This window comes from Pseudomonas sp. FH1 (assembly GCF_000510895.2).
GTDB classification, from domain to species: domain Bacteria; phylum Pseudomonadota; class Gammaproteobacteria; order Pseudomonadales; family Pseudomonadaceae; genus Aquipseudomonas; species Aquipseudomonas azotoformans_A.
Window position 1 is genome coordinate 1 of sequence record NZ_AOHM01000112.1, and the last position, 113,596, is coordinate 113,596.

A 113,596-nucleotide genomic window follows, 5' to 3' on the forward strand; every position below is an offset into this window, starting at 1 on the left:
ATCCACCGCTTTCGCGAGCAAGCCCGCTCCCACAGTTTTGATCTCCTACATCAGGTAGATATCAATCGGCTCTGGCTCTGGCTTTGTTTTTGATTTTGATCTTAGGCGGCCCCCCAAATCGCTGTCGGATTACGGGCATACCGAGCCTAGGCGAGGTACCGAGTGTTGGGGCGAAGGCCTTTTGCTTACTTTTGGCTGGGCCGGCATTCCGGCCTTTCCAAAAGTGAGCCGCTGTAAGAGCGGAACCATAAGCGGCCGTGACCGCAGCAACGGATATGTACACCCCCCACATGACAAGATGAACTCCCCTCAGGTTTACTACTCTCTGAGTATGCTTTCACCGGCTCCCCCGGGTCGGCTCATCTAGGTCACGGAATGAACAAATACACCCCCCACACCTGGGAACCCCACGAGCGCCCAAGCCTCCCAGGTTCACCGTCTACCCCGCTGCACCCCACGCACAAGCGTTGGCTGTTCGCAATGGTCGGCGTGCTGGTGGCAATCACCGGGGGCCTGGGTAATGCGTTGGTCATCGCCAACCTGCAATACCTGCAAGGCGCCCTCGGCGCGACCACCGCCGAAATGGCCTGGCTGCCCGCCGCCTATGTCATGACCAACGTCTGCATGAACCTGCTGCTGGTGAAGTTCCGCCAACAGTTCGGCCTGCGCGCCTTCACCGAAGTGTTCCTGGTGCTGTACGCGCTGGTCACCTTCGGCCACTTGTTCGTCAACGACCTCAGCTCAGCCATCGCCGTGCGCGCAGCCCATGGCATGGTCGGCGCGGCGCTGAGTTCGCTGGGCTTGTACTACATGATCCAGGCGTTCCCGGCCAAGTGGCGCTTGAAGGCGCTGGTACTGGGCTTGGGCACCGCGCAACTGGCTTTACCCTTGGCACGCCTGTTTTCCGAAGACTTGCTGCAAATCGCCGAGTGGCGCGGCCTGTACCTGTTCGAGCTGGGCATGGCGTTGATCTGCCTGGGTTGCGTGTTCCTGCTCAAACTTCCGCCTGGCGACCGCTTCAAAACCTTTGAAAAACTCGACTTCCTCACCTTCGCCATCCTCGCCACCGGCGTCGCCTTGCTCTGCGCGGTGTTGTCCCTGGGCCGCATCGACTGGTGGCTGGAAGCGCCCTGGATCGGGATTGCCTCGGCCTGTTCCCTGGTGCTGATCATGGCCGGCCTGGCCATCGAGCATAACCGCGCCAACCCGATGTTGATGACCCGTTGGCTGGGCAGTGGCGTGATGATTCGCCTGGCGTTGGCGGTGATCCTGATTCGCATGGTGCTGTCGGAGCAGTCCACCGGCGCGGTGGGGTTCATGCAGATGTTGAACATGAGCTACCAGCAGATGCACACCCTGTACGTGGTGATGCTCGCCGGGGCGATTGCCGGGCTGGTGGTCAGTGCGTTGACCATCAACCCGGCGCACCTGTTGATGCCGTTGGTGATTTCCCTGGCGCTGATGGCCACCGGCTCGGTGATGGACAGTTTTTCCAGCAACCTCACCCGCCCACAGAACCTGTACATCAGCCAGTTCCTGCTAGGCTTCGGCGGCACGTTCTTCCTCGGCCCAACCATGGTGTTGGGCACCAAGAACGTGCTGGCCAACCCTCGTAACTTGGTGAGTTTTTCGGTGATGTTCGGGATTTGCCAGAACCTCGGCGGCCTGATTGGCGCGGCGTTGCTGGGCACGTTCCAGATCGTGCGCGAGAAATACCACTCCAGCATGATCGTCGAACACCTGACCCTGCTCGACCCGCGTGTGGCCGCGCGGGTGCAGAGCGGCGGCTCGGCCTACGGCGGCATTGTCGCCGACCCCGAGCTGCGCAACCTGATGGGCATTCGCAGCCTGGCCACGGCGGCGACCCGTGAGGCGAACGTGATGGCCTACAACGATGTCTTCATGTTGATCGCGATCATCGCGATACTCACCATGATCTGGATCTTTATCCGCAGTCTGTGGCTGATGAGCACCACCCGAGCAGCAGCCACTCCCGTTCAACCCAGCGGCGCACCTTCATGACCGAACCTTCAACCACCACCACTACCGCCATCGCGTCCACCCCGGAAGGCAGCACGCCACCCGGCGCGGTGCCCACCGAGCTGCGCCCGTTGCGGGTGCGGATCATCTCGTCCCTGGGCTTTGCCGCGATTGCTATCGTCGGCGTGCTGATTGTGCTGTACGCCTGGCAATTGCCGCCGTTCAGCAGCGCGGTGGAAACCACCGAGAACGCGCTGGTGCGCGGGCAGGTCACGATCATCGGGCCGCAGCTCGGCGGTTATGTGTTCGAAGTGCCGGTGCAGGACTTCCAGCACGTGAAGGCCGGCGACCTGCTGGTGCGCCTCGACGATCGCATCTACAAGCAGCGCCTGGACCAGGCATTGGCCCAACTGGCGGTGCAGAAGGCGTCGTTGGCGAATGTGGTGCAACAGCGCAACAGCGCCGAAGCAACCATCAAGCTGCGTCAGGCCGCCTTGGTGGACAGCCAGGCGCAGGCACGCAAGAGCACCGCCGATTTGCGCCGCAATGAAGAGCTGATCAGCGACGGCTCGGTGTCCAAGCGCGAGCTGGACGTGACCCGCGCGGCCAACGCGCAGACGGTTGCCGCGGTGGCGCAAGCCCAGGCCAGCCTGGAAATCGCCCGCCAAGACCTGCAGACGGTGATCGTCAACCGTGGCTCCCTGGAAGCGGCCGTGGCCAGTGCCGAGGCGGCGGTGGAGTTGGCGCGTATCGACCTGTCCAACACCCGCATCACGGCGCCCCGCGATGGTCAGCTCGGGCAGATTGGCGTGCGGCTCGGGGCCTACGTCAACTCCGGCGCGCAGTTGATGGCGCTGGTGCCGCCGCAGTTGTGGGTCATCGCCAACATGAAGGAAACCCAGATGGACAACGTGCAGGTCGGTCAGCCGGTGACCTTCACGGTGGATGCACTGAACCACCGCAAATTCCATGGCACGGTGCAGCATATTTCCCCGGCCACCGGCTCGGAGTTCAGCCTGTTGCAGGCGGACAATGCCACCGGCAATTTCGTCAAGATCGCCCAGCGCGTGCCGGTGCGGATCATGGTGGACCCGGACCAGGCTGAGAGCGAGCGGTTGCGGCCTGGGTTGTCGGTGGTGGTCAGTATTGATACGGCGGGGCGATTAAAGAACAGCCCGCCCTGAGAGGGGCTGATAGTTGAGGGTAAAGGCCAGCTCTACTGACTGGCCTTGCTCCAACAGCTTCAGCCCAGGCCGCCCTGGCAGATGATGGGCATTCACCGGATGACTCACCGGCTCGATACAAAAGAACCCTAGCCCCGGCGGGCAGTACAGCAGGAAGTAATCACTCCCCGTGGCCTGGCATTCCAGCGTGTGGCCCAGCTCTGGCTGCTCGATCAGGCAATGGCCGTCCCAGTCGCAAAAACCGTTGTCGACCAGGCCTTCAGGCAGGCTTTTCAACTGCTGGAAATCCCAAGCGGTGGGCACCGGCGCCAGCTCCGTTGGCAGCTTGGAGGCGTCGCTCATCCATACCTGCGACGCCTTGGCCTGCAACCGTGTACCCGCTGTGCGCGGCAGATAGGGATGCAATCCCAGCCCGTGCCACGCGGGTCTGTCCGCCAGGTGGGTCACCCGCAACGTGATGCTCAGCTCACCGTTTTCCAGGCGAAACCGCTGCTCGGCGCGATAGGCGAACGGTGTGTCGCACGCCATTTCCAGGACCACTTCATCCGTCGCTTGGCTGACCACCTGCCACGCCTGTTGCCAGGCAGAGCCGTGAATCGGCAGCGGGTCGGTCAAGCTATTGGGCGCCAGCGCCAGCCAACCGTCGGGGTTGTCGAAACCCCCTTCGGCAATCCGGTTGGACCAGGGCGCCAAGGGATAGCAGCCCAGCTTGCCTGGCAACCCGGTGCTGATCGCGTGGGCATCGCTGGGCCGCAACAACGGCTGGCCGGTTGCGCGCACCGTCCAGTTGACAATGCTGCCTCCCGTGGCTGGCGCGAGGGTGAGTTGGGTCAGGTTGTCTTGCAGTTCAATCAGCATCAGAGCACCACGCTTGGCAGCCACAACGACAGCGCCGGAATGTAGGTCACGGCCATCAGTACCAGGAACAGCACGCCATAGAACGGCAGCAGCGCCTTTACGGTTTTCTCGATGCTGACCTTGCCCACCGCCGCCCCCACGAACAGCACCGCACCCACGGGCGGCGTGATCAGGCCGATCCCGAGGTTGACCAGCATGATCATGCCGAAGTGCACCGGGTCGACGCCGATACCCAGTACCACCGGCAGCAGGATCGGCGTGAGGATCAAGATCAGCGGCGCCATGTCCATCACCGTGCCGAGCAACAGCAGCATGGCGTTGATGCACATCAGGATCACATAGCGGTTGTCCGACAGGGTCAGGAACATCGTGGTGATCTTCGCCGGGATCTGCATCAGGGTCATGATGTAGCCGAAGCTGGCAGCGAAGGCGATCAGGATCATCACGATGGAAATGGTGCGCACCGTGCGATGCATCAGCTTGGGCAGCTCGCTCCATTTGTAGTCGCGGTAGATGAACATGGTCACGAAGAACGCCCACAACACGGCAATCGCGGCGGATTCGGTGGCGGTGAAAATCCCCGAGAGGATGCCGCCCAGGATGATCACCATGGCCATCAGGCCCCAGAGCGCATCGGCGCAGATTTTCAGCGCCTGCTTGAGTGGGATGACTTCACCCTTGGGGTAATTGCGCTTTTTCGCGAAGATCAGGCACAACACCATCAGGCACGCGCTCATCAACAAGCCCGGTACCACGCCGGCCATGAACAGCGAGGCAATCGACACCGTACCACCGGCCGCCAGGGAGTAGAGCACCGAGTTATGGCTGGGCGGGGTCAGCAGTGCCTGCACCGAACCACTGACGGTCACCGCCGTGGCGAACTCACGCGGGTAGCCACGGCGTTCCATTTCCGGGATGAGCACCGAGCCGACCGAGGCCGTGTCCGCCACCGACGAACCGGAGATTGCGCCGAAAAACGTCGAGGCCATGATATTCACCAACGACAGGCCGCCGCGCACGAAACCCACCAGCACCCCGGCAAACGCCACCAGCCGCCGTGACATGCCGCCTTCGGCCATGATCGCGCCGGCCAGCACAAAGAACGGAATAGCCATCAGCGAAAACTTGTTCACCCCACCGGCCACCTGGATCATCAGGGCCTGGAACGGGATGTCGATCCACCACGCGCCGATCAGTGCCGACAACCCCAGGGCGTACGCCACAGGCATGCCGATCAGGATCAAGGCGATAAAGCTGCCCAACAGAATCAATGCGTCCATATCAGGCAGCCCCTTCGCTTTCTTCAACCAGGTCGAAGCGCACGACCCGACGGTTGCTCTGGTCACCGAGCAAGAGTTTTTCCAGCACAAAAATCAGGGTCAGCAGCCCGCCAATCGGGATCGGCATATAAGTGATACCGACGCGCAGGGTGGGGATGGCACTCATGAACTGGTTCCAGGTGGACAGGCACAGCTTGGTGCCCCAGATCGTCATGAACAGGCAGATGGTGCCCATCAGCAACTGCGAGACGACACCGATGATCTGGCGTTGGCGGGGCGGCAGGCGGTCGGTGACCATGGCCACCGACATATGCGCGCCAGCGCGGTAACTGGCGGCCGCGCCGATAAAGGTGAACACCAGCATCAGCAGAATGGCGGTGGGCTCCGGCCAACTCGAACCGGTGCCGAGGACATAGCGGGCGAAGATGCCCCAGGGGATGATCAGCGCGACCCCCAGTACCGAGAGGCCGGCGACCCAGATGCAGGTCATGTAGATACGGTCGTTGATGCGCAGCATTAAATTCTTCATGGCGTTCACCGTAACCGGGCGCGTCGATGCCGACCGCGCCGGGCCTTGCTAGGGAAGGAGGGCGTTACTGAACGGCGTCGATACGCTGGATGATGTCGGCGTAGGCCGCACCGTACTTGGCGCGAACCGGCGCGGTGGCGTCATAGAAGGGTTTTTTGTCGACAGTGATGAACTCGACGCCTGCGGCCTTGAGTTTGGTTTCACTGCTGGCGGACTTGGCGTCCCATAACACGCGCTCGTCAGCCTGGGCGGCCTTGGCGGCTTTTTTCACCATGTCTTGTTGCGCGGGGGTGAGTTTGTTCCAGGTGATTTTCGACATCACGATGGGCTCGGGCAAAATCAGGTGTTCGGTGAGGGTGTAGTACTTGGCGTTCTGGAAATGGTTGTGTTCCAACAGGGTTGGCGGGTTGTTTTCCGCGCCGTCGATGACGCCGGTCTGGAGGGCACTAAAGATCTCTCCGGTGTCCATGGCGATGCCGTTGGCCCCCATTTCATTGAAGGCTTCGATGAACAAGGGGTTGCCTTGTACGCGGATTTTCATGCCCTTGAGGTCTTCGATCTTGCGTACCGGCTTCTTGGTGTAGAGGTTGCGCGTACCGCCATCCATCCAGGCCAGGGCGACCAGGCCGAATTCGGAATTGGTGATCTTGGCGAGGATCTCGTCGCCGATCTCGCCGTCAATGACTTTGCGCATATGCGCCTGGTCGCGGAACACGAACGGCAGGTTGAACACGTTCACGTCCGGCACCACCGGGCCGACGATCCCCAGGCTGACGCGGGTCATCTGGATGGCACCGACTTGCGCCTGTTCGACCACTTCTTTCTCTGAGCCGAGGACACCGCCGGGGAAGTACTTGAAGGTCAGCTCGCCGTTGCTTTCTTTGGTCAGGGCCTTGCCCATGTTCTCTTCGGCCACAACGGTGGGGTAGCCGGCGGGGTGGATGTCGGCGAATTTGATTTCCAGCGCGTGGGCGGCGCTGCTGAGGGTGACGAATGCAGCGGCGAGCAAGGTGCGTTTGAAGTCCATGGGGTTTCATTCCTGTCTTGTTATTGTTGTATTCAAGGCACAGCGATGCAGCTAGAGGGTAAAGGTGGGCTCCGGCAATCCGACAACGCCGGGGTTGAGGGCGAACACGCCGCCGGACAGTGACTGTTGACTCTGGTCATCGCGGATTGAGGTGACGAACAGGGTGTCCAGGCGACTGCCGCCAAAGGCGCACATGGTGGGTTTTTTCACCGGTACCGTGAGGGAACGGTCGAGGCGACCGTCCGGGGTGAAGCGATGGATCAACCCGGCGTCGTTGGCACAGATCCAGTAGCAGCCATCGGCATCCACGGCGGCGCCGTCGGGGCGGCCGAGGTGCTTGTGCATGTCCACGAACACGCGGCGGTTGGACGGCGTGCCGGTGTCGATGTCGTAGTCGAAGGCCCAGATTTGCTGCACCAGCGGATGGGAATCGGAGGCATACATCGTGCGGCCATCGGGGCTGAACGCCAGGCCGTTCAAGGTGATGAAACCGTCCAGCTGAGCATGGGGCGGCGCACCGGATGCGTAGCGATACAGGGTGCCTTCTGCCGCGTTCAAGCCCATGTCCAGCACCATGCTGCCGGCCCAGAAACGGCCCTGGCGATCACAGCGGCCGTCGTTCAGGCGCATGTCCTGGCGGGGGTGCTCAACAGCCGCCAGCGGCGTGGTGTCCAGGCTGCCGTCGTTGTGCGGGGTAAGCTGGAAGAACCCGGTTTCCATGCCGGCGACCCAGTTGCCCGCCTCGGTGCGGGCGATGCAGGCAAGCATCTGCGGAGCGGTCCACGCAGCCACGTGGCCGCTGGCGGCGCTCCAGCGTTGCAGGCCGCCCTTGGGGATATCCACCCAGTACAAGGCGTTTTCCTCGGGCACCCACACCGGGCATTCGCCTACGGCATTGCGGGCATCGACGATCAATTCAGCGGTCATGGTCAGTCCCCGAAAGGGCCGGCAGCGCAGAATGCCCCGCCCTGATAGACCTTGGCCGGGTCATCGGCGGCCACGGGTGGCTGGGTTTCGACCTGGGCGCGGAACACTTCGGAGTTGTCCTTGGGCGCAAAGCCCAGGTGGGCGGCGTAGCGGTTGTCCCACCAGGTGTCGAGGTTATCCGACATGCCATAGACCACGGTGTGGCCGACGTTGGGGGTGTACAGCGCGCGCTCGAGCAACTGAGTCAGGTCGTCGAAGCTCAGCCAGGTGTGCATCATGCGGCGGTTCTGCGGTTCCGGGAACGACGAGCCGATACGGATGCTGACGGTCTCGATGCCGTAGCGATCAAAGTAGAAACTGGCCATGTCTTCGCCGTAGGATTTGGACAGTCCGTAGTAGCTGTCCGGGCGGCGAGGGGAGTGGGCGTCGAGGGTTTCACCTTGCTTGTAGAAGCCGATCACGTGGTTGGAACTGGCGAAAATCACGCGCTTCACACCGTGGCGGCGCGCGGCTTCATAGATATGGAAAATGCCGCTGATGTTTGCGCCGAGCACTTCTTCGAACGAGCGCTCCACCGAGACGCCGCCGAAGTGCAGAATGGCGTCGACGCCTTCTACCAAGTGGTGCACGGCCTGTTTGTCGGCGAGGTCGCAGGGTTGCACTTCTTCGCACGGGTCGGCGGCCGGGGCCATATTGGCGATGTCCGACAGCCGCAGTACCTGGGCATAAGGGCGCAGGCGTTCTCGCAAGACTTTACCCAGGCCGCCAGCCGCGCCAGTGAGCAGCAGGCGATTGAATGGAACGGGCGTGGTTGTGGTGGTGGTCATGAGGGTTCCATTGTTGTTGTAGGTTGTCGTATGACTTTGCCGAAGTATCGTTAGGGATTCCCTAGGTTGTCAACGTTCTTGCTGATGCCAAAATACAATTGTGGGAGCTGGTTACAACAGTGAGATTGGGTAACTGATGAATAAGCGATTTTCATCAAACTCGTTGTTGCTGAAATCCCGACGCATGGTCGAATTGCGCCAGCGCACATTCAGATCCTTCAGCGCACCGCTCTGCACCGTGTAAGCCAGCTCCGACTCGCGGCCCCATTCCTTGCCATCGGTGATCGCCCCGGTGTGCACGTTACTGCCGCTGATATAGCGGTTCATCATGGTCAGCCCTGGAATGCCGAGCACCACAAAGTTGAAGTCATGGCGCACCTGCCAGGACTTTTCCTTGGCGTTATCGTAGCTGGCGTTGTAGCTGTCGTTGGCCAGGGTGCCGCCGCTGGTGCCGTTGACGCGCATCCACACGCTGTCGCCGGTGAGTTTCTGCAAACCCACATAGAAGGTGTTGCCGTTGTATTTGGCCGAGAGCAGGGCGAAGGCGGTCTTGTTGTCGAGGTCGCCGGCCAGGGCGCTGCCGTCTTCCTTACCGGTGAAGAAGCCGAGGTTGGCGCCCAGGGTCCAGTCGCCCACGGGCTGGCTGTGGGTCAGGTTGAAATATTGCTGCTGGTAGATGTCGGTGAGTTCGGCGTACCACACGCCGACTTGGGTACGTTTGTCGTTGAAGCTGTATTCGCCGCCGCCGAAGTTGAAGCGGTCGGAGGTGAAGGCGGCTTTGCCGTTCATGAACATGTCTTCCATGCTCGCGTCATTACGCGGGCTGTTACCGCGAAACTGCCCGCCGTAGAGCGTCAGGCCGGCGATTTCATTGGACGTGACCTGGCCGCCACGGAACGTCTGGGGCAGCGAGCGGCCGTCGTCGGAGCGCAGGATCGGCAGCACCGGCATCCATTCACCGACCTTCAATTCAGTCTTGGATAATTTGGTTTTCAGTGCCACGCCCAGGCGTCCGAAGTTGTCCGCCGGACGGCCGTCGCTGTGGATCGGCAGCAACTGCGTACCGCCGGTGCCTTTACCGCCATCCAACTTTTGCGAATACAGGCCCAGCACATCAATGCCGAAACCCACCGTGCCGGTGGTGTAGCCGGACTTGGCGTCGAGAATGAAGTTCTGCGTCCACTCTTCGGCCTTGCCCTGGGGGTTGGTCGGGTTGGTGAAGTTGCGGTTGAAATAGGCGTTGCGCAGGTTGAGCGTGGCCTTGGCATCGTCGATGAAGCCTTCGGCCGAAGCGGCGAGTGGCAGGGTGAAGGCCAGGCTGCCGAGACCGATAAAACCCAGACGAACGGAGGAATTGCGGGCGAGTGAACTCACAGTGAAGCTCCCTTTCTTTTGTTGTTTTTATTATTTGTTATACGTTGTCGTACAACATTGAGTGGGATATTTGCGAGGTTTTCAAGAGCTGTCAAGCAGAAGTTATACGATGACTTGCTCGGGCGGAGGCGGGAAGTTACTCAGGCCGCCATCACCATGGGAGGCAAGGTGCCAAGAAGGGAAACGGCGGCCACCGCTGCAACACCCAGCAGCCACTCCAGCATCACACTGGATTTCAAACTGCCCAGGCGTTGTTCGCAGTGCTCGATGCGCAGGCGGTTCAGCAGCGCCAACGCCAGCATGCCCAGCACCAGAAATACTTTAACCAACAGAATCAGCGCGAACCCGTTGAACAGCGGCGTGGGCCATAGTTGCCCGGTCAGTACACGCACATTGATCAAACCAGTCACCAGCAAACCGGCGACCAGGCCATACCCCACACCGCTGAACCGCCGCAGGATCGGCTCCAGCGCCAGGGCTGGCGATTGCCTGAGGATCAACACCAGCAACAGCAAGCCGCCGAGCCAGGCACCGACGCACACCAGGTGCACCACTTGATTGAGGATCAGCAATTGGCCGCTGAGCCCATTGAGCATGGCGCCATGCCCGACCGGCGCCAAGGTTGCCAGCAGCAGCGCGATGACCGGCAAGCGTAATGCCCGCCAGGGTTTGGCCAGCACGATTACCAGCAAGAGGTTCAGCAACAGGTGCCACACCCACACCTGGCCAAAGAAGGTCTTGCCCAACACCAACTGCACGGTGGCCGGTTGCAGCGCCGCGTCCCAACTGCCCGCCATGCTGGCGGTAATCAGCAGCAGCCAGGCCACGCCAGAGAACAATCCCAGCCAGGCCAACCCACGGGTGATGCGCTCAAGTTGCCGGTCCAGCGCCGGTTGCGCTTCAGCGCCCAACAGCCAGGGCCTGAATGCACAGGCCCCGAACATCAGCAGCACGACGATGAAATGCAGGAAACGGCACAGCACCAGCAGCGTTGCCATGGGTTATTGGCCGACCTTGAAGCTGTATTCACCGTTGCTCTTGTGGGTATCGACCGAGACCGCGTTCCACACCACTTTATAGTTGCCGGCGGCCAAGGGGGCGGCCGGGGTGACGACCAGGACTTTCTTGTCGGCATCCGGTGTTTCCAGCCCCTTGATCGCCACTTCGGTGCCGTCCTTGCTTAGGGACACCTTGGTGAAGGTGGCCTCGACGCCTTCGCTGAAGGTCAGGCGCAGGTCCTTGGGCGCGGCGACGCTGCTGTCGGCTGCCGGTTCAGCGCTCTTGAGGTGCGCGTGGGCAAATGCAGCGGAGGCGCCCAGCAGGGAGGCGAGCAGGGCGATGGTGGTGAGGCTTTTCTTGATCAACATTGTTCAATACCTTCGAGGTCAGGGAGTCGGTAGAGCCATGTGCAGCAAGGGAAAGGGCTTGCCTTCGCCATCCAGCGGCGAGCGCGCGACCTGGATAAAACCATAATGCAGGTAGAACCCAACGGCCTGGGGGTTTTGTTCGTTCACGTCCACCGTGAGGGTGTCGTGACGGGCGCGGACGTGGTCCAGCAACTGGCGGCCAATGCTTTGGCCGCGGCGGTCGGGCTCGATGAACAGCATTTCCACGTTGTGCCCGCCGGTGCCGATAAAACCGGCGATGCCGTTCTGGTCTTCATACACCCACACCTCCAGCGCGGGCATGGGCAGGTAGGCATCGCGCACCAGGGGCAGCAGGCGTTGAATGTCATCCTCGGGGAGGAAATCATGGGTGGCCCGCACCGAACGCTCCCAGAGTGCGCCCAGCACGGGGTCGTCGGTGGCCACGCGAGGACGAATAGTCATTGCAATGATCCTTCATGGGGACCGCGATCCTAACCAATCCCATTTCCAGGGGAAAGGTTCGCGTCAGAAGTTTCATTATGGCCTGTCGCCGCGATCTAGAGCCGATGGTAGTCTTTAAGCCAAGTTGTTGTCAGGGAGCCCTTATGGGCAATCACAAGATCGGAATTCGTCGGGTCAACGTCGAAAAAATCCTGCTGGCGGCGGAGAAAATCTTCGCCGAGAAAGGCTATGGCAGTACCGCCATGGCGGATATCGCCGAAGAAGTGCAACTGCCGCGCTCCAACCTGCATTACTACTTCACCACCAAGAGCGAGCTGTACAGCGCCGTGCTGTTCGACCTGCTGGAAGTGTGGAAGCAGGACGCCTTGAGTTTCGAGACCTTCGATGACCCACGGGTGGTGCTCAGCAGTTACATCCGCGCCAAGATGCAACGCTCGCGTACCCGGCCCTATGGTTCGAAAGTCTGGGCCAATGAAATCATCCATGGCGCGCCGACCCTCGGTGAAGCATTGGATGAAAGCCTGTACGACTGGGCCAAGATGAAGGAAGCGAAAATTCGCCAGTGGGTGGAAGACAAGCGCATCCTGCCGGTGGAGCCGTCGAGCCTGCTGTACATGATCTGGGCCTCGACCCAGCACTATGCCGACTTTGATCATCAGGTGAAGATCCTGAATGAGCACCAGCCGTTGTCGGATATGCAGTTCGAGAAGGCGATTCAGACGGTGACAAGCGTGATTTTGCGGGGGATTGGGTTGGAGCCTTGAGCCTTATGGTGACGCTGGTTGTTGTTGTGGTGAGCGGGGCAAGCAAGCCCGCTCACCACAGGTTTGACTACACCGCCTCCCGGTAGGGATTCCTCGGATCCTGCGTCCAATTCAAGAACGGCTTGCCGGTATCCATCGGCACCATTTCGATACAGTCCGCCACCGGGCAGGTGATCTGGCACAGGTTGCAGCCGACGCACTCGTCATCGATCACCTCGTATTTATGCGTGCCATCCGGCTGTTTCAAACTGGCGATGGCCTGGTGCGAAGTGTCCTCACAGGCAATATGGCAACGCCCGCAGCCAATGCAGGCCTCCTGATCGATCTTCGCAATCACCTGATAGTTGATGTCCAGGTACTTCCAGTCCGTGGTGTTGCCCACTGCACGCCCGGAAAAGTCCTGCAGGCTGTTGTAGCCCTGACTGTCCATCCACCGCGACAGCCCGTCCTTCATCTCTTCCACAATCCGAAACCCATGCAGCATCGCCGCCGTGCACACCTGCACTGCGCCGCAGCCCAGGGCGACAAACTCCGCCGCGTCACGCCAGTTGCCGATGCCGCCAATGCCGCAGATCGGCAAGCCTTGGGTCTGCGGGTCGCGGGCGATTTCGGCGACCATGTTCAGCGCAATCGGCTTGACCGCCGAGCCGCAATAACCGCCATGAGTGCTTTGCGTGCCCACCACCGGCAACGCGACCATGCGTTCCAGGTCCACGCTGGTGATGGAGTTGATAGTGTTGATCAACGACACCGCGTCCGCCCCCCCACGATACGCCGCCCGCGCCGCCACGCGGATGTCGGTGATATTCGGCGTGAGCTTGACGATCACCGGCAGTGAGCAATACGTCTTGCACCAGCGAGTCACCTGTTCCACATATTCCGGCACCTGGCCCACCGCCGCGCCCATGCCGCGTTCGGGCATGCCGTGGGGGCAACCGAAGTTCAGTTCGATACCGTCGCAGCCGGTGGCTTCCACCAGCGGCAGGATGTTTTTCCAGGACTCCTCGACGCACGGCACCATCAGCGACACGATCAGCGCGCGGTCGGGCCAGTCCTTTTTCACCTGGGTGATTTCCCGCAGGTTGATCTCCAGCGAGCGGTCGGTGATCAGCTCGATATTGTTGATGCCCAGCACTTCACGGTTGGCGCCGTAATGCGCCGAGTAGCGTGACGACACGTTGACCGCTGCCGGATCCTCGCCCAGGGTTTTCCACACCACGCCGCCCCAGCCGGCTTCGAAGGCGCGCACCACGTTGTAGGCCTTGTCGGTGGGCGGCGCGGAGGCCAGCCAGAACGGGTTGGGGGCTTTGATGCCGGCAAATACAATCGAGAGATCGGCCATTACGCAGCCTCCACATTCAGCATGAGTTGGGCGTGCATGGCCTCGGCGGCCAGCTTGCCGTGTTGCACCGCCTGCACGGTGAGGTCCTGGCCGAGGCTGACGCAATCGCCACCCGCGTACACACCGGGAATGCTGGTGCGCAGCTGTTCATCGACGAAGATCCGCTCACCGACACGCTGCAGTTGCTGGGCCAGCGGATCGTGCAGTGCCGTGTTATCGAAGCCCTGGCCGATGGCCTTGAAGATCGCATCGGCCGCCAGTTCGAAGGTTTCGCCGGTTGGGTGCAAACGGCCGTTTTCCATGCGTGTGCGCAAGAAGCGCATGCCACGCACATGGCCCTGATCGTCCAGCAGCACTGCTTCCGGCTGGGCCCAGGTCAGCAGGCGCACCTGGTTGGCCTTGGCGATATCCTGTTCGTGATGAGTGGCGCCCATGTCTGCCAAGCCACGGCGGTACACAAGGTTGACATCGCGAGCACCGAGACGGGCCATCTGCACGGCCATGTCGATGGCGGTGTTGCCGGCGCCGAGCACGATGCAGCGATCGGCCAGGGGCAGTTGGGTCAGGTCGTCGGCCTGGCGCAGTTCGCGGATGTAATCGGTGGCGGCAAGCAGGCCGGGGGCGTCCTCAAAGGGCAGGCCGAGCTGTTTGCTGGCGGCCAGGCCGAGGCCGAGGAACACTGAGTCGAATTGCTGGTGCAGTTCACTCAGCGTGAGGTTGTCTCCCAGACGCTGTCCGTGGCGAATCTCGATGCCACCAATCTGCAGGAGGAAATCCAACTCCTTCTGCGCGAAGTCATCCACCAGCTTGTACTTGGCGATCCCGTATTCATTCAGGCCACCGGCTTTTTCACGGGCTTCGAAGATCACCACGTCATGGCCGTGCAAGGCGCTGCGGTGGGCGCACGCGAGTCCAGCAGGCCCGGCGCCGACCACGGCGATGCGCTTGCCGGTAGCGGCGGCGCGGTGGAAGGGGTGTTCGCTGAAGTGCGCATTGTCGACGGCATAACGTTGCAACAGGCCGATCAGCACTGGGGCGCATTCTTCAGCGTTGTTACGCACGCACGCTTGCTGGCACAGAATTTCGGTGGGGCAGACCCGGGCGCAACTGCCGCCAAGGATGTTGGCCGAGAGGATTTTTTGCGCGGCGCCTTGCACGTTTTCGGTGTGGATGTTGCGGATGAACGATGGGATGTCGATCTCGCTGGGGCATGCATTCACGCACGGCGCGTCGTAGCAATACAGGCAGCGCGAGGCTTCCAGTTGGGCCTGCCGGGCGTTGAGCGGTGGCGCCAGGTCGGTGAAATGGCTGGCGAGCGTCGGTCCATCCTCAGCGGGATGGGGGAGGTGGGTCAGGGTCTGGATCACGTGTTGGCCTCACTTTTCTGGATTGCCTCTGGCGGGCATTTTTGTTGTCTGCACTGGCCTCATCGCAGGCAAGCCAGCTCCCACATTTGAAAGTGTTCACACATTTCTATTTGTGAATGCAGTTCAAATGTGGGAGCGGGCTTGCCCGCGAAGGCGGTATCAGCGTTTCACAGCCACTGGCTTGGAATGCGCAGCCCGCTTGCTCAACTGCTCAAACACCGGCGGATACGTCGGCCGCTCCACATACCGTCCGGCACCGCGCTCGGCGCGCAGGTCGCCATCGGCCCAGACCAGCTTGCCCTGGCTGATGGTGTGGCTCGGCACGCCGCGAACGGTCTTGCCTTCGAAGATGTTGAAATCGACTTTCTGATGGTGAGTCTTGGCGGAAATGGTCCGCGTACCCTCGGGATCCCACAGCACAAGGTCAGCATCGGCGCCCACGCGGATCGCGCCTTTGCGCGGGTAGAGGTTGAAGATCTTTGCGGTGTTGGTGGAGGTCAGCGCGACAAATTCCTGCATCGACAGGCGCCCGGTGTTAACCCCTTCATCCCACAGCAGCGCCATGCGGTCTTCGATGCCGGCGGTGCCGTTGGGGATCTTGCTGAAGTCGTCACGGCCGGCGGCTTTCTGCTCGGCGCAGAAGCAGCAGTGATCGGTGGCGGTGGTGTGCAGGTTGCCGGATTGCAGGCCATGCCACAGTGCTTCCTGATGCCCGCGTGGACGGAACGGCGGGCTCATCACGTAACCGGCGGCGGTTTGCCAGTCCGGATGCTGGTAGACGCTGTCGTCCAGCAACAGGTGGCCGGCCAGGACTTCGCCGTAGACCGGCTGGCCTTTGCTGCGGGCGTAGGTGATTTCATCCAACGCTTCCTGGGTGGACACATGCACCAGGTAGAGCGGCGTGCCGATGGTCTCGGCGATGCGAATGGCGCGGCTGGCCGCTTCGCCTTCGACTTGCGAAGGGCGCGACAGCGGATGCGCTTCGGGCCCGGTGATGCCTTGGGCCATCAGCTTGCGTTGCAGGTGGTACACCAACTCGCCGTTTTCCGCGTGCACGGTGGGCACCGCGCCCAGTTCCAGGCAGCGTTCGAAACTGGCGACGAGGGTGTCGTCCGCCGCCATGATCGCGTTCTTGTAGGCCATGAAATGCTTGAAGCTGTTGATGCCGTGGTGGCTGACCAGCTCGGCCATTTCCTCACGCACCTGTTCGCTCCACCAGGTGATCGCCACGTGGAAGCCGTAGTCCGAGGCGGATTTTTCCGCCCAGCCACGCCACTGGTGAAACGCTTCCAACAGGGATTGCTGCGGGTTGGGAATCACAAAGTCGATGATCGACGTGGTGCCGCCCGCCAGGCCTGCCGCCGTGCCACTGAAAAAGTCTTCACTGGCCACCGTGCCCATGAAGGGCAGTTGCATATGGGTATGGGGGTCGATGCCGCCGGGCATCAGGTATTGGCCGCTGCCATCGAGTATTTCAGTGCCGGCGGGAATATCCAGATTCGTACCAATAGCCCGGATTAGACCGCCTGCGCATAACACATCGGCGCGGTAACTTTCATCATGGGTAATAACGGTGGCGCCACGGATCAACAGCGACATGTCGAGTTCCTCACAGGCTTGACCGGCTTGTGCCAGTTCTAAGTGTTGTAATGCTGCTTACCGAGGGTCAGTTAATTCCTGTCATCGGTGACAGGAATAGAAACTAGCCCGAGTTTTTAGATTGGGCAAGAAGATTTTTCATAAGCTTATATCTTGATTAACTATATGATTTATAAGTATAAAAATAGAAAATCACCAAAATGTAGCGTGCTCTCACCATTTTGACGCACTTGACAGGTTCTTAAATTGAGCAACATTTCTTATTGCAAATCAGATGCTTGAGACTTGCCTCTTGACGGGGCAGGGAAATAAAAATAATTGTGTTGCACCAGATTGAGTCCTGACAGTTCGGGCAACTTCCACGTTATCTAGCCTGAGTAACGTGGCAAGTACCGCAGGCTCACTCGGAAAGCTGATAAACATCAGCGAGTTATATAAGCGGTGCGGGTGCGGTAACGGTTGTCGGCACGGATATTGAGTGCAGTGGCGGCTGGCCGGGCCCGTGATGTCATGTTGTTTACGAGGTACTCCGGCCACCGGCACACACCGTGCAGGTGAGCAAAAATAATTCGAAAAAACCGTGGAGCGGCCATGCAACAGAACAGATCGCAAGTCATTGAGCGCAACGGCCTGTACGAACTCGACGCCGGCCCCGACGTCCTCGACAGTCCGCGCTACAACCACGACATGGCACCGACCAAGGTGCACGAACGCACCTGGAACAAGTGGCACATCACCGCGCTGTGGGTCGGCATGTCCATCTGCGTACCCACCTACACCTTGGGCGGGGTGCTCACCGCGTATTTCGGCTTGTCGGTGGGCGAGGCGCTGATGGCGATCTTGCTGGCCAACATCGTGGTGTTGATCCCGCTGACCCTCAACGCCTTCCCTGGCACCAAGTACGGCATACCGTTTCCGGTGCTGCTGCGCTCGTCGTTCGGCATCCTGGGTTCCAACGTGCCATGCCTGATCCGCGCGCTGGTGGCCTGTGGTTGGTTTGGTATCCAGACAATGTTCGGCGGGCTGGCGATCCACCTGTTCCTCGGCTCGATTTTCGAGGGTTGGAAGTCCCTTGGCGGCACCGGTGAAGTGATCGGCTTCATGATTTTCTGGTGCCTGAACCTGTGGGTGGTGCTGCGTGGCGCCGAGTCGATCAAGCGGCTGGAGACCCTGTCGGCGCCGTTGCTGGTGGCGGTGGGCATTGGCCTGCTGGTGTGGGCGATGCCCAATGTATCCATCAGTGAGTTGATGGCGATTCCGCCGAAACGCCCGGAAGGCGCGAGCCTCACCGGTTACTTCATGGCCGGCCTCACCGCGATGGTGGGTTTCTGGGCGACCCTATCGCTGAATATCCCGGACTTCAGCCGTTACGCCAACAGCCAGAAGGACCAGATCCTTGGGCAGATCTTCGGCCTGCCGCTGACCATGTTCCTGTTCGCCGCCCTCGGCGTGATCATGACCGCCGCCTCGGTGAAACTGGTGGGCGTCAGCGTTTCCGACCCGGTGACCCTGATCGGGCATATCCAGAGCCCGGTGTGGGTGGCCATTGCGATGGCGCTGATCATCATCGCCACCTTGTCCACCAACACGGCGGCGAACATTGTGTCGCCCACCAATGACTTCCAGAACATCGCGCCCAAGCTGATCAACCGCACCACGGCAGTGATCCTGACCGGCCTGGTGGGGCTGGCGCTGATGGGTCATGAGTTGCTGAAAAAGCTCGGCCTGATCGTATCCGACGTGAGCCTGGAAACCGTGTATTCCAACTGGTTGCTGGGCTATTCAAGCCTGCTGGGGCCCATTGCCGGGATCATGGTGGTGGACTACTTCATCACCCGCAAACAACAACTCGACCTGGCCGGCCTGTACCGCGACGACGTGTACCCGGCATGGAACTGGAGCGGTTTCATCGCGTTCGGTGTGCCGGTGGTGCTGACCCTGCTGTCCCTGGGCAGCGATGCGTTCAGCTGGTTCTACAGCTACGGCTGGTTTACCGGCTCGGCGTTGGGCGGCCTGTTGTACTACGGCCTGAATGCCAAGCGCGGGGCCAGCCCGGTTGCCGTCAATCCATAAGAAAAAACCAGCCTGAGGAGATCACTCATGAACGCTGCCCTCGACGTCCTGCAAATCAACCGCGACCGCCTGTGGCAGTCGCTGATGGACCTGGCCAAGCTCGGTGCCACGCCCAAGGGCGGTGTGTGTCGCCTGGCCCTCACCGACCTGGATCGCAAGGCCCGCGACCTGTTCGTGCAGTGGTGCGAAGAGGCCGGCTGCACGGTGACCGTGGATGGCATCGGCAACATCTTCGCCCGTCGTCCGGGGCGTAATCCGAACCTGCCACCGGTGATGACCGGCAGCCACATCGACACCCAGCCCACCGGCGGCAAGTTCGACGGTTGCTTCGGCGTGCTGGCGGGTGTGGAAGTACTGCGCACCCTCAACGACCTGAATGTAGAAACCGAGGCGCCGTTGGAAGTGGTGGTGTGGACCAACGAAGAGGGCTCGCGTTTTCCGCCGTGCATGATGGGCTCGGGCGTGTTCGCCGAGAAGTTCACCCTGGCCGATACGTTGGCCAAGGTCGATGCGGACGGCGTCAGTGTGGGCGATGCGCTGAATGCGATTGGCTACGCGGGTGCGCGGCCGGTCAGCGGGCACAAGGTGGGCGCCTATTTCGAGGCGCACATCGAACAGGGGCCGATTCTTGAAGACGAGAAAAAAACCATCGGCGTGGTGCTGGGCGCCCTCGGGCAGAAGTGGTTCGACCTGAAACTGCGCGGCGTCGAGGCCCATGCAGGGCCGACGCCGATGCACCTGCGCAAGGATGCCCTGGTGGGCGCCGCGGCGGTGGTGGCGGCGGTGAATGCGGCGGCGCTTGGGCATCAACCCCATGCCTGCGGCACCGTCGGTTGCCTGCAGGCTTACCCCGGCTCGCGCAACGTGATTCCGGGTGAAGTGCGCATGACCCTGGACTTCCGTCATCTGGAGCCGGCGCGCCTGGACTCGATGATTGCCCAGGTGCGCAAGGTGATTGAAGACACCTGTGCCAAGCATGGCTTGAGCTTCGAGATGGAACCCACGGCCGATTTTCCGCCGCTGTATTTCGACAAGGGCTGTGTGGACGCAGTGCGGGAGGCCGCCAATAGCCTGGGCTTGTCGAACATGGACATCGTCAGTGGGGCAGGGCATGACGCGATCTTCGTGGCCGAACTGGGCCCGGCGGGCATGATTTTTGTGCCCTGCGAGGGCGGCATCAGCCACAACGAAATCGAAAACGCCGCCCCGGATGACCTGGCGGCGGGGTGTGCGGTGTTGCTAAAGGCGATGGTCGCCGCTTCGGCAGCCATCGCCAGCGGCAAGCTGGCGGCCTGAGTGGCGCTTGCTAGGCCAGTTCGGTGGCGGTGTTTTTCACCACCGCCAACTCCGGATGCGCCACCAACTTATCGATGTGCAACTCATCATTGTTCAACCAGGTCTCCGTCAGCACCCGGTAATGCTCCATGTCCCGGCAGCGCATGCGCAAGCTGTAGTCAAACGGGCCGCTGATCAACTGGCATTCGAACACCTGCGGGCAAGCCTTGACGCAGGCTTCGAAGGCTTTTTGCGCCGAGCGCCCGCTCTGGTTGGACAAGGCCACCAGCACCAGCAACGACAGGCCTGGCGAGACCATCTGCACATCAATGATCGCCCCATACCCACGGATCACCCCGCGCCGCTCCAGCTTGCGCACCCGTTCCAGGCAGGGCCTGGGCGTGAGGTGCACCAGCGACGAGAGCTTTTCGTAGGTGATACGCCCTTGATGGCGCAGCACTTCGATGATGGCTTCATCGATGCGGTCCAGCGCGGGGGAGGAATGGGGTCCGTTGGCCTTGGTATCCATGGGTTTCACTTCAAACGGTTGGAAAGAAATTGCTGCAAGCGTTCGCTGTTGGGGTGGTCGAGGATCCTGGCGTCGCCGTGTTCCTCAACCCGGCCCTGGTGCAAGAACAGCACTTGGCTGGACACCTGGCGGGCAAAGCCCATTTCGTGGGTGACCATCAGCATGGTACGACCTTCCTCGGCCAACGTCTGTATGACTTTGAGGACTTCTCCTACAAGTTCTGGGTCGAGTGCGGAAGTCGGTTCATCGAAGAGGATAATCTCCGGCTCCATCGCCAAGGCCCGCGCAATCGCCACGCGCTGTTGTTGGCCGCCGGAGAGAAACGCCGGGTACTGATCCGCCACGCGGCCCGGCAGGCCGACCTTGTCCAAGTACAGGCGCGCGCGTTTCTCCGCCTCGGCGGCGCTCACGCCCAGCACCCGGCGCGGAGCCATGGTGATGTTTTCCAGCACGGTCATGTGGCTCCACAGGTTGAAGTGCTGGAACACCATGGCCAGGCGTGTGCGCAGGTTCTGCAATTGAGCTTGATGCGGCGCACGGGTGCCGGCACGGCCCTGGCGCATTTCGATACTGATGCCGTCCAGGGTGATCACCCCGGCATCCGGCTGTTCGAGGAAATTGATGCAGCGCAGCATCGTACTTTTGCCCGAGCCGCTGGCGCCGATCAGGCTGATCACATCACCCTGGCGCGCATTCAGGGAAACCCCCTTGAGCACTTCGTGTTCGCCGTAGCGTTTGTGGATGCCTTCGACTTGCAGCTTGATGGCTGCAGTGGCGGGTTTGGCAACGGGTTCGTCAATGGGATAAGCGGCCAGGGCCTGCGCGGACTGATTCATGGGTTAGCCTCGGGTAGGAACAAGAAAACGCATCCAGCGACGTTCGGCCAGTCGGAACAGGCCCACCAGTGCAAAGGACAGCAGCATGTAGAGCAGGGCCGCGATGCCGAAGGCCTGGAACGTCAGGAAGGTTTCGGCATTGGCGTCGCGGGCTACCTTGAGGATGTCGGCCACGGTGGCGGTAAACGCCAGGGAGGTGGCGTGCAGCATCAGGATCATTTCGTTGCTGTAGGCCGGCAATGCGCGGCGCAGCGCGGCGGGCACCACCACGAACAGGTTCAAGCGCCAGCCATGCAGGCCATAGGCGCGGGCCGCTTCGAGTTCACCATGGGGAATATTGCGAATCGCCCCGGCGAAGATTTCCACGGTGTAGGCGCAGGTGTTGAGCACAAACGCCAGCAGCGTGCAGTTCAGCGCATTGCGGAAAAACTGGTTGAGCAGGGCGTTGTCCTGCACCACTTCCAGGCTGTACAGCCCGGTGTAGCAAATCAGCAGCTGGATATACAGCGGTGTGCCGCGAAACAGGTAGGTGTAGAACTCCACCGGCCAGCGCAGCCAGACGTGCTCGGAAACCCGCGCAAGCGCCAACGGGATCGACAGGATGAAGCCGAACACCACCGAGACGATGAACAGCCACAGGGTCATGGCCACGCCGGACAACCCCGCGCCATCGCTGAACAGATAGGCCAGGCCGTATTGCTGGAACAGTTCGATCATTGCGCCATCCCCTTGATGCCGAGGTTGTAGCGCCGTTCGAGGCGTTTGAAGATGCGGTTGGAGAGGGTGGTGATCACCAAGTACACCAGGCCGGCGAGGATCAGGAAGTACAACGGCTCGTTGGTGGTTTTGCCGGCATTTTGTGCGGCCTTGACCAGGTCCGACAGGCCGATGATCGACACCAGCGCCGTGGACTTGAGCAGCACCAGCCAGTTATTGCCCAGGCCCGGCAGCGCGAAGCGCATCAGTTGTGGGAACAGCACCAGGTGAAAGCGCTGCCAGCGGCTCAGGCCGTAGGCGGTCGCCGCTTCCAGTTGGCCGGCCGGCACGCTGAGGATCGCGCCCCGGAAGTTCTCGGTGAAATACGCTCCGTAGATAAACCCAAGGGTGACCACCCCGGCGGTGAACGGGTCGATTTCAAAGTAGTCCCAGCCGAACATTTCGCTCAGGTCGTTGAGCCACAGTTGCAGGCTGTAGAAGATCAGCAGGATCAGCACCAGGTCCGGCACGCTGCGGATCAAGGTGGTGTAGAGCGTGGCCGGTACGCGCAGCCATTTGGCGCGGGAGAGCTTGGCGCCGGCGGCGATCAGGCCCAGGGCGAGGCTCAGGGCCAGGGCGAGGAATGACAGTTTGAGAGTCATCCAGGCGCCTTGGGCCAGCATGGGGCCGTAGCCTTGCAGGTTGAGGAGTTCGTTCATGGGGTAGATCTCGAAGGAGCGCACAGGTTGATTGTGGGAGCTGGCTTGCCTGCGATAGGGAACATCAGTCACAGCTGTGCAAGCTGACCCACCGCGATCGCAGGCAAGCCAACTCCCACACAAGGACGAGGCTGCTATTCGTGGTAGATGTCCTGATCGCCGAAGTATTTCTTCTGGATCTCGGCATAAGTCCCATCCGCCTGCACAGCAGCGATGCCCTTGTTGATCAGCTCGCGCAATGCCTGATCGTTCTTGCGCAAGCCCATGGCGATGTCCAGGGGCAAGGTCGGGTCCTTGAAGGCCGGGCCGGTCTTGAAGTCGGCGCCTTCGGGTTTGGACAGGAAGTTGAGCTGGGCTTCGAGCTTGTCGGTCAGGGTCGCGTCGAGGCGGCCGTTCTGCAGGTCGGCGTAGTTCTGGTCCTGGGACTGGTACGCCTTGATCTGCGCGCCGAGCTTGGCCAGGTGCGCACGGGCATAGGCCTCTTGCAGCGAGCCCTGCAATACGCCGACTTGCTTGCCCTTCAGCGATTCCGGGGTGTCGCCGAAGTCGGCGCTTTTGCGCGTAATCACCGAGGTCGGGCTGAGGAACAGGCGGTCACTGAAGTCGATGATCTTTTCGCGGGCCGGGGTCACGGCCATGGAGGACATGATCGCGTCGAACTTGCGTGCGCGCAGGGCCGGGATCATGCCGTCGAATTCGTTGTGCACCCAGGTGCATTTCACTTCCAGCTTGGCGCAGATCGCGTTGCCCAGTTCGATATCGAAGCCTTGCAGGCTGCCGTCGGCGGCGACGGATTCGAAGGGGGGATATTCGGGGAATACGCCGAAGCGGATTTCTTTCCAGTCCTGGGCGTGGGCGGCGGTGGCGCAGAGTGGCAACAGCAATGCGGCGAAGAGTGATCGCAGTGGAGTCATGTGGAGTCCCTATATTTTGTAATTGATGTCAGGGCAGTAATCGAGTTGAAACAAATCGTTCTTATTGGTGGGAGAGAATGCTCCAAGGTGGTGCGTTTTTTGTGTCGTTTACCCCTCACATAAAGCGCGAATTGCGCTGTTAAAACCGACAATGCAGCGGAATCGGCTGAGTCACCCGCTGAATCGGCTTTTCACTAGGGTGAATCTGGCCCGCTCTCAGCTCAAAGCGGCAGGCCAGAGCGTTCTCAGGCGCGCTTTTTCTGCTGTAGCCGAGGCTGCTGGGCCAGGCGAGCGAACAGGTCTTTCGGGTCGGCCAGGTCCGGCACCAACTCAAGATCGCTGCCTACATCCAGGGCCTTGGCCACGTCCAGCACATAACGCAGGGCCGAGTAGTCTTCGATGGCAAAACCCACCGAGTCGAACAGAGTGACCTGGCGCGCATTTTCGCGGCCGGGCTGTTGGCCGTTGATCACTTGCCACAGTTCGGTGACGGGCGAGTCTTCCGGCATGTGCTGGATTTCACCTTCGATGCGGCTTTGCGGCTCGTACTCGACGATTACGCGCGCGCGCTCGACGATACGTCGGTCCAGCTCGGTCTTGCCGGGGCAGTCGCCGCCGACGGCGTTGAGGTGCATGCCGGGCTCGATCATCTCGTCCGTCAGGATGGTGGCGTAGGCCTTATCGGCGGTGACGGTGGTGACGATGTCCGCGCCTTTCACCGCTTCGGCGACGCTGCCGGCCAGGATCACCTTGATCGCCGGGAACGCCTTGAGGTTGGCCGCCAGCTTGGCGGTGGCCTTGGCGTCGATATCGAACAGGCGGATCTCATTGATGCCGAGCATGGCGTGGAAGGCCAGGGCCTGGAACTCGCTCTGGGAGCCGTTGCCGATCAGCGCCATGCTGCGACTGTTGTCGCGGGCCAGGTAGCGGGCGACCAACGCCGAGGTGGCGGCGGTGCGAATCGCGGTGGTCAGGGTCATTTCCGCCAACAGCACCGGCAGACCGGTGTCCACATCGCCCAGAGCGCCGAAGGCCATCACGGTGAGCATGCCGGCCAGGGTGTTTTTCGGGTGGCCGTTGACGTATTTGAACGCGTACAGCGACGCGTCGGACACCGGCATCAGCTCGATCACGCCGTCCGGCGAGTGGTTGGCCAGGCGCGCGCATTTTTCGAAATCCTGCCAGCGCAGGTAGTCGGCACGGATGTACTCGGCCATCTCAGTGATGCAGGTTTGCAGGCCTTTTTGCGAGACCAAGTAGCAGAGGTCGTTGACGTCGATATAGCGGGTCATGGCAAGACTCCTTGAGTTATTGGACGGTGGCGCGGGCGGGCAGGTGCACTTCCGCCAGCATGCAGCGGGCACTGCCGCCGCCGATGCGTTCGATGTTGTCGATGTTCACCACCACCGGGCGCGTATGGCGTTCCACATGCACGCGCTGCGCGGGTTGCAGGGCGCCCCAGGCGCTGGCCGACATCACCAGCAGTGGTTGGCCGTCGCGGTCATGCACTTCGAGCATGTTGCCGGCGAAGGCCTCCAACTGGTCGAAGTCGAGGGCGAGGATGTCTTTGCCGGTGTCGCGCAGGGAGCGTTCCAGGGCCTGGCGTTCGCTGGCGTCCGGCAGGGCTTGCAGGCACACCACCGAGAGGTCGCGGCCAACGCTCATCATCACGTTGCTGTGGTAGATCGGCGCGTGATGGCGGTCGACGGCGTGGAACACGCAGAGTTGGTAGTCGAGTCGCTCGGCGAACTGGCGCAGGGCGTCGTGGTGGGTGCGCCCGGAATGGCAGGCGTAGCTGATGCGATGCTGGCGGTCGAGCACCATGCTGCCGGTGCCTTCGAGGAAGATGTTCTGTTGTTCGAGGTGGCTGAGGTCGATGGTGTCCTTGACTGTAAATCGTTGTTCCAACACGTGCAGCACGCCTTTGTTGCGCTCCAGTCGTCGGTTCTGGCCTTCCATCGGGTAAAGCACCAGGCTGCCGTCGGCGTGGCTGCTCCACCAGTTATTGGGGAAGATCGAATCGGGCGTGTGGGGCGCCGGCGTGTCTTGCACCACCAGTACTTCGACGCCGTGTTGGCGCAGGGTGTCGACATAGCCGTCGAATTCTTCCAGCGCTTTCTGCTGTGCGCTGAGCGGGTCGAGGGGCTGGCGTTGGAAGCGGTTGTTGATCGCGGTATCCGGGTTGAAGGCAAAGCGCGCCGGGCGAATCATCAAGACGGTATTGGTGGTTTGCATGGGTGCACGAATCCATGGGGTTGAGCTGTGGGGCTATTTTGTGCGGTATGGCGGATGAATCCCGGCTGAAACCTAAGGGCGGCTCAGCCGGGAAAGCTGAAGAGTGGGGTAGGGCAGCCGAATCGGCTGTTCGGGCGGGCGCAGGTCAAAATTGGTATTGTGCGGGTTGTTAAAACGCCGTCAGCCAGGAGGAATCATGTCTACCGCCGTTCGTCTCGCCCAGGCAGCCGATGCCGAAGGGATCAGCCAGGTCATCCTGGCGGCCTTGCACAGCAGCAATGCGCGGGATTACCCGGCGGATGTAATTGCGCGGGTGGCGAGTAACTTCACGCCGGATGCCGTGTTGGCCTTGCTCAAGCGCCGCCTGGTGCTGGTGGCCATTCAAGATCAAGTGATCGTCGCCACCGCCGCCCTCGACGCCAACGTGGTGCGCTCGGTGTTCGTCAACCCGGCGCTGCAAGGGCAAGGCATTGGCCGGCTGCTAATGATCGAGATCGAGTTGCGCGCCCGTGAGGCTGGGGTGACGGTATTGAGCGTGCCGTCCTCACTGACGGCCGAGCCGTTCTACACCAAGCTGGGGTTTAACACCGTGCGTGATGTTTACCACGGCAATGAACGTACGTTGGTGATGGAAAAGGCGCTGCTGTCCCGGCATCCCATCGGGCCTTACCGCGACCGTCAGCATCGGACGCAAGTGGTTGGGTTATGGCAGCAGGCCTTTGGTTATGACACTGCCCATAACGTACCCACCCTGGCGATCGATAAGAAACTGGCCGTCAACGATGGGTTGTTCTTCGTGGCCACGGATAAAAAGACGGTGATCGGAACGATTCTGGCCGGCTACGACGGCCACCGTGGCTGGCTGTATTCGGTGGCGGTGCACGCCGACTATCGGCGCCATGGCTTGGGGTCTTCACTGGTGCGTCATGCGGAACAGGCATTGACCGCCTTGGGTTGTATGAAGATCAACCTGCAGATCACTGGCGGCAATGATGCGGTGGTAGGGTTCTACGAGGCGTTGGGGTATGGGGTGGAGCCGAGGATCAGCATGGGCAAGAAGATCACGGTGAATATCCCGGAACAATAAAAAACCCGCCATCTGGCGGGTTTTTCCGGGTTGCTTAGACCTTGACGATCCAGCCTTGCGGCGCTTCAACGTCACCGGTCTGCACACCGGTCAGCTCTTTGTAGAGCTTCTGGGTGATCGGGCCGACTTCGGTCTCGCTGTGGAATACGTGCAGCTTGCCGTTGTACTGGATGCCGCCGATCGGCGAGATCACCGCAGCCGTACCGCAGGCGCCGGCTTCCTTGAACTGGTCCAGTTTGTCGATGAACACTTCGCCCTCGACCACGTCCAGGCCCAGGCGGGTCTTGGCCAGTTCGATCAGCGACAGGCGGGTGATGCCTGGCAGCACCGAAGGCGACTTCGGCGTGATGAACTGGTTGTCGTGGGTGATCCCGAAGAAGTTCGCCGAGCCGACTTCTTCGATTTTCGAATGGGTCATCGGGTCCAGGTAGATCGCGTCGGCAAAACCGGCTTTCTTCGCTTCGGAACCTGGCATCAGGCTGGCGGCGTAGTTGCCACCGACCTTGGCGGCACCGGTGCCTTGTGGCGCGGCGCGGTCGAAGGTGGAGATCTGGAAGTTGTGCGGCACCAGGCCGCCTTTGAAGTAGGCGCCGACCGGGATGCAGAACACGGAGAAGATGAACTCCGGCGCGGTACGCACGCCGATGTTGTCACCGGTGCCGATCACGAACGGGCGCAGGTACAGCGCGCCGCCGCTGCCGTACGGCGGGATGAAATGTTCGTTGGCCTTGACCACTTGTTTGCAGGCATCGATGAACACGTCGGTCGGCACATGCGGCATCAGCAGGCGCGCGCAGCTGCGTTGCATGCGGGCGGCGTTCTGGTCCGGGCGGAACAGGTTGATCGAACCGTCCTTGCAGCGGTAGGCCTTGAGGCCTTCAAAGCATTGCTGGCCGTAGTGCAGGGCGGTGGAGCCCTCGCTGATGTGCAGCACGTTGTCGTCGGTCAGGGTGCCTTCTTGCCATTCGCCGTTTTTCCAGACCTGGAGAAACCGCTTGTCGGTCTTGATGTAGTCAAAACCCAGCTTGTCCCAATTGATGCTTTCGTTACCCATGACACCCTCTATCGTTGGTCAAGTCGGTTTTTTTCTGGATGGGCGCAACAATACTTCATTAGCCGGTGCCTTAGCACCCCCTTCAAAGGTGCAACGCATGCCCCAGCGCCCGCAGCGCGGCTTCCTGCACCGCTTCACCAAGGGTCGGATGAGCGTGGATGGTGCCCGCCACGTCCTCCAGGCGCGAACCCATTTCCATACTCAGGCCAAAGGCGGTGGACAGCTCGGAGACACCCACCCCCACGGCCTGCCAGCCGACGATCAGGTGGTTGTCACGCCGCGCCACCACCCGTACGAAGCCGGTTTTCGACTCCAGGGTCATCGCCCGGCCATTGGCCGCGAACGGGAAGCTTGAGACGATGCAGTCCAATCCGGCGGCCTTGGCTTCGTCCGGGGTCTTGCCGACCACCACCAGTTCCGGGTCGGTGAAGCACACCGCCGGGATCGCGGCCGGGTTGAATTCGCGGGACTTGCCGCTGATCAGTTCGGCGACCATTTCGCCCTGGGCCATGGCGCGGTGCGCGAGCATTGGCTCGCCACTCAGGTCGCCGATGGCATACACGTTGCGCATGCTGGTCTGGCAGCGGCTGTCGATTTTGATCGCCGAGCCGTTCATCTCCAGGTTCAACGCTTCAAGGTTCCAACCCTGGGTGTTGGGTTTGCGACCGACGGCGACCAGCACCTGGTCGGTTGCCAACGACAGGGTGTCGCCATTCGGGTCGCGTACTTGCAGGCTGCCATCGGCAAAACCGGTGACGCTGTGCTTGAGGTACAGCTTCACGCCCAGTTGCTTGAGGGATTCGTTCACCGGCTGCGTCAGCTCCGCGTCATAGGCCGGCAGGATCCGATCCTGCGCCTCGACCACACTGACCTCGGCGCCGAGCTTACGGTAGGCGATGCCCAGTTCCAGGCCGATATAACCGCCGCCTACCACGATCAGGCGCTTGGGCACGCTTTTCGGTGCAAGGGCTTCGGTGGAGGAGATGATCGGCCCGCCAATCGGCAGCATCGGCAGGTTGACGCTTTTCGAACCGGTGGCCAGCAGCAAGTGCTCGCACCGGATGCGCTGGTCGCCGACGTCAACGGTTTTGCCGTCCACCACCTTGGCCCAACCGTGGATCACTTGCACCTTGTGCTTCTTCAGCAAGGCGGCGACGCCCGTGGTCAGGCGATCCACGATGCCATCTTTCCATTCCACGCTTTTGCGGATATCCAGGGTCGGCACATCCACTTCAATGCCCAGTTGCGAACCCTGGCTGTGGTGGATGGTTTGCTGGAACTGCTCGGCCACATGGATCAACGCCTTGGACGGGATGCAGCCGATATTCAGGCAGGTGCCGCCGAGTGACTGGCCTTCCACCAGAAGTGTCGGGATGCCCAACTGGCCAGCACGGATCGCCGCCACGTAACCGCCAGGGCCGCCACCGATGATCAGCAGCGTGGTATTCAATGTCTGCGTCATGCCTTACTCCAGGAACAGGCTGGCGGGTTGTTCGAGCAGGCCGCGAATGGCCTGGATGAATTGCGCCGCGTCCATGCCATCGACCACGCGGTGATCGAAGGAGCTGGAGAGGTTCATCATCTTGCGCACCACGATCTGGCCCTTGATCACCATCGGCCGTTCAACGATACGGTTGACGCCAACGATGGCCACTTCCGGCAAGTTCAGCACCGGCGTGCTGACGATGCCACCCAAGGCACCCAGGCTGGTCAGGGTGATCGTCGAGCCCGACAGCTCGTCGCGGCTGGCCTTGCCATTGCGTGCAGCCGTGGCCAAGCGCGCGATTTCTTCGGCATTGCCCCACAGGCTGCGGGCTTCGGCGTGACGCACCACCGGCACCATCAGGCCAACGTCGCTCTGGGTGGCGACGCCCACATGCACCGCGCCGAGGCGGGTGATGACCTGGGCTTCGTCGTCGTAGCGCGCGTTGATCTGCGGGAAGTCACGCAGTGCCACCACCATGGCGCGCACGATGAACGGCAGCAGGGTCAGCTTGCCGCGCGTAGCGCCGTGTTTCTCGTTGAGGTGCACGCGCAGCTCGTCGAGGGCGGTGACGTCGATCTCTTCCACATAGCTGAAATGCGCGGCGCGCCGGGTGGCGTCCTGCATGCGCTGGGCGATCTTGCGGCGCATGCCGATCACCGGGATCTGTTCTTCGGTGTGGCGTTCGGCGTAGGGGTTGGCGGCTGTAGAGTTTTTCGCCGGACCCTGGAGCAAGTAAGCCTCCAGATCTTCGTGCAGAATCCGGCCCGCCGGGCCAGAGCCCTGCACCAGACGCAGTTGGATCCCGGCGTCCAATGCATGCTTGCGCACAGCAGGGGAGGCCAATGGGCGTTCGTCGGCTTCACGTGCCACAGGCGCCTGGGCTGCGATAACCGGTGCCGGTTTGCTTTCAAACGCCGCCGGCGCAGGCTTGGCCTCAACCACAGGCGCGGCCTTCGGCGCTTCCTTCACGGCGGGCGCTTCCTTGGCGTTGCCGGCGCCTTCCACTTCAATGCTGATCAGAATACTGCCCACGGCCATGACTTCGCCCGGCTCACCGCCGAGGGAAATCACCTTGCCGTGCACCGGCGAAGGAATATCCACCATCGCCTTGTCGGTCATCACATCCGCCAGCACCTGGTCTTCCACGACCATGTCGCCGACCTTCACATGCCACACCGACAGTTCAACTTCCGCGATGCCTTCGCCAATGTCCGGCATCTTGATTACGTGCGTGCCCATTCAGACCTCCATGACCCGTTTCAACGCCGCGCCCACTCGGGACGGCCCTGGGAAATACGCCCACTCTTGCGCGTGCGGGTAGGGGGTGTCCCAACCGGTGACGCGTTCGATCGGCGCTTCCAGGTGGTGGAAGCAATGTTCTTGCACCAGCGACACCAACTCGGCACCAAAACCGCAGGTGCGGGTGGCTTCATGCACCACCACGCAACGGCCAGTCTTCTTCACGGATTTGACGATGGTTTCCAGGTCCAGCGGCCACAGGCTGCGCAGGTCGATGACTTCGGCGTCAATGCCGGTTTCTTCGGCGGCAACTTGCGACACATACACGGTGGTGCCGTAGGTCAGCACCGTCACGGCCGAACCCGGGCGCACGATGGCGGCCACGTCCAGCGGCACGGTGTAATAACCGTCCGGTACTTGGGCTTGCGGGTGTTTCGACCACGGGGTCACCGGGCGGTCGTGATGGCCATCGAATGGGCCGTTGTACAGGCGTTTGGGTTCGAGGAAGATCACCGGGTCATCGTTTTCGATGGAGGCGATCAGCAGCCCTTTCGCGTCATAGGGGTTCGACGGCATGACCGTACGCAGGCCGCAGACCTGGGTGAACACCGCTTCGATACTCTGGCTGTGGGTCTGCCCGCCGTAGATGCCGCCGCCGCACGGCATGCGCATGGTCAGTGGCGCGGTGAACTGGCCGGCCGAGCGGTAACGCAGGCGCGCCGCTTCGGAAATGATCTGGTCGGTGGCGGGGTAGACGTAGTCGGCGAACTGGATCTCGGCCACCGGACGCAGGCCGTAGGCGCCCATGCCCACGGCCACGCCGATAATGCCGCTCTCGGAGATCGGCGCGTCGAACACGCGCGAGCTGCCGTACTTGGTCTGCAAGCCTTCGGTGCAACGGAACACGCCGCCGAAATAACCGACGTCCTGGCCAAACACCACCACGTTGTCGTCACGTTCGAGCATCACATCCATGGCCGAGCGCAGGGCCTGGATCATGGTCATGGTGGTGGTGGTCATGGCGGTTTCCACTTCAATGCTGTTGTTGTGATCGTTCATGTCAGACCCCCAACTCTTGACGCTGGCGCTTCAAATGCTCCGGCATCTCTTTGTAGACGTCTTCGAACATGGTCGCGGCGCTTGGAATCTGGCCACCGGCCAGGGTGCCGTACTGTTCGGCTTCTTTCTGGGCCTTGACCACTTCTGCTTCAAGTTCTGCGCTGACCGCCGCGTGTTCCTCTTCGGACCACTGGCCAATCTTGATCAGGTGCTGCTTGAGGCGGGCAATCGGGTCGCCCAGGGGGAAGTGGCTCCAGTCGTCGGCGGGACGGTATTTGGACGGATCATCCGAAGTGGAATGCGGGCCGGCGCGGTAAGTGACCCATTCGATCAGCGTCGGGCCCAGGTTGCGGCGCGCACGCTCGGCGGCCCAGGCGGAGGCGGCGTACACCGCGATAAAGTCGTTGCCGTCCACGCGCAGGGAGGCGATGCCGCAACCGACGCCGCGTCCGGCGAAGGTGGTGGCTTCACCGCCGGCAATCGCCTGGAAGGTGGAGATGGCCCACTGGTTGTTGACCACGTTGAGGATCACTGGCGCCCGGTACACGTGGGCGAAGGTGAGGGCGGTGTGGAAGTCGGATTCGGCGGTGGCGCCGTCGCCGATCCAGGCCGAGGCAATCTTGGTATCGCCCTTGATCGCGGAGGCCATGCCCCAGCCCACGCCCTGTACGAATTGGGTGGCGAGGTTGCCGGAAATGGTAAAGAAACCGGCGTCTTTCACCGAGTACATGATCGGCAACTGGCGGCCCTTGAGCGGATCACGCTCGTTGGACAGCAGTTGGCAGATCAGGTCCACCAGCGGCACTTCGCGGGCCATCAGGATGCTTTGCTGGCGGTAGGTGGGGAAGCACATGTCGTCGATGTTCAAGGCCAGGGCCTGGGCGCTGCCGATGGCTTCTTCGCCAAGGCTTTGCATGTAGAACGACATTTTTTTCTGACGCTGGGCGACCACCATGCGGTTGTCGAAAATGCGCGTCTTGAGCATGGCGCGCATGCCTTTGCGCAGGATCTCGACCGGGACGCCTTCGGCCCACGGGCCGAGGGCCTGGCCCTGGTCGTCGAGCACGCGGATCAGGCCCTTGGCCAGGTCGGCGGTGTCGGCGGGTTCTACGTCGATGGCGGGTTTGCGCACTAGACCTGCGTCAGTCAGGCGCAGGTAGGTGAAGTCGGTTTTGCAGCCTGGGCGGCCCGAGGGTTCAGGGACGTGCAGGCGCAGCGGTTCATACTGCTGGGTCATGGCTTTCTACGCTCTATCTTGTGAATTTCTTGTAGTGGGCGCGCTAGCTGACAGTCAGCCTCCGGATAGGAGAAATCTTGTCCTACAACAATCATAGGCGGGGCGTAGAAGAATATTTATCTGTGTTTCATTGCGCTCAGGATCATTTGCGGATAAAAAAACTGCATAAACATAATAAACAGGTGATTTTGTCTCATGCGCAAACTGGACCGTACCGATATCGGCATTCTCAACGCCCTGCAGGAGAACGCCCGCATCACCAACGCCGACCTGGCCCGCTCGGTGAACCTGTCGCCCACGCCGTGTTTCAACCGGGTGAAAGCGATGGAAGAGCTGGGCTTGATCCGTGACCAGGTCACGCTGCTCGACGCTGATTTGCTGGGGCTGCACGTCAACGTGTTCATCCACGTGAGCCTGGAAAAGCAGAATGAACTGGCATTGCAGCAGTTCGAAGGCGCGATCTCCGACCGGCCTGAGGTGATGGAGTGTTACCTGATGGCCGGCGACCCGGACTACCTGATCCGGGTGCTGGTGCCGACGATCCAGTCGCTGGAGCGTTTCATGATGGACTTTTTGACCAAGGTGCCGGGGGTGGCGAACATCCGGTCGAGCTTCGCCCTCAAGCAAGTGCGCTATAAAACCGCATTGCCGCTACCGGCCAACGGCATCAACCTGGGTTAGAGGCGGTTGACCGGAATCTTCAGGTACACCACCCCGTTGTCCTCCGCCGGCGGCATATTCCCCGCCCGCACATTCACCTGGATCGCTGGCAGCAACAGCGTCGGCATCCCCAGCCCTGCGTCGCGCGTGGTGCGCATCTCGACAAACGTGGCTTCATCCACGCCGTCATGCACATGGATATTTCCGGCGCGCTGCTCGGCCACCGTGGTCCGGCATTTTGCCTCACGGCCTTCGGGCGGGTAGTCGTGGCAGACGTACAGTTCGGTTTCCAACGCAAAGGCCAGCAACTTGCGCATCGACGCATACAACTGCCGCGCATCGCCGCCGGGGAAATCACAGCGCGCCGTGCCGACATCCGGCATGAACAGCGTGTCGCCCACCAGGATCAACCGGTCGTCGATCAGGTAGGCCATGTCCGCCGGGGTATGCCCAGGCACATGCAGGGCCTGGGCCTTGATCGTGCCGATGTGAAACACCTCATCCGGCGCAAACAGATGATCGAACTGCGAGCCATCCACGCGAAATTCCGGCTCCAGGTTGAACAGGTTCTTGAACACGCCCTGTACTTTGCTGATGGACTGCCCGATGGCGATCTTGCCGCCCAAGGTGCGGCGCAGGTAAGGCGCGGCGGATAAGTGATCAGCGTGGGCGTGGGTTTCCAGCAACCATTGCACCTGCAAGCTGTGCTCGCGCACGAAGGCGATGACCTTGTCGGCCTGCCGCGTGTCGGTGCGCCCCGAGGCCGGGTCGTAGTTGAGCACTGAATCGACGATGGCGCAGGGGCCGCCATCGGCTTCATAAACGACGTAGGTGTAGGTCGACGATGCCTCGTCCAGAAAGGCTTGGATCAGCGCTGGCATGGCGGTTGTCCCGGATGAAGAAAAAAGTAGTTACAATCAGTTTACGTTTTCACATAATGTTTTGAGCTTAAGTGACAAAAAGGACCCGAGGCAAATGGAATCTACTCTGAGTGAGGGCGAAGTCGCCCAGTTGCGCGCATCGGCGTCCAAGGCTTGTTCCTTGCTCAAGGCCCTGGCCAATGAGGACCGTTTGTTGATCCTGTGCCAGTTGACCCAGGGCGAGCGCAATGTCGGCGAGCTGGAAGCCCTGACCGGCGTGCGCCAGCCCACGCTGTCACAACAGTTGGGCATTTTGCGCGACGAAGGGTTGGTCGCCACCCGTCGGGAAGGTAAATACATCTTCTACGGGCTGGCCAGCCACGAAGTGATTCAAGTAATGAAGACCCTGTCCGGGCTGTACTGCGGCGCGGTCATAAAAAGCTGGGCGTGACGCCATCCGGCAGCGACCCTTGTGTGCATGTATGACAAAGGCGATAGACCATGACCGACCAACACTGGGGCCCAACCATCAGTGGCGACATCGTAGTCATCGGCGGCGGCTCGGCGGGCATTGGCCTGCTGGCCAGCCTGCTCAAGCGCGACCCGCACCTGAACATCATCCTGATCGAACCGAGCGACCACCACTGCTACCAGCCCGCCTGGACGTTGGTGGGCGGCGGCGCCTATGACCTGAAAAAGACCCGCCGCCCGCTGGCGGATGTATTGCCCAATGGCGTCACCTGGGTGCAGGCCGCCGTCACCGAAGTACTGCCCGACGAGCAGACCCTGATCCTCGACAGCGGCCAGCGTGTCAGTTGGCAAAACCTGATTGTCTGCCCCGGCCTGCGCCTGGCGTGGGAGAAGGTCGAAGGCCTGCAAGACACCCTCGGCAAGCATGGCGTCACGTCCAACTACAGCTACCAGCACGCCGCCTACACCTGGCAGTTGGTGCAGCAACTCAAGGGCGGCAAGGCGATCTTTACCCAGCCGGCCATGCCGATCAAATGCGCGGGCGCGCCGCAAAAGGCCCTGTATTTGTCCTGCGATCACTGGCTCAAGCAAGGCGTGCTGAAAAACATCGACGTCGAATTCAACCTGGCCGGTGCCGCGCTGTTCGGCGTGGCGACCTTCGTGCCGCCGTTGATGAAATACGTGGAGAAGTACAACGCTCGCCTGGCGTTCAACGCCAATCTGGTGAAAGTCGATGGTCCGGCACGCAAGGCCTGGTTCGAAGTGAAGGACGCCGAAGGCACTGCGCGTGTTGAAGAAAAATCCTTCGACCTGTTGCACGTTGTCCCACCGCAAGTCTCCCCGGATTTCATCCGCCAAAGCCCGCTGGCCGACGCCGCCGGTTGGTGCGAAGTGAACCCCCACAGCCTGCAACACCTGCGTTACCCGCACGTCTTCGGCCTGGGTGATGTGTGCGGCACCACCAACGCCAAGACTGCCGCGGCGGTGCGCAAGCAGATCGTGGTGGTCGCTGAAAACCTGCTGGCCCTGCGCAAACAGGCGCCGCTGCCGCTCAAGTACGATGGCTACGGTTCCTGCCCGCTGACGGTGGAGAAGGGCAAGGTGGTGCTGGCCGAGTTCGGCTACGGCGGCAAGTTGCTGCCGACCTTTCCCCTGGACCCGACCCAGGCGCGGCGTTCTATGTGGTTCCTCAAGGCCACCTTGCTGCCGTGGTTCTACTGGAACGGCATGCTCAAGGGCCGCGAGTGGCTGACCCGCCTGAGCAAGGTGGACTGAATGCTGCTGGCCAGTGTGTTGGGATTATTGATGGGCCTGGTCATGGGCCTGACCGGCGCGGGCGGCGGCATCCTCGGGGTGCCGGCGCTGGTGTTGGGGTTGGGCCTGAGCATGACCCAGGCCGCGCCGGTGTCGCTGCTCGCCGTCGGCGCGGCAGCAGCCGTGGGAGCGATCGACGGTTTGCGTCATGGCCTGGTGCGTTACCGCGCTGCGCTGCTGATCGCTTTGCTCGGCGCGCTTTTTTCGCCAGTGGGGGTGTTTCTCGCCCACCAACTGCCGGAAGCGTTGCTGATGGGACTGTTCAGTGGCTTGATGGTGTTGGTGGCCTGGCGCATGTTGCAGCGTGAAAAGCGCGAGGCCGGGCCGAGTGACCATGGCACGGCGTCCTGGGGCCAGAAGAACTGCATGCTCAATCAGCAGACCGGGCGCTTCGCCTGGACCGCCAAATGCAGCGCGACCCTAGCCGCCCTCGGTGCGGTGACCGGTGCAGTGTCCGGCCTGCTGGGCGTTGGCGGTGGCTTTCTGATCGTGCCGGCGTTCAAGCAACTCACCGATGTGCAGATGCGCGGCATCGTCGCCACGTCCTTGATGGTAATCAGCCTGCTCTCGCTGGTCGGCGTGGCCGGTGCATTCCATGCCGGTGTGCGCATCGAGTCGGTGGGCTGGGTGTTTATCGGCGCAAGCATCGTCGGCATGCTCGCCGGCCGACGCCTGTGCTCGGTGATTCCCGCCCGTATCTTGCAAGTGGGGTTTGCCAGCCTGTGTGTACTGGTGGCCATTGGAATGCTAGTTAACGCCTTGCGCTGAAACGGTGGCGAGGGCGCTTGCTGCGCAGCACCTCAGCCCTGTTCCAACTGGGCCAGGCGCTCTTCGAGCGCTGCAATGCGCGCTTCCAGTTCTTCGATCCGGTCCGTCGAAACGCCCGCCCCGCGTTCCACTGGGCTACCCCGTGCCGCGAGGATCGTCTCGATGTCCGCCGGATCGCCCAGCGCATGGGTGTAGCGGTCTTCGCGCTGCCCGGCCTGGCGCGGCACCAGCAACGCCAGCCCGCGGGCAATCAAGCGCTCCAGTTGATGCACCACCTGCTCGGCGTCTTCGAAGTCATGCATGCGTCTGCTGCGGGTCAACAGTTCATTGACCGTCTGCGGCCCACGCAGGAACAACAGCCCGGTGAGGATCACCTGGGCCGGCACCAGCTCCAGCGCCTTGTCTACGCGATGTTCCCAGCGATCGGCACGGCTGCCCATCACCAGGCGGGTAAAGCCCTGGCCTTCCAGCGCACGCAGGCTCTGACCGACCTGGCCCTGGCTGAGGTTCATCACCGGCTCGCGGCTGGTCTTCTGGTTGCAGGCCAGGACCAGGGCATTGAGGGTCAGGGGATAGGTTTCGGGGTTGGTCGCCTGTTTCTCGATCAGGCAGCCCAGGATGCGGATTTCCGTGCTGTTCAGGCGCGGCTCAGGGGTCTCGGTGTCGTGCTCGGCGGTCATCGCGCTTTCCCTATGCAGTGAAGTGCCTAGCGTAAGCCGGAAAAAATAAAAGACAAGCGGCGGGCATGGCTATAATCGCCGCTGGTTCAAACCGTGACATTACCTAGAGACTGCCATGACTATTTCCCTGTACGCCGCCTCCATCCCCGTCTTCAAGCAAATGCTCACCGCCCTGAGCGGTGTGCTGGCCAAGGCCGAAGCCCACGCTACCGCCAAGAACATCGAGCCGAACGCCTTGCTGCAAGCACGCCTGTTCCCGGACATGTTCCAACTGGTGCGCCAGGTGCAGATCGCTGTCGACTTCGCCAAGGGCGTTTCCGCACGCCTGGCCGAGATCGAAGTGCCGAAATATGAAGATACCGAAGTCACCTTTGCCGACCTGCAAGCGCTGATCGCCAAGGTGTTGGCCTTTGTTGACACCATCAAACCCGAGCAGGTCGACGGCAAGGAAGGCATCGAGATCGTCACTCGCCCAGGCACGCCGAAAGAGAAGCGCTTCAGCGGCCAGTCCTACCTGCTGACCTACGGCCTGCCGCAGTTCTTCTTCCACGTCACCACCGCTTACGCGCTGCTGCGCCACAACGGTGTGGAAGTGGGCAAGCGTGATTACATGGGCGCTTTCTAAGCCTCCAGTCATAAAAAAGCCCGGGGTCGTTCTTCAGTGAACGACTCCGGGCTTTTTTGTGGCGGGCGGTTAAGCCGGCTGCTCTTCCTTGCCCAGGCAAGCGGCAGCGGTGAACAGCACATCGGTGGACGAATTCAGCGCGGTTTCCGCCGAATCCTGCAGCACGCCAATGATGAAACCCACGGCGACGACTTGCATGGCGATCTCGCTGGGAATGCCAAACAGGCTGCACGCCAATGGGATCAATAGCAGCGAACCGCCCGCCACGCCGGAAGCACCGCAGGCGCAGACGGCCGCGACCACGCTGAGCAGCACGGCGGTGGGCAGGTCGACGGCGATACCCAAGGTGTGTACGGCGGCCAGGGTCAACACGGTAATGGTGATCGCGGCGCCGGCCATATTGATGGTGGCACCGAGCGGGATCGACACCGAGTAGGTGTCCTCATGCAGGCCCAGGCGTTTGCTCAAGGCCAGGTTGACCGGGATGTTCGCCGCCGAACTGCGGGTGAAGAACGCGGTGATCCCACTTTCGCGCAGGCACATCAGCACCAACGGGTAAGGATTGCGGCGCAGTTTCCAGAACACGATGGCCGGGTTGACTACCAGCGCCACGAACAGCATGCAGCCGATTAGCACCACCAGCAGGTGGGCGTAGCCGAGCAGGGCGCCGAAGCCGGAAGTGGCCAGGGTCGAAGCCACCAGGCCGAAAATGCCCAGCGGCGCAAAGCGAATCACCACACGCACGATCAGGGTGACGCCGTTGGACAGGTCGTCGAGCACGGTGCGCGTGGTCTCGCCGGCATGGCGAATGGCTACGCCCATGCCGATGGCCCAGGCCAGGATGCCGATGAAGTTGGCATTCATCAGTGCGCTGACCGGGTTATCCACCACACTCAACAGCAGGCTTTGCAGCACTTCACCAATGCCGCCGGGCGCGGTCACCGTTGCGTCATGGGTTGCCAGCACCAGTGAGGAGGGGAACCACATGCTCGCAATCACCGCGACCACGGCGGCGGCAAAGGTGCCCAGCAGGTAGAGGAACAGGATCGGCTTGATATGGGTTTCCTGGCCGTGCTTATGGTTGGCGATCGACGCCATCACCAGCACAAACACCAAAATCGGCGCCACGGCCTTGAGCGCGGCGACGAACACCTTGCCGATAAACCCGGTGGCCTTGGCCGCCTCGGGCAACAGCAAGGCGAGCAGGATGCCGGCGATCAGGCCGATGACGATTTGCGTGACCAGGCTGACGCGGGCCAGTCGTTGCAGGAGGGAAGGGGCAGCAGTCATAAACACTTGTCTCTAGTTTTTGGAGGCACGGCGGCACAGGCAGAAAGGGCTGTAGGACGCGGATCGCGAAGTCTAGCACGCTGTAGGAAATGTCCTCGGCGGTGCGGCATTGCGTCACCCGCCCGCCCCAGTCTTTGCAAAATCCTGTTAACATTCCGTCCTCTCATCTTTCCTATCCTTCAGCGCGCCCTTTGGGTTGTCGTTGATGTCGTCGTTCCTGGAGTTTTCATGTTGTTTCCCATCCTGCTGCTGTCGGCCGCCGGTTTTACCGTGCTGACCACGGAGTTCGTCATCGTCGGCTTGCTGCCGTCCATTGCCCGGGACCTGAATGTGAGTGTGTCCCAGGCCGGGCTGTTGGTGACCTTGTTCGCGTTTACCGTGGCGGCCTTTGGGCCGTTTCTGACAGCCTACTGCGCGCGTTTCCCACGCAAGCGGCTGTTTATCAGCATCCTGATCATGTTCGGCGTGGCCAATACCGTGGCGGCGCTGGCACCGAATATCTGGGTGATGGCCGTGGCGCGGTTGATCCCGGCCCTGGGCTTGCCGGTGTTCTGGGCCTTGGCCAGCGAAACGGCGGTGGACATCGTCGGCCCCGAATTCGCCGGGCGTGCCATCGAGAAGATCGGCTTCGGCATCGTCTGCGCCACGGTCTTCGGCATTCCGGTGGGCACGCTGATTTCCGATATGTTCGGCTGGCGCAGCGCGTTTGCCATCCTCGCGGTAGTGGCCTTGGCCAAGGCCTTGCTGCTGTTTATCTACCTGCCGGTGACCCAGCCGAAGAACGCTGAAGTGACGCTGCGCTCGCAGTTCAAGATCCTGCGCAACCCATTGATGCAGGGCCATATCCTGCTGTCGATCCTGGTGTTCAGCGGCATGTTCACGGCGTACACCTATTTGGCGGATATTCTCGAGCGCCTGGCCGGTTTCGACGGTACGTTGGTGGGCTGGTGCCTGATGGGCTTCGGTGCGGTCGGGCTGATTGGCAATTCGTTGGGCGGGCGTGCGGTGGATCGCCACCCGTTGATCGCGTCGATGGTGTTTTGCGGCTTCATGATTGCGGGCATGGTGGCACTGGTGCCGGCGATCCATTCCACCCTTGGCCTGGCGGCGGCGATGGCCGTGTGGGGCGTGACCCAGGCGGCGATGTTTCTGGTCAGCCATGTGCGCTTGATGAAGGCTGCGCCCCACGCGCCGGCATTTGCCGCGTCGCTGAACATCGCCGGGGCCAACCTGGGGATTGGCCTGGGCGCCCTCGTGGGCGGCCATGTGATCGACACCCTTGGCCTGGGCAGCCTGGGTTTTGCCGCTTCCGGGTTTATCCTGGTGTCGATCCTGCTGGCCTTGTGGCTGATGACCGCCAAGCAACCGGTCGCCTCCCAGGCCTGAGCCGTCAGGGCAGGGTGGTGAACAACTCGCGCCTGGCACCTTCGGTAATCGCCACGATGCCGGGGTGCTTGACCTTGCGCTCCACCGAGATCGCGTAGAAAGACTCGGTCACCGCCACGGTCTGGCCAATCAGCGCCACGCCGTACTGGCGCACCACCTCATCGGCAATCACGCTGGGGGCGATAAAAATCCCGCTGCCAGATTGGCCGAAGGCCTGCATCAAGGCGCTGTCGTCGAACTCACCGATGATCTTCGGCTGGATCTGCTGTTCGGCAAACCAGCGCTGCAAACGGCTGCGCACCACGGTTTCCGCGCCTGGAATCAACAGCGGCGCGCCGTGCAGGCACTGTGGGAAATCTCCGCCGTAGGCGTCAGCCAACGCCTGGGTGGCGAAAAAACTGATGCCACATTCCCCCAACTTCTGGCTGTAGCCCTTGATGTCCAGGTGCGTAGGCATGGGGCTGTCGGAAATCACCAGGTCCAGGCGCTGGATGGCCAAGTCGGCCAGCAGGCGTTCGAGTTTGTCTTCGCGGCAGGTGATGCGGATCGGCTCGCTCAACTCCATGGTCGGCGCGATCAGCCGGTAAACGATGGACTTGGGCACCACATCCGCCACGCCGACGCGGAACAGAATCTGCTGTTCATCGGGCTGCGCGCGTAGCATGGCCTCCAATTCATTGCCGGTCTGGAACATCTGCTCGGCATAGGGCAGGGCCTGGCGCCCGGCTTCAGTCAACTCCAATTGGCGGCCGACGCGCTGAAACAGCGCGATACCAAAGGTTTGCTCCAACAGGCTGATCTGCCCGCTGATGGTCTGGGGCGTGAGGTTAAGCTGCTCACACGCACGCACGATGCTGCCGGTCTTGGCCACCACCCAGAAGTAGTGCAGTTGTCGATAATTGAGCATACTGGCCGTCACTTCGTAAAAATCGAAGTATACGCGAGAAAAATACGAATTTTCCTGAACTGTTCATCTGCATAGAATGCCTCGCTATCGCGGGGCCACTATTTGGACCCAATGGTTCTAACGAGGAAGACATCATGAAACTCAATTCCCTGGGCGCGGCATCGTTGCTTGCGCTTTCATTGGTAGTGATCAGCGGCTGCGATCAGGTCGAGAAAAGCGCGCAGCAGGTGCTGGGCAAAGCCACTGAATCGGCCAAGCAAGCCATCGATGACACCCACAAGGCCGCCGAGCAGGCATTGAGTGAAGCGACCAACGGCCTGATCAACCCGCAGAAAAAGGATGATCAGGAAGACAAAGAAAGCGAATCTTCTAGCAAAGAAGCCTAATTTCCCCGCACTTTTTATTCACGAAGAACGTCAGGACTGACCTATGGATTACCTTTTACAACTGGCCGCCAGCCCCACCGCCTGGGTTGCCCTGGCGACCTTGATCGTCATGGAGATCGTGCTCGGTATCGATAACCTGATCTTCATCTCGATCCTCACCAACAAGCTGCCGGAGCAGCATCGGGCCAAGGCTCGACGCATCGGTATCAGCATGGCGTTGGTGTTGCGTCTGGGTCTGTTGAGCACCATCGCGTTCATCGTGCAGTTGACCGCGCCGGTGTTCGAAGTGTTTGGCCAGGCGTTCTCGTGGAAGGACATGATCCTGATCGCCGGTGGCCTGTTCCTGGTGTGGAAGGCAACCACCGAGATCCATCACAGCATGGACCCGGAGCCGGAAGAGAAGGAAACCAGCGCCGGCAACGTCGTGGCCATCGGTTTTGCCGCGGCCATTGGCCAGATCCTGTTGCTCGACCTGGTGTTCTCCATCGACAGCATCATCACCGCCGTGGGCATGACCGAGCACTTGCCGATCATGATCATCGCCGTCGTGACCTCGGTGATCGTGATGCTGGTGGCGGCCGAGCCGTTGGCCAAGTTCATCAACGACAACCCGACCGTGGTGATGTTGGCCCTGGGCTTCCTGATCATGATCGGTATGACGTTGATCGCCGAAGGCTTCGGCGCCCATGTGCCTAAAGGTTACGTGTATGCGGCCATGGCGTTCTCGGCGGCGATCGAATGTTTGAACATTGCCCGCCGTAACCGCCACAAGCGTTTGCTTGCTGCCCGGCAATAACGGCTGAAACCAAAAGGCCGGCTGTACTCACAAGAGTCCAGCCGGCCTTTTGCTGTCTGTTAGAATTCGCGCACTTGATAGCGTGAGGTCCTACATGAACGAGCCGATTCGTCTTACCCAGTACAGTCACGGCGCGGGGTGTGGCTGCAAGATATCGCCCCAGGTATTGGAGGTGATCCTTGCCGGCAGCGGCGCACAGCACCTCGACCCCAAGCTGTGGGTGGGCAACGCTTCACGCGACGATGCGGCGGTGTACGCCATTGACGATGAGCGCGGCGTGGTGTCCACCACCGACTTTTTCATGCCGATTGTCGATGACCCCTTCGATTTCGGCCGGATTGCCGCCACCAACGCCATCAGCGACATCTACGCCATGGGTGGCGATCCGTTGATGGCCATCGCCATTCTGGGGTGGCCGGTGAATGTGCTGGCGCCGGAGATTGCCCGCGAGGTGATCCGTGGCGGCCGTTCCGTGTGCGACGAAGCCGGTATTCCCCTGGCGGGCGGCCACTCGATCGACGCCCCGGAGCCGATCTTCGGGCTGGCAGTGACCGGCCTCGTGCAAAAGCGCCATATGAAGCGCAACGACACCGCCACCGCCGGCTGCCGGCTATACCTGACCAAGCCGCTGGGCATCGGCATCCTCACCACCGCCGAGAAGAAGGGCAAATTGCGCGAAGCGGATATCGGCCTGGCCCGGGACTGGATGTGCACCCTGAACAAGCCCGGCAGCCGTTTTGGCAAGTTGACGGGGGTGAAGGCGATGACCGATGTCACCGGTTTCGGGCTGTTGGGCCACTTGGTGGAAATGGCCGATGGCAGCGGCCTGACGGCGCGCATCGAATACAGCAATGTCCCACGCTTGGCCGGGATCGAAGACTACCTGGATCAGGGCTGCATGCCCGGTGGCACCTTGCGCAACTTCGACAGCTATTCAAGCAAGCTCGGACGTCTTCAGGAATTGCACAAGCGTGTGCTGTGCGACCCGCAGACCAGCGGCGGCCTGTTGATCGCCGTCACGCCAGACGGCGACGCTGAATTCCACAGGGTGGCGGCTGAGCTGGGCCTGGTCCTGAAACCTATCGGCGAACTGGTCGAGCGACAGACCCACGCGGTTGAGGTGATTTGATGGCGACTGATATCACCGACTACCGCGACATCTTTCTCAACGACCGGCCGATGATGGATACCCGTGCGCCGGTCGAGTTCGTCAAGGGCGCCTTTCCAGGCGTGGTCAATCTGCCGCTGATGACCGATGACGAACGCCAGCGCGTTGGCACTTGCTACAAACAGCAAGGCCAGCAGGCGGCCATTGTGCTCGGGCATGAACTGGTGTCCGGCGCAATCAAGGCCGAGCGCATCGAACACTGGGCACGTTTCGCCCAGGCCAACCCCGATGGCTACCTCTACTGTTTCCGTGGCGGGCTGCGTTCGCAGATCGTGCAGCAATGGCTGAAGACCGAGGCGGGTGTTGAGTACCCGCGTGTGGGCGGCGGCTACAAGGCCATGCGCACCTTTTTGCTGGAGACCGTTGAGCAGGCTGCGGCCCAGTGTGATTTTGTGTTGCTCGGCGGCATGACCGGCACCGGCAAGACCGAGGTGCTCGGTCAATTGCGCAATGCCCTGGACCTGGAAGGCCACGCCAACCATCGTGGTTCCAGCTTCGGCAAGCGCGCCACGGCGCAACCGTCCACTATCGATTTTGAAAACCGCCTGGCGGTGGATGTGCTGAAGAAACGCGCGGCCGGCATCGGGCAGTTCGTGGTTGAGGATGAAAGCCGCATGATCGGCAGTTGCGCGTTGCCACTGCCGTTGCACAAGGGTATGCAGACGTTCCCGATGGTGTGGTTGGAAGACCGCGTGGAAGGCCGGGTCGAGCGGATCCTGCGCGATTACGTCGTGGACTTGTGTGCGGAATTCGTCGAGGTGTTTGGCGAGCGCGGCCAGACGTTGTTCGCCGAGCGCCTGACTCAGAGCCTGGCCAATATCCACAAGCGCCTGGGCGGTGAGCGTTACCAGCGGTTGCAGGCGATTCTGCAGGACGCCCTGGCGGAACAGGCCCGCAGCGGTGCCGTAGACCTGCACCGGGCCTGGATCGAAGGGCTTTTGCGGGAGTATTACGACCCGATGTACGCCTTCCAACGTGAAAGCAAAGGCGCACGTATCGAATTTGCGGGCGAGCAGGGCGCCGTGGTGGCGTACCTGCGCGAGCGCGCCCAGGCTAAAGGATAGCGGCGCCGATCAAGCCGCAGGCGACCCCGACCAGCATCGTCAGCCCGGCCACCGTCACCAGTACCCGCGTATCGAAATCCTTGCGCAGCATCAGCAGCGACGGCAGGCTCACGCTGGGCAGGGTCATCAGCAAGGCCACGGCCGGGCCGGTGCCCATGCCCAGGGCCATCATGGTTTGTACGATAGGGATCTCTGCGGCGGTGGGAATCACGAACAACGTGCCGACAATCGCCAGCGGCACCAGCCACACCAGGCTGTTGGTCATGGCGCCATCCACATGGGGAAACAGCCAGACCCGCGCCGCGCCCAGTATCAATACTGCCAGGATGTAGATCGGAATCGTGCTCCAGAACAGCTGCCACAAGGTGCGCAGCCAGCGACTCAAGAACGGTTGCGACTCCACGACGCTGGCTTCGGCCACCGCATCCAGCGCTGCTTCCGGCACCTGCTCCGGACCGGCAATACGTTGCGCCACCAGCGACACTCCGACGACCAGCACAATGCCCGCCACCAGCCGGAGCGCGGTGAAGCCCCAGCCCAGCACAAAGCCCATGAACACCAGGGTCGCCGGGTTGAGCACCGGGTTGGCGATCCAGAACGCCAACGCCGCGCCCACCGATACCCGCTGGCGGCGCATGCCCGCCGCGACAGGTGCCGCGCAGCAGCTGCACATCATGCCCGGCAGGGCGAATAGCCCGCCGCGTAACGTCGAGCCGAGCCCGGCACGTCCGAACAAACGCAGCAGCCAATCCCGTGGAACCAGCACTTGCAGGAGCGAGCCGAGGATCACCGCCAGCACGGCGGCTTTCCAGATCGCCAGGAAATACACCTGGGCGTAGGCCAGAGCGGCGGCCAGGGGCGCGCTTTGCTGGTCGTTGAGGATCGACCCGCCGATGCTGTGGCTATCCGCGGCGACAAAAGCCTTGAGGTAGTAGGGCGACCACTTTACGTAGTAGAGCCCGACGCAGGCGACCAGCAGGAACAGCGCAGGCTTCCACCAGAACGCCCAGCCACGGCCGGGCTGGGAAGGGGTGAGGTTGGGCATGGTGATGATCCGCAGATGAGTCGAGAGCGGCGCATCATACGCTGTCAGCTATCGGCACTCACCTGTGTCGGTTCGGGGCAGCTTTGGTCGCCGTCGTTCAAGCCTTGCTTGTAGTTGCGGCTCAGCAGCGAAGCCTTGCCGTTGTGCCAGGTCAGCGTCAGCACATACAACGTGTCGTAGTCGCTGCCGGACCAGTCGTCGGTGATGGTGTGCTTTTCGCCCGACGCTTCGCTTGCCACCTTGTTGATCAGCTCCGGCAAGTAACCGTGGGACTAGGCGGTGTAGATGGTTGCGTTGTGGTACTTGTCTTCCACCAACTCGTCAGCCAGGTCGCTCGTGTCATTGGCGGAAAACTTGATGTTCACCGGCAGGCCCAGCTTGATCGCGCTGGGGCTGATGGTCATCAGTGGGCGAATGTAGCTATAGGAATTGTCCAGCTCGCCTTCTTCCACATTTCGTGTCGGGTTGGCGGCGAAGACGAAGTCGGCCTTGCCGAATTTTTCCGGCAGCAGGGTGGCCAGGTTCATTGCACGGTTGAGGCCCTGGCAATTGAGCTGGCCCAGGCCGCCGGCGGGTTTTTCGCCGTGGCGCAGGAAGATCAGGGTTTGCACGCCATCTACCGGCTCGGCGCTGCTGATGCGCGACTCGAGGGTCAGGCCGATAGCACCGCCTACCAACAACAGCGGCAACATGATGTATGAATATCGTTTCAGGCGCAGCGCAAGGCACAGAGGCTTGATGGTCATTAGTGTCGAGTCTTCAGTGCAGCGGATTAAGGCGGACAAGCCCGGCCCCAGTGACGCATCCGGCGTCCTGCGGTGTTCCCTGTCGATATAGCGCGTTGCCTCCATTCACCGTTTGAGCGCACTTAAGAGTGCCCGCGGGCCTATTGGTTCGCCCATGCGGGATAATAGCCAGCGGTTGTTGCGTATTGATGACCCATGCAGGACGCTTGGCAGATGACTATCATGGTTGCTTTCTGCCCAGGTACTTGCGATGAACCCACTCGCCGCGTTTCCGATCAACAGCAAATGGCCCGCCCAGCATCCCGAGCGCCTGCAACTCTACTCGCTGCCGACGCCCAACGGGGTAAAAGTCTCAATCATGCTCGAAGAGCTGGGCCTGCCCTATGAAGCCCACAAAGTCAGCTTTGAGACCCAGGACCAGCTATCGCCTGAGTTCCTGTCCCTGAACCCCAACAACAAGATCCCCGCGATCATCGACCCCAATGGCCCCAGCGGCCAACCGTTGGCCCTGTTCGAGTCCGGCGCGATCCTGATCTACCTGGCGGAAAAAACCAGCCAGTTGCTCTCTGAAGACCCGGCCACCCGTTATGAAACCATCCAGTGGCTGATGTTCCAGATGGGCGGTATCGGCCCGATGTTTGGCCAGTTGGGGTTCTTCAACAAATTTGCCGGCAAGGCCTACGAAGACAAACGTCCCCGTGACCGTTACGCCGCCGAATCCCGGCGCTTGCTCGACGTGCTGGAGAAACGCCTGCTGGGTCGCACCTGGATCATGGGCGACGAGTACAGCATTGCCGACATCGCGACCTTTCCGTGGATCCGCAACCTGATCGGTTTCTACGAATCCGGCGACTTGGTGGGCATAGCCGACTTCCCCAATGTGCTGCGCGCGCTGGACGGTTTCGTCGCTCGGCCGGCAGTGATCCGTGGCCTCAGTATTCCGAGTTGAAGCATGCCGACTTTTGATTTCAAACAGCTGGACGTTTTCAGCCGCGTGGCGCTCAAGGGCAACCCGCTGGCGGTGGTGTTCGGTGCCGACAGCCTGACGGACCAGCAGATGGCGGACTTCGCCAACTGGACCAACCTCAGCGAAACCACGTTCTTGCTGACGCCGCGTGATCCGAAAGCGGACTACCGCGTGCGAATCTTCACCACCTTGAAGGAGCTGCCGTTCGCCGGACACCCGACGCTGGGCAGTTGCCACGCGTGGCTGCAGGCCGGCGGGATCCCGAAAGGCGAAGAGATCATCCAGGAGTGCGAAATCGGCCTGGTACGGATCCGTCGCCAGGGCGATGAGCTGGCATTTATCGCGCCGCCGTTATTGCGTTCAGGGCCGGTGGAGGCCTCGTTGATCGAGCGCGTGCGCCTGGCGCTGGGCTTGGCGCCGGAAGCCATTGTGCGCAGCCAGTGGGTCGACAACGGCGCGGGCTGGCTGGCGGTGATGCTGTCGGACCGAGATCAAGTGCTGGAGCTTCAACCGGCCTATTCGCAACTGCTGGGTTTGGCGGTGGGTGTCATCGCTCCCTGCGATCCCACGCGGGACGATGTGGACGCACAGTTTGAAGTCCGTGCCTTTATCGCGGGTGACGGCGCCCAAGAAGACCCGGCCACCGGCAGCCTGAACGCGGGTGTCGCCCAATGGCTGCTGGCCGAAGGCCTGGCGCCTGACCGCTATGTGGTCAGCCAGGGCACGGCCATCGGACGAGCGGGGCGGATACGCGTCGAGCGCCAGGGCGATGAAATCTGGGTGGGCGGCGCTGTGGCGGTGTGCATCGAAGGGCGATTGCAGCTCTAGATCAATGAATTGTTACGGGCGGCGCAATACACTGTTGGCCCCTCGGCGTTTGTGCTGCCGGGGCCAAGGGGCATAAGCTTTCGCCCCAAAGATTTTTGCCTTCTGATAGGAAAGCCATGACCAGCCAGTTCCCCCAAGCCCGCCCACGCCGCCTGCGCCGCTCCCCGGAGCTGCGTGGTTTGTTCCAGGAAAGCGAATTCACCCTGAACGACCTGGTGCTGCCGATCTTCGTCGAAGAAGAAATCGACGACTTCGTGCCCATCACCAGCATGCCTGGCGTGCTGCGCATCCCTGAGAAGAAACTGGCCGGCGAGATCGAGCGCTATGCCCGCGCCGGCATCAAGTCGGTGATGACCTTTGGCGTGTCCCATCACCTGGACGCCAGCGGCAGCGACACCTGGAAGGAACGTGGCCTGGTCTCGCGCATGTCCTCGATCATCAAGGACGCCGTGCCGGAGATGATCGTGATGTCCGACACCTGCTTCTGCGAGTACACCGATCATGGTCATTGCGGCGTGATGCACGGTGCCCATGTCGACAACGACGCGACCCTGGTCAACCTCGGCAAGCAAGCCGTGGCCGCCGCCAGTGCCGGTGCTGACGTGATTGCGCCTTCGGCGGCGATGGACGGCCAGGTCCAGGCGATCCGCCGCGCCCTGGATGATGCCGGCTTCACCCATATCCCGATCATGGCGTACTCCACCAAATTCGCCTCGGCCCTCTACGGCCCATTCCGCGAAGCGGGCGGCAGCGCGCTCAAGGGCGACCGCAAAAGCTACCAGATGAACCCGATGAACCGCCGCGAAGCCGTGCGCGAATCGTTGCTGGACGAGCAGGAAGGCGCGGACGCGCTGATGGTCAAGCCCGCCGGTGCCTACCTCGACATCATCCGCGATATCCGCGAAGCCTCACGCCTGCCGGTGGCGGCGTATCAGGTGAGCGGTGAGTACGCGATGATCAAGTTCGGCGCCCAGGCGGGTGCGATTGATGAGGATCGGGTAGTGCGCGAGACGTTGGGATCGATCAAGCGCGCGGGTGCGGACTTGATCTTCACCTACTTTGCGATGGACCTGGCGTTGGCTGGCATTTAGAGCCCAGTCTTGAAATATGAGTCTTGCATAAGCCATTTCAGGTGGTCGTCATTCTGTGGCGAGCGGGCTTGTCCCGCGTTGGGCTGCGCAGCAGCCCCAAAACCAGGCGCAGAGGAGTGCCTGAGGCACCGCATCCGACTTCATTAGGGGTGCTTTGCACCCCGACGCGGGACGAGCCCGCTCGCCACTGAGGCCCAGTTTTCTGCGCGACAGCGCTACATCAGAGGTAGTGGGGGACTTCCACATTTTTTGCAGTGTTTATCAGCGTTGCGCAAACGCCAGGTTCAACCCCAACCCCGCAAAAGCCGCCGCAAAACTGCGGCGCAGCCAGTTCTGCACCCGTGGCGACTCAATCACCGCGCGGCGGAACATATTGGCCAGCAGGCCATAAGCCACGAACACCGCAAACGTTATTGCCATGAATACAGCGCTCATCACCAGCATTTGCAGGGCTGGCGCCGTGCTGCCAGGCGTGACGAATTGAGGCAGGAAGGCCAGGAAGAAGATGGTCAGCTTCGGGTTGAGAATGTTCATCAGCAGGCCGCGCAACATCAGGGTCCGCGCACTTGTGTGGACCGGTGTGTCGCTGACCGCAAAGACCGATTGATCGCGCCAAGTGGCATACGCTACGTACAGCAGGTAGGCGACGCCTGCGTACTTGAGCATGTCGAATGCCAGCGCACTGGCGTGTAGCAAGGCGGACAGGCCGAGAACGGACGCCAGCAAATGGGGGACGATCCCGGCGGTACAGCCCAACGCCGCGAATACACTGGCACGCTTGCCCGCGGTGAGGCCGGTGGACACGGTAAAGATCACGCCGGTGCCGGGAATCAGCACGACGATCAGGCAGGTGACGAGGAAGTTGAGACTGAGCATGGCATTCAAACTCCGTGTACGAATGGTCGATGACAGATCCTGTCACGTTTGCGGGTGAGTGGCGAGCGCACCTGCTGGGCGAACCCTGCTTACACTTACCGGTCGATATCAGCACTATCCGGCCCGCCGTCATCCAAGGAAGCCCCATGTATTCAAGCCGCCTGATCCTCTGCCTTGCCACTTTGCTGGTGCTGGCCGGTTGCTCCACCACACGCAACCCGCAACAGCCGGAGCGCAGCGAAGCCGAGGTGAAAGCGCAGATCGTGCGGCTGCTCCCCGCCCAAGTGCCCGACCGCAAGGGGTGGGCCCAGGACATCTACACCGCCTTCGACACCCAGAAAATCTACCCCAGCACCGAAAACATCTGCGCCGTGTTGGCGGTGACCGAGCAGGAGTCCACTTACCAGGTCGACCCACCCGTGCCGAACATGGGCAAGATCGCCCAGGATGAAATCCTGCGGCGCGCCGGGAAAGTCCACGTACCGGCGTTTGTGGTCCGCAGCGCATTGCAACTGCGTTCGCCTACCGGCAAGACTTACGCCGATCGCCTGAGCGCTGCACGAACGGAGAAAGACCTGAGCGGCATCTTCGATGACTTCATCAGCATGGTGCCCCTGGGCAACACGCTGTTTGGTGGTTTCAACCCGGTACATACCGCAGGGCCGATGCAGGTCAGTATCGACTTTGCGCAGAAGCAGGCGCGCGGTTATCCCTACACAGTGGACGGCACCATTCGTCGCGAAGTCTTCACCCGCCGGGGCGGCATGTATTTCGGCATCGCGCATTTGCTCGGTTACCCGGTGAATTATGACCAGCCGTTGTACCGCTTTGCCGACTTCAATGCCGGCTGGTACGCCAGCCGCAATGCCGCGTTCCAGGCTGCCGTCAGCCGTGCCTCGGGCACCGAACTGGCGCTGGATGGGGATTTGATTCGTTACGGTTCACTGCTGCCGGGCACTACCGAGCTGGCGGTGCGTTCATTGGGCGCGAAGCTGGACATGCGCAACCCCAGCATCCGCAGCCAACTGGAGCAGGGCGAGCAACTGGATTTCGAGGACACCACGCTCTACAAACGCGTGTTTGCCCTGGCCGACAAGGCGGCGGGCAAGCCGATGCCACGGGCGATCCTGCCGGGCATCGTGCTCAAGAGCCCTAAGATCACCCGCAACCTTACCACCGCCTGGTTCGCCAAGCGGGTGGATGAACGTTATCAGCGGTGCATGAAGCGCTGATCAAGTGCGGCGCTTGACGAAGCGGCGCCACAACCACACCCACAACCACACCACCGGAAACGCCAGGATCACGAACGGCAGCACATAGGCCGAGCGCTCCAGGGCGTCGGCAGTGCCGTCTACCAGGTTATCGCTCAAGTTGCTGAACATGCGGCTGAACCTCGACTGTTGGTTCGCACCATCAGAGGAGCGGAAATTCAGGGTCACACGGTTGGTGTCGAGGCGGCGTTGCTGGCCGGCGGCAACCTGTGCCAGTTCCTGCAGCTCGTTTTCAATGCCCGCCTGTTCCTTGCTCAGGGCAATCAGATCGCTGACGGTGATGTCCTTGCGCTTGGCCAGCTCGTCGAGGCGTTGTTGCTGGGCTTGCAGGCGGTCCTGGCGACGGCGCACATCGGCAACGGCATCGGCCAGGTCTTCTGCGGTGGTGATGCGCTGGCCGAGTTTGCCACCTTCGGCGGCCATCGCCACCATCGGCTCTACGCCGGTCGGCGCGATGCGCAGGATGATCTGGCCGCCGCTGTCGTTTTCGGTGATGCCGAGGATATTGCAGGCGCCAAAGCGCGCGGTTTCGCAGGCTTCGCGAGTGGCCTGTATGCGCGGCGCAAGCAGGGCGCCGGGCAGGGCCAGGCTCAGTTCATGCTCATAAGCCAGTTGTGCGCCGGCGCGGCTTTGTTCACCGTTGATCACCCGCGCACGGGAGTGGTCACTGGGCGAGCAGCCGACCAACGCCAGGCCGGCCAGCAGCATCAAAAAGGGGGCACGAAGTGGCTGGGATTTGCCGTCCAGGTGGCGCATTGCAGTTCCTTGAAGGGGTCAATGCGGCGATTAAAGCGGGTCTGGTGGATTAACGCAAAGCATCGCGGGGGATTTGCGCGGTGGATGGTCATGGCTGCCGCTTGCGGCGAGGCGTACATCTCAATCTTCACTCCAGGGAAGAATCCGCCATGATCGCTCACGCCGTGCCTGAAGGTTTTGTTTCGCTGCCCCGCAGCAGCCCGTTGCTGGACCTGCTCGGCCCGGCGTATTGCCGAGGGGAGGGCCTGCAACTGGAGATCGGCCTGCGCGCCGACAATCGCCACGCCAATGGACGCGGCACCGTGCATGGCGGGGTGTTGGCGACCCTGGCGGATATCGGCATGGGGTACGCGATGGCGTTTTCCAGTGAGCCGCCGCTGCCGTTGATTACGGCGAGCATGACCTTGGATTATCTGGGGGCGGTGCAGGTGGGTGAGTGGATTGTGGTGCGCTTGGAGCATCACAAGCGGGGGCGGCAGATGGCGTTTGCCACGGTGAGCTTGCAGGTGGGAGAGAAGGTGGTGGCACGGGCGAATGCGGTGTTTGCGGTGCCGCAACCTCAGTGAAAACCATAAAGAAAAGGCCTGGTTTTCGTGGAACCAGGCCTTTTCGGTGTTGCTCTTTAATTCAGGGCTACTGTGCAGTCCGGCGCGGGACAAGTCCGCTCACTACAATCAGCTGCGTTCGAGTGCCAGCGCGACGCCCTGGCCGCCACCGATGCACAGCGTTGCCAGGCCTTTCTTGGCATCACGCTTGATCATTTCATGCAGCAGGGTCACCAGCACGCGGCAGCCTGAGGCGCCGATCGGGTGGCCGATGGCGATGGCGCCACCGTTGACGTTGACCTTCTCTGCATCCCACTCCAGTTCTTTGCCCACCGCCAGGGATTGCGCGGCGAAGGCTTCGTTGGCTTCGATCAGGTCCAGGTCGCCCAGGCTCCAGCCGGCTTTGTCCAGGCAGCGACGGGTTGCGGAGACCGGGCCAATGCCCATGATGGCTGGGTCGACGCCCGCGTTGGCGTAACTGGCGATACGCGCCAGCACCGGCAGGCCGAGGGCCTTGGCTTTGTCGGCGCTCATCAGCAGTACCGCAGCGGCGCCGTCGTTGAGGCTGGAGGCGTTGCCGGCGGTGACACTGCCGTCTTTCTTGAACGCCGGTTTCAGTTTGGCCAGGGACTCGGCAGTGGTGCCGGCGCGCGGCTGTTCATCCACGGCGAAGGCCACAGGGTCGCCTTTGCGTTGGGGAATCAGGATCGGGGTGATCTCGTCGACAAAGCGGCCTGCTTCGATAGCGGCGGCAGCTTTTTGCTGGGACGCCGCAGCGAACGCGTCCTGGGCTTCACGGCTAATGCCGTACTTGTCCACCAGGTTCTCGGCGGTGATGCCCATGTGGTAGTCGTTGAATGCATCCCACAGGCCGTCGGTGATCATGCTGTCGATCATCTTGGCGTGGCCCATGCGCAAACCGGTGCGCGCAGCGGGCAGTACGTACGGAGCCAGGCTCATGTTCTCCATGCCGCCGGCGATGATCACGTCGGCGTCGCCGCAACGGATGGCCTGGGCGCCGAGGTGCAGCGCCTTGAGGCCGGAGCCGCAGACTTTGTTGAGGGTCAGGCTCGGCACGGCGTGGGGCAGGCCGGCGAGGATCGAAGCCTGACGCGCCGGGTTCTGGCCTGAGCCGGCGGTGAGCACCTGGCCGAGGATCACTTCATCCACTTGGGCCGGGTCGAGGCCGGTCTGTTCCAACAGGCGGCGGATCACGGCAGCGCCCAGTTCCGGAGCCGGAATGTTCGCCAGCGAACCCTGGAAGCTGCCCACGGCGGTGCGGGTGGCAGCAACAATCACGACGTCTTGCATGAGATCTGTCCTCACTGGAAGTGCATTTCTGGAACGTGGTCCGGGACGATCAGTTTACCGGCGGTCTTGCTCACAATCTCTTCAACGCTGACGCCAGGTGCGCGTTCCTTGAGGACAAAAGCGCCATTTTCGATTTCCAGGTAGGCCAGGTCGGTCAATACACGCTTGATGCAGTTGGCACCGGTCAGCGGCAGGCTGCACTGGCTGAGCAACTTGGATTCACCATCCTTGGAAGCGTGGGTCATGATCACGATGATGTTTTCCGCACCGGCCACCAGGTCCATGGCGCCGCCCATGCCTTTGACTAGCTTGCCGGGGATCATCCACGAAGCGATGTTGCCATTTACGTCCACTTCGAACGCACCGAGTACAGTGAGGTCGACGTGGCCGCCTCGGATCATCGCGAAGGACTCGGCCGAGGAAAAGATCGAGGCGCCGATACGTGCGGTAACGGTCTGTTTGCCGGCGTTGATCATGTCGGCATCAATGGTGTCTTCGGTCGGAAACGGTCCCATGCCCAGCAGGCCGTTTTCCGATTGCAGCATCACTTCCATGCCTTCGGGGATGTAGTTGGCCACCAGGGTCGGAATGCCGATGCCGAGGTTGACGTAGAAGCCGTCCTGCATTTCGCGGGCGACGCGTTGAGCCATTTGTTCGCGGGTAAGAGCCATTTTTATGTGTCCTTATTGTTCGGGCTGGAGGCGGATTATTTGCGTACGGTGCGCTGTTCGATGCGCTTCTCGAACGTGCCGCAGATGATCCGGTCGACGTAGATGCCAGGGGTGTGGATCTGCGCCGGGTCCAGCTCGCCCGGTTCGACGATTTCTTCGACTTCGACCACGGTGATCTTGCCGGCGGTGGCGGCCAACGGGTTGAAGTTCTGGGCGGTGTGGCGATAAATGACGTTGCCGAAGTGGTCGGCTTTCCAGCCTTTGACGATGGCGAAGTCGCCGGTGATGGATTCTTCCATCAGGTACGGACGACCGTTGAACTCGCGGGTTTCCTTGCCTTCGGCCACCGGGGTGCCGACGCCGGTCGCGGTGAAGAAGGCCGGGATGCCGGCGCCGCCAGCGCGCATTTTCTCGGCCAGGGTGCCTTGGGGCGTCAGCACCACCTCGATTTCGCCGCTGAGCAATTGCTTCTCGAACAGGGCGTTTTCACCGACGTAGGAAGCGATCACCTTGCTGATCTGTTTTTCTTCCAGCAACACGCCCAGGCCGAAACCGTCGACGCCACAGTTGTTGGAAACCACAGTCAGGTCGCGGGTGCCTTTGCGCTTGATCTCGGCGATGAGGTTTTCCGGAATGCCGCACAGGCCAAAACCGCCGGAGAGTACGGTCATGCCGTCTTCCAGGCCTGCCAGTGCTTCCTCGTAGGACGCCACGCGTTTATCGAAACCTGCCATATGCACCTCTTTTATTGTTTGTGGGCCAGCCAATGAACCGAGTGTTGCTCCGGCTGATTGATTTGTTAAGTTGTTTTTTAGGGTTGATTGATTTAAAAAACAGCATAGTCGCCCGACCGTTTGGAGTAGCGTCATGACCGTTAAACAGATGCGCGCGTTTCTCGCCGTGGCCCAGAGCCTGAGTTTTGCCGCCGCCTGCGAGCGCCTGCACCTCTCTCAATCGGCGCTGAGCCTGACCATCAAGGGGCTGGAAGAAGGCCTGGGCGGGCGCCTGTTCAGCCGTAATACCCGCAACGTTGCCCTGACGCCCGAAGGCGAGTCCTTGCTGCCCCTGGCGCGCCGGCTGATTGCCGACTGGGACAATGCCGAAGACGAACTGCGCCAGCGATTCACACTGCAACGCGGGCGAGTCACTGTGGCAGCGATGCCGTCTTTTGCGGGCAACCTGCTGCCACCGATCCTGAAGATATTCCGCGCACGTTACCCGCAGGTGAATGTGACAGTGCATGACTTGATCAATGAGCAGGTGCTGGAGATGGTGCGCGACCGGCAGGTGGAGTTGGGCGTGGCGTTTGAGCCTGCGGAAGGTTCATCACTGGCGTTTACGCCGTTGTATCTCGACCGCTTCATCGCCGTGGTGCCGGGTGATTCGCCGTTGGCACACTGTGCCGAGATCGATTGGAAAACCTTGCTGGAACAACCGTTCATCACCTTGCAACGGCCGTCTACGGTACGCGTGATGTTGGAAGAGCACTTGGGCGCGCTACAGATGAAGCTGCCGGTAGCCCTGGAAAGCCATCAGTTGGCGACGGTGGGCAAGATGGTGGCGAGTGGCTTGGGCGTCAGCGCGGTACCGGCGTTGTGCGCAAGGCAGATGGAAGAGGCGGGCGCGCACTGCATCACCTTGACCGATCCGGTGATCGAACGGCCGATTGGTGTGCTGACCAAGCCAGGGCATGAACTCTCGGCAGCGGCGCAGGTGTTGTTTGATATTTTCCGCGATGAAGCGACAAAGGGGCGGTTTCCGGCATTGTTGTAACTCAGGCATTAAAAAGCCCGCTTGAATGAACAAGCGGGCTTAAATGTTTAATGCGGTGTTATCAGCAGTATCTATCAATCACTTTAACGTGCGATTGGCCTTTGAGGTTCTGCCATTCGGTATTAAGTGTGTGGAATACCTGCTCGATAAAGTTGCGATCGGCGGCGGCTTTCTTGCCGACATAACCCTGACCCCGACGGTAAACCCTCAGGCGTGCCGCCAGCTCACGGTGATTGCGGTCGAACTCAGCCTCTTCGGTATTGGGCTCCAGGCAGTCAAGTTGCACTTCGCCCGATTTGCCAATCCACAGGATATGGTCGTCGAGTGTGTCTTTCTGCGCTGCGAACATCTCAGCCAATTCATCGATAGTTGGTTGGTTGTTCAGATTCATGTGTAAGCCCCTTGACCAGTTGGCGATCTATCAGTTGGTTCGTTAAAACATCTTTAGTTGTCTCCGGTTGCGAAAACCGGGCGTCAGCGACTGTCTGCCGAATACGGGCAGGGTCTTGAACCTGATGCATGTAGTCTTGCTGATGAACTGCTACGCAATGCTTTCATAACGAAGACAAGCCGCATTTGAGCGCCTTGTACCGAGCCCTTCGGGCCGGTCAGCTTCATCAATCCGCCTTGTGGGCAGTGCACATCCGGAAAAAACAGCTCGGCGGTCAGACGAGCTTGTTCAAAACGCTTGTTGCCAACGCTCCCGATCCGGGAGACGTCTCGATAATGCAAGGACAAAAAGGTTACGTCAACGGTTATGTAGTGATTATTTTTGATCACTACATAAATCGCCGTGGGGACGGGAGAATGCGGGAAAACGTGACTTGGGCGTCATTTTCTGGAGGTGCAGGTCAGGCAGATATCAGGCCAATCGCTCTGTCAGCAAGGGCAACAATCGCTCACACTCGGCTTCGATCTTCACCTGTAACAGCTCATCCCCTCGGGTCTTGCCCAAGTTGATTGCAATGACGGGTTTGCCCTGTTCGACCATGGCCTTGCACAGGCGAAACGCCGAATAGGCCATCAGCGACGACCCCACCACCAGCAACCCCTCGGCATGCTCTACCGCAGCCATCGCCCTGGCCGCTGTTGCCGGCGCTACGTTCTCGCCAAAAAACACGACATCCGGTTTCAAGCGCTCGCCATTGCAGTGGGGGCAGCGCGGGACCTGGAAGTGTTGTTCAAAGACGGGATCAAGCAGGGTGTCGCCATCGGGCGCCTGCACCGCGTGGACTTGCGACAGATAGGGGTTGTCGATTTCCATCTGCCGCTGGATCGCGTCACGTTGACTGCGCAACTGGCAATCCAGGCACAGCACTCGATGTAGGCTGCCGTGCAGTTCAATGACGTCGTGGCTGCCGGCTTGATCGTGCAGGGTATCGACGTTCTGGGTGATCAACCCGCTGATGCGCTCGCGTTGTTGCAGTGTCGCCAGCGCCTGGTGCGCCTTGTTCGGTTGCGCAATGCGGACCCTCGGCCACCCCAGCATCGCTCGCGCCCAGTAACGGCGCCGCGCCTGCGGGGTGGCGAGGAATTCCTGGTACATCATTGGCGCTTTGCCCCGCCGCACGCCTTCGCTGTCGCGGTAATCGGGAATGCCCGACGACGTGCTGATCCCGGCGCCGGTCAACACCAGAAAGCGCCGCTCGGCCATGGCCCGGTACAGGGTGTCTAGGTGGTCCTCTTGATGTTCCAGCGTGTCGAGCATGGGTTCCCCTATTCGCCGCGGATGTACTGCTCCAGCTGTTTGATCAGGTCAGCCTGGTCGGCAATGGCTTCTTTCACCAAGTCACCGATTGAGAGCAGGCCCAGCAGTTTGCCGTCTTCGACCACCGGCAGGTGGCGCAGGTGACTGTCGGTCATGATGTTCATGCACTCATCGACCTTTTTATGGGTGTCGACGGTGATCACAGGAGAGCTCATTACCTCATGCACCTTTGTGGTGACCGACGAAAGCCCCTTGAGCATGATTTTGCGGGCGTAGTCACGTTCGCTGATGATGCCTACCACCACGCCATCCTGGACGACCGGCAAGGCCCCGACGTTTTTCTCCGACATCCGGACCAGTGCTTCAAACACGGTGTGGTCGTGTTTGATGACATGGACTTCCTGGTTTTTCTGGTCCTTGGCTTTGAGCACTTGTGCAACGGTTTTCATGGCGGCCACTCCGGTTTTTGTTAGTTAGTCAGGCTCCCCTTACAGAATCCTAGACGGCCCGCGCGGGAGCAAGGTCCAAAGCGGCGCTAAACCCGTCGAAAAACGTCATTCGCCGGATTTTTTTGGGATTTACCCGGCATTTGTCGGCTTTTTCGCCCGCTTGGGGGCGGCTGTGGTTTTGCGTGGCGCGCTCTTGCGCTTCTTTTTCCATGGCGCGGCGCCGCGTCCTGCCGGGCTGGCGGGGCCGCTGATGGTCATGCGCAGGCCATTGCAACGCGCCACCTGCTTGCTCATCCAGGCCGCTTGTTTGGCGACGAATTCTTCCAGGCTCATTTCGCCGCTTTGCACCATGTCCAGCGCCTGCTCCCAGATCGCCGTGGTGCCAGGGTCCGCGATGGCGCGGGGCACGGCGTCGATCAGGCTGAACGCTGCCGGGGTGGCCGACAGCGCCTTGCCGTTCTTCACCAGGTAGCCACGGTCCAGCAGGCCCTGGATGATGCCGGCACGGGTGGCTTCGGTGCCGATGCCAGTGGTGTCCTTGAGCTTTTGCTTGAGCAGCGGGTCTTCCACAAGCTTGGCGACGTTTTTCATTGCTTTGATCAGGTCGCCTTCGGTAAAGGGCTTGGGCGGTTGGGTCCACAGGTCCTTGAGGTTGACCTTGGCCACGGCATAATCCTGGCCCTGCACCAATGCCGGCAACGCTTGTGGGGCTGGCGCTTCGCGGCCTTTTGCTGGCGCGAGGGCTTCGGGCAGGGCACGTTTCCAGCCCGGTTCGATGACCACTTTGCCCACTGCGCGCAACGCTTGGCCTGCGCACTCGAAGTCCGCCTGGGTGCGATCGTATTCGTGGTTGGGCAGGAACTGCGCCAGGTAGCGCGCACGAATCAACGTGTACACCGCACGGTGCTTGCCGGTGAGTTGCCCTACATCTTTGCCGGCGCCGGTCGGGATGATGCCGTGGTGGGCGCTGACCTTGGCGTCATTCCACGCCCGCGAGCGACGCTGCGGGTCGATATACGGCATCAGTTCATTCACCGCCGTATCAGCACGCCCCAACGCAGCAAGAATCTTCGGTGCGTCGCTGTGTTGGCTCATCGGCAGGTAGCCGCAATCGCTGCGCGGGTAGGTGATGACTTTGTGGGTTTCATACAGCGACTGGGCGATATCCAGGGTTTCCTGGGCGCCGAGGCCGAGCTTCTTGGAGCAGATTTCCTGCAGGGTGCCGAGGTCAAAGGGCAGGGGCGCCACTTCGCGCATGCGTTCGGTACGCAGCTTGACCAGCCGCGCGGTGGCGGCGTTGCGCATGGCGTCGGCGGCGTCTCGCGCCAGTTGCGGGTTGAGGCAGCGGCCCTGGTCATCACAGGCATCCTCGGCCGCGCGCCACTGGGCGGTGAAGGTCATGGCGTTGTGGCGCAGGTCGACATCGATGGCCCAGTACGCCACCGGTACAAAATCGGCAATGCTGCGGTCGCGGTCCACCACCAGGCGCAAGGTCGGCGTTTGCACCCGACCCACAGGCAATACGCCCTGATAACCGGATTGGCGCCCCAGCAAGGTAAACAGGCGACTCATGTTCATGCCGATCAGCCAGTCGGCGCGGGAACGGCCCAAGGCCGAGTGATACAGGCTGAAGGTCTCGGCGCCTGGCTTGAGGGCGGCCAGGGCCTTGCGGATGGAGGCGTCGTCCAGCGCCGACAGCCACAGCCGTTGGATCGGCCCACGATAGCGGCAATGCTCCACCAGCTCACGCGCGATCATCTCGCCTTCGCGGTCGGCGTCGGTGGCGATCACCAGTTCCTGGGCTTCCCCCAGCAAACGCTTGACCGCCTTGAATTGGCTGGCGGTCTTGGGCTTGACGCGCATCTTCCATTTTTCCGGGACGATGGGCAGGTCGGCCAGCACCCAGCGCTTGTACTTCTCGTCGTAGGCGTCAGGCGGGGCGGTTTCCAGCAGGTGGCCGATGCACCAGGTGACCGTGACGCCATTGCCCAGCCAGCAGCCATCGCCCCGGCGACTGGCACCGAGTACAGCCGCAATATCCTTGGCCTGGGAAGGTTTTTCACAGAGGTACAGCCGCATGCTCAGCCCGTTCGTTACACCGTTGAATGGGCTGAAGCATGGGCAAAAGAAGAGGTTTGATCAACCTTTATCTGGATGGATGTACAGCTATAAGTTTCAAGCTGCAAGCTGCAAGCTTGCAGCTATCCCCCTTAAAGCTGATTCAATTGTTATCAATATCCACATGCCGCGTTTCTTTGAGGCAGAACAGCCCCACGATCAGGCTCACCCCTGTCACTACCACCGGATACCACAGGCCGTAGAAGATATCGCCGGTGTACACCACCAGCGCGAACGACACGGTCGGCAGGAACCCGCCAAACCAGCCGTTGCCGATGTGGTAGGGCAGGGACATGGAGGTATAGCGAATGCGGGTCGGGAACAATTCCACCATCAACGCGGCTAGCGGGCCGTAGCACATGGCGGCGATCAGGATCAGCGCCACGATCAGCACCACCACCATGGTTTTGTTGACTTGGGCCACATCCGCCGAAGACGGATAACCGGCAAGGGTCACGGCGCCGCGCAGGGCTTTTTCGTCAAACCCGTCGATCCGCACGTCGCCCACGCTCACCTGCACCGGGCTGCCGGCCGGTGCGGCGGCGCTGCTGTAAGGCAGGCCCTGCTTGACCAGGAAGGTCTTGACCTTGTCGCACGGGCTGTCGAATTTGGCCTTGCCCACCGGGTCGAACTGGAAGGTACAGGTGGCCGGGTCGGCCAGCACGGTGATTGGGGCCTGGTTGCTGGCCTGGTCCATCGCCGGGTTGGTGTAGTGCGCCAGGCTCTTGAAGATCGGGAAGTACAGCGCGGTCGCCAGCAGCAGGCCGAGCATCAGCACTGGCTTGCGCCCGACCTTGTCCGACAGCCAGCCGAAGAAAATAAAGAACGGCGCGCCGATCACCACGCTGATGATCAACAGCATGTTGGCCAGGGCCGGGTCCATCTTCAGGAACTGGGTGAGGAAGAACAGCACATAGAACTGCGCCGCGTAGAAGGTCACCGCCTGGCCGCCGTTGATGCTGAACAGGGCGATCAGCACGATCTTGAGGTTTTCCCATTTGCCGAATGAATCGCGGATCGGCGACTTGCTGGCCTTGCCTTCCTCTTTCATTTTGAGGAACGCCGGCGACTCATGCAGGCTCATGCGTATCCAGGTGGAAATACCCAGCAGCACAATGGAGAACAGGAACGGAATACGCCAGCCCCACACTTCGAACTGGTCACCGGTGAAGTAACGGCAGGCCAACACCACCAGCAGTGACAGCAGCAGGCCGAGGGTCGCAGTGGATTGAATCCAACTGGTGTGGAAGCCACGTTTGCCGGCAGGCGCATGTTCCGCCACGTAGGTCGCCGCGCCGCCGTATTCACCGCCCAGCGCGAGACCTTGCAGCATGCGCAGCACGATCAGGATGATCGGCGCCGCAATGCCGATGCTCGCGTAGGTCGGCAACAGCCCGACACAGAAGGTCGCCACGCCCATCAAGATGATGGTGACGAGGAAGGTGTACTTGCGCCCGATCATGTCGCCCAGGCGGCCAAACACCAGCGCGCCGAACGGCCGCACCACAAAGCCGGCGGCAAAGGCCATCAAGGCAAAGATAAACGCCGTGGTGTCGTTGACCCCGGCAAAGAACTGCTTGCTGATCACCGCCGCCAGGGCGCCGTAGAGGAAGAAGTCATACCATTCGAACACCGTCCCCAGGGACGAGGCGAAGATGACCTTCTTTGAGTCGTTGCGGGTAACGGCGCTGTTGACCGCCGAGCCCAGGGGTTGAGCATGTTCTGACATCGGGTAGCCCTCACAGTGATTATTTATTGTTGTTCCACTGTCGGCGCCAGGTCTGGCGCCGCTATTCAGATTGCATGAACCAGTTCTTTCTCCGGGGCGAGACTCCTTGTATTCGGCGAAAGGATCAGCTGCGCGGCCTTTTCCGCGATCATCAGCGTCGGTGAACAGGTATTGCCGGACGTGATACGCGGCATGACCGACGCATCGGCAATGCGCAAGCCCGGCACGCCATGCACCCGCAGTTGCGCATCGACCACCGCATCTTTATCGCTGCCCATGCGGCAGGTGCCGACCGGATGGAAGATAGTAGTACCGATACGCGCGGCAGCTTCGTGCAGTTGCGCTTCGGTTTGCAGCGCATCCCCCGGCAGATATTCCACCGGTTTGAATTGGCTCAGGGCGGGTGCGGCAACAATGCGGCGTGTCAGGCGGATCGCGTCGGCGGCTACGCGCAAGTCTTCTGGGTGGCTCAGGTAATTGGGGCGGATCAGCGGCGCATCCGCCGGGCTGGACGAGCGAATGTCGATGCGTCCGCGACTTTGCGGGCGCAAGTCGCAGACCGATGCGGTAAACGCCGGGAATGCGTGCAGCGGTTCGCCAAAGCGCTCCAGTGACAGCGGCTGTACGTGGTATTCGAGGTTGGCCGAGGTCTGTTCCGGACCCGAGCGGGCAAATGCGCCGAGCTGGCTGGGCGCCATCGACAATGGGCCGCTGCGGTCATACAGGTAGCGCAGGCCCATGCCCATCTTGCCCCATAGCGTGCCGGCGATCTGGTTGAGGGTGCGCGCGTTTTCCAGTTTGTAGATCAGCCGCAGTTGCAGGTGGTCCTGCAAGTTGCCACCAACGCCCGGCAGTTCATGCAGTACGTCGATGCCCAAGGGTTTGAGCACACTGGACGGACCGATTCCCGAACGCTGCAAAATACCCGGTGAACCTACGGAGCCTGCGCACAGCACGATTTCCTTGCGTGCCTTCCAACTCATCTGCTGGCCCTGCTGGCGGCCGATTACCTGGGAGGCGCGGCCGTTCTCCAGCAGTACGCGGTCGACTTCCACTTCGGTCATCACCGTGAGGTTGGGGCGCTGGCGGACCGGCTTGAGAAACGCCTTGGCTGCATTCCAGCGTACGCCGGCCTTCTGGTTGACCTGGAAGTAGCCGCAGCCTTCGTTGTCGCCCGTATTGAAGTCGTTGAGGGTGGCAATGCCGCTATGCGCCGCCGCATCACGAAAGGCATCGAGGATCGGCCAGTGCAGGCGCTGCTGCTCGACGCGCCATTCGCCACCATCGCTGTGGAACTCCGAGCCGCCGGCAAAATGGTTTTCGCTTTGCTTGAACAGGGGCAGCACGTCTTTCCAGGCCCAGCCTGCGTTGCCTTCTGCCGCCCAGCCGTCGTAATCCTGGGCCTGGCCGCGCATGTAGATCATGCCGTTGATGGACGAGCAGCCGCCCAGCACCTTGCCCCGAGGGTAACTCAACGCACGGCCTTGCAGGCCTTCCTGGGCTTCGGTCTTGAAACACCAGTCGGTGCGTGGGTTGCCGATGCAGAACAGGTAGCCGACGGGAATGTGGATCCAGGGGTAGTTGTCGCGGCCGCCGGCTTCAAGCAGCAGCACGCGGTGAGCGGGGTTGGCGGACAGTCGATTGGCCAGCAGGCAGCCCGCGGGGCCGGCGCCTACGACGATGTAATCGTATTCAGCAGTTGCAATGGGCATCTGAGGCCTCGCTTGTTTTTCTTATTGGCTCCATCCTAGTTGTTAGTTTTCGTCTTAAAAATGTTAGTTTTTACCCAGCTGCTGTGCGTTTTTAAACAGCGTGGTCGAGTTTCATGCAATGGAGGCGTCATGTTCGACTGGAATGACCTGCGGTACTTTCTGGAGCTGCAGCGCAGCGGCCGCCTGCTCACCGCCGCGCAACGCCTGAAAACCACCCACGCCACCGTCGCGCGGCACATCGAGGCGATCGAGAAAAGCCTCGGCACTGCTCTGTTCGTGCAGCACGCGCAGGGCTACGAGTTGACGCCCGCCGGCGAGGCCTTGCTCAAGCACGCCGAAGCCATGGAAAACGTCGCGCTGCTGGCTGAAGACGAACTGACCCACTCCGCCGCGCCCCTGGGCAAGATCCGCCTCGGCGTGGCCGAGGGATTGGGCGTGATGTTCCTGGCCAGTCGCATGGGCGGGCTATTTGATCGCTACCCCGGACTGGAAGTGGAACTGGTGGCGGTGCCGCGCTTTGTCAGCATCCTCAACCGCGAAGCGGAGATCAGCATCCACCTCGAACGCCCCAGCGTCGATCAACTGGTCACGCGCAAACTCACCGACTACCGCCTGGCCCTCTACGCCAGCCGTGCCTACCTGGAGCGCAACCCGCCGATTGAAAAACGCGAAGACCTCGCCACGCATGCATGGATCGATTACGTGGACGACTTGCTGTTCAGCCAGGAACTCAAATTCCTCAGCAGCTTCTGCCGCAACCCCAAGGTGGTGTTCCACAGCACCAGCGTGATCGCCCAGCACCAGGCGGCGCGCTCCGGGTTGGGGATTGCGGTGTTGCCGTGCTTTATGGCGTCGGGCGATCCGGACTTGGTGCCGTTGCTGCCAGGTGAGGGGATCCAGCGCAGCTACTGGATCAGTTCGCGCCGGGAGTTGCACAAATCGGTGCGGCTGCGGGTGTTGTGGGATTACGTGGTGGAGTTGTGTGCGCGGGAGCAGGGGTTGTTGTTGGGCGAGGCCTGATGCCAGGCCTGCCCAACAGAGGGGTTAGAGTTTCACCACCTGATGCACCTGCTCCGCGCAAGCCCGTGCATCCTCGATCATTTTCCCGAACGCCTTGCTGACAATCTCATCACGGCTCAACCAACGCACCTTCTGGCTCAGGCGATAGTGATAACGCAGCCCGCCATTCTTCTGCGAACCCTGCAGATCCAAGTCATACCACGGCGAACGCACCTGGCAACCCGGGATGGTTTTTTCCATCCGCCCTCCGCTCAGGGTGATGCTGTAGTCATGGGTTTGCGGGTTGCCCAGATCTAGCTCGGCCTGCTGCCCTTGGCGGCGGTAGTTGATAAAACCATCCCAACGACCCTTGAGCGATTCATCGCTATATACGTAGTCATTCGCCAGCTTTTCCAGCGCACGTTGATCATTCATTTTGGCCGTGACTGTATAGCCGTCATGCACCACAAAGCCGGTGGCCGGGCGGGTGATCTGGCAGTCGCTGATCTCGTTGCCGAAGTTGGCGCAGATGTCCTGGTCGGTGGCGGTGCTGCCTTGCTGGCGGTCGGCGACGCTCAGTTGCATCAGCGGCAGACGACTGAAGGTGATCGTGGCCTGGGTCGCTCCATCGCCTTGTTTGTCGTAGTGCACCTGTTTGTCCAGGCGCAGGGTGGTTTCGGGGCTTTCAAGCGGGATATGTTCCTCGCGCACCTGTCCCTGGGCGTCGTTGACCAGCACCCAGCGGTCCTGGATATCGGGCATGACCTGGCCGGGGGCGAACACCGGGTTGGTCGGGTCCAGCCACCACACCTGGCCGTCCACTTCGGCGCGCACGATGGCGTGGTTCGGCGCCTGGGTGCCTGGGATCAACAGTGACTCCACCACATCGCCACGGCTGACCCACGCAGTTTCAGCCTTGATGCCACTGGCCTTGAGCAAGGCGGTCAGCAGGATTGCCAGGTCCTTGCAGTCGCCGTAACCGTGCTGTTCGATTTCAGCGAGGTTGAAGGGCACATAGCCGCGCTCTGTCGCCCGCCAATCACCCAGGTAGCGGTAGTGATCGTTGATGTGCTGCATCAACGCGGCGACCTGTTCAGCCGGCGCCAAACCGCGTACGGCGACCACGGCAGCAGCACTTTGCGACGGCAGGTTGGCCCCGAGGATCTGGTTGTAGCGCTGCGCGAACGCCCCGAAGTACGCCTGGCGCTCCAGAGCACTGCCTACCTCGATACGCGGGATGCGCAGCAACGCGGCGTTAGAGGCTTCGTTGATGTAATTGAGGTAGGTCGGAGCCTTTTGCACCACGTCCAGGGTCTTGCCATTTTGCGACGGCGTTACGCTGAAACCCTCGAACAGTTCGCTGCGCCACTGTATCGGTCGCTCTGCGGTAAACCGCGCCTTGAATCGGTCGCGCCGCGCCGGGCTGGCGCCGAACTTGAGCACGTAGTGAAACTGGGTCATCAAGGGCTTGGCGGCGTGGTGCTCGCGTACGGTGTAGCGAATCTGCGTGCCGACGCGCAGGTTGGGGAAGGCCAGCGAGGTCTGTTTGTTGCGGCTGAAGCCCTGGTCCGGGTTGGGCGCGGTGCGGGTGTCGATCTGCGTCGCGTCCAGCGCCACCGGCTTGGCGCCGGGCTGGGTGGACTGTGCACTGATCACTTCAAAGGTGTCGCCTTCGGAATAATCGAAGTCGATGCGCGAAAGCATTTCGCGGCCGCTCGGCTTGAGAATCGTATAGCGATAGGTGGTGGTGCAGTCGGTACTGGCGTCGCGGTTGAAGTGGCAGTGCAGCTCGGTGTCGCTGGCCAGCGGTGCTTCGGCCAGGGGTTGCAGCGCGGCAAACACGCCAGGAGCAGCAAGCCCCAGGCTGATGGCGATCAGGGGGCGGTGAAACGAAAAACGGTACATGGGCGCCTCGGGTGACACATTGAAACAGCTACCCGACGGGTAGCGAGAAGGCGCTGGATGATAATGGCTCGCAACTGAGAAAGCCAGGATTGTTCGACAATTAATAGAGCTGAAAGGCCCGGTTTAGAGCCTTTTCTTTGATTTGTGTCAGTCGTTTCGCAGTTCGAAGGCGGCGCTGGCGAGCTTCTCGCCGTTGATCAGCACATGCACGACATGCTTGCCGGGGTAATGCTTACGCGTGGTCAACTCGCGGATATGCTGCTCACGCCGAATGCTGTGATGTTCACCCGCGCCGAGGATAAACGCCTTGAGTTTGAACACTTTCGCGGCACTGTGGCCGGCGCTTTTCACGTAGTCGATGGCGTAGTCCACCACCAGTTTCTGTGGCGCGGCAGAGGAGGATTCCAGGCTGAAGGACAGGTTGATGCGTTCGCCCAGGTTGATCACCGCCGGCGTCACCTTGAGGTCATGTATCTTCACTTCGGCCTTGGCGCCGGCGCCCATGATCGTCAGCGCACGGGTGTTGCCTTGCTTGATCAGGCTGCGCAAGGCATGGCGGGCGATCCACGCAGTGTGCGGGTTATCCAGGTTCCAGCCCTCGATCAGGTTGAGCACCCAGTCCGGGTGGTCCTTGGTGATGTCATTGAGGTGGTTGGCCACGGACTTGCGCACATAGAGGCTGCTGTCGGCCTTGAGGTTGTCGAGGATCGACGCGCACAGTTCGGGGTTGGCCTGCACCTGTGCCAGGCGGAATGACCAAGGCAGGCGCGGACGCGAACCTTCGCTGGCCAGGCGGCGCACGTGTTCGTTGTCATCCAGTGACCAGGTTTGCATCACCGCCAATGTGCGCTGGAAGTCGTGCTGCAAAAAGTGGCGGATGGCGAATTCGGCGGAGCCAAAGGTGGTGAAGTACTTGAGCGCGGCCATGGAGCGCTTGAAGTCATCCAGCCCGTAACTCGCCACGAAGTGCGGCAGGAACAGGCTGACAAACGCACTGTTCAGGCTCGGCGCCAAAGCATGGAGCAACTTGAGGGTCTGCGGATAATCCAGCGGGATCACGGCGTGCAGGCTCTCACTGACCCGTGCCATGCGCTGCATCACCGACAACTCGGCCAACCCGGCCTTGGCATGCTTGAGGAAGCCCTTGGCGTCGAACGCCGGGTACACCGCCGTCATCTCGGTAGCGATATGGTGGAGGCGTTCGACATTGAAAATTTCCTTCAGCGCCGGGGCAGCTTGTTCGGTCATCGATGATTCCTGGGCAGTTAGAGAAACCAGCGGTATTCCCGCGCGTTGATCTCTTGTTGAAAGGCCAGGTGGTCCTGGCGTTTGTTTTCGCAGTACACGTCGACAAATTCGGCGCCCAGCTTATCGCGCAATACCGCTTGATGCTGCATGGTGCGCACGGCGTCGAGCATGTCCAGGGGGAAGTCGGTGCCGCTGCTGCGGTCCTCGTTCAGCGGGGCGATGGGTTCGCGCTTGGCTTCCAGGCCGTGCTCCAGGCCGACTAGGATCGCCGCCAGCACCAGGTACGGGTTGGCATCGGCACTGGCCAGGCGGTGCTCGATGCGCAGGTTGCGTGGGTCGGACTCGGGAATGCGCACGCACGCGTCACGGTCTTCGAAGCCCCAGCTGGCGCGGGTGGCGGCGTTGACCGTACCGCCCAGGCGGCGGAAGGCGTTGTGGTTCGGCGAGAAGATCGGCATGCAGTGGGGCAGCAACTCCAGGCAGCCGGCCACGGCATGCCGCAACGGTTGCTGCTGGTGCGCCGCCAGCAGGTTATTGCCCGCGCCATCATACAGGCTGACATGCACATGCATGCCGCTACCAGGGTATTGCAGGTACGGCTTGGCCATGAAGCTGGCGCGGTAACCGTGCTTGAGCGCCACGCCACGGGTGCTGCGGCAGAACAGGGCGGCCCAGTCGGCGGCGCGCAGGCCGTCATCGAGGTGACCGAAGTTGATCTCGAACTGTCCGGGGCCGATCTCGGCAGTGATCACCGTGATATCGATGCCTTGGTCCTTGGCGGTGTGCGCCATGTCATCCAGCACTTCGCTGAAGCGTGACAGCCGTTCGATATGCAGGTTGGGCTGGTCGTCGGCGTCATCGCTCAGCGGGTCGCGGGCGAATTGCGGCAGGCCGTTGTCGAGTTTTTTGTCGAACAGGTAGAACTCCAATTCAAAAGCCACCACCGGGTGGATGCCCTTGTGGTGCAGGCGCTCCAGCACCTTGGCCAGCACTTCGCGGGGTTCGAATTCGATGGGCGCTTCGGTGCCGTCCGAGGTGATCAGCATCTGGCCCAGGGGTTGCGACTCCCAGCTCACTGGCTTGAGCGTGCCTGGCACCAGACGGCGGTTGGCATCCGGATCGCCGTCGTTGAAACAGTAGTCACCGATCTTGAACAGGCCACCCTGGGCCCCCAGCAACACTGCGTTTTGCGGCAGTTTCAACGGGCTGCCGGCGGCGACTTTTTCCAGCATCTCGATGGGGTAGCGCTTGCCGTAGAAATGCCCGGGAATGTCCAGGGCGATCAGGTCGACGTAACGCACGTCGGGGTGGTTCTGGCGAAAGGTCCGGACTTCAGCCAGTAGGGAGGCAGGATGGCTTTTCACGGGTGTAGCTCCTAGTTGTAAACCCACAGCACGCGGGCGGGCAGGTCAGTCAGGTTGGCGTAGCGGCAATGGGCAAAGCTGGCCAAGTGGAAACTGTCGCCTGGGCGGAGGGTGACTGAATCGGCTTCACCTTCCACCCATAGCGTCAGCTCGCCTTCCAGCACAAAACCGGCCTGTTCGGCACGGTCGCTCATGGTTTGTTCACCGCTGTTGGCTCCGGGGGCCAACAGGCTGTCGAGCATTGAAAAGGCTCCGTTCATGCTCGGTGAGACGAGGATGTCGGTGATGCCATTGGCGTAATACACCGTGCGCCGCTCATTGGGGCGGGTAATCCAGTCCACGGCCTTGGGTTTGGGCTGGCTGTAGAAATAGGTGGTGGGTACATCGAGGGCGTGGCTGATAGCAGTAAGATCCGCCACGGTTGGGCGCGACAGGCCGCGCTCGACCTGGGACAGAAAACCCACGGATCGCTCGATTTCTTTAGCGAGCTGGGCCAGGGTGAGCTTCTTGTGCTTGCGCAGGTCGTGGATCAGCGCGGCGAGGGTGGCGAGTTCTTCTTGAGGTGTCATGAAATTTATTTCGATAAATTTCATGAAAAATTACAGGATTTATTTCACAGAGGCAATGGGGTATCAGCCGCGGCTGAATCCCCTGTGGCGAGGGAGCTTGCTCCCGCTGGGGCGCGAAGCGGCCCCAACTCAAACACCGCGTTCGTTCAGATAGGTCGCGCTGACGTTTTTTGGGGCTGCTGCGCAGCCCAGCGGGAGCAAGCTCCCTCGCCACAATGGGGGGGGAAATATGAGGAAATTGAACTGAGCAGAAAGATGGGCGGTGACTGCTAGCTTGAATTGATCTCTTATCCATTCACAGGAGCTGTGTGTTGCTTCAGAAGCCCAACTCTCATCTGTTGCGTCGTGGTCGCTATTCAGAAACAGGTCGTGCCTATTTGGTGACCGCTGTGGTTTACCAACGCCGGCCAGTATTTACCGACTTTTATCTGGGTCGGTTACTGGTGGCAGAACTCAAACAGGCCCATGACCTCGGCAGGGTTGAATCTCTCGCATGGGTCATCATGCCGGACCATTTCCATTGGCTGTTTGAGTTACGGGATGCATCGTTGCCCCAGGTTATGCAGAGGGTGAAATCCAGGAGTACGCTGGCGATCAATCGAGCCTGTGGCACACAGGGCGCTTTTTGGCAGAGCGGATACCATGACCGTGCAGCACGTGCCGAGGAAGACCTTATTCCCATCGCACGCTACATCATCGGTAACCCCTTGCGAGCGGGTTTGGTGGCGCGCATAGGCGACTACCCACTCTGGGACGCCGCCTGGTTATGAAGGCCACAGGTGGATTGAATGATCATGCGCGGCGGCGGTCCGAACTTGGGTAAGCATCATTCATTGAAGGAGCACCCATGAAGTCCAAATCCCTGATCGCCTCGCTGCTGGTCGCTACCAGCCTGTCCACCGCCAGCTTCATCGTGCAAGCCGGTGATACCCCTCAGGAAACCGTGCAACCTTCGAACATCAATACCCGTGACTTGAAAGAAGGCGACCGCGCGCCCGATATCTTGATGCGCAAGGAGTCGGCCGTCAGTGACTGGAAGAAACGCGGCCTCAAGCAGCCTGAAGAAGACAGCCAGTGGGCGCGGGTGGGCGATAGGTTTGTGCTGCTCAAGACAACCAACGGCACCATTCTTGAGATCACTCCCGTCAAGAAATGACCTTGTATTTCTGCCCTGTTCCTGAGTTAAGGTAGCCGGCTGAAAAGGTCGCGTTACCTTCAAGGAAAGAGAGCAGGATGCTTGCCACAATAAGAAACTACCCTCGCACCGTTAACCTGTTGCTGTCCGCCACGTTGCTGCTCACGCTGGCCAAAGCCATCACCTTTCCGTACCTGGTGATTTACCTCACCCGCCACTTTTCCCTCGATATCACCCAGGTCGGCCTGGTGATCGGCAGTTCGCTGATCGTTGGCTCGCTGCTCAGCGTGTATGGCGGTTTCCTGGTAGACCGCATCGACAGCTACCGGCTATTACTCGCCTTAAGCGTGCTGTTTGTGCTGGGTTTTATCGGCACGGTGCTGGCGCAGAACATCTGGGCGTTCTACAGCTGCCTGATCCTGATCAACCTGGCTTATGCGGTGATTGATATCGCCGTCAAAGCTGGCTTTGCCAGCCTGTTGCCCGAAGATGCACGTAGCGAAGTGTTTTCCATCAAGTACACCCTGACCAATATCGGGTATGCCGTAGGGCCTTTTTTCGGGGCGATGATTGCCAAATGGGATATCAGCCTGCCGTTTATTCTGTCGGCGCTTTTGGGGGTGGGGTTTTTCCTCCTGTACTGGCGCTGGGGCGATCGTGCCCTGACCACCGTGGATACCGCCCAAAAACCGGTGCCATTCCTGGCCGTCGGCCGAGTGCTTCTAAGCGATCATCGCCTGGTGTGCTTTACCCTCGGTGGTGTGCTCAGTGCCGTGGTGTTCGGCCAGTTCACCGCGTGGCTGTCGCAATACCTAGTGACCACCACCAGCGCTGAATACACCTACACCGTGGTCAGCGCCGTGCTGACCACCAACGCGGTGCTGGTGATTGCCTTGCAGTACGTGATCGGCCGGCGCATTTCGCACCGCTACCTGGGCCAGTGGCTGATCGCGGGGCTGGGCATGTTCATGCTGGGCATCGTCGGGTTCGCGCTGTCCACCAGTGTGTTGTGGTGGGTGCTGGCGATGGCGGTGTTCACGGTGGGGGAGATCATCGTGTTTCCGGCCGAGTACATGTTTATCGACCGGATCGCCCCGGACCACCTGCGCGGCATGTACTACGGGGCACAGAACCTGTCCAACCTGGGCGCCGCGTTGGGGCCGGTGTTGTGTGGGCTGGTATTGGCCAGCCTGCCGGCCCACTACATGTTCTACATGCTGGGGGCGTTCATCGTGGGGGGCGGGGTGTTCTACTTCATTGGGGCGTCGTTGAAGGCAAGTCATCCAGCGTGAGCTTGCCCATGGTGTTGCTCTGCAGTTCGTAGCGCAATTCTTCCACCATCTTTTCGACTTCTTGCGGGGTCTGCAGGCGGTTAGTGCTGATCCCGGTCACCACCAGATCCACACGGCCGGTTTGCGCGTCGTAGACCTTGAGGGTCAGGGACGCGTCCCGGCACAGGGTAAATTCACATGTCAGCGGCGACAGGCCTTCTTCGATGCAATTTCGCAGTTGAGAGAGGGTAAACATGCGGGTTCCTTCAGGACAAAATGTTCGACCCCTGAAGGGTATGGCTTGCTCCTCGCTGCAATAAGGCGAATTCGCACTAGGCGCACTAGTGCATTTGCACTTTTACGACCTACTTTTTAAGGCGCAATTCCCCGGCAAACAGCCCGCGTTCACGGGCCCAAACGATCGCTGCACTGCGGCTGTGCACCGCCAATTTCGAGTACACCGTGGCCACATGGTTACGCACGGTATTGGGCGCCAGTTTCAGGCGTGACGCGATCTCTTTGTCGGCCAGGCCTTCACAGATCAAGCCCAGCACATCGCGTTCACGGGCCGTGAGGTCGGTAAAGGCGATGTTCGGCTGGTTGGGGCTGTTGACGCTCTTGGCGTTGGCAAGTTTTTCGATCAGTGTCTGGCTGAACCAGGACGCGTCCTGCATCACTTCCTCGATGGCCGCCACCAACTCCAGCTCGGAGCGTTTGCGTTCGGTGATGTTCATCATCACCAGCAGGTAACACGGCACGTCCTCAATGATCACGGTGTCGGCGGACACCACGCAGTCGATCACCTCGTTGCCTTTCTTGCGCACCTTGAGGTCCTGGCCGTCGAGGTTGCCGGCTTTTTCCAGGGAGGCAAACAACTGCGCACCCGCCTGGGGGCTGTCGATAAAGTCGATGTCCTCGATGGACTTGCCGATCAACTCCTCACTGGTGTACCCCGTGATGCTCATGAAGGCTTCGTTGATATCCACCACCTGGCGGTTGCTGGCGCTGCACACCAGGGTCGGCACGGGCGTGAGACGGAAGGATTTGGCGAAGCGCTCCTCACTCTGGCGCAGGGCGATTTCTGCCTTGCGTCGCGGCTCCAGGTCCATGAACGAAAACAGCATGCAATCCTCTTCGTTCATGTCCAAGGGTTGGCCGGCAACGATCACCAGTTTGCTGCCTCCCTCAGGCAGGCGCAGTTCGGCCTGCATCTGCGGGATGGTCGCGCCTTCACCCAGGCGCTGGATGGCCAGGTCCTTGCGCTCGGCCTGTTCCAGCACGTCCAGCTCATACACGGATTTACCGATGACCTGGTCGCGGTTGTAACCGGTCATCTCCAGGAAACCCTGATTGACCTTGATGTAGCGCAAGTCACTCAGGCGACAGATCACCGCCGGCGCCGGGTTGGCGTTGAAGGTTTTTTCGAAGCGCTGTTCGGCGCTGGCCCATTCGGTGGCGTCGCTGAGGATCAGTACCAGCAACTCAGGTTCACCCTTGGCGTCAGTAATCACTAGGCTGCGCAGGCGATGGACCCAGGTTTTCTCTTCATCGGCGGTGGGCGTGACTTCCACCACCACGTCGCTGAATTCATCGCCCGCGGCGGCTCGGGCCAGGGGGTAGTTTTCCAGCTGCACGGGGTGGTTGTTGCGGTAGCGCAAGGCGAAACGCTTGGCATATTCCTGGCCATCGGCGCCTAGCCCCATCACGTCGCCCACGCCATGCATGGTGAGGGCCGCTTCGTTGGCCCAGAGAATGGTTTGATCGATCTCGGCCAGAATCACACCGTCGGACAGCCCGGAGATGATCTGCTGCAGTTGGCGACGGTTGGTTTCTTTGGCTAGAACGTCCTGGGTCATAGGTTCTCCGGGGTTTTGGGCGCATGTGAAGTACGACACCCGCACATCAGGATAGTGCAGAGGCAATCCGCGATACGGGGTGCGAATGCACCAGATGGCCTGGTGCATTTGAGCGGGGACGGCAAGCAGCCGTCTCGCCAGACTGAAACGGTCAATCACTGTCAAAGGATCGAACATGACCACTGTCTATGAAACCAACCGTTCGCTGTTTCGCGTGTCCTGGAGTTCCGTGCTGGCCGGTAGTGCAATTGCCCTGGTGACCTACCTGGTGCTGAGTGTGCTGGGAACGGCCATCGGTGCCAGCGCTGTCGACCCGATGCAGGCCGGCAACCCGCTCAGCGGTTTCGGCACAGGCGCCGGGATCTGGCTGTTTGTCTCGACGTTGGTGGCAATCGGCGTGGGGGCCTTTGTGGCGGGGCGGACCGCGCCGGATCGTGGGGGCCTGCACGGCGTACTCACCTGGACCCTGACTACCTTGCTCACCACCTGGCTGTTGGCAGGGTTGGCTGCCAGTGTTGTCGGCACAGCCGGGAATGTGGTGGGCAAGGGCCTGTCGGCTGCTGGTAGCGGCATCGCGGCGGCAGCGCCGGGTATTGGCGACAGCGTCAAGCAGCAACTGAACGAGCAGGGCATCCAGCTGGATTGGAACAGCCTGCAAGGCGAGCTCGACACCTTGCTCAAGCAAAGCGGCAAGCCTGAGCTGGACCCGGCCAACGTCGAACAGAAAACCGATCAGGCCGCCGCCGATGGCAAACAGACCGCCACCGACGCGGCGACAAATCCGGCCCAGGCGGGCGATCAGTTGAAGCAGTGGTTCGAACGCGTCAAGGCGTCCGGTGAGCCTGCGTTGAATGCTGCGGATAAAGACGCGCTGGTCAACATCGTTGCTGCGCGTACGGGCAAGAGCAAAGAAGAAGCCACGCAGATCGTCGACAACTATGCCCAGGCTTACCAACAAGCCATGCAAAAGGTCGATGAACTGAAGCAGCAGGCCGAGCAGAAAGCCCGTGAAGCCGGCGAAGTGGCCGCCAAACAGCTCTCCCGCGCGGCGTGGGGCACCTTGGCGATGTTGCTGCTGGGCGCAGCGTTGAGCTTCCTGGTGGGGCGCATGGCCCTGACCACGCGTCGAGTGCCGTTGGCTTAACGGGGTTTGCAGCAAGGACGCTGCTTTTCGCTGGCACCAAACATGCTAGTGTCAGCACTCCAACACCCACCGGCAGTGCCTGGCGATGCGTGATATCTACAGCGTCTTCAACTCCAATGGCGCCTATGAAACCGGGGCCCATGCCCATGACGAGTTCATGCTGATGGTGCCCGAGCACGGCTTGCTGCGCTTCAAGGACGAAGACAGCGGGCGCACCACGTCGGTAATCGAACGCCAGTTCGTGCTGGTGCCGCCGCAGTGCAGCCATTCCTCATCGTCACTCACGGCCAGCCAGGGCCACCTGGCGTTCTATGTCGACCCCGACTACATGCGCTACGCCCTGCGTGACCTGTCCGGCGATGCCAACCGCTTGCTGCGCGTGCCCACCCTGGGCATCTGGCAAACCTCGGCGCCGCTGCACCATTTGCTGCTGGCGAAAAAGGCCTTCAGCCAACCCGACCCCTATGTCGATCGCCGTCGCCAACTGGCCCAGGCCGATCACTTGCTGCTGCTCGAATGCCTGGCGGTTTCCCTCAGCCAGCCGAGCCTGCAGCGCTCTTCCACCGAGCGCCACGGCGCCATGCTGGTGCGCGACGTGAAGGCTTATGTGGAAGGCAACCTTGAGCACGCGCCGGGGCTGGATGAGATTGCGGCGGTGTTCCATATGTCGCGTCGGCACCTGACCCGGCTGTTTGCGCTGCACACCGGCGAGACGGTGCTGGCTTACGTGCAACGGCTGCGCCTTGAACGGGCACAGACCCTGTTGCGGCACACGCGCATGTCGGTGCTGGAGATTGCCAATAACGTCGGTTATGAGTCGCCGTCGCACCTGGCCCATGTGTTTCGGCGGGTGCTGGGCGTGTCGCCGGATGAGTGGCGGCGCGGTTAACCTCAGACCTCCTATTCCCCTTGTCCCAATCCCGCGCATGATCCGGCCCGATCCCGTGCGCCACAAATCTGTCATCCGTTCATCCTCTGCTCACCAACAACAAACAAGTCCGGCGTACCGGACGAGGAGGGGCGGTGAGCGCAAAACCCTTTATCCGTTTTTCAGGCGTGCAAAAAAGCTTCAAAGTCGAGGGCCGCCAGTTTGTGGCCGTACGCAATGTGTCGCTGGAGGTCCAGCGCGGCGAAATCATCACCCTGGTCGGCCCTTCGGGCTGTGGCAAGTCCACCTTGCTCAACATGACGGCCGGGCTGTTCGGCCCTACCGAGGGCGTGGTGCATTACGACGGTGCCGAGGTCAACGGCGTCAACACCCGGGTCGGCTACATGACCCAGGCCGATCACCTGCTGCCTTGGCGCACGGTGGCGGGCAACATCGCGGTGCCGCTGCAGATACGCCGCGTGCCCAAGGCCGAGATCGAGGCGCGGGTTGAGGAACTGATGGCGCTGGTCGGCCTCACCGGTTTCGGCGAGAGCTACCCCAACCAACTTTCCGGCGGCATGCGCAAACGCGCGGCCATGGCGCGCTTGATGGCCAGTGACCCGGAAACCCTGCTGATGGACGAACCCTTCGGCGCCCTCGACGCGCAGATGCGCCTGACCTTGCAGACCGAACTGCTGCGCCTGTGCCGCAAACTCAACAAGACCGTGCTGTTCGTCACCCATGACGTCGACGAGGCCATCGCCCTGGCCGACCGCTGCGTGGTGTTCGCTGGCCGCCCCGGCACCATCGACCATGTGCTCGACATCCCGCTGACCGGTGAACGCAACCTGGTGCAACTGCGCTCCGATCCACGCTACCTGGAACTCTGCGCCGAACTGTGGAAACGCCTGGCGCCCGACGTTGCCGGCGCCGCAGACCCTTCTTCATTGGCTCACTCGCTGGAGGTCGTATGATCCAGGTTTATCGCTTGCTGTTCCTGGTGTTCCTGATGCTGTTGTGGGAAGGCGTGTCGCGCTGGTTTGGCGTGGAATTCTTCATCAGCCGCCCTTCGGCCGTGGCCCAGAGCCTGTGGAAAATCCTGCTCAATGGCGTGTTTTTCTACCATGTCGGCATCACCACCCTGGAGGCGGTGCTGGGCTTTTTCTTCGGCTCCCTCGCGGGTTTGATCGCAGGCCTTGTATTGGGCCGTGCCAAGTTGTTGGCTGACATCCTCGATCCGTTTTTGACCGCGTTCTACAGCCTGCCGAAAGTGGCGCTGGCGCCGCTGTTCATCCTCTGGTTCGGTATCGGTCTGCCGATGAAAGTCATCCTCACCGCCGCGGTGGTGTTCTTCCTGGTGTTCCTCAACACCTACAGCGGCGTGCGCAATGTGTCCCGCGAGCAACTGACCATCCTGCGCCTGATGGGCGCCAAGGAGCGTGACCTGTTGACCATGGTGGTGATCCCCTCGGCCTTCACCTGGGTGTTCACCGGCCTGCGCTTGTCGGTGCCCTATGCGCTGATCGGCGCGCTGGTGGGCGAAATCATCGCGGCCAACCGTGGCCTGGGCTATCTGCTGTCGGATGCGGCCTCGCAGTTCGACACCGCCGGCGTGTTTGCCGCACTGGTGGGGATCATTGCCCTGGCGCTGATCCTGAACACGGCGGTGAAGCTGGCTGAAAGCAAGCTGATGCCGTGGAAAGCCAATGAAGCAGAACGTGAAGTCGCGGTTTAACCCCCTCTGGTTTGGAGCTTGATCATGCTTAAGCGTCTTGTGATTACCGGTCTGTTGTGCGCTGCCTTCCTGCCCGCCGCCCAGGCCCAAGACCTCACCAAAGTCACCCTGGCGTTCCCCAGCGAAGGCTTCCTGTATGTGCCGATCTACGTCGCGCAGAAGCAGGGCTACTTCGCCGAAGAAGGCCTGAATGTTGAAGTGATCGTGTTTCAAAAGGGCGGCTCGGCGGCGTTGACGGCCGTGCTCGGCCGCGATGCCGATGCCTACGTCGGCCTGCCTGCAGTGGCAGTGCGCGCGCGGTCCAAGGGCCAGAACGTGCAGGCGTTTGCCGCCGTGCAGACCCAATTCGGCAGCACCGTGGTGATCGATGGCGAGTCGGCGCGCAAGGCTGGGGTGTCGGCTTCGTCGCCCATTTCGGCACGTGCCCAAGCCCTCAAAGGCTTGAAGATCGGCGTGACCGGCCCCGGCAGCACCACCGATATGCTGGTGCGCTACCTGGCCAAGGACGCCGGCCTGAACCCGGACAAGGACTTCACCATCATGCCCATCGGCGGCGCGCCGAACATGCTGGCGGCGTTTTCCCAGGGCAGCATCAATGGCTTCTCGCTGTCGCCACCCACCGTCACCACTGCGGCGCAGCAGGGCGGGTTTGTGCTGATGGACCTGGCCAAGGGCGAATACAAACCCTTGGACGGCTTCCTGTTCACCGCGATGATCGCCCGCGAGGACTGGTTGAGCAGCAACAAGGCCACCGCCGAGAAACTGGTGCGCGCTATCTGGAAAGCCGAACACTTGATCGCCAGCGAGCCGGACAAGGCCCGCGAGTCGGTGCGCCCGTACTTCGCCCACACTGATGCGGCGATCTTCGATGCCGCCTGGACCGCCTCGTTGCCGTCCTACCCGGCCACGCCACGGATCGAAAAAGACGGCGTCGAGAAGAACATCAGCTTCATGAACGCCGTCGAGAATGATCCGGTGACGCTCGACCCGCAGCAGGTCTACACCAACACCATCGTCGACGCCGTGGCGCCGACTGTTTCCACCCTCAAGGGAGAGGCGAAATGACGCCCGAGGTTCATCTGGTCAATGTATTTCCCGCCACCGCGCGTGGCGGCAACCCGGCGCCCACCGTGGCGCTGGCCGACGGCATGAGTGATGCCGATATGCAGCAAGTCGCCCGGGACTACGGGCATGAGTGCGGCTTTGTGTTTGCCGCACCAGCCGGCAGCGATTTCGATTTTGCCCTGCGTTTCTGGGTGCCCAACCATGAGATGGAAATGTGCGGCCATGCCACCGTCGGCGCCATTTGGCTGCTTGATCAATTGGGCATGCTGCACAAGGAGCGCCTGGCGTTGTGGACGTTGAGCGGGCGGGTTGATGCCCAGATCGCCAATGCGGGCACTGCGCAGATCCAAGTGGAAATCAGCCAGCCCAAGGGGCACGTTGAAACCTTGAGCGATCCGCAGGTTGAGGCCGAGATTCTATCGGTGCTGGGCATTACCTCCAACGAACTGGCGCCGTTGCCGATCCAGAACGCCCGCACCAGCCGCGTCAAAACGCTGGTTGCGCTCAAAAGCGTGGCGGTGCTGGACAGCCTCAAGCCGGACTTCCGCCGCATGGAGCAACTGTGTGAGCGCATCGGCTCTACCGGGTTGTATCCCTACGCGCCGTCGGACCTTGAAGGCCGCCAGTTTGATGCGCGGCAGTTCCCCAAGTCTTCGGGTTACCCGGAAGACGCTGCCACCGGTATCGCGGCGGCAGCATTGTCTTTTGGCCTGCTGGAAAACGGCTTGGTGACCGATGATGATCGTCCGGTGTACATCCGCCAGGGTCGCGCAATGGGCCGGCCTTCGCAGATTTCGCTGCGCTTTCGTCACGATGCGGCAGGGCAGGTGCAGGGGTGCTGGTTGGGTGGGCATGTGGAATTTGTCGAGGAGCCCGCATGAGTATTCGCGAACGTATCGTCGCCTTGGGCTTGCAACTGCCCGAGGCGCCAGGCCCCAAGGGTGACTATGTGCCGGTGACGATTCATGCGGGTGTGGCCTATGTGAGTGGGCAAGTGTGCCGACTGGGCGATGGCGTGATCAGCGGGCCGGTGACGGACCAGACCTCGCCCGCGCGGGTGACACAAGCTGGTCAAACCTGTGCGCTGCGTGCCTTGAGCGTGCTGGATCAGGCGGTGGGGTTGGAGAACGTCGAGCGCATTTTGTTTGTGCGTGGCTTTGTGTATGGCGGCGAGGGTTTCCAGAGCTATTCCAAAGTGGTCGACGGCGCTTCCCAGGTGCTGATTGATGTGTTCGGTGAGCAGGGCCGGCATGCGCGGTCGGCGGTGGGCGTGGCGGGGTTGCCCAGCGGCGGCATGCTGGAATTGGAAGTCACCGCCGTTATCAAAACGACTGGATGACAGATCGGCACTCACCTCAATGAGCGCGTAAAATGCCGGTCTTTTTACGCGTATCTCGCAAAGGTGCCCCTTGAGCGCAGGCAAAGCCGTCGGACTGTTACTACTCACTTCCCTGTTGGCGGCGTGCGGCACCTCGCCGCCACGCACGCCCAATGACCTCTGCGGCATCTTCCGCGAAAAGGACGACTGGTACGACGCCGCCAAAGTCACGCAAAAACGCTGGGGGGTGCCGATCCAGGTGCCGTTCGCCATCATGTATCAGGAGTCCGGCTTCCACCAGGACGCCCTGGCCCCGCGCAAATACCTGCTGTGGATCATCCCCTGGGGCCGCGTCTCCACTGCCGCCGGCTACGCCCAGGCCAAGGACGAAGTGTGGAACGACTACCGCAAGAGCACCGGCCGCAGCGGCGCCAGCCGCCAGGACTTCGACGACGCCATCGACTTTGTCGGCTGGTACATGGACAAGACCTACACCGTCAACGGCGTCTACAAATACGACGCCTACGGCCAATACCTGAACTACCACGAAGGCTGGGGCGGCTACCGCCAACGTACCTACGCCGCCAAGGCCTGGCTGCCACCGGTGGCGAGCAAGGTGCAGGCGCGTTCACAGCTGTATGCGGCGCAGTATGCGCGGTGTAAGGATGATTTGGGGCGGGGGTTTTGGAGTCGGTTTTGGCGGTGGCTATAAAGACCACAGTGGTAGTGTTGGATGTGTCTCCTTCTCTCAGCGTGGGAGTGCCGGGTGCTGGGTGTAGCCAAGCATCGGATCATAGATATCAGCGCGCCGATCCCTTTGCAGGTCATTGAGATTGTTCCAGATCGGTGCGCTGCGCGCGCTGCTGAGGTCGATATCGGCAAACAGAATCTCCTGGCAGTCCGCCGACGCCACCTTGCCGATGGGCCAACCATTGGTCCCGGCAATCAACGAGCACCCGAGATAACAGGCATCACGCTCTTCACCAATTCGACTGGCTGCTGCGATAAACACGTTATTGACGTGCGCTGCGGTCATCGTCAGATAAGACGCCATGCACTTGCCGGCCTCATCAAATAACGGGGGAGGGGTCCATACCCAGTTGTTCAGGCTACAAATGATATCGGCGCCTTGCTGGCTGAGAATGCGCGGTACCTCGGGAAACCAGATGTCCCAGCAGATCAGCATGCCGATACGTCCAATGGGAGTATCAAAGACAGGGAAACCTGTGTTCCCAGGGGTGAACCATAGTTTTTCCAGGTTCCAGAGGTGTGCTTTGCGGTACTTGCCGATAAAGCCGTCCGGGCCTATCAGGACGCTGGTGTTGAACAATTGCATGCCGTCTAGTTCGCTAACGCCCGCAGCCAGATACACACGATGCCGGGAAGCAAATTCGATCCAAACCTGCACGCTTCTTCCGTTCGGAACAATTTCGGCATGGTCAAAGGCATCTTGGCGATTGGCGAAGAAGTAACCGCAATTTGAAAGTTCCGGAAGCACGATCAGTTTGGCGCCACCGTTGGCCGCTTCAGTTGCGAGCGCAAGGCTGTGCTGCAGGTTAGTGGTGCGGTGCTGCGTTCCTACCTGGGGATCAAACTGCACGACAGAAACGCGGACAGGGCTGATAGCTGGGTTCATTGCAGAGGACTCTTATGGGGACTGCTCTACATAAGAGGTGATAGGGCGGCAATGCGTAAATCAGGTGCTTCCGTTTAGGTTGTCAGTTGGCGCCTGCCAATCGGAAGCGCTTAGTCGCGGCAAGAAGCAAGGCTTCTTGCCGCGACTCATTCAAATCGGCTGCATACACTCCAGCGACCGATCCACCATCACACTGGCCATGTCCACCAGGTGCATGACCGACAGCACCAACGTGCGTGAAGTCCCTTCCAGTTGATCCCCGGCCATTTGCGCCGCAACGGCGGCACAACGCAACACGCTGCTGGCGTGGGCCAGGGCGTCTTCGAAGCTGAGGTCTGGGGTGGTGGTGAAGAATTGCAGTTCTGAAGCGGGTGGCGCGGGGACAGGTTTGTCCATGGGTTCAACTCCTAATCTAAGTTGGAATGTCACCACCATCGCTACCAAACGACTTTTAGGGTGGTGACCGTACGCAGATTGGTAGACCGGTGATTAGGACCCGGTGCACCCGAAGGTGCCCTGCGCACGGCCACCATAACGCAGGGCCGAAAAAAAGCGCCTTGCAGAAGGGGGCGCTTAGCGCCTAATCACTCGTGGTCTACCAAACCCCGAATCACTGAATTGGCAGTGACCGACGAAGACTAGCCACGTGATTTGAGCGGCGCAAGCGGTTGGGATTCTCTCGGAAACGTCCTGCGAGATAAAGGGAAATGTCACTGCTTTTTTCATGCTCGCACACCCGCACTCTGAGTGGAGGTGATCAGCAAGCTGGTAAAAAATCAGTAAGCCTCAAATAATGATTCGGCTGAATGGCCCTCAAGGGTTTATCCAGAGGAGGAAAAATGAAGTTTCCTGTGGTAGTACACAAAGACGCGGACTCGGACTACGGCGTGACCATTCCTGACGTGCCGGGGTGTTTATCTGCGGGAAGGTCTTTTTCCGAAGCACTGCATAATGTCCGCGAGGCCTTGGCGTTGCACCTTGAAGGGGTGATTGCCGATCAAGAACAACTTCCGCAAGTGTTAGCGATTGATGTCCACCTGAATAATCCTGATTTTTTCGGTGGATTCTGGGCGATTGTCGACTTGGATTTAATGCCCTATCTGCGAAACACAACTCAAGCAAACATTATCTATCCAACGGATTCCCCATGAACCCCGAAGAACTCCAAATCACCGACATCCGCCCCGGCACCGGCAAAGCCGTGGTCAAAGGCGCGCTGATCACCACCCAATACACCGGCACCCTGGAAGATGGCACGGTGTTCGATTCCTCCTGGGAGCGCGGCAAGCCGTTCCAGTGTGTGATCGGCACCGGGCGTGTGATCAAGGGCTGGGACCAGGGCTTGATGGGCATGCAGGTGGGCGGTGTGCGCACCCTGTTCGTGCCGGCGCATCTGGCCTATGGCGAGCGGTCGATGGGCGCGCATATCAAGCCCAACAGCAATCTGCGTTTTGAGATTGAGTTGCTGGAAGTGCTGACGCGGGACGATTGAGGGCGGTGGACATGGAAGTTGATTCACACGGGTTGCCGGCGTGTTCCGTCGTGGGCATTCAGGTCGTTGAGCTGGGTGATCGCGATGAGGTCGAGTTGCAGCGGTTTTTTGAGCGGGCGCCGGACTACTTCATAGCGGTCAACGGCGAACCGGCCACTGCGACCGAAGCGCATGAGGAATTGCAGGGGCAGTTGCCCGCAGGGTGGGCGTGCAGTCGGATGTATTGGCTGGGTTACCGCGATCTGGAAAACCAACTGGTGTCGGTGGTGAACATTGCGGCGGACTTGCTGGCTGTTGGTGTTTGGCACATCGGGCTGTTGCTGGTGGATGCACGCTTGCATGGCACTGGGTTGGCGCAGCGGCTGCACGCGGATCTTGAGGCTTGGGCTGCGGGCAGCGGCGCTCAATGGTTGCGTTTGACGGTAGTCATCGGCAATGCCAAGGCCGAACGTTTCTGGCCAAAACTTGGCTATGTGCAGGTACGCACCCGCGAAGGGATCACGATGGGGCGTCAGGTGAACAGCGTATCGATTCAGGTCAAGGCCCTGGCAGGTGGGCAGGTGGGTGATTACATGACGCTGGTGCCGCGAGATCAAGTGGATGCACCTTCCTGAACCCACCCTGAAGAATCCTCTTATTCCCCATACGTAAACTTTCCTACGGTTTACTCTCTGATCATCGGGGCGTAAGCTTCGCGCGTTTTCATCAATAGCGGAGACCCTCAGTGGGTACTTGTTCGAGTGACAGTAGTCGGCCGGTTTCGGTAACCGGCACAGGCTTGGCAAGGTAACGCGCATTTTTCCGATGCCGTTGTCTCGCCACTAAAAGCGAGAAGCGGCATCCCGGCAGTGGCCAGTCCTGGCGCCTGCCCGAATCCCTCTCATCGACGCTGACCAGCTCCCGGCTCACCTCGGGATGCTACGGACGCGCCTGTCTTTTACGACAGGCGGGCCTAGCTGGCTGTGCCTATAAAACGGGCGCGGTACAGACGGCGGTACCTGCACGACGGTTTTTTCCTCGCGCAGGAGTAACACCATGAACCTGACTCTGTTGAAAGAGTTCTTTGCCGGCTTCCTGCGGACCCGGCACATCGCCCGGCATTTCCGTCGCCTGGCGATGCTCGAAACCGTGACCGACGCCAGCGTCAGCCGCGAAGTGCCGCCGACCCTGGCGCAAACCCTGGTGGTCTCGGCCAACAGCAGTGCCGTGCAATTGCTCGGCACCCTGGGCAGCCATTCCGAGGGTTTGACCACTCAGGAAGCCGACGCTCTGCGCGTGCAATACGGGCTCAACGAAGTCGAGCATGAGCAGCCGCTACCGTGGTGGGTGCACCTGTGGCACTGCTACAAAAACCCGTTCAACCTGTTGCTGACGTTGCTGGCGGTGATCTCCTGGCTGACCGAGGACATGAAGGCCGCCACGGTGATTTTCTCCATGGTGGTGCTGTCGACGCTGTTGCGTTTCTGGCAGGAGGCCAAGTCCAACAAGGCCGCCGATGCGCTGAAAGCCATGGTGAGCAACACCGCCACGGTACTGCGCCGCGATGAAGCCAAGCGCATCGAACTGCCGATCAAACAGTTGGTGCCGGGCGACCTGATCGTGCTGTCCGCTGGGGATATGATCCCCGCCGATTGCCGCGTACTCAGCGCCAAGGACCTGTTCGTCAGCCAGGCGGCGATGACCGGTGAATCGATGCCGGTGGAGAAGTTCGCCCAGCAGCAGGACGCCAAGACCCGCAACCCGCTGGACCTGGAGAACATCCTGTTCATGGGTACCAACGTGGTGTCCGGCGCGGCGACGGCGGTGATCCTGACCACCGGCAACAGCACCTATTTCGGCGCCCTGGCCCAGCGCGTGACCGCGACGGACCGCGCCACTACCTCGTTCCAGCATGGCGTCAACAAGGTCAGCTGGTTGCTGATCCGCTTCATGTTCGTGATGGCGCCGCTGGTGCTGTTCATCAACGGTTTCACCAAGGGCGACTGGACCGAAGCACTGTTGTTCGCGCTGTCGATTGCCGTGGGCCTGACCCCGGAAATGCTGCCGATGATCGTCACCTCCACCCTGGCCAAGGGCGCGGTGTTTCTGTCGCGCAAGAAAGTCATCGTCAAGCGCCTGGACGCGATCCAGAACTTCGGCGCCATGGACGTGCTGTGCACCGACAAGACCGGCACCCTGACCCAGGACAAAATCTTCCTGGCACGTCATGTGGACGTGTGGGGCGCAGAGTCCGATGACGTACTGGAAATGGCCTACCTCAACAGCTACTACCAAACCGGCCTGAAAAACCTGCTGGATGTGGCGGTGCTGGAACATGTGGAAGTGCACCGCGAGCTGAAAGTCGGCACGGCGTTCCAGAAGGTCGATGAAATTCCGTTCGACTTCAACCGCCGCCGCATGTCCGTGGTGGTCGCTGAGCAAGGCCAGCCGCACCTGTTGATCTGCAAGGGCGCTGTGGAAGAGATTCTGTCGGTGTGCAACAACGTGCGCCATGGCGACGTCAACGAAGCGCTGACCGACGACCTGCTGGCGCGTATCCGCCAGGTCACCGCCGCGTTCAACGAAGAAGGCCTGCGCGTGGTCGCCGTGGCCGCGCAGCCGATGGCGCCGGGGCGCGATACCTACAGTCTGGCGGATGAGAACAACCTCAGGCTGATCGGTTATGTCGCGTTCCTCGACCCACCCAAGGAAAGTACTGCACCTGCGCTCAAGGCCCTCAAAGCCCATGGCGTGGCAGTGAAAGTGCTGACCGGCGACAACGAACTGGTCACGGCCAAGATCTGCCGCGAAGTGGGCCTGGAGCAACAGGGCCTGCTGATGGGCAACGACATCGAGGCCATGACCGATGCCGAATTGGCGAAGGCCGTGGAAACCACCAATGTGTTCGCCAAGCTCACCCCGAGCCACAAGGAACGCATCGTGCGCTTGCTCAAGGCCAACGGGCATGTGGTCGGCTTCATGGGCGATGGCATCAACGACGCGCCAGCATTGCGTACAGCTGATATCGGCATTTCGGTGGACAGCGCTGTGGATATCGCCAAGGAAGCCGCCGACATCATCCTGCTGGAAAAGAGCCTGATGATCCTGGAGGAGGGCGTGCTGGAAGGCCGGCGCACCTTCGCCAACATGCTCAAGTACATCAAGATGACCGCCAGTTCCAACTTCGGCAACGTGTTCTCGGTGCTGGTGGCCAGTGCGTTCATCCCGTTCCTGCCGATGCTGCCGATGCATTTGCTGGTGCAGAACCTGCTGTATGACATTTCGCAGATTGCGATTCCGTTCGATAACGTCGACGACGAGATGCTGAGCAAACCGCAACGCTGGCAACCGGGAGATGTCGGCCGTTTCATGCTGTTTTTCGGGCCGATCAGTTCGATCTTTGACATCACCACGTTCGCACTCATGTGGTATGTCTTCGATGCCAATACGCCTGACCACCAGACCTTGTTCCAGTCCGGCTGGTTCGTGGTCGGGCTGCTGACCCAGACGCTGATCGTGCACATGATCCGCACCCCGAAAATCCCGTTCCTGCAAAGCCGTGCGGCGATGCCGTTGATGGTGATGACCGGCGTGATCATGGCCGTGGGGATTTTCCTGCCGATGGGGCCACTGGCGCACTACTTCAAGTTGCAGGCGCTGCCGTCGCTGTACTTCGTGTTCCTGCCGGTGATCCTGCTGGCGTACATGGCACTGACCCAGGCGGTGAAGGGCTACTACATCCGTAAGTTTGGCTGGCAATGAACAGGGAAGATTTCCTATGCAAGCAATCAACAACATCAACCTCGAATCCCTGGTCGACACCCTGGTCAGCCTCACTGCGGCCTTTATTCTCGGTGGTTTGATCGGTTTCGAGCGTCAGTACCGTCAGCGCACGGCGGGCTTGCGTACCAACGTGTTGGTGGCGGTGGGCGCGGCGATTTTCGTCGACATGGCCAGCCGGCTCGGCGGCGCGGAAGGCGCGGTGCGGGTGGTGGCCTATGTGGTTTCGGGCATCGGTTTTCTCGGTGCCGGTGTGATCATGCGTGAAGAAGGCAACGTGCGGGGGCTCAACACGGCGGCCACCCTATGGGCGTCGGCGGCGGTGGGCGCCTGCGCGGGTGCCGACCTGGTGCTTGAGGCGCTGTTGGGAACCCTGTTTGTGCTGGCGGCCAACACCTTGCTGCGACCGATCGTCAACAACATCAACCGCCAGCCGTTGGACGTGGTGTCGGCAGAAGTCACCAACATCCTCTATGTGATCGCCCGGCGTACCCAGCAGAAAGCCGTACTGGCCTTGCTGGAAGCGGAGCTGGCACGTTGCAACTATCCGGCCAGCGATGTGGACGTGCGCCCCTTCGGCACGGAAGAAGTGGAGATCGAAGCCACCCTGGCCGTGACGTCCGTGGACGGCGACGAGTTGGACGCACTGGTGGCGCGAATCTCGATGTCGACCCTGGTGGTGCAAGCGTTCTGGAGTCCAAGTACCACTGAGTAGTCCCCGGCTGTAAGGCGCTGTCCCGCGCGAAGCAGACTATGCTGTTACCAGGAAAAGTCCTACAAGCAATCGAGATTATCCCTTCATTTGATAAGCCACACCGTTGTTAAGGTTGCGCCCTTGCGCCTCAGGAGCCAGGGCGCAGCTCAACGTTTTGACCGTGCTTTATCAAAAGGAGGGTTCTGTACTGCCTGAAGTGTCATGCGGAGTAATCAGCACCGTTTGTCGGAACTGTTACTTTTCACAGGTAGTTAGGTCCCGTGTGATATGTAAGCGTACTGATCCCTCGGGGAGTCTTATGAGCAAAGCTTTAATTGTGGATGATCACCCTTTTATCCGTGCCACCGTGAAGTACCTGTTGAAGCAAGAAGGCTTTGATGAAATCTATGAAGCGGGCAACGGCGCCGACGCCATGCAGTGTGCGCGTGAGCAGCGCCCGGACCTCATCATCCTCGACTTGGCCATGCCCAAACTCGGCGGGCTGGAGGTGATCAGCCGGATCAAGGCGCTGGAGCTGCCTTGCAAGATCCTGGTGCTGACCTCCTACCTGGCTGTGTTCTTCTCCACCCGCTGCATGCGCGCCGGGGCCATGGGCTTTGTGGCCAAGACGGGTGAGCTGGACGAGTTGCAAAAGGCGATCCGGGCGATCCGCTCCGGCTACAGCTGCTTCCCCAGCGTGGCCACCAGTTCAGTGCGCCGTGACGATATACAGACTACCGAGCAAGAACTGGTCGACGCGCTGTCAGACCGCGAATTGACGGTGCTGCAAAAGCTGGCATTGGGCCTGGGCAACAAGGAAATCGCCGAGGATATGCTGTTGAGCCACAAAACCATCAGTACCTACAAGACGCGACTCAAGGAAAAGCTGCGTATGTCTTCGGTGGTGCACCTGTCCAAGTTCGCCCAGCGCAATCATCTGATCTGAAATGACCACCTCCCGGCTGTTGAGATTCACGGCCATCCTGCTGATCGGGTTGTTGCCCTCAGCAGCGATGGCCCTGGACGAGCCACACTCCCTAAGACTCCTCGGCCACGCCACCCTTGAAAACCCAGGCCTGGAGCTTGATGAAAGCGACTGGCGCTGGCTACGCCAGCGACGCACGTTGGTGATGGGGGTGTCGGCGCCGCGCCTTTCGACCTGAGCAACAACAATGATTTTGAAGGGATCACTGCTGACTACGCGTGGCTGATCAGCCTCATCTTGAGCATCCCTATCGAGGTTCGACGTTACGACACCCGCGATGAAGTGATCGAGGCCCTCAAGCTGGGCAAGGTCGATTTAGTGGGCTCGGCCAATGGTTACGAAGCCGCCGACAAAGACCTGATACTGTCGCGTTCCTACGCCAATGATCAACCTGTGCTGGTAACCCGCACGGGGGATAGTCATTTACTGGGCGCCGACCTGGCTGGCAAACGCGTGGCGATGCTCTACCACTACATGCAGCCCGACGCGGTGCAAGCCTATTACCCCAAGGCGCAGTTGCTGTTGTATGGCTCTACCCCCCAAGCCATCGGCTCCGTGTCGTTTGGCCAGGCGGATGTGTTCCTGGGGGACGTCATCAGTACCCGTTATCTGATCAACAAAAATCATCTCAATAATGTGCGCATGGCCGATTTTTCCGGGCTGGAGGTCAACCCGTTCGGGTTCGCGTTCACCGGGGATAACATCCGTCTGCTGAATATCATCAATGCGGCGCTGGCCGTGATCCCCGCCAGCCAGCAAATGAGCATCCTGCGCCGCTGGAGTGCCGGAGACAGCGGTTTCCTGGAGGCAGACCGACTGCGCTTGAGCGACAGTGAGCAGCGTTGGCTGGAGAAGCATCCACGGGTAACGGTCGCGGTGCTCGATAAGTTTATGCCGTTGTCATTTCTAGATGAGAAAGGGCAGTTCGTGGGGTTGAGCGATGAAGTGCTGTCGCGGATCAGCTTGCGCACAGGCTTGAAGTTCGAGGTAGTGCATGGCAGTTCTTTGCCTCGGCAAATTGACGAGGTCAGCAGCGGGCAAGTGGACATGCTTGCAGTTATCACGCCCAGCGTCGAGCGTGCCGAAAAGGTCCGCTTTACCCGGCCTTACCTGTCCAATCCTTATGTGCTGGTGACGCGGGCCAACGACGAGCGGTTGCTCACCCTGGAAGATATGCCCGGAAAGCGCCTGGCATTCATTGGCGGCAACAGCCTGGCCGCGCAAATTGCCCGAGACTACCCAGGTATCGAGTTCGTTGACGTCGAAAACCCTGAAGAGGCCATGGAGTTGGTCGCCAAAGGCAGTGTGGATGCGACCGTCATTTCATTGATCAGCGCACGCTACATGATTGCGCGCAATTTCCGAGACCGCCTGCGTATTACCAGCACGATCGGCACGGAACCGGCGCGCATTGCCTTCGGTGTCAACCGCAGCCAACTGGAGCTGTATTCGATCCTCGAGAAGGCGTTGTTGAGTATCACACCGGAAGAAATGGACGAACTGACCAACCGTTGGCGCAGCGAGATCATCATCGAAGACAGCTACTGGAGCAGCCATCGCAACGTGATCATCCAAGGGTTTGGTCTGGCAGCGTTGTTGCTGCTGGTGACCCTGGGTTGGGGGCTCTACCTGCGCAACCTGATACACAAGCGTGCTCAGGCAGAACGTGCCTTGAGCGACCAGATGCGATTCATGAGCGTGCTGATCGACGGCACCCCTCATCCGATCTATGTGCGCGATCGCCAAGGTCGGTTAATGGCTTGCAACAACGCATACCTTGATGTGTTTGGCTTCAGGTTGGAGGACGTGATCGGCAAGACTGTGGTGCAAACCGACACGGGCAACCCGCCGCAGGCCCAGTCGTTCCATGCCGATTACTTGAGCCTGATGGCGCGGGGTGAGCCGCAGATCCAGGATCGCGTGCTCAAGGTGCCGGGAGGTGGTGTGCTGACCATTTACCAGTGGATGCTGCCATACCGTGACAGCAACGGCAGCGTTGTGGGCATGATTGCCGGTTGGGTGGATGTCAGCGAACGCCAGCGCCTGCTGGGCCAGTTGCAGGAAGCCAAGGAGGAAGCCGACGCCGCCAACCGGGCCAAGACTACGTTCCTGGCGACCATGAGCCATGAGATCCGCACACCCATGAATGCGGTGATCGGCATGATCGAGTTGGCCCAGAAAAACGCCGAGCAGGGCCGTGTCGATCAGGATGCGCTGGAGGTGGCGTCGATGGCATCCCGGAGCATGCTGGAGTTGATCGGCGATATCCTGGACATTGCACGGATTGAAACCGGTCACCTGTCCTTGAGCCTGGAGCAGGCCAACCTCCATGAGTTGTTGGCCTCTGTGGCACGGGTTTTCGAGGGGCTCGCGCGGGACAAGGGGTTGCAGCTGCACGTCGAGTTTGATCCGCTGATCGACCGGATGGTGATGATCGACCCTTTGCGCTTCAAGCAAGTGGTGTCCAACCTGCTGGGCAATGCCATCAAATTCACCACCACCGGGCAGGTACGTCTGGGCGCTCAGAGCGCACCGGCATTGGCCGGTGACCACTTGAACCTCCGGTTGTTTGTGGAAGATACGGGGATTGGCATCAGCGCCGAAGATCAGCAGCGCTTGTTCAACCCGTTTATCCAAGGCAGCAACAACGACCAGTCGGCGCGCAGTGGCTCCGGCCTTGGGTTGGTGATCAGCCGCAACCTGTGCGAGATGATGGGCGGCCAATTGCATCTGAGCAGTGTGCAGGGCAAGGGGACGCGAGTGGACGTGACGTTGGCGCTGGCGCTGACCACCGCAACGGCGGTTTCCTTACCTGTTCAACCTGCGCCTGCGACACCTGCATTGAACCTCCTGGTGGTCGATGATTACCCGGCCAATCGCTTGCTGTTGACGCGACAACTGAGCTTCCTGGGGCATCACATCGTCACGGCCGAGGACGGCGCTGAGGGCTTTGCACTGTGGCGGGCCGGGCAGTTTGATGGCGTCATCACCGACAGCAACATGCCCGTCATGGATGGCTACACATTGGCCCGTGATATCCGTGCCCAGGAGCGTCAGCGTGGCCTGGTGCCGTGTCTGCTTCTGGGGTTTACCGCCAACGCGCAACCGGAGGAGACCGAGCGCTGCCGGCAGGCGGGCATGGACGGTTGTCTCTTCAAACCGACCGGCCTTGATGATCTGCGCGCAGCGTTGGCATCGCGCACCGCGGCACCGGTGGTGGTGGAGGCCGTGCCGGTATGTGACTTGAGTACCCTGGTCGCACTGACAGGCGATGATACTGCCGGGCTCAATGAGTTGCTGGCGCCATTGATCGGTAGCCTCGCAGAGGACCGCTTGCTGCTATCGACGCTGCAAGAACACGCGGACTTTGGCAAGTTGCATGACTTGGCTCATCGCGTTAAAGGTGGGGCGCGCATGGTCAAGGCGCCGGCGCTGATCGCGTGTTGTGAAACGCTGGAGGGTGTGTGTGAAAGCCGGGACCGTCATGCATTGGCGGCGTCGGTTGAAGCCATTGGCCACGCCATTGATAGCTTGCATCACAGCCTGAGCGCCCGCATCAAGCAGGCTTGACTGAAGTGGATGGCCATTCGGTGGATTTGGGAGAGTTCCTACATGGAACAGGAACAAACCTGATTTTGTCTTCGGGTTATGTCTGGAAAATGGGCCCCGCTCACTGACGAGCGCTGCCTGCCCAGGGGTTCGCCATGCCAAACAAAGCACTGACCATCCTGATTGCCGATGAACAACACCTGCAACGCCTGTACATCGAGAAGATGCTCAACCGATTGGGATATTTCCGGATTGTACCGGTGGAAACCTTTGAAGAGGTCCAGTTGCTCACCGCCATCCCCGCCCGGCCTTTTGATGTACTGATCATCAATGCGGGGCTGACGGCCCACGCTTGCGGGCCTCAACCCCAGGCGCACCACGTGCTGGTCTACGACCACCTGGACCTGAGCGCCCGCGCCGACGCAACGCCGGCAGTGCTGGTGCGGCTACCCGGCGTGCCTGACAACGTCAACCTCGAACACTTCATGGACATCATCGACCCACCCGCAGCCACTGCTGGCCTGCGGGTGTTGCCGTGGTTGCGGGAGTTAGCCCAAGCACCAGCAGCCGGGATTTAATCCCATTTTGGTGCGATACCCTTGGGGCTGGTCAGGCGATGGCCGCGTTCCAGTTTGGCAATCTGTGCCATGTCGGCGGCGCTCAAGGTCAGTTGCAGGGCCTGGAGGTTGCTTTCAAGGTTGGCGCGTTTGGTCGAGGACGGGATGACCGCGTAACCCGATTGCATGGCCCAGGCCAACGTTACTTGCGCTGGGGTCGCCTGATGGCGTTCGGCGATTTGCTGGATCACCGGGTCCTTGAGCACTTCGCCGTAGGCCAGGGTCATGTAGGACGTGATCTGGATACCGTTGGCGGTGGCGAAGTCCACGACCTGGCGGTTTTGCAGGTAGGGGTGCAGTTCGACCTGGTTGGTGGCGATGTTTTCGGCCCCAACGGCTGCAATCGCTTGCTTCATAAGGTCGATGGTGAAGTTGGAAATGCCGATCTGGCGGGTCAGGCCCAGGCGCTTGGCTTCCAGCAACTGGCCCATGAATTCGGCGACAGGCACCTGGTCTTCCGGCGAGGGCCAGTGAATCAGAGTCAAGTCCAGGTAGTCGGTCTTCAGTTTGCGCAGGCTTTCTTTCAGGCTTGGAATCAGCTGGCCTTCGGCGAAGTTGGCGATCCAGATCTTGCTGGTGATGAACAGCTCTTCACGCGGGATGCCACTGGCGGCAATCGCCTGGCCGACATCGGCTTCATTCTCGTAGATCTGAGCGGTGTCGATGACGCGGTAGCCCAGCTCCAGACCGGTACTGACCGAATCGATCACCACCTGGCCTTGCAGACGGAAGGTGCCGAGGCCGAAGGCCGGGACATTTTGCGTTGGGGTAGACATCAGTAACTCCTGAAGGGGGATGAACAATGGAGTCGAGTATCCGCCCGTCGTTCCTTCGGAAAAACCGCCGAATCCGAAAAGGACTCTTTACCGCAGGTCACGAATCGCCAGCGCCTTGAACCGCTGTGCCAATGACAGAACCACCTGGCCGCTGCCCATGTTGGGCACCACATGGGTAAAGGGAATGTCGATCATGCGGTTCTCGCGCACGGCGCGCAGCTTGGAGAGTACCGGGTCGGTGGTCAGCAACTGCCGCTTGCGGCTGGCCGGTGACCACAGCGCATCGGCCAGCAGGATCACGTCCGGGTCCTTGGCCAGCAGGGTTTCATTGCTGACGGTCACCCGTGACAACGGGATATCGGCCAGTATATTGCGTGCACCGGAGGCCATCAGCAGGGTGGTGACAAAACCCCGTTGGCCTTCGCTATCGAGTCCACCCACTTCACTGTCCAGGTAAAACACCGACAGCGGACGGGCATCACCCATCAGGCCATGGGCGCGCGCCAGGTCAGCATCCAACGCGTCGCTGAGCATTTGAGCGAGTTGGGTTTTGTGCAACAGGGCGCCGAGGGTAAACAAGTCCTGACGGATATGCCCAAAGTAATCCAGCGAGTGACCCGCGCAGGCGGACTCCAGCAGGTACGACGCCACCCCGTTGTTCGCTAGTCCCGTACGTGAGGTCACGCCATCGCCAAAGGCACTGGCGAAACCGCCGACTACCAGGTCTGGGCGCTGCGCATACAGCACTTCACTGGACGGGTATTTCGCCGCGATGACCGGCACGTCAAAGTACTCGCCGTGCCGGTGCGTAATGCCGTTGTCGTCCAGGTACGCGACACCTGCCAGCGAAGGCCCGGCATCCAACGCCAGCAGCAAATCGGCGGCGTGCTGGTTGAGTGCCACGATGCGCGACGGTGGCGAAGGCGGCACGCTCCAGTCCTGGGCGCAGTTGCGATAACTGTCTGCCAGCGCCGGTGTGCAGTAGAGCAGGGCGCTCAACCATAGCCATGGCTGTTTCATGGGGCGTCCTTGATCAGCAGGTCTTGCACCACATCGCCGCCCACCAGGTGCACATCCACCAGGCGCAGCACTTCGGCCTTGTTGTGCACGCCATACCAGCAACGCTCGGGATACACCGTGAGCACCGGTCCGAGGTTGCACGGGAACTGGCAATGGGTGCGCGTCAGCAGCACGCCACCGGGCACTTCGATGTGCTCATGTTCCAGCAGTCGGCGGCGCAGGGTTTTCCACAGTTGCAAGGCGCCGCGCTGCGTACAGCGTGGGCCGGTGCACAGGAATACATGGCGGGCGTGGTCCGGTATGCGGGACCAGTCGGGATGGAAGTCCACCCCGTCGATTTTGGTGATCTCAGTCATCAGAAGTGATACGTGTAACGCACCTCTGAGGTGAACGGGCGGCCGAGGTTGTCGACGTTGCTGGCGCGGCTGGTGACGTAGTCGCGGTCGAACAGGTTTTCCACCAGCAGGCTCAGGCGGTGCTGGTGGGCGGCGTCGAGGTAGCGATAGGCATCTGCGTCCACCACGGAGTAGTGGCCGTATTCGACGTTTTTCGAGCTGGTGATGTCGCGAATGTAGCGGATCGCAGTACCTGCGCCCCACAAGCGGTTTTCCGATTCGAAACCGATCCGTGAACGGGCAAAAAAGCTCGGAATGTCGTTGATGGTGACGCCGGTGCGGGACTCGGTGAGGTTGCGCGTCATGTCGGCTTGCAGGCTCCACTGGTCATTGAGCGCGAGCTTGGCGTCGGCCTCGAAGCCACGCATCTGGAGCTGGCCCTGGCCGTTGACCCATTGCACATCGTCGAGCGTGATCAAGTCAGTGATCTTGCGTTTGAACAGCGTGACGCTGGCGCTGAAGTCGCGCTCGCCCAGCAGCCCCTTGTAGTCGATCCCCAGTTCGGCGTTGCGGCTTTTCTCCGGCTTGAGATTGCGGTTACCGATCTCGTCGCCCGGCTCGTTGACGAACAGCTGTTCGGCGTTGGGCAGTTTGTAGGCCGTACCGTATTGGCCACGCAGGGCCCAGTGGTCGTTGAGATCATAGAGCGAGGTGAGCATGCCGACGGTGGCACTGTCACCGCCGCTCATGGCTTCATGCCGCACGCCCACGCTGGGGTGCCAGTTGGGCAGCGCGTCGATCTGCGGTCGCAGTTGCGTATACAGCGCGTGGGCCTGGGCCTTGTTGTCGTCGATCACCAGTACATCGTCCTGGCCCTTGAACCACTGGTTGTCGCTGCCCACCACCAGCACATGGCCGCTTGGCAATTCGGCCTTGCCCTCGGCTTGTACACCCCAGTCAGTGAAGCCCCAGTAGTCGTTGTTGTTACGTACGTTACGACCCCCGTCGGCGGTGTTATCGAGCCGCGTGTAGCGTGTGTCCCAGTCGTTGATATGGCCCTTGATGAAATAACTCAGGCGCTCGTTGATCGCCTGTTCGAAAGTCGCCGTGGCGATCTGTTGCACACGGTCGTTGGTGGTCTTGTAGTTATTCACCGGCCGTGCGAAATCAAGGTTGGCATCGGCATATTGGTAGAACAGTTCCAGGCGCGAGTCATTGCCAAACGCCTGGGTGGCCTTGGCGCCGAAGGTGGTCACTTCGTACGAGCGCTTTTTGTCGCTGACGCGGCCGCTGTAATCGCTGTTGCGAAACGGCTGGTAGCCCTCGGAGGCGTTGCGGCTGACATACGCCAGCAGGCCGAGGTCGCCCCAGCCGTTGGTGAAGATCTTCTCCACCCGCGCATCGCCGGTGGTGCCGCCGAAGGTATCGACTCCCAGGTTCACTTCACCGGACGCCTCGCGGGTCTGCGGGCTGCGCGTGACGATGTTGATGACCCCCGACACCGCCTGGGTGCCGAACAACAGGCTCTGGCCGCCCTTGAGCACTTCGATGCGCTCGATGGCGTTGGCTGGCAGCGTGTCGAGGTAGAGGCCGCCATACAGACGGTTGTTCAGGCGCACGCCGTCGAGCAGGATCAATGTGTCATCGTTGCGCCCGCCCAGCAGGGAATAGGTGCCGTAGTCGAACGGGCCGTTTTTCGGCGCCACATACAGGCCGGGGATGAACATCTGCATCACCCGCGTCACGTCGGCGGCGGGGCCGGCGCGTTCGATCTGTTCGCGGGTGACGATCTCCACTTTGCTGCCGTACTGGGCCATGGCGGCGACAGTGGTGGATTCCACGGAAGGGGCGGAGACGATCTGCTGGTTGAGCACCAGGGTGTTGTCGTCGGCCAGCAACAGGGGGCTGAACAGCGAGCCGAACAAAGGGATCAGGGAACGTCGAATCATAGTCTTCTCGAAAGTATCTTCGCAGAAGCACGCAGGAGAAGGCATCGCGCACACGCCGATACCGGCCCATGCCCGCCCACCGCAGGAGTTTGCCTAACAGAAATTCCAGGCCGGTCTCCGGGCTCTCGCGTATGGAACCCTTCACCTTCCCATGGCACGCAGGCCACAGTGGTGTGTCGAAGGGGTCACGCGAATACCGTTGCGGGGGCAGCACCGGACTGGCTCAAAAGAGCGTACCGGTTTCCCGTTTCACCCCAAGCACGGCGGCAGGGGGCACCTGAAACAGGCCGGCATCTGAACATTCGCATGACCGTTCGTCAACTCCGTCATTCAGGATTCACCGGCTTCACTTGCCAGCAATGGGGCGGCGCGGTATTCCAGAACACTCACCCTCCGCCTTGGACATCCCATGACTCAACACCTCACCGAATACGCCGATGCCAGCCCAGAAGTGCGTGCGGTCTATGACGACATCATGCACACGCGCCAGGTCGATCAGGTCAACAACTTCTGGAAGTGCCTGGCCGCCCACCCACCGACCCTGCGCCGGACCTGGGAAAGCCTCAAGGAAATCATGGCGCCGGGGGCATTGGATCCACTGACCAAGGAACTGCTCTATGTGGCTGTCAGCGTGACCAATAATTGCCCGTATTGCATCGCCTCCCACACGGCAGCAGCGCGCAAGGCGGGGATGACCGACGAGATGTTTGGCGAGTTGCAGGCGGTGGTCGGCATGGCTAACGAAACCAACCGCCTGGCCACCGGCTATCGTGTGCCGTTGGATGAGGCGTTCAAGTTGCCATAAGGCGATTCAGCCGTCGAACCTGGCGAGGAGCACCGTGACATTGTCGCGCCCGGCGTATTCGCGGGTGAGGTGGATCAGCCGTTGGCAGGCAGTCTCCAGCGTGTCGCGGCTGGCAGCGGCGAGTACCTGAGCCATTTCCTGGTGCGGCACGCAACCGTGCAGGCCGTCACTGCAGAGCATCAGCAGGTCGTTGCGCTTCACGGGTTGCACGCGTACTTGCGGTTCTACCCGCGGCCCCGGGCCGATAGCTTGCAACAGCAGATTGCGTGCCGGTAAACGGTCGACTTTGCCGGCCTCAAGGGCTTGCTGATACCAGGTCTGGTCGCGGGTCAGCAGGCTCAGTTCGCCGTCGCGGTAGCGGTACAAACGACTGTCACCCACATGAAACACCAAGAGTGGCCCATCGGCATGCGGGCGCCATACCCCTGTAAGGGTCGTGCCCATGCCGCTGCCTTCGCTCATCTGGCGTGCCACGTTTTGCTGGTAGACGCACTGGTTCACTTGATCGAGTGCGTTGTGCAGGCGACTGGCGGCTTGCATGTCCGGGTCCGACCAGGTGGCGTCCGGGTCGCTGCCGTCGTTCAGTGGGTCTACACGGTGGGCGTTGAGCGCCTGGCGCAAACTGATCAGGGCTTCGGCACTGGCCAGGGCGCCGGCTTCATGGCCGCCCATGCCGTCGGCCACGGCAAACAGCCCGAGGCTGGGCTCCACCAGAAAGTTATCTTCGTTGCTCTGGCGCACCGTGCCGACATCGCTGGCCCCATAGGCGACCGCGCAGGCCAGGCGATGGGGCCCGCAGGCGCTGAGGGGGGAGTCGGTCATGGCAGGGGCTCAAAGCTGTTGAGGAACGCCAGGCGCTGGGCCTCGCTCTCGATAGACTCGGCCAACCGTTGCACAAAGGGTTGGCGCAGTGAGGTTGCACGCAAGGCGCGACTGACCACGATGCGGGCGATGGGACCAATCAGCACCGCCAGCCGGCGTTCGGCCATGTGTGCGAAGTCGGGGTCGACTGACGTATGGATCACCTCGCTGGTCGGAACAATCGCGGTGGGTTCAGCCACCACCTCGGGCGCGGCAGTCGGCGGGTTGAGGCGTTGGAACAGCGACTGGCTGGCGCTGGTGAACTGCTCACGGCCGCGCTCCGACGGAATATGCGGCAACAATGCGGCGCAGATACCCTCGAAGTCATCCGCGCCATTGAGGCTCTTGCGCACCAGGAAGCGTGCAAGCGGGCCGATCTGGTGGGACAGCAGCGACTCCAGCTCAGGCATCACGGCCAACTTCCACGGCGTGAGGGTTTCCACGGCTTCGGTCGCTAACGGTGTCACGCCGCTGCTCAAGGGTTGGTTGGGGCGCATCAGCACGGTGCGATCATCGTCGATATCGGCGCTGGTCCAACTGCCGGTGGTGGTGCCGAGCAGCGCTTCAAGGTCATCCAGAAAGGCGTGCGCCGAGGGATAGCGGTCGGCCGGGCGCTTGGCCAGGGCGCGGACGATCACACTGTCCAACGCCGGGTCGAGGGCCAGGTTCAAGCTCGACGGTGCTACCGGCGTCTGGTTGAGAATCTGCTGCATAACCATGGTGGCCGAGCCGGAAAACGGTCGCTCGCCAGTGAGCAGTTGGTACAGCACGATCCCAGCGGAAAACACGTCGGAGCGACCGTCGATCAACTCGCCGCAAAACTGCTCCGGCGACATGTAGCTGGGGGTGCCGATCATCGAGCCGGTCTGGGTGAGCGTGGAGGAGTCCAGGCGTGCGACGCCGAAGTCGGTGACCTTGACGTGGTTGTCGGCGGTGATCAGCAGGTTGGCCGGCTTGATATCGCGGTGCACCACACCCTTGGAGTGCGCGTACTCCAGGGCCAACAGCAACTGGCGCATCCAGCCGAGGCTGTGGCTGAGGTCACGGGGTGTCTGGGCGGCGAGCAGGGTGTTGAGCGGTGTGCCTTCGACGAACTCCATGGCGATGTACGCCGAGCCCTCGTCCTCGCCGTAGTCGTAGACCGCGACGATATTGGGATGCATCAGCCGGCCAGCGGCCTGGGCTTCATTCTTGAAGCGGCTGACCAGCTCGGCGTGCTGGCTATCGCCGAACAGCTCCTTGCGGATAGTCTTGAGCGCCACGGTGCGGGCGATGTTCGGGTCGAACGCCTTGTACACCGTGCCCATGGCGCCTTTTCCGAGCACGCTGTCGATGCGGTATTTGCCGAGTTGTTCAAGCATGATCGCGGCCCTATTCCTCAAGCATCTTCATGGCGCTGACCAAGCTGGTACGCATACGGCCGAAGGACTGACCCAGGCGTGCCAACTCGTCGCTGCCGCTGACGTCCATCGGCGGCACATCGGTTTCGCCCAGGCTGACGCGGTCAGCCAACGCCGACATCTGCCGCAGGCGCCGTGTGACAAACAGGTGCACCGCCACGTTCAAGGCCACGAACAATACGGCGAAGATCCCCAGCATCGACAGCATGTAGCTGTGCAGCAGGCTCGTGGCGCGTTGCATCGGTAAGTCCAGTGGCACTGAGACCAGTTGCGCACCGATGGTGTCATTGAGTTTCCAGCCGAAGCCATTTACCGCTCCGTAGATGTCGACCATGGTTTTTGGCGCCGCATCTGGCGTGCTGTGGCAGGCCAGGCAGGCGGCGTCCTTGATCTGGATCGGTCGCGCGATGTAGAGCGACGTGCCTTTGTCATCGGCGCGCTCACCCACCATCTCGTCGGTCTGCGGCTGGCTGCGCAGGGTGCTGATCAGGGTTTTTTCCCAGTCGTTGGCCAGGTCACGCGGGTTGGTGGGGTTGAGCGTGGCTTCTTTGTAGGCATAGTCCGGGTAAGACTTGAGCAGTTCCTGCAGGTGCGAAATGGCGGCGAAGTCCGGTACCGATTGCGGCAGGAACTGGAACTTCAGGCGGTTCTCCAGCAGCGGCACAATCTGCTCGGCCGTGTAGGTGCTGGCGGCAGAGGCCGAGCGCATCAGCATGCGTGCGGTTTCCAGGGTTTCCCGGCGCGCACTCTGTTGCAGCATGTAGTGGGTTGAGAGGCTGGTGGCGATAAAACCGACGATAAACACCGCCAGGAACACTACGTTGAATTTGACCGCAAGCGACAGTTTCATAAAGACCTTCGGGGACCGACGTGGTGGGGATCAGTGCGCATTCTTGCGACGTTCCAGGCGCAACAGCTCCAGCTCCCACTCCAGCACCCCGCCACGGTTGACCTTCACCGCCTGGCGGAACGTCGGGTCGTTAAGGCGCGGCGCAAAGCGGCTGGCGAGCATCTGCTGGCTGAGGTTGAGCGGGCTGACAACCCAGGGGGCAATGTCGTCGTAGGTGACGTCACGTTCTTTTTTCGGCTCGGATGCGGCAGGGATTTTCTTGCCCAGGGGCACCAGCGGGTCGAGGAATTGGCGGGGCAGGGCGTCGATAAATGCCTGCTCGGGACGCGGCACGATCTTGAGAGCGCTGCCGGTGCTGCGCTGTGCAAAGTCTTCATGGCCCAGGGTGACGCTGTGCTCGCCTTTGCCGTGGGTGTCGAGTTCATTGACCACTTGGCTGCCGTCCTCGATGAATATCTCGGTCTGGCGTGGGCTCACGTGAATCACGCTCGAACTTTGGGTGGCGGTGAACGCCAGTGCGCCGGTGGTCACCGCCAGGTTGGCGTGGGTGTTGCCCGCCACTGGTTGCAGCTTCAGCCAGCCATTGAGCAGATTGATTTGGGCGGCGGTGCGGTTGGTCGCGATCAGGATGCGGGTGTCGGGACCCAATGCCAGGGTCGTCGACGCAATACCTTCGATCTGCACGCCAGCCGCACCGGTCTGCAGGATATCGCCCCCTTGCAGTCGGGTGCCGACGCCCACGGTATAGAGGCTGGTGGCGCGTATCAGCTTCAGCGGTTTTTCCGCATAGGCGATCACGCCAATATTGGCTGGCGCCGCCAGGGCATGCGGCAACTGGAGCAAGCCTGCGAGCAAGAGGACTATCGAAAGTTTTTTCACGTGGGCGCCATCTATCGAGCACTGGGGGCAGGCACCGATGCTGTCGCAACAGCCGGTGTTCGTGCGTGCGCAAGGCATCGCAGGGCCGAAGGCTACCGGCTGATAGGGCGTAGGAAGAAGACAATTATCTGCATGGAAAAGACGAATTCCGATTAAACGAAATCATGGAATAAAGCGTCCGGGGAGGGTGTTCTTCTGATGATTTCCCGTGATTCGAACGGCGTTTGCAGGGACTGGCGAGACGTCTGCACCTTCCTTCTATCCGGAGCACCTATGACCAACACGTGCATGACCGCGTTGTCGTCCACCAAGACCTTCCTGCAACAGAACTTCATGACCGCCAAACGCATTCCTCCAAGCCTGGTGAAGGGGATCAACGTGTTTGACGTCAATAGTCATAAATCCGGTGGGTACCGACTGGCCACCCTGGATAAACCGGGTGATTTCGGCAAGATCGAACGGCCGCTGATGGGGCATTGGGTTCCTCAGGGTGATTACTGCGATATTCCGGTCAATCCAGGCGCGACTGGCTATGTGTTCACGCCGGACTTCAGTGGCTGTTCGATCTTGATCGACCAGCTTGATGAACTCACGTATCGGGTGTTTCACGTACAGGGTGGCAGCGACTACTTGAGCAAGGAATACCTCAGTCGTGCCGATGGTCATGGCCTGGGTTTGGCCACCGCGATGACCTTTGACGACTATGGCGAAGCTGCGTATCCACGCGGGTTCGCGTTCATGAAATTTGAGGAGGAACGCTGGTGGATCTACTTCCAGCGCCAGAATGGCGTGGGGCTGAACTTCGCCAATGGCCAGTTCGCGATGGTCGGTGCTCAAACGGTACGTGGAGGCGGGCGGATACCGGTGCCAAACCTCAAGCGCGAGCCGCCACGCCAGGGTGTGATGCACAGCGGCAAGGCCGTGCCGACACCGGCCAGTCAGCGCGCGGAACTGGAGATCGAAGTCTGGTAGGCGAGGTTTTTGCCCGGCTTGGAAAATAGTCGGGAATAAACCGTTCGAGTCGGTTGTTCATCCTGCAGACGCTGATAACCAGCCGCTACCGACGGACTTCAACATGATTAACCAGACGTTTCTTGACCCTTCTTCTGGCAGGCGAAAAATGAGTGACACCGATCCTGATGCCATCACCCGCCGTAATCGCCTGGCGCTGCTGGTCGTGCAAGTGATCGGCCTGATTGTGCTGGTGATCTGTGCGGTCGACGCGCAGCGGGCACAGGCACAGGACTTGCCGGAGCCTGCCAATGGCGCGGCCAAGCAAGTGCTGATGGCCGTGCGGGCTGCTGGCGTGCAGATCTACACCTGTGCCCGCGATAACAAGGGTCAACTTGCCTGGCAGTTTCGTGAGCCGCTTGCCACGCTGATGATCAATGGCAAGACCGTTGGCCGACACTTTGCCGGGCCCACCTGGCAACTGGATGATCGCAGCGCAGTGGTCGGCAAGGTCATTGCCCAGGCACCTGGGTCGAGTGCCCAGGATATTTCGCTGCTGCGCCTTGAAGTGGTGAGCCATCAGGGCGACGGCGGGCTGGCACAGGTGGTTGCGGTGGAACGTCTGCATACCTTGGGCGGCGTATTCAGCGGTAGTTGTGCCCAAGTCGGTGAACTGCACCTGGAACCCTACAGTGCCGATTACCGCTTTCTCGGCCAATAGCTTCATTCCGGGCCCTTAGGCTCAGTAATACCCCTCTAAATGAATTCATTCCTCCCGCCGGTTGCCCTCGGCGTGCGGCAACGCTGTGCCTGTTACACCCCTAAAAAACCTAGGAGCTCTGCATATGATCACGCGTTTACTTGCCGCTACGGCACTGACTGTTGTTGCTTCAACCGGCGCACAGGCGGCGGATGCCTATTCGTCCGAAGGCCCTACCGACTGGACCGGCTTCTACGGCGGCTTGAGTGCTGGCTACGGCTTTGGTGGCGATGGCGATGTCGATACCAAGGGGCAGGCTGCACCGAACATTGCCAACATCAACGGCGGTGCACGCCCTGGCCGTGTGAACCTGGACCGTAACGGCCTGCTGGGTGGCATACAGTTCGGCTACAACTACCAGTTCGGCCAGTGGGTGGCCGGTATCGAAGCGGATATCTCCCATACCGATCTGCAGGACAGCCGAAACATCGGCACGGCTCAGCTCAACACCCGCTTGGCGCTGAACAACAGATTCGAATCGAAGATCAAATACCTCGGCACCCTGCGCGGTCGCTTCGGTTATGCGTTCGACCACACCTTGGTCTACGGTACGGCCGGTCTGGCCTATGGCGAAACCAGCCAGAGCGTCGACATGTTCGGCCCCACAGGCAATACCCAGTTCAGCGGCGACCAGAGCCATTTCAAAATGGGGTACACGGTGGGAGCTGGTATCGAACAGGCCATCACCAAGAATCTGTCGTTCAAGACCGAATACCTGTACTACGACTTGGGTGAAGACAAGCTGAACGTTGCGGTGATTCCGGGCAGCGGTGGAGCAGGGACTGGGTATGATTCCAAGTTCAAGAACGATGGGCAGATGCTGCGTGTTGGGTTGAACTGGAAGTTTGACTGACGTTGGAGCCTCAAGCGCAGAGGCTTTCAGCGTGCATCGGGCGCGCGGGGCGGTGTTGATGCAACTGGCCCTGTCGCGTCTTGCGGGTTTTGCGGGTATGGACCGCGTTCCAGAGAGTGAAGTCGAACTGTGTGGCGGAGACGACATTTTCCTGGATCAGTGTGATGGGGGGCGGGTTGGCTGCAGTTGAGTAGTGAGTATTCAGCGTGACCTCCAGTGTGTCCTTGTCTCGGTAACCGCTGAGTATGGGGATCAGCGTGAAGGCATGATCGACACCTTCGGACTCGGTCGGTGTGCCTGCGAACAGTACGATTCCGACATAGACCTTGCGATCGTTCAAGCTGAACATGCACGGCCTGCACTGCACGATGGACTCTCTCAGCAAGATTCTGAAAGGCGTGCCCTCAAGGACACCCAGCGCCAGCAGCGAGTGGAGCTGGACGTCTGTTTCCAGTTGCAATATTTTCTTCTTCGCGCCCACATAGAGCGCTGACCAGAAGAAGGGAATTACCAGTGCCGTCAGGCCAACCTGCATCAGGAAAACCCACAGCGTGCCGTTTTTTTCGCTGGCAATATCAAGCTGCACCAATAGCGTGCCCAAGTAGCTGCTGTAGTCTGTTGCAATGACGTGCCCCATGATCGGGACCGCCTGCTTTGACACTGCCAGAACGGCTGCAGTCAGGAGGGTCGAAACGATCAGGCAAGCCATTCCCATCCTGGCCACCTGCAAATAGAGCAGTTGTCCTTGGAAACGGTGCAGGCGTACGTAGAAAAAGGGGTGCCTGATGCAGACCATGTATCCGCTGACCAGCAAGGGGACGATGATCAGCAAACCCATGAATGATCAGCCTCCATTTTACGTATCTGGTCTATGGCGTCCTTGTAACCCGGCGACTCCAGCACTTCGCAGGCATCCAGGCCGATGCCTCCGTACACGACTTTCCAGGTTTTGCGGGACTTGACCTCTTTCGCACGCTCCCGCTCATCCTGGGTCGGCTTCCCGAACAACAAATGCAATAACGACATGGCGACACCCTCGCAGAGAAGTAGCCATTTTTATAGCAAGTGAAAGGGCCCCTCACCATTGATGGCCGCCTTGCCACTGTCGCCAGTTCCCGTAGGAAACGTCTCCATTTGTATGGGTGGCCTAAAACGTCGGCGGTGTAATCACCCAAATCACGAGGGTTTCCACCTTTCCAGGGTTGCCGTAGCGATGGGGCTCATGGCTGGCGAAGCTGAAACTGTCACCGGCTTCCAGCAGAAAGTGTCGCTCTCCTACCCACAACTCGAACCGGCCGCTCAGTACGTATCCCGCTTCTTCGCCTTCATGGCTGTAGCTCTGCTGGCTATAGGTGCCGGGCGGGAAGCTTGATTGCAGCATTTCCAGTTGGTGGTTGGGCAACGGCGTCAGCAATTGGTCGACGATGCCGTCTTCGTAGTGAATGCTTTGGCGGTTGCCTTTGCGCACCACATAGCCTTCGTCCTCGACAGCGGCTACGGTTTCGCTGGCGAAAAACCACTGGATGGTCACGCCCAGGCTACGAGCGATATTGAACAGGGCCGGAATCGATGGATACGCCAGGTTACGCTCCAACTGGCTGAGGTAACCGGCCGTCAATTCGCTGGCCTGCGCCAGGGCCGTGAGGGTCAGGCCACGGGCCTTGCGCAGCCCACGAATGCGCGTGCCGAGAAACAGTTGCTGGGGATTGTCTGTCACAGGTTCCACGCTACCTTGAGTCCTTCGTAGATCGCCTCTTCGGCGGTGCGCGGGGCCAGGCAGTCGCCGATGCGATCAAAGGGCACCAAGCCTTGCAGCTCCGCGGCCAGAGTGTCTACTGGCTGGTGGCCTTGGCACAACACCAGGGTATCGACATTTTCCAACAGCATTGGCTCACCGCTGGCGGTGTGTTGCAGGTAGACCGTGGTGTCATCGCAGCCATATAGGCGGGCGTAAGGGATGATCGGGATGCCCAGCCGGTGCAGTTCTCCGGCCATTTGATCACGGACATACAGCGGCAGGTTTTCCCCACAGTGCGTGCCATTGACCGCCAATTGCACCTGATGGCCGGCGCGCACCAGGCGCTCGGCAACGCCGGGTCCGATCCAGTCGCAACGCCAATCGACCACCACCACCGAGCGGCCCAACGTGACCTGCTCGCGCAGCACCTGCCATGCGTCCACCACTTGCAGTTCGCCGCCGCGTTCGAAGGCCGGCCAATAAGGCTCGGCACCGGTGGCGATAATCACATGATCGGGCTGTTCCTGTTCCACCAGCGCACGGTCGACACGGGTATGGCGCACCACGCGTACGTCGACCAGTTCCATTTCACGTTGCAGGTTGGTACTGGCCCCGCCGAATTCGCTGCGCCGTGGCAGCAGTTGGGCCAGCAACACTTGCCCGCCCAATTGCCCGCTGGCTTCGTATAGCGTCACATCATGCCCGCGTTGCGCGGCGACTGCCGCTGCTTTCATGCCCGCCGGGCCACCGCCCACCACCATGATGCGTTTGGGCTTCACTGCCTGTTGCAACTCACCAAACACCAACTCGCGGCCGGTCTCGGGATGCTGGATACAGGAGATCGGCAGCCCCTTGTGAAAGTGACCGATGCAGGCTTGATTACAGGCGATGCACGCCCGTACATCTTCGGCACGGCCCGCAAGGGTCTTGGTCGGCATCAGTGGATCGCAGATCAACGCACGCGTCATGCCGCAGACATCGGCCTGGCCCCGCGCCAATATCAGCTCGGCTTCCTGGGGCTGGTTGATACGCCCGGTGACGAACAGCGGAATCGACAGACTGGCCTTGAACGTCGCCGCCTCGCTGGCGAGGTACGCAGCGGCAATCGCCATGGGTGGCACGATATGGATCGCGCCGCCGAGTGACGCTGATGTACCTGCGACGATATGCACGTAATCCAGCTGGGTTTGCAGGTGTTGAACGGCTTCCAGGGACTCGTTTTCAGTGAGCCCTTCGGCATCGCGCTCATCTGCAGAAATGCGCAGCCCGATGATGAACTGTTCGTCGGTGGCGGCCCTGACGGCTTCGATGATTTCCCTCAAGAACTTCAGTCGATGTTCAAGAGAACCGTTGTAATCATCGGTACGCCGGTTTACCCGAGGATTGAGAAACTGCGCTGGCAGATACCCATGGCTGGCGACCACCTCAACCCCATCGATCCCGGCCTCATGCAAGCGCCTCGCTGCCGATGCATAACCCGCGACGATCTCGTCGATCATCGCCTGGTCCAGCGCCCGTGGCATCACGCGAAAGCGTTCATTGGGCACACCCGATGGCGAATACGCCACGGCGAGCAGACCATCGGCAGACTCCATGATTTCGCGTCCCGGATGGAAGATCTGCGACAGCACCATAGTGCCGTGGGCATGGCAGGTCTCGGCCAGTTCGCGGTAGCCGTCAATGCAGCTGTCGTCGGTCGCCATCAGCACATGGGAGGTATACCGCGCACTGTCATGCACCCCGGCCACCTGTAGCACGATCAGCCCCACGCCGCCCTCGGCACGTGCGCGGTGATAGGCGATCAACTGCGCATTGACCCGGTTATCGATGGGCATAGAGGTGTCATGCCCGCTGGACATGATGCGGTTTTTCAGGCGTTTGCCACGCAGTTCCAGCGGTTCGAACAGATGGGGAAAGGTCGGGTGCGACATGGTGCAGATACTCCAGGCGCTGTTATTGTTATTTTTCTATAGGAGGCGAGCGCCAGTAAAAAATCAACTTGTTTTTTTACTGGCGACTGGATTAGCGTCGCCTTCATCAACCCCGTGCCTGGAGAATAAAAATGACTCACTCCACCGAACAGCAGCTGCGTGAACAGCTCGCCGCCTGCTACCGATTGATTGCGCACTACCGCATGAGCGATCTGATTTTCACGCATATTTCGGTGCGTATCCCGGGGCCCGAGCATCACTTCCTGATCAATCCCTACGGGCTGATGTTCGACGAAATCACTGCATCAAGCCTGGTGAAGATCGGCCTGGACGGTCACCCCGTGGAGCCCTCGGCTTACGCGGTCAACCCGGCGGGCTTCGTGATTCACAGCGCGATTCATGGCGCCCGCGAAGACGCCCAGTGCGTGCTGCATACCCACACCCGTGCCGGCTGTGCGGTGGCGGCCTTGGAGTGCGGGTTATTGCCGGTAAACCAGATTTCCATGGAGTTCTACGGCAAGGTGGCCTACCACGACTACGAAGGCGTGGCCCTGGACATGGATGAGCAGCAGCGGTTGGTGCGGGACCTGGGCGACAAGCCGGTGCTGATGCTGCGCAACCATGGTTTGCTGACGGTAGGTGAGACGGTCAGCCAGGCGTTCCTGCGCATGTATTACCTGGAGAGGGCCTGCGATATCCAGATCGCCGCCCAGGCGTGTGGCAAGCTGGTGCTGCCGTCCGCCGAGGTCTGTGCCTACACCGAACAGCAATTCAACAACCCTGGCCGCCCGCTGGAAGAGGGTGAGTTGGTCGACCTGGACGCCATGCAACTGGCCTGGGCGGCGTTGCTGAGGATGCTGGATCGGGTGTCGCCGGGTTATCGCGACTGAGGTAGAGTCGTGCTGCCGACCCAATCGTAGGAATTAACCGCATGACCCAGGAATCCCGTTTTTCCCGGATGGACCCGGAAATGCGCAAGGCCAATCTGGTCCAGGCCACGCTCACGTGCCTCAAGCGTGACGGGTTCCAGGGTGCGTCGATCCGCAAGATCAGCGCCGAGGCCGGGGTGTCGGTGGGGCTGATCAGCCACCATTATTCGGGCAAGGATGAGCTGGTGGCGGAGGCCTACCGCACCATCACCGACCAGGTCATGAGCCTGCTGCGCGAAACCATGGCCAAGGCGCCGCCGAACCCTCGGGAGCGCCTGTCGGCGTTGTTCCGTGGCTCGTTTTCCGCCGAATTGCTCGACCCGCACCTGCTGGACGCCTGGTTGGTATTCTGGGGCGCGGTCAAGACGGCGCCGGCGATCAACCTGGCCCACGAACACTCCTACGGCGAGTACCGCACCATCATGCGCTCAGCGCTGACCGACATGGCCAAGGAGGAGGGCTGGAAGCACTTCGATGCCGATCTGGCCGCCATCGGCCTGAGCGCACTGCTCGACGGGTTGTGGCTGGAGTCGGGGCTCAACCCCGGCACGTTCACACCAGAGCAGGGTATCCAGATCTGCGAAGCCTGGGTCGATGGCCTGCAGGCCGGTGGCCGCCAGCGTTATCAGCTCAAACCCTGAGCCTTGCGCAGCCGCCTGAACGCAAGGTTCAGGTCGGCCATTTCCCCTTCTGAAAATATTTGCGGTTTGCCGATTGCCTTCTTGCTGAACACTTGTTTAGTATCGCCTCATGTCGCACCCCTCAAGCCAACTAAAATAATTCGAGGAAGCCATGACTACCGATTCGCCCGTGCTCACTCATGTGCAAGCTGGCGTTGCCTGGATCACCCTCAATCGTGGTCCGCAGCGCAATGCCTTGGACATTCCCACCCTCAAGCACCTGCACGCCTTGCTCGATACCTTCAACACCGACCCCGCTGTGCGTGTGGTGGTATTGACCGGCAATGGTCGCAGCTTCTGCGCCGGGGCCGACCTGGCCGAGTGGGCCGACGCCGAAGCCCGTGGCGCCCTCGAAACCTACGGCTGGACCGAAGCCGCCCACGCCTTGATGACCCGCCTGCACACCCTCGACAAACCCACGATTGCCGCCATCAACGGCACCGCCGTCGGCGCGGGCATGGACCTGACGCTGTGCTGTGACCTGCGCGTCGCTGCCCAATCGGCACGCTTCAAGGCCGGCTACACCAGCATGGCCTATTCGCCCGACGCCGGCGCCAGTTGGCACTTGCCGCGGCTGATCGGCAGCGAGAACGCCAAGCGCCTGCTGTTCCTTGACGAGCTGTGGAGCGCTGACCGCGCCCTGGCCGCCGGCCTTGTCGGGGAAGTGGTTGCGGATGATCAACTGCACGCCCACACCACCGAACTCGCCACGCGCCTGGCCAACGGCCCGACCCTCGCCTTCGCTCAGACCAAGACCCTCATCCGTGACGGCGCCGAGCGCAGCCTGCCCGAGCAACTGCAGGCCGAACTGGCCGCTGGCCTGTTGTGCGGACGCAGTGCTGATGGCGCCGAAGCCCTGCGCGCTTCCCTGGAAAAACGCCTCCCGAATTTCTCCGGCCAATAACAACAACACCCCGAACAGGTAGCGCCATGAATTTCCAACTCAGCCAAGAACAAGACATGTTGGTGGACGCGGTACGCAGTTTTGTTGCCAAGGAATTGTTGCCCCATGAAGAGGCGGTAGACCGTGCCGATGAGGTCTCGCCGGAGCTGGCTGCGCAGATTCGCGACAAGGCGATTGCTGCCGGTTTCTACGCCTTCAACATGCCGGAAGAGGTGGGTGGTGGTGGCCTGGACTACCTGTCCCAGGCGCTGATCGAACGTGAGTTGTCCAAAGTCTCGTGGGCGTTGCATGTGTTTGTCGCGCGGCCCTCCAAGATCCTGATGGCGTGCACGGGCTCACAGATTGGCGACTACCTGTTGCCCTGTGTGCAAGGCAAGAAAATCGACTGTTTTGCCTTGACCGAACCCGGCGCCGGTTCCGACGCCAATGCCATCAAGACCCGCGCCGTGCGCAGTGGTGATGACTTCGTGATCAACGGCAGCAAGCACTTCATCAGCCACGCCGGGCACGCCGATTTCGCCATCGTGTTTGCGGTCACGGATACCTACGAACACAACGGCCGACAGCGCAATGCGGTGACGTCGTTCCTGGTGGATCGGGGTACGCCTGGCATGACCATCCGCCGTGGCCCCAAGTGCGTGAGCAACCGGGGTTATCACACCTATGAAATGTTCTTCGACGACTGCCGCGTCCCGGCGTCCAAGGTACTGGGCGAAGTGGGCAAAGGCTGGGAAGTGGCCAACGCCTGGCTCACCGCTGGCCGTGTGATGGTGGCCGCCAACTGCGTCGGCCAGGCCCAGCGCGCGCTGGATGTGTCGTTGCAATGGGCGGCGGACCGCAAACAGTTCGGCCAGCCGATCGGCACCTACCAAGGCGTGAGTTTCAAGCTGGCCGACATGGCCACGCAGATTCGTGCCGCTGAACTGCTGACCCTGCACACCGCCTGGAAAATGGACCAAGGCAGCATGACCGACGGCGAGGCCGGCATGGCCAAGCTGTTTGCCAGCGAAACCCTAGGCAAGGTTGCCGATGAGGCGGTGCAGATTTTCGGCGGCATGGGCTTGATGGATGAGGGGCCGGTTGAACGCATCTGGCGCAATGCGCGGATCGAACGGATCTGGGAAGGCACGTCGGAAATCCAGCGCCATATCATCGCCCGTGAACTGTTGCGGCCACTGTTGCGCTAAGCGGCGAGGAGAGCGTATGTCCCAGGCTATTCGCGACAACCTCAAGCGCCTGCTGGCGCCCCGGCACCTGGCATTCGTGGGTGGACGCAGCATGGCGCGCGCGCTCAAGCGCTGCGCCGACGGCGGTTTTACCGGGCCGATGTGGCTGGTCAACCCGCAACATGACAGCCTCGATGGCATCCCCTGTGTGCGCCGCGTGGCCGATTTACCCTGTGGGCCGGATGCGGTGTTTATCGCCACCAACCGAGAGTTGACGCTGACCTGCGTGGCTGAACTGGCCGC

The 113,596-nt window shown here is 61.1% G+C and carries 110 protein-coding genes, 3 pseudogenes and 1 riboswitch (1 of these 114 cut by a window edge); of the genes and pseudogenes, 51 read left to right on the forward strand and 62 right to left on the reverse strand.

Translation table 11 applies throughout. The features are described 5' to 3' along the window. Positions 1–375: 375 nt before the first annotated feature. Complete coding sequence (locus tag H096_RS24920; RefSeq protein WP_033902003.1) at positions 376–2,022, forward strand: MFS transporter; 1,647 nt, start codon at positions 376–378, stop codon at positions 2,020–2,022. Beyond that, positions 2,019–3,164, forward strand: coding sequence for an HlyD family secretion protein (locus tag H096_RS24925; protein WP_033902004.1), 1,146 nt, complete (start codon positions 2,019–2,021; stop codon positions 3,162–3,164). The genes H096_RS24920 and H096_RS24925 overlap by 4 nt, the downstream gene beginning before the upstream one ends. Here the strand turns inward: H096_RS24925 and H096_RS24930 are convergent. The 10 genes from H096_RS24930 to H096_RS24975 form a co-directional block, all read right to left on the reverse strand. After that, on the reverse strand, positions 3,144–4,019 hold the full coding sequence (locus H096_RS24930; protein WP_033902126.1) for an aldose 1-epimerase: 876 nt from the start codon (positions 4,017–4,019) through the stop codon (positions 3,144–3,146). The two genes, H096_RS24925 and H096_RS24930, sit on opposite strands and share 21 nt — an antisense overlap. 2 nt (positions 4,020–4,021) lie before the next feature. Beyond that, entirely contained in the window at positions 4,022–5,302 is a 1,281-nt protein-coding gene (locus H096_RS24935) for a TRAP transporter large permease (RefSeq protein ID WP_033902005.1), read from the reverse strand. 1 nt (position 5,303) lies between these two features. Continuing rightward, positions 5,304–5,831: a TRAP transporter small permease gene (locus H096_RS24940; RefSeq protein ID WP_033902006.1), complete on the reverse strand. Its 528-nt coding sequence runs from the start codon at positions 5,829–5,831 to the stop codon at positions 5,304–5,306. A 64-nt stretch (positions 5,832–5,895) separates the two neighbouring features. Then, complete coding sequence (locus tag H096_RS24945; protein ID WP_033902007.1) at positions 5,896–6,858, reverse strand: TRAP transporter substrate-binding protein; 963 nt, start codon at positions 6,856–6,858, stop codon at positions 5,896–5,898. A 51-nt stretch (positions 6,859–6,909) separates the two neighbouring features. Next, positions 6,910–7,785 carry an SMP-30/gluconolactonase/LRE family protein gene (locus tag H096_RS24950; protein WP_033902008.1) on the reverse strand — a complete coding sequence of 292 codons (876 nt, stop codon included), beginning with the start codon at positions 7,783–7,785 and terminating at the stop codon, positions 6,910–6,912. A gap of 2 nt (positions 7,786–7,787) precedes the next feature. Continuing rightward, the gene (locus tag H096_RS24955; RefSeq protein ID WP_033902009.1) at positions 7,788–8,612 is read right to left on the reverse strand and encodes an NAD(P)-dependent oxidoreductase; all 825 of its coding nucleotides are present in this window, start codon (positions 8,610–8,612) and stop codon (positions 7,788–7,790) included. 111 nt (positions 8,613–8,723) lie between these two features. Further along, a complete protein-coding gene (locus tag H096_RS24960; RefSeq protein WP_033902010.1) occupies positions 8,724–9,986 on the reverse strand; it encodes an OprD family porin in 1,263 nt (420 codons plus the stop codon). A 140-nt stretch (positions 9,987–10,126) separates the two neighbouring features. Further along, positions 10,127–10,984 (reverse strand): copper homeostasis membrane protein CopD, encoded by an 858-nt coding sequence (gene copD / locus H096_RS24965; RefSeq protein ID WP_033902012.1) that lies wholly within the window; start codon positions 10,982–10,984, stop codon positions 10,127–10,129. 3 nt (positions 10,985–10,987) lie between these two features. Continuing rightward, positions 10,988–11,353, reverse strand: a complete 366-nt coding sequence (gene copC, locus H096_RS24970) for a copper homeostasis periplasmic binding protein CopC (RefSeq protein WP_033902013.1) — start codon at positions 11,351–11,353, stop codon at positions 10,988–10,990. Between the two features lie 18 nt (positions 11,354–11,371). Continuing rightward, complete coding sequence (locus H096_RS24975; protein ID WP_033902014.1) at positions 11,372–11,815, reverse strand: GNAT family N-acetyltransferase; 444 nt, start codon at positions 11,813–11,815, stop codon at positions 11,372–11,374. 143 nt (positions 11,816–11,958) lie between these two features. On the opposite strand from H096_RS24975, the gene H096_RS24980 reads away from it, so the two are divergent. Continuing rightward, the gene (locus tag H096_RS24980) at positions 11,959–12,579 is read left to right on the forward strand and encodes a TetR/AcrR family transcriptional regulator (RefSeq protein WP_010209389.1); all 621 of its coding nucleotides are present in this window, start codon (positions 11,959–11,961) and stop codon (positions 12,577–12,579) included. Positions 12,580–12,646: 67 nt separating this feature from the next. On the opposite strand, the gene preA is transcribed toward H096_RS24980, so the two are convergent. From preA to hydA, 3 genes are all read right to left on the reverse strand, one after another. Further along, positions 12,647–13,921: an NAD-dependent dihydropyrimidine dehydrogenase subunit PreA gene (gene preA / locus H096_RS24985; protein ID WP_033902015.1), complete on the reverse strand. Its 1,275-nt coding sequence runs from the start codon at positions 13,919–13,921 to the stop codon at positions 12,647–12,649. Continuing rightward, positions 13,921–15,288: an NAD(P)-dependent oxidoreductase gene (locus H096_RS24990; protein WP_033902016.1), complete on the reverse strand. Its 1,368-nt coding sequence runs from the start codon at positions 15,286–15,288 to the stop codon at positions 13,921–13,923. Before H096_RS24990 ends, preA begins: the two co-directional genes overlap by 1 nt. Before the next feature lie 159 nt (positions 15,289–15,447). Continuing rightward, positions 15,448–16,887: a dihydropyrimidinase gene (gene hydA / locus H096_RS24995; protein ID WP_033902017.1), complete on the reverse strand. Its 1,440-nt coding sequence runs from the start codon at positions 16,885–16,887 to the stop codon at positions 15,448–15,450. Between the two features lie 591 nt (positions 16,888–17,478). On the opposite strand from hydA, the gene H096_RS25000 reads away from it, so the two are divergent. Both H096_RS25000 and H096_RS25005 read left to right on the forward strand, forming a co-directional pair. Continuing rightward, positions 17,479–18,960 (forward strand): NCS1 family nucleobase:cation symporter-1, encoded by a 1,482-nt coding sequence (locus H096_RS25000; RefSeq protein WP_033902018.1) that lies wholly within the window; start codon positions 17,479–17,481, stop codon positions 18,958–18,960. Between the two features lie 27 nt (positions 18,961–18,987). Next, the gene (locus H096_RS25005; protein WP_033902019.1) at positions 18,988–20,256 is read left to right on the forward strand and encodes a Zn-dependent hydrolase; all 1,269 of its coding nucleotides are present in this window, start codon (positions 18,988–18,990) and stop codon (positions 20,254–20,256) included. Positions 20,257–20,266: 10 nt separating this feature from the next. Here H096_RS25005 and H096_RS25010 read toward each other — a convergent pair whose 3' ends face one another. The 7 genes from H096_RS25010 to H096_RS25040 form a co-directional block, all read right to left on the reverse strand. Beyond that, a complete protein-coding gene (locus H096_RS25010) occupies positions 20,267–20,764 on the reverse strand; it encodes an Lrp/AsnC family transcriptional regulator (protein WP_016974875.1) in 498 nt (165 codons plus the stop codon). 5 nt (positions 20,765–20,769) lie between these two features. Then, positions 20,770–21,600, reverse strand: a complete 831-nt coding sequence (locus tag H096_RS25015) for an ATP-binding cassette domain-containing protein (protein ID WP_206542902.1) — start codon at positions 21,598–21,600, stop codon at positions 20,770–20,772. A gap of 3 nt (positions 21,601–21,603) precedes the next feature. Next, positions 21,604–22,317, reverse strand: coding sequence for an ABC transporter permease (locus H096_RS25020; protein ID WP_033902020.1), 714 nt, complete (start codon positions 22,315–22,317; stop codon positions 21,604–21,606). Continuing rightward, a complete protein-coding gene (locus H096_RS25025; protein ID WP_033902021.1) occupies positions 22,314–23,015 on the reverse strand; it encodes an ABC transporter permease in 702 nt (233 codons plus the stop codon). Before H096_RS25025 ends, H096_RS25020 begins: the two co-directional genes overlap by 4 nt. A 134-nt stretch (positions 23,016–23,149) precedes the next feature. Further along, positions 23,150–23,929, reverse strand: a complete 780-nt coding sequence (locus tag H096_RS25030) for an ABC transporter substrate-binding protein (protein WP_033902022.1) — start codon at positions 23,927–23,929, stop codon at positions 23,150–23,152. 245 nt (positions 23,930–24,174) lie between these two features. Continuing rightward, positions 24,175–25,221, reverse strand: coding sequence for an ornithine cyclodeaminase (locus H096_RS25035; RefSeq protein ID WP_033902023.1), 1,047 nt, complete (start codon positions 25,219–25,221; stop codon positions 24,175–24,177). Between the two features lie 16 nt (positions 25,222–25,237). Beyond that, complete coding sequence (locus H096_RS25040) at positions 25,238–26,164, reverse strand: arginine deiminase-related protein (protein WP_033902024.1); 927 nt, start codon at positions 26,162–26,164, stop codon at positions 25,238–25,240. 196 nt (positions 26,165–26,360) lie between these two features. On the opposite strand from H096_RS25040, the gene H096_RS33610 reads away from it, so the two are divergent. Continuing rightward, positions 26,361–27,251 (forward strand): GNAT family acetyltransferase, encoded by an 891-nt coding sequence (locus H096_RS33610; RefSeq protein ID WP_082461830.1) that lies wholly within the window; start codon positions 26,361–26,363, stop codon positions 27,249–27,251. Positions 27,252–27,285: 34 nt separating this feature from the next. Here the strand turns inward: H096_RS33610 and H096_RS25055 are convergent, their stop codons facing one another. The 5 genes from H096_RS25055 to H096_RS25075 form a co-directional block, all read right to left on the reverse strand. Further along, positions 27,286–28,305: a branched-chain amino acid aminotransferase gene (locus H096_RS25055; RefSeq protein WP_033902025.1), complete on the reverse strand. Its 1,020-nt coding sequence runs from the start codon at positions 28,303–28,305 to the stop codon at positions 27,286–27,288. 82 nt (positions 28,306–28,387) lie between these two features. Continuing rightward, positions 28,388–29,767 carry a dihydrolipoyl dehydrogenase gene (gene lpdA / locus H096_RS25060; RefSeq protein WP_033902026.1) on the reverse strand — a complete coding sequence of 460 codons (1,380 nt, stop codon included), beginning with the start codon at positions 29,765–29,767 and terminating at the stop codon, positions 28,388–28,390. A gap of 3 nt (positions 29,768–29,770) precedes the next feature. Beyond that, positions 29,771–31,030 carry a dihydrolipoamide acetyltransferase family protein gene (locus tag H096_RS25065; RefSeq protein ID WP_033902027.1) on the reverse strand — a complete coding sequence of 420 codons (1,260 nt, stop codon included), beginning with the start codon at positions 31,028–31,030 and terminating at the stop codon, positions 29,771–29,773. Beyond that, positions 31,031–32,089 carry an alpha-ketoacid dehydrogenase subunit beta gene (locus H096_RS25070; RefSeq protein WP_016978112.1) on the reverse strand — a complete coding sequence of 353 codons (1,059 nt, stop codon included), beginning with the start codon at positions 32,087–32,089 and terminating at the stop codon, positions 31,031–31,033. 1 nt (position 32,090) lies between these two features. Then, positions 32,091–33,326 carry a 3-methyl-2-oxobutanoate dehydrogenase (2-methylpropanoyl-transferring) subunit alpha gene (locus tag H096_RS25075; RefSeq protein ID WP_033902028.1) on the reverse strand — a complete coding sequence of 412 codons (1,236 nt, stop codon included), beginning with the start codon at positions 33,324–33,326 and terminating at the stop codon, positions 32,091–32,093. Positions 33,327–33,521: 195 nt separating this feature from the next. Here H096_RS25075 and bkdR point away from each other — a divergent pair, with 195 nt between their 5' ends. Next, positions 33,522–34,007 carry a Bkd operon transcriptional regulator BkdR gene (gene bkdR, locus H096_RS25080; protein WP_010209335.1) on the forward strand — a complete coding sequence of 162 codons (486 nt, stop codon included), beginning with the start codon at positions 33,522–33,524 and terminating at the stop codon, positions 34,005–34,007. Here the strand turns inward: bkdR and H096_RS25085 are convergent. Continuing rightward, positions 34,004–34,867 (reverse strand): MBL fold metallo-hydrolase, encoded by an 864-nt coding sequence (locus H096_RS25085; protein ID WP_033902029.1) that lies wholly within the window; start codon positions 34,865–34,867, stop codon positions 34,004–34,006. The two genes, bkdR and H096_RS25085, sit on opposite strands and share 4 nt — an antisense overlap. Before the next feature lie 94 nt (positions 34,868–34,961). Between H096_RS25085 and H096_RS25090 the strand changes: the two genes are divergently transcribed. The 3 genes from H096_RS25090 to H096_RS25100 are packed head-to-tail and all read left to right on the forward strand — an operon-like array spanning position 34,962 to position 37,399. Beyond that, positions 34,962–35,297, forward strand: coding sequence for a metalloregulator ArsR/SmtB family transcription factor (locus H096_RS25090; RefSeq protein WP_005789341.1), 336 nt, complete (start codon positions 34,962–34,964; stop codon positions 35,295–35,297). Between the two features lie 50 nt (positions 35,298–35,347). Beyond that, positions 35,348–36,592: an FAD/NAD(P)-binding oxidoreductase gene (locus tag H096_RS25095; protein WP_033902030.1), complete on the forward strand. Its 1,245-nt coding sequence runs from the start codon at positions 35,348–35,350 to the stop codon at positions 36,590–36,592. Beyond that, on the forward strand, positions 36,593–37,399 hold the full coding sequence (locus tag H096_RS25100) for a sulfite exporter TauE/SafE family protein (protein ID WP_033902031.1): 807 nt from the start codon (positions 36,593–36,595) through the stop codon (positions 37,397–37,399). 32 nt (positions 37,400–37,431) lie between these two features. Here the strand turns inward: H096_RS25100 and H096_RS25105 are convergent, their stop codons facing one another. Further along, positions 37,432–38,079, reverse strand: coding sequence for a DUF480 domain-containing protein (locus H096_RS25105; protein WP_033902032.1), 648 nt, complete (start codon positions 38,077–38,079; stop codon positions 37,432–37,434). A gap of 115 nt (positions 38,080–38,194) precedes the next feature. Between H096_RS25105 and H096_RS25110 the strand changes: the two genes are divergently transcribed. Continuing rightward, a complete protein-coding gene (locus tag H096_RS25110; protein ID WP_033902033.1) occupies positions 38,195–38,704 on the forward strand; it encodes a DUF1993 domain-containing protein in 510 nt (169 codons plus the stop codon). A 69-nt stretch (positions 38,705–38,773) separates the two neighbouring features. Here H096_RS25110 and sstT read toward each other — a convergent pair whose 3' ends face one another. Continuing rightward, a complete protein-coding gene (sstT, locus tag H096_RS25115) occupies positions 38,774–39,994 on the reverse strand; it encodes a serine/threonine transporter SstT (RefSeq protein ID WP_033902034.1) in 1,221 nt (406 codons plus the stop codon). Positions 39,995–40,222: 228 nt separating this feature from the next. Here sstT and H096_RS25120 point away from each other — a divergent pair, with 228 nt between their 5' ends. Further along, positions 40,223–41,380, forward strand: a complete 1,158-nt coding sequence (locus tag H096_RS25120; protein ID WP_033902035.1) for an MFS transporter — start codon at positions 40,223–40,225, stop codon at positions 41,378–41,380. Positions 41,381–41,384: 4 nt separating this feature from the next. On the opposite strand, the gene nhaR is transcribed toward H096_RS25120, so the two are convergent. Continuing rightward, positions 41,385–42,287, reverse strand: coding sequence for a transcriptional activator NhaR (nhaR, locus tag H096_RS25125; protein ID WP_020372645.1), 903 nt, complete (start codon positions 42,285–42,287; stop codon positions 41,385–41,387). A 134-nt stretch (positions 42,288–42,421) separates the two neighbouring features. Between nhaR and H096_RS25130 the strand changes: the two genes are divergently transcribed. The 4 genes from H096_RS25130 (at position 42,422) to mnmH (ending at position 45,701) form a co-directional block, all read left to right on the forward strand. Continuing rightward, positions 42,422–42,673, forward strand: a complete 252-nt coding sequence (locus tag H096_RS25130; RefSeq protein WP_033902036.1) for a hypothetical protein — start codon at positions 42,422–42,424, stop codon at positions 42,671–42,673. A gap of 43 nt (positions 42,674–42,716) precedes the next feature. After that, entirely contained in the window at positions 42,717–43,469 is a 753-nt protein-coding gene (locus tag H096_RS25135) for a TerC family protein (RefSeq protein ID WP_010211333.1), read from the forward strand. A 94-nt stretch (positions 43,470–43,563) separates the two neighbouring features. Then, positions 43,564–44,598: a selenide, water dikinase SelD gene (selD, locus tag H096_RS25140; RefSeq protein WP_033902037.1), complete on the forward strand. Its 1,035-nt coding sequence runs from the start codon at positions 43,564–43,566 to the stop codon at positions 44,596–44,598. Beyond that, the gene (gene mnmH, locus H096_RS25145; protein ID WP_033902038.1) at positions 44,598–45,701 is read left to right on the forward strand and encodes a tRNA 2-selenouridine(34) synthase MnmH; all 1,104 of its coding nucleotides are present in this window, start codon (positions 44,598–44,600) and stop codon (positions 45,699–45,701) included. The genes selD and mnmH overlap by 1 nt, the downstream gene beginning before the upstream one ends. On the opposite strand, the gene H096_RS25150 is transcribed toward mnmH, so the two are convergent. Both H096_RS25150 and H096_RS25155 read right to left on the reverse strand, forming a co-directional pair. After that, positions 45,691–46,746, reverse strand: coding sequence for a permease (locus H096_RS25150; RefSeq protein WP_033902040.1), 1,056 nt, complete (start codon positions 46,744–46,746; stop codon positions 45,691–45,693). The genes mnmH and H096_RS25150 overlap by 11 nt on opposite strands. 44 nt (positions 46,747–46,790) lie before the next feature. Beyond that, a pseudogene (locus H096_RS25155) lies at positions 46,791–47,492 on the reverse strand (histidine phosphatase family protein). A gap of 250 nt (positions 47,493–47,742) precedes the next feature. Here H096_RS25155 and H096_RS25160 point away from each other — a divergent pair. The 3 genes from H096_RS25160 (at position 47,743) to hemB (ending at position 50,378) form a co-directional block, all read left to right on the forward strand. Then, positions 47,743–48,441 (forward strand): glutathione S-transferase N-terminal domain-containing protein, encoded by a 699-nt coding sequence (locus tag H096_RS25160; RefSeq protein WP_033902041.1) that lies wholly within the window; start codon positions 47,743–47,745, stop codon positions 48,439–48,441. A gap of 3 nt (positions 48,442–48,444) precedes the next feature. Further along, positions 48,445–49,287: a PhzF family phenazine biosynthesis protein gene (locus tag H096_RS25165; RefSeq protein ID WP_033902043.1), complete on the forward strand. Its 843-nt coding sequence runs from the start codon at positions 48,445–48,447 to the stop codon at positions 49,285–49,287. A gap of 116 nt (positions 49,288–49,403) precedes the next feature. Further along, positions 49,404–50,378 carry a porphobilinogen synthase gene (gene hemB, locus H096_RS25170; protein WP_033902044.1) on the forward strand — a complete coding sequence of 325 codons (975 nt, stop codon included), beginning with the start codon at positions 49,404–49,406 and terminating at the stop codon, positions 50,376–50,378. A 261-nt stretch (positions 50,379–50,639) separates the two neighbouring features. Here the strand turns inward: hemB and H096_RS25175 are convergent, their stop codons facing one another. Continuing rightward, positions 50,640–51,254, reverse strand: coding sequence for a LysE family translocator (locus H096_RS25175; RefSeq protein ID WP_033902045.1), 615 nt, complete (start codon positions 51,252–51,254; stop codon positions 50,640–50,642). A 146-nt stretch (positions 51,255–51,400) separates the two neighbouring features. On the opposite strand from H096_RS25175, the gene H096_RS25180 reads away from it, so the two are divergent. Beyond that, entirely contained in the window at positions 51,401–52,486 is a 1,086-nt protein-coding gene (locus H096_RS25180) for a DUF1615 domain-containing protein (RefSeq protein WP_033902046.1), read from the forward strand. Here the strand turns inward: H096_RS25180 and H096_RS25185 are convergent, their stop codons facing one another. Beyond that, positions 52,487–53,281, reverse strand: a complete 795-nt coding sequence (locus H096_RS25185) for a DUF4349 domain-containing protein (RefSeq protein ID WP_033902048.1) — start codon at positions 53,279–53,281, stop codon at positions 52,487–52,489. Positions 53,282–53,430: 149 nt separating this feature from the next. On the opposite strand from H096_RS25185, the gene H096_RS25190 reads away from it, so the two are divergent. Then, a complete protein-coding gene (locus H096_RS25190) occupies positions 53,431–53,847 on the forward strand; it encodes a PaaI family thioesterase (RefSeq protein WP_033902050.1) in 417 nt (138 codons plus the stop codon). A gap of 108 nt (positions 53,848–53,955) precedes the next feature. Here H096_RS25190 and H096_RS25195 read toward each other — a convergent pair whose 3' ends face one another. From H096_RS25195 to H096_RS25205, 3 genes are read right to left on the reverse strand one after another with little or no spacing between them, the layout of a single operon-like run. Then, positions 53,956–55,137, reverse strand: coding sequence for an acetyl-CoA C-acetyltransferase (locus H096_RS25195; protein ID WP_033902052.1), 1,182 nt, complete (start codon positions 55,135–55,137; stop codon positions 53,956–53,958). An 11-nt stretch (positions 55,138–55,148) separates the two neighbouring features. After that, the gene (locus H096_RS25200) at positions 55,149–55,808 is read right to left on the reverse strand and encodes a CoA transferase subunit B (protein ID WP_033902053.1); all 660 of its coding nucleotides are present in this window, start codon (positions 55,806–55,808) and stop codon (positions 55,149–55,151) included. Between the two features lie 35 nt (positions 55,809–55,843). After that, complete coding sequence (locus tag H096_RS25205; RefSeq protein ID WP_010211319.1) at positions 55,844–56,542, reverse strand: CoA transferase subunit A; 699 nt, start codon at positions 56,540–56,542, stop codon at positions 55,844–55,846. Between the two features lie 133 nt (positions 56,543–56,675). Between H096_RS25205 and H096_RS25210 the strand changes: the two genes are divergently transcribed. After that, a complete protein-coding gene (locus H096_RS25210) occupies positions 56,676–57,581 on the forward strand; it encodes a LysR family transcriptional regulator (protein WP_033902054.1) in 906 nt (301 codons plus the stop codon). 61 nt (positions 57,582–57,642) lie between these two features. On the opposite strand, the gene H096_RS25215 is transcribed toward H096_RS25210, so the two are convergent. From H096_RS25215 to H096_RS25240, 6 genes are all read right to left on the reverse strand, one after another. Beyond that, entirely contained in the window at positions 57,643–57,972 is a 330-nt protein-coding gene (locus H096_RS25215) for a hypothetical protein (protein ID WP_033902055.1), read from the reverse strand. 471 nt (positions 57,973–58,443) lie between these two features. Beyond that, positions 58,444–59,289, reverse strand: a complete 846-nt coding sequence (locus tag H096_RS25220; RefSeq protein ID WP_033902056.1) for an NAD-dependent protein deacetylase — start codon at positions 59,287–59,289, stop codon at positions 58,444–58,446. Positions 59,290–59,297: 8 nt separating this feature from the next. After that, positions 59,298–59,738 carry a CBS domain-containing protein gene (locus H096_RS25225; RefSeq protein WP_016977364.1) on the reverse strand — a complete coding sequence of 147 codons (441 nt, stop codon included), beginning with the start codon at positions 59,736–59,738 and terminating at the stop codon, positions 59,298–59,300. Positions 59,739–59,867: 129 nt separating this feature from the next. Continuing rightward, the gene (locus H096_RS25230) at positions 59,868–61,817 is read right to left on the reverse strand and encodes a DNA topoisomerase III (protein WP_033902057.1); all 1,950 of its coding nucleotides are present in this window, start codon (positions 61,815–61,817) and stop codon (positions 59,868–59,870) included. 142 nt (positions 61,818–61,959) lie between these two features. After that, positions 61,960–63,585, reverse strand: coding sequence for an MFS transporter (locus H096_RS25235; protein ID WP_033902058.1), 1,626 nt, complete (start codon positions 63,583–63,585; stop codon positions 61,960–61,962). Positions 63,586–63,650: 65 nt separating this feature from the next. After that, entirely contained in the window at positions 63,651–65,297 is a 1,647-nt protein-coding gene (locus tag H096_RS25240) for a GMC family oxidoreductase N-terminal domain-containing protein (protein WP_033902059.1), read from the reverse strand. A gap of 129 nt (positions 65,298–65,426) precedes the next feature. Between H096_RS25240 and H096_RS25245 the strand changes: the two genes are divergently transcribed. Further along, entirely contained in the window at positions 65,427–66,317 is an 891-nt protein-coding gene (locus tag H096_RS25245) for a LysR family transcriptional regulator (RefSeq protein WP_033902060.1), read from the forward strand. 24 nt (positions 66,318–66,341) lie between these two features. Here the strand turns inward: H096_RS25245 and H096_RS25250 are convergent, their stop codons facing one another. The 4 genes from H096_RS25250 to H096_RS25265 all read right to left on the reverse strand — a co-directional run bounded on the left by H096_RS25250 (position 66,342) and on the right by H096_RS25265 (position 71,382). Next, on the reverse strand, positions 66,342–68,201 hold the full coding sequence (locus H096_RS25250; protein ID WP_033902061.1) for a DUF3857 domain-containing transglutaminase family protein: 1,860 nt from the start codon (positions 68,199–68,201) through the stop codon (positions 66,342–66,344). A 147-nt stretch (positions 68,202–68,348) separates the two neighbouring features. Further along, the gene (locus tag H096_RS25255) at positions 68,349–69,449 is read right to left on the reverse strand and encodes a DNA alkylation repair protein (protein WP_033902062.1); all 1,101 of its coding nucleotides are present in this window, start codon (positions 69,447–69,449) and stop codon (positions 68,349–68,351) included. 17 nt (positions 69,450–69,466) lie between these two features. After that, entirely contained in the window at positions 69,467–70,813 is a 1,347-nt protein-coding gene (locus H096_RS25260) for a glutamine synthetase family protein (protein ID WP_033902063.1), read from the reverse strand. Positions 70,814–70,824: 11 nt separating this feature from the next. Continuing rightward, positions 70,825–71,382 (reverse strand): XRE family transcriptional regulator, encoded by a 558-nt coding sequence (locus H096_RS25265; RefSeq protein WP_033902064.1) that lies wholly within the window; start codon positions 71,380–71,382, stop codon positions 70,825–70,827. Positions 71,383–71,693: 311 nt separating this feature from the next. On the opposite strand from H096_RS25265, the gene H096_RS25270 reads away from it, so the two are divergent. The 3 genes from H096_RS25270 to H096_RS25280 all read left to right on the forward strand — a co-directional run bounded on the left by H096_RS25270 (position 71,694) and on the right by H096_RS25280 (position 73,809). Beyond that, a complete protein-coding gene (locus tag H096_RS25270) occupies positions 71,694–72,152 on the forward strand; it encodes a transposase (RefSeq protein ID WP_033902065.1) in 459 nt (152 codons plus the stop codon). Between the two features lie 77 nt (positions 72,153–72,229). After that, positions 72,230–72,538: an RcnB family protein gene (locus H096_RS25275; RefSeq protein WP_033902066.1), complete on the forward strand. Its 309-nt coding sequence runs from the start codon at positions 72,230–72,232 to the stop codon at positions 72,536–72,538. Between the two features lie 77 nt (positions 72,539–72,615). Further along, positions 72,616–73,809, forward strand: a complete 1,194-nt coding sequence (locus tag H096_RS25280) for an MFS transporter (RefSeq protein WP_033902068.1) — start codon at positions 72,616–72,618, stop codon at positions 73,807–73,809. Here H096_RS25280 and H096_RS25285 read toward each other — a convergent pair. Together H096_RS25285 and H096_RS25290 are read right to left on the reverse strand one after the other, a co-directional pair. Then, the gene (locus tag H096_RS25285) at positions 73,772–74,044 is read right to left on the reverse strand and encodes a DUF1652 domain-containing protein (RefSeq protein ID WP_033902071.1); all 273 of its coding nucleotides are present in this window, start codon (positions 74,042–74,044) and stop codon (positions 73,772–73,774) included. The genes H096_RS25280 and H096_RS25285 overlap by 38 nt on opposite strands. A gap of 109 nt (positions 74,045–74,153) precedes the next feature. Further along, on the reverse strand, positions 74,154–75,644 hold the full coding sequence (locus H096_RS25290; protein WP_033902073.1) for a helix-turn-helix transcriptional regulator: 1,491 nt from the start codon (positions 75,642–75,644) through the stop codon (positions 74,154–74,156). Positions 75,645–75,819: 175 nt separating this feature from the next. On the opposite strand from H096_RS25290, the gene H096_RS25295 reads away from it, so the two are divergent. From H096_RS25295 to H096_RS25330, 8 genes are all read left to right on the forward strand, one after another. Then, positions 75,820–76,788 (forward strand): hypothetical protein, encoded by a 969-nt coding sequence (locus H096_RS25295; protein ID WP_033902074.1) that lies wholly within the window; start codon positions 75,820–75,822, stop codon positions 76,786–76,788. Between the two features lie 85 nt (positions 76,789–76,873). Further along, positions 76,874–77,677, forward strand: coding sequence for an AraC family transcriptional regulator (locus H096_RS25300; protein ID WP_033902075.1), 804 nt, complete (start codon positions 76,874–76,876; stop codon positions 77,675–77,677). 134 nt (positions 77,678–77,811) lie between these two features. Next, complete coding sequence (locus H096_RS25305; protein ID WP_033902076.1) at positions 77,812–78,630, forward strand: ABC transporter ATP-binding protein; 819 nt, start codon at positions 77,812–77,814, stop codon at positions 78,628–78,630. Further along, positions 78,627–79,391, forward strand: a complete 765-nt coding sequence (locus H096_RS25310) for an ABC transporter permease (RefSeq protein WP_033902077.1) — start codon at positions 78,627–78,629, stop codon at positions 79,389–79,391. The genes H096_RS25305 and H096_RS25310 overlap by 4 nt, the downstream gene beginning before the upstream one ends. Before the next feature lie 24 nt (positions 79,392–79,415). Beyond that, entirely contained in the window at positions 79,416–80,456 is a 1,041-nt protein-coding gene (locus H096_RS25315; protein ID WP_033902078.1) for an ABC transporter substrate-binding protein, read from the forward strand. Beyond that, complete coding sequence (locus H096_RS25320) at positions 80,453–81,337, forward strand: PhzF family phenazine biosynthesis isomerase (RefSeq protein ID WP_033902079.1); 885 nt, start codon at positions 80,453–80,455, stop codon at positions 81,335–81,337. Before H096_RS25315 ends, H096_RS25320 begins: the two co-directional genes overlap by 4 nt. Next, a complete protein-coding gene (locus tag H096_RS25325; protein WP_033902080.1) occupies positions 81,334–81,795 on the forward strand; it encodes a RidA family protein in 462 nt (153 codons plus the stop codon). Before H096_RS25320 ends, H096_RS25325 begins: the two co-directional genes overlap by 4 nt. A gap of 70 nt (positions 81,796–81,865) precedes the next feature. Continuing rightward, positions 81,866–82,486, forward strand: coding sequence for a lipoprotein (locus H096_RS25330; RefSeq protein ID WP_033902081.1), 621 nt, complete (start codon positions 81,866–81,868; stop codon positions 82,484–82,486). Positions 82,487–82,522: 36 nt separating this feature from the next. Here the strand turns inward: H096_RS25330 and H096_RS25335 are convergent, their stop codons facing one another. Next, a complete protein-coding gene (locus H096_RS25335; protein WP_033902082.1) occupies positions 82,523–83,410 on the reverse strand; it encodes a nitrilase family protein in 888 nt (295 codons plus the stop codon). A 150-nt stretch (positions 83,411–83,560) separates the two neighbouring features. Further along, positions 83,561–83,806, reverse strand: a complete 246-nt coding sequence (locus tag H096_RS25340) for a DUF3077 domain-containing protein (RefSeq protein WP_033902083.1) — start codon at positions 83,804–83,806, stop codon at positions 83,561–83,563. A 443-nt stretch (positions 83,807–84,249) separates the two neighbouring features. On the opposite strand from H096_RS25340, the pseudogene H096_RS25345 reads away from it, so the two are divergent. The 8 genes and pseudogenes from H096_RS25345 to H096_RS25380 form a co-directional block, all read left to right on the forward strand. Beyond that, positions 84,250–84,513: pseudogene (locus H096_RS25345) on the forward strand (type II toxin-antitoxin system HicB family antitoxin); the annotation flags it as partial. Positions 84,514–84,557: 44 nt separating this feature from the next. Then, positions 84,558–84,902, forward strand: a complete 345-nt coding sequence (locus tag H096_RS25350) for an FKBP-type peptidyl-prolyl cis-trans isomerase (protein WP_033902084.1) — start codon at positions 84,558–84,560, stop codon at positions 84,900–84,902. 11 nt (positions 84,903–84,913) lie between these two features. Continuing rightward, a complete protein-coding gene (locus tag H096_RS25355) occupies positions 84,914–85,516 on the forward strand; it encodes a GNAT family N-acetyltransferase (RefSeq protein WP_033902085.1) in 603 nt (200 codons plus the stop codon). Between the two features lie 421 nt (positions 85,517–85,937). Next, positions 85,938–88,643: a magnesium-translocating P-type ATPase gene (gene mgtA, locus H096_RS25360; RefSeq protein ID WP_033902086.1), complete on the forward strand. Its 2,706-nt coding sequence runs from the start codon at positions 85,938–85,940 to the stop codon at positions 88,641–88,643. Between the two features lie 16 nt (positions 88,644–88,659). Further along, positions 88,660–89,376, forward strand: coding sequence for an MgtC/SapB family protein (locus H096_RS25365; protein WP_033902087.1), 717 nt, complete (start codon positions 88,660–88,662; stop codon positions 89,374–89,376). A gap of 298 nt (positions 89,377–89,674) precedes the next feature. Next, entirely contained in the window at positions 89,675–90,301 is a 627-nt protein-coding gene (locus H096_RS25370) for a response regulator transcription factor (RefSeq protein WP_033902088.1), read from the forward strand. A gap of 1 nt (position 90,302) precedes the next feature. Then, positions 90,303–93,910: pseudogene (locus H096_RS25375) on the forward strand (transporter substrate-binding domain-containing protein). Between the two features lie 134 nt (positions 93,911–94,044). Beyond that, positions 94,045–94,467, forward strand: coding sequence for a hypothetical protein (locus tag H096_RS25380; RefSeq protein ID WP_033902089.1), 423 nt, complete (start codon positions 94,045–94,047; stop codon positions 94,465–94,467). Here H096_RS25380 and dkgB read toward each other — a convergent pair. From dkgB to H096_RS25400, 4 genes are all read right to left on the reverse strand, one after another. Continuing rightward, positions 94,464–95,282 (reverse strand): 2,5-didehydrogluconate reductase DkgB, encoded by an 819-nt coding sequence (gene dkgB, locus H096_RS25385; protein ID WP_033902090.1) that lies wholly within the window; start codon positions 95,280–95,282, stop codon positions 94,464–94,466. The two genes, H096_RS25380 and dkgB, sit on opposite strands and share 4 nt — an antisense overlap. An 87-nt stretch (positions 95,283–95,369) precedes the next feature. Further along, complete coding sequence (locus H096_RS25390) at positions 95,370–96,302, reverse strand: ABC transporter substrate-binding protein (protein ID WP_033902091.1); 933 nt, start codon at positions 96,300–96,302, stop codon at positions 95,370–95,372. Beyond that, on the reverse strand, positions 96,299–96,658 hold the full coding sequence (locus H096_RS25395) for a (2Fe-2S) ferredoxin domain-containing protein (protein WP_033902092.1): 360 nt from the start codon (positions 96,656–96,658) through the stop codon (positions 96,299–96,301). Before H096_RS25395 ends, H096_RS25390 begins: the two co-directional genes overlap by 4 nt. After that, on the reverse strand, positions 96,658–98,586 hold the full coding sequence (locus tag H096_RS25400; protein ID WP_033902093.1) for a TonB-dependent receptor: 1,929 nt from the start codon (positions 98,584–98,586) through the stop codon (positions 96,658–96,660). The genes H096_RS25395 and H096_RS25400 overlap by 1 nt, the downstream gene beginning before the upstream one ends. Positions 98,587–98,676: 90 nt before the next feature. After that, a riboswitch (cobalamin riboswitch) is annotated at positions 98,677–98,882 on the reverse strand. Positions 98,883–98,995: 113 nt separating this feature from the next. Here H096_RS25400 and H096_RS25405 point away from each other — a divergent pair. Then, complete coding sequence (locus H096_RS25405) at positions 98,996–99,391, forward strand: carboxymuconolactone decarboxylase family protein (RefSeq protein ID WP_033902094.1); 396 nt, start codon at positions 98,996–98,998, stop codon at positions 99,389–99,391. Positions 99,392–99,397: 6 nt separating this feature from the next. Here H096_RS25405 and H096_RS25410 read toward each other — a convergent pair whose 3' ends face one another. The 4 genes from H096_RS25410 to H096_RS25425 are packed head-to-tail and all read right to left on the reverse strand — an operon-like array spanning position 99,398 to position 103,381. Further along, positions 99,398–100,213, reverse strand: coding sequence for a protein phosphatase 2C domain-containing protein (locus tag H096_RS25410; protein ID WP_033902095.1), 816 nt, complete (start codon positions 100,211–100,213; stop codon positions 99,398–99,400). Beyond that, complete coding sequence (locus H096_RS25415; protein WP_033902097.1) at positions 100,210–101,613, reverse strand: serine/threonine-protein kinase; 1,404 nt, start codon at positions 101,611–101,613, stop codon at positions 100,210–100,212. The genes H096_RS25410 and H096_RS25415 overlap by 4 nt, the downstream gene beginning before the upstream one ends. Before the next feature lie 10 nt (positions 101,614–101,623). After that, positions 101,624–102,502, reverse strand: coding sequence for a DUF3365 domain-containing protein (locus H096_RS25420; protein WP_033902098.1), 879 nt, complete (start codon positions 102,500–102,502; stop codon positions 101,624–101,626). A gap of 30 nt (positions 102,503–102,532) precedes the next feature. Beyond that, a complete protein-coding gene (locus H096_RS25425; RefSeq protein ID WP_033902099.1) occupies positions 102,533–103,381 on the reverse strand; it encodes a hypothetical protein in 849 nt (282 codons plus the stop codon). Positions 103,382–103,654: 273 nt separating this feature from the next. Between H096_RS25425 and H096_RS25430 the strand changes: the two genes are divergently transcribed. The 3 genes from H096_RS25430 (at position 103,655) to H096_RS25440 (ending at position 105,945) form a co-directional block, all read left to right on the forward strand. Beyond that, on the forward strand, positions 103,655–104,353 hold the full coding sequence (locus tag H096_RS25430) for a hypothetical protein (RefSeq protein WP_033902100.1): 699 nt from the start codon (positions 103,655–103,657) through the stop codon (positions 104,351–104,353). A gap of 148 nt (positions 104,354–104,501) precedes the next feature. Further along, a complete protein-coding gene (locus H096_RS25435) occupies positions 104,502–105,053 on the forward strand; it encodes a DUF3455 domain-containing protein (RefSeq protein ID WP_033902101.1) in 552 nt (183 codons plus the stop codon). A gap of 124 nt (positions 105,054–105,177) precedes the next feature. Beyond that, a complete protein-coding gene (locus H096_RS25440) occupies positions 105,178–105,945 on the forward strand; it encodes an outer membrane protein (protein WP_033902102.1) in 768 nt (255 codons plus the stop codon). Between the two features lie 10 nt (positions 105,946–105,955). On the opposite strand, the gene H096_RS25445 is transcribed toward H096_RS25440, so the two are convergent. The 4 genes from H096_RS25445 to H096_RS25460 all read right to left on the reverse strand — a co-directional run bounded on the left by H096_RS25445 (position 105,956) and on the right by H096_RS25460 (position 109,614). Then, complete coding sequence (locus H096_RS25445) at positions 105,956–106,783, reverse strand: hypothetical protein (protein WP_033902103.1); 828 nt, start codon at positions 106,781–106,783, stop codon at positions 105,956–105,958. Further along, positions 106,771–106,971 (reverse strand): hypothetical protein, encoded by a 201-nt coding sequence (locus tag H096_RS25450; protein WP_033902104.1) that lies wholly within the window; start codon positions 106,969–106,971, stop codon positions 106,771–106,773. The genes H096_RS25445 and H096_RS25450 overlap by 13 nt, the downstream gene beginning before the upstream one ends. 121 nt (positions 106,972–107,092) lie before the next feature. Continuing rightward, positions 107,093–107,671 carry a cupin domain-containing protein gene (locus H096_RS25455; RefSeq protein ID WP_033902105.1) on the reverse strand — a complete coding sequence of 193 codons (579 nt, stop codon included), beginning with the start codon at positions 107,669–107,671 and terminating at the stop codon, positions 107,093–107,095. Further along, on the reverse strand, positions 107,659–109,614 hold the full coding sequence (locus H096_RS25460; protein WP_033902106.1) for an FAD-dependent oxidoreductase: 1,956 nt from the start codon (positions 109,612–109,614) through the stop codon (positions 107,659–107,661). Before H096_RS25460 ends, H096_RS25455 begins: the two co-directional genes overlap by 13 nt. Before the next feature lie 131 nt (positions 109,615–109,745). Between H096_RS25460 and H096_RS25465 the strand changes: the two genes are divergently transcribed. The 5 genes from H096_RS25465 to H096_RS25485 form a co-directional block, all read left to right on the forward strand. Then, complete coding sequence (locus H096_RS25465; protein ID WP_033902107.1) at positions 109,746–110,504, forward strand: class II aldolase/adducin family protein; 759 nt, start codon at positions 109,746–109,748, stop codon at positions 110,502–110,504. A 41-nt stretch (positions 110,505–110,545) separates the two neighbouring features. Then, positions 110,546–111,184 carry a TetR family transcriptional regulator C-terminal domain-containing protein gene (locus tag H096_RS25470; RefSeq protein ID WP_033902108.1) on the forward strand — a complete coding sequence of 213 codons (639 nt, stop codon included), beginning with the start codon at positions 110,546–110,548 and terminating at the stop codon, positions 111,182–111,184. A 151-nt stretch (positions 111,185–111,335) separates the two neighbouring features. Continuing rightward, positions 111,336–112,127 carry an enoyl-CoA hydratase-related protein gene (locus H096_RS25475; protein WP_033902110.1) on the forward strand — a complete coding sequence of 264 codons (792 nt, stop codon included), beginning with the start codon at positions 111,336–111,338 and terminating at the stop codon, positions 112,125–112,127. Positions 112,128–112,153: 26 nt separating this feature from the next. Continuing rightward, entirely contained in the window at positions 112,154–113,314 is a 1,161-nt protein-coding gene (locus tag H096_RS25480; protein ID WP_033902111.1) for an acyl-CoA dehydrogenase family protein, read from the forward strand. 16 nt (positions 113,315–113,330) lie between these two features. Continuing rightward, a protein-coding gene (locus H096_RS25485; protein ID WP_033902112.1) for an acetate--CoA ligase family protein crosses the window boundary here: on the forward strand, positions 113,331–113,596 show its 5' end (the start). The gene runs 1,843 nt beyond the window's last position; 266 of the gene's 2,109 nt are visible here — the first part of the coding sequence; the start codon lies at positions 113,331–113,333; its stop codon lies off the right edge, out of view.

Bases quoted from the DNA above. Each gene is read 5' to 3' on its own strand.
- H096_RS25280 (WP_033902068.1), top strand. From the start codon at position 72,616: ATGCTTGCCACAATAAGAAACTACCCTCGCACCGTTAACCTGTTGCTG.
- H096_RS25445 (WP_033902103.1), bottom strand. From the start codon at position 106,783: ATGGGTTTGCTGATCATCGTCCCCTTGCTGGTCAGCGGATACATGGTC.
- nhaR (WP_020372645.1), bottom strand. From the start codon at position 42,287: ATGCTCAATTATCGACAACTGCACTACTTCTGGGTGGTGGCCAAGACC.
- H096_RS33610 (WP_082461830.1), top strand. From the start codon at position 26,361: ATGTCTACCGCCGTTCGTCTCGCCCAGGCAGCCGATGCCGAAGGGATC.
- H096_RS24920 (WP_033902003.1), top strand. From the start codon at position 376: ATGAACAAATACACCCCCCACACCTGGGAACCCCACGAGCGCCCAAGC.
- H096_RS25340 (WP_033902083.1), bottom strand. From the start codon at position 83,806: ATGGACAAACCTGTCCCCGCGCCACCCGCTTCAGAACTGCAATTCTTC.
- H096_RS25450 (WP_033902104.1), bottom strand. From the start codon at position 106,971: ATGTCGTTATTGCATTTGTTGTTCGGGAAGCCGACCCAGGATGAGCGG.
- H096_RS24975 (WP_033902014.1), bottom strand. From the start codon at position 11,815: ATGACTATTCGTCCTCGCGTGGCCACCGACGACCCCGTGCTGGGCGCA.
- H096_RS25040 (WP_033902024.1), bottom strand. From the start codon at position 26,164: ATGCAAACCACCAATACCGTCTTGATGATTCGCCCGGCGCGCTTTGCC.
- H096_RS25075 (WP_033902028.1), bottom strand. From the start codon at position 33,326: ATGACCCAGCAGTATGAACCGCTGCGCCTGCACGTCCCTGAACCCTCG.
- H096_RS24925 (WP_033902004.1), top strand. From the start codon at position 2,019: ATGACCGAACCTTCAACCACCACCACTACCGCCATCGCGTCCACCCCG.
- H096_RS25430 (WP_033902100.1), top strand. From the start codon at position 103,655: ATGACCAACACGTGCATGACCGCGTTGTCGTCCACCAAGACCTTCCTG.
- H096_RS25295 (WP_033902074.1), top strand. From the start codon at position 75,820: ATGACCACTGTCTATGAAACCAACCGTTCGCTGTTTCGCGTGTCCTGG.
- H096_RS25350 (WP_033902084.1), top strand. From the start codon at position 84,558: ATGAACCCCGAAGAACTCCAAATCACCGACATCCGCCCCGGCACCGGC.
- H096_RS25355 (WP_033902085.1), top strand. From the start codon at position 84,914: ATGGAAGTTGATTCACACGGGTTGCCGGCGTGTTCCGTCGTGGGCATT.
- H096_RS25365 (WP_033902087.1), top strand. From the start codon at position 88,660: ATGCAAGCAATCAACAACATCAACCTCGAATCCCTGGTCGACACCCTG.
- H096_RS25265 (WP_033902064.1), bottom strand. From the start codon at position 71,382: ATGACACCTCAAGAAGAACTCGCCACCCTCGCCGCGCTGATCCACGAC.
- H096_RS25010 (WP_016974875.1), bottom strand. From the start codon at position 20,764: ATGGATACCAAGGCCAACGGACCCCATTCCTCCCCCGCGCTGGACCGC.
- H096_RS25335 (WP_033902082.1), bottom strand. From the start codon at position 83,410: ATGAACCCAGCTATCAGCCCTGTCCGCGTTTCTGTCGTGCAGTTTGAT.
- dkgB (WP_033902090.1), bottom strand. From the start codon at position 95,282: ATGTCTACCCCAACGCAAAATGTCCCGGCCTTCGGCCTCGGCACCTTC.
- H096_RS25035 (WP_033902023.1), bottom strand. From the start codon at position 25,221: ATGACCCGCTATATCGACGTCAACGACCTCTGCTACTTGGTCTCGCAA.
- H096_RS25095 (WP_033902030.1), top strand. From the start codon at position 35,348: ATGACCGACCAACACTGGGGCCCAACCATCAGTGGCGACATCGTAGTC.
- H096_RS25020 (WP_033902020.1), bottom strand. From the start codon at position 22,317: ATGATCGAACTGTTCCAGCAATACGGCCTGGCCTATCTGTTCAGCGAT.
- H096_RS24940 (WP_033902006.1), bottom strand. From the start codon at position 5,831: ATGAAGAATTTAATGCTGCGCATCAACGACCGTATCTACATGACCTGC.
- H096_RS25380 (WP_033902089.1), top strand. From the start codon at position 94,045: ATGCCAAACAAAGCACTGACCATCCTGATTGCCGATGAACAACACCTG.
- H096_RS25300 (WP_033902075.1), top strand. From the start codon at position 76,874: ATGCGTGATATCTACAGCGTCTTCAACTCCAATGGCGCCTATGAAACC.
- H096_RS25235 (WP_033902058.1), bottom strand. From the start codon at position 63,585: ATGTCAGAACATGCTCAACCCCTGGGCTCGGCGGTCAACAGCGCCGTT.
- H096_RS25200 (WP_033902053.1), bottom strand. From the start codon at position 55,808: ATGGCTCTTACCCGCGAACAAATGGCTCAACGCGTCGCCCGCGAAATG.
- H096_RS24980 (WP_010209389.1), top strand. From the start codon at position 11,959: ATGGGCAATCACAAGATCGGAATTCGTCGGGTCAACGTCGAAAAAATC.
- H096_RS25390 (WP_033902091.1), bottom strand. From the start codon at position 96,302: ATGAAACAGCCATGGCTATGGTTGAGCGCCCTGCTCTACTGCACACCG.
- H096_RS25190 (WP_033902050.1), top strand. From the start codon at position 53,431: ATGATCGCTCACGCCGTGCCTGAAGGTTTTGTTTCGCTGCCCCGCAGC.
- H096_RS25255 (WP_033902062.1), bottom strand. From the start codon at position 69,449: ATGACCGAACAAGCTGCCCCGGCGCTGAAGGAAATTTTCAATGTCGAA.
- H096_RS25160 (WP_033902041.1), top strand. From the start codon at position 47,743: ATGAACCCACTCGCCGCGTTTCCGATCAACAGCAAATGGCCCGCCCAG.
- H096_RS25275 (WP_033902066.1), top strand. From the start codon at position 72,230: ATGAAGTCCAAATCCCTGATCGCCTCGCTGCTGGTCGCTACCAGCCTG.
- H096_RS25415 (WP_033902097.1), bottom strand. From the start codon at position 101,613: ATGCTTGAACAACTCGGCAAATACCGCATCGACAGCGTGCTCGGAAAA.
- H096_RS25405 (WP_033902094.1), top strand. From the start codon at position 98,996: ATGACTCAACACCTCACCGAATACGCCGATGCCAGCCCAGAAGTGCGT.
- H096_RS25000 (WP_033902018.1), top strand. From the start codon at position 17,479: ATGCAACAGAACAGATCGCAAGTCATTGAGCGCAACGGCCTGTACGAA.
- H096_RS25195 (WP_033902052.1), bottom strand. From the start codon at position 55,137: ATGCAAGACGTCGTGATTGTTGCTGCCACCCGCACCGCCGTGGGCAGC.
- H096_RS25310 (WP_033902077.1), top strand. From the start codon at position 78,627: ATGATCCAGGTTTATCGCTTGCTGTTCCTGGTGTTCCTGATGCTGTTG.
- H096_RS24935 (WP_033902005.1), bottom strand. From the start codon at position 5,302: ATGGACGCATTGATTCTGTTGGGCAGCTTTATCGCCTTGATCCTGATC.
- H096_RS25030 (WP_033902022.1), bottom strand. From the start codon at position 23,929: ATGACTCCACTGCGATCACTCTTCGCCGCATTGCTGTTGCCACTCTGC.
- copC (WP_033902013.1), bottom strand. From the start codon at position 11,353: ATGTTGATCAAGAAAAGCCTCACCACCATCGCCCTGCTCGCCTCCCTG.
- H096_RS25005 (WP_033902019.1), top strand. From the start codon at position 18,988: ATGAACGCTGCCCTCGACGTCCTGCAAATCAACCGCGACCGCCTGTGG.
- H096_RS25475 (WP_033902110.1), top strand. From the start codon at position 111,336: ATGACTACCGATTCGCCCGTGCTCACTCATGTGCAAGCTGGCGTTGCC.
- H096_RS25220 (WP_033902056.1), bottom strand. From the start codon at position 59,289: ATGCTCGACACGCTGGAACATCAAGAGGACCACCTAGACACCCTGTAC.
- H096_RS25325 (WP_033902080.1), top strand. From the start codon at position 81,334: ATGAGTATTCGCGAACGTATCGTCGCCTTGGGCTTGCAACTGCCCGAG.
- H096_RS25210 (WP_033902054.1), top strand. From the start codon at position 56,676: ATGACCGTTAAACAGATGCGCGCGTTTCTCGCCGTGGCCCAGAGCCTG.
- H096_RS25215 (WP_033902055.1), bottom strand. From the start codon at position 57,972: ATGAATCTGAACAACCAACCAACTATCGATGAATTGGCTGAGATGTTC.
- H096_RS25185 (WP_033902048.1), bottom strand. From the start codon at position 53,281: ATGCGCCACCTGGACGGCAAATCCCAGCCACTTCGTGCCCCCTTTTTG.
- H096_RS25460 (WP_033902106.1), bottom strand. From the start codon at position 109,614: ATGTCGCACCCGACCTTTCCCCATCTGTTCGAACCGCTGGAACTGCGT.
- H096_RS25315 (WP_033902078.1), top strand. From the start codon at position 79,416: ATGCTTAAGCGTCTTGTGATTACCGGTCTGTTGTGCGCTGCCTTCCTG.
- H096_RS25470 (WP_033902108.1), top strand. From the start codon at position 110,546: ATGACCCAGGAATCCCGTTTTTCCCGGATGGACCCGGAAATGCGCAAG.
- H096_RS25120 (WP_033902035.1), top strand. From the start codon at position 40,223: ATGTTGTTTCCCATCCTGCTGCTGTCGGCCGCCGGTTTTACCGTGCTG.
- H096_RS25205 (WP_010211319.1), bottom strand. From the start codon at position 56,542: ATGGCAGGTTTCGATAAACGCGTGGCGTCCTACGAGGAAGCACTGGCA.
- H096_RS25025 (WP_033902021.1), bottom strand. From the start codon at position 23,015: ATGAACGAACTCCTCAACCTGCAAGGCTACGGCCCCATGCTGGCCCAA.
- H096_RS25100 (WP_033902031.1), top strand. From the start codon at position 36,593: ATGCTGCTGGCCAGTGTGTTGGGATTATTGATGGGCCTGGTCATGGGC.
- H096_RS25165 (WP_033902043.1), top strand. From the start codon at position 48,445: ATGCCGACTTTTGATTTCAAACAGCTGGACGTTTTCAGCCGCGTGGCG.
- H096_RS25240 (WP_033902059.1), bottom strand. From the start codon at position 65,297: ATGCCCATTGCAACTGCTGAATACGATTACATCGTCGTAGGCGCCGGC.
- H096_RS25175 (WP_033902045.1), bottom strand. From the start codon at position 51,254: ATGCTCAGTCTCAACTTCCTCGTCACCTGCCTGATCGTCGTGCTGATT.
- preA (WP_033902015.1), bottom strand. From the start codon at position 13,921: ATGGCCGATCTCTCGATTGTATTTGCCGGCATCAAAGCCCCCAACCCG.
- H096_RS25290 (WP_033902073.1), bottom strand. From the start codon at position 75,644: ATGACCCAGGACGTTCTAGCCAAAGAAACCAACCGTCGCCAACTGCAG.
- bkdR (WP_010209335.1), top strand. From the start codon at position 33,522: ATGCGCAAACTGGACCGTACCGATATCGGCATTCTCAACGCCCTGCAG.
- H096_RS25370 (WP_033902088.1), top strand. From the start codon at position 89,675: ATGAGCAAAGCTTTAATTGTGGATGATCACCCTTTTATCCGTGCCACC.
- H096_RS25465 (WP_033902107.1), top strand. From the start codon at position 109,746: ATGACTCACTCCACCGAACAGCAGCTGCGTGAACAGCTCGCCGCCTGC.
- H096_RS25070 (WP_016978112.1), bottom strand. From the start codon at position 32,089: ATGAACGATCACAACAACAGCATTGAAGTGGAAACCGCCATGACCACC.
- H096_RS24955 (WP_033902009.1), bottom strand. From the start codon at position 8,612: ATGACCACCACCACAACCACGCCCGTTCCATTCAATCGCCTGCTGCTC.
- H096_RS25180 (WP_033902046.1), top strand. From the start codon at position 51,401: ATGTATTCAAGCCGCCTGATCCTCTGCCTTGCCACTTTGCTGGTGCTG.
- H096_RS25015 (WP_206542902.1), bottom strand. From the start codon at position 21,600: ATGAATCAGTCCGCGCAGGCCCTGGCCGCTTATCCCATTGACGAACCC.
- H096_RS25320 (WP_033902079.1), top strand. From the start codon at position 80,453: ATGACGCCCGAGGTTCATCTGGTCAATGTATTTCCCGCCACCGCGCGT.
- H096_RS25130 (WP_033902036.1), top strand. From the start codon at position 42,422: ATGAAACTCAATTCCCTGGGCGCGGCATCGTTGCTTGCGCTTTCATTG.
- H096_RS25150 (WP_033902040.1), bottom strand. From the start codon at position 46,746: ATGCCCAACCTCACCCCTTCCCAGCCCGGCCGTGGCTGGGCGTTCTGG.
- H096_RS25135 (WP_010211333.1), top strand. From the start codon at position 42,717: ATGGATTACCTTTTACAACTGGCCGCCAGCCCCACCGCCTGGGTTGCC.
- H096_RS25085 (WP_033902029.1), bottom strand. From the start codon at position 34,867: ATGCCAGCGCTGATCCAAGCCTTTCTGGACGAGGCATCGTCGACCTAC.
- H096_RS25065 (WP_033902027.1), bottom strand. From the start codon at position 31,030: ATGGGCACGCACGTAATCAAGATGCCGGACATTGGCGAAGGCATCGCG.
- sstT (WP_033902034.1), bottom strand. From the start codon at position 39,994: ATGACTGCTGCCCCTTCCCTCCTGCAACGACTGGCCCGCGTCAGCCTG.
- H096_RS25400 (WP_033902093.1), bottom strand. From the start codon at position 98,586: ATGATTCGACGTTCCCTGATCCCTTTGTTCGGCTCGCTGTTCAGCCCC.
- H096_RS25055 (WP_033902025.1), bottom strand. From the start codon at position 28,305: ATGGGTAACGAAAGCATCAATTGGGACAAGCTGGGTTTTGACTACATC.
- H096_RS25110 (WP_033902033.1), top strand. From the start codon at position 38,195: ATGACTATTTCCCTGTACGCCGCCTCCATCCCCGTCTTCAAGCAAATG.
- lpdA (WP_033902026.1), bottom strand. From the start codon at position 29,767: ATGACGCAGACATTGAATACCACGCTGCTGATCATCGGTGGCGGCCCT.
- H096_RS25420 (WP_033902098.1), bottom strand. From the start codon at position 102,502: ATGAAACTGTCGCTTGCGGTCAAATTCAACGTAGTGTTCCTGGCGGTG.
- H096_RS25395 (WP_033902092.1), bottom strand. From the start codon at position 96,658: ATGACTGAGATCACCAAAATCGACGGGGTGGACTTCCATCCCGACTGG.
- H096_RS25435 (WP_033902101.1), top strand. From the start codon at position 104,502: ATGAGTGACACCGATCCTGATGCCATCACCCGCCGTAATCGCCTGGCG.
- H096_RS25245 (WP_033902060.1), top strand. From the start codon at position 65,427: ATGTTCGACTGGAATGACCTGCGGTACTTTCTGGAGCTGCAGCGCAGC.
- selD (WP_033902037.1), top strand. From the start codon at position 43,564: ATGAACGAGCCGATTCGTCTTACCCAGTACAGTCACGGCGCGGGGTGT.
- H096_RS25090 (WP_005789341.1), top strand. From the start codon at position 34,962: ATGGAATCTACTCTGAGTGAGGGCGAAGTCGCCCAGTTGCGCGCATCG.
- mnmH (WP_033902038.1), top strand. From the start codon at position 44,598: ATGGCGACTGATATCACCGACTACCGCGACATCTTTCTCAACGACCGG.
- H096_RS25480 (WP_033902111.1), top strand. From the start codon at position 112,154: ATGAATTTCCAACTCAGCCAAGAACAAGACATGTTGGTGGACGCGGTA.
- copD (WP_033902012.1), bottom strand. From the start codon at position 10,984: ATGGCAACGCTGCTGGTGCTGTGCCGTTTCCTGCATTTCATCGTCGTG.
- H096_RS25285 (WP_033902071.1), bottom strand. From the start codon at position 74,044: ATGTTTACCCTCTCTCAACTGCGAAATTGCATCGAAGAAGGCCTGTCG.
- H096_RS25410 (WP_033902095.1), bottom strand. From the start codon at position 100,213: ATGACCGACTCCCCCCTCAGCGCCTGCGGGCCCCATCGCCTGGCCTGC.
- H096_RS25250 (WP_033902061.1), bottom strand. From the start codon at position 68,201: ATGTACCGTTTTTCGTTTCACCGCCCCCTGATCGCCATCAGCCTGGGG.
- H096_RS25440 (WP_033902102.1), top strand. From the start codon at position 105,178: ATGATCACGCGTTTACTTGCCGCTACGGCACTGACTGTTGTTGCTTCA.
- H096_RS25225 (WP_016977364.1), bottom strand. From the start codon at position 59,738: ATGAAAACCGTTGCACAAGTGCTCAAAGCCAAGGACCAGAAAAACCAG.
- H096_RS25230 (WP_033902057.1), bottom strand. From the start codon at position 61,817: ATGCGGCTGTACCTCTGTGAAAAACCTTCCCAGGCCAAGGATATTGCG.
- mgtA (WP_033902086.1), top strand. From the start codon at position 85,938: ATGAACCTGACTCTGTTGAAAGAGTTCTTTGCCGGCTTCCTGCGGACC.
- H096_RS24950 (WP_033902008.1), bottom strand. From the start codon at position 7,785: ATGACCGCTGAATTGATCGTCGATGCCCGCAATGCCGTAGGCGAATGC.
- hemB (WP_033902044.1), top strand. From the start codon at position 49,404: ATGACCAGCCAGTTCCCCCAAGCCCGCCCACGCCGCCTGCGCCGCTCC.
- H096_RS25105 (WP_033902032.1), bottom strand. From the start codon at position 38,079: ATGACCGCCGAGCACGACACCGAGACCCCTGAGCCGCGCCTGAACAGC.
- hydA (WP_033902017.1), bottom strand. From the start codon at position 16,887: ATGTCGCTGTTGATCCGTGGCGCCACCGTTATTACCCATGATGAAAGT.
- H096_RS24945 (WP_033902007.1), bottom strand. From the start codon at position 6,858: ATGGACTTCAAACGCACCTTGCTCGCCGCTGCATTCGTCACCCTCAGC.